Raw genomic sequence first — 113,956 nt, forward strand, 5'->3', positions numbered from 1 at the left:
CTCCGCGCCGCTGATCAAACGGATCAGGGTTGATTTTCCTGCGCCATTGCGACCAAGCACTCCAACCTTGTCACCCGGCTGGATGGTCAAGTTGATGCCATCAAGCACCGTAACGAGCCCGCTTCGCGTGGGATACCGCTTGGTAAGATTCGAAATCGTGATCATTCGGGCGTAACTTGTTTGCTTGCGACGCGTTCCTGTGCAAGCCCGAAAAACGTCAGCAAGAGGCTGATGAACGCCATATAAGCCATGTCGTAGTGTGTTGGGACGACCGAGCCGAAATAGCCGTCGCGGAGAATTTCTACGCCATGCACCATCGGAAACCAGACAATCGCTTTTTGCGCTGAAGTCGGTAACCACTCCACCATGAATGCGGCGCCAGAGAGAGGGAACAGGAGATAGGATGCCGGGTGCCAAAGCTTCTCAATAAGCTCAGATCTGCTTGAGAGGCTGCCCAGGGATAATGCAAGTGCCATTCCGAACCACGCCAGCATGAACCAGCCGAAGAGGACCTTGAAAATATCCTGTGGAAGCTGCATCCAGCCAAGGGAAATGAACAGAAGGCTCAGAAGCGTGAAGGAAATGGTTGCTCCGGCCGCTTCCAGTATCAGGCGCGCCGCAAAAATATCGATGACCTTTACGTTACGGTGGTACATGAGGGCGAGATTGGGTTCGATCGCCTGGACACACCGTGCGGGCATGTTTCGCCAGAGAAGTACTGACGAATATCCCGTTACGCCAAAGGCAACGATCGGGATCGGCGATTCACTATGCAAACCCGCGAGCGACCACAAGGCTGTTACGCCCAAGGTAAACATCATCGGTTCCACGAAGAGCCACATGAAACCAATGTTGTGACGCCCATAGCGAGTCAGCACCTCTCGCATGAGAAGCGCGCCAATGACCTGAGACTGAATGCGCAGGCTTCTGGATAGAGTCGGGTGGGTCATGCCATCAATCCACATGCTCCCGGATTCCGGCCAGCAGCATTGTCATGATTCCAAAAAGGATCAGTCCAAGAACAAAAGTGGCAGCAATGCCACGGACCCTACGTGGCTCTACGGGAGCGTCAGGTACGCTCGGTTGTACGATGCGCTCTAGATACAATTGCTTGCGCTGCGCCTCATTGCGCGCCATTTCGAGCGTTGACATTGCGCTGGCGAGCATCTTTTCGGCGAATTCCTTTTCAAGAACAAATCTCTGGAATTCGGCGGTTTTGCCTGCGAGAGATTTGTCGCTGCCTGTGACGCGATCGGTTTCGGACTTGATTTCCTGTTCCAGCAGCGTGACGCGTTGGCGCAGGATAGGAAGTTGGGGGTTGGCCTTGGCGACTTTTTCGAGCTGCATGACCATGGCCCGTGTAGTGAGCAGTTCGTCCTGCATCTTGGCGATCTGCTGCAGCGGGATGGCGGACTGCTTCTCGGGGTCGATTACGCCCTTGTCGTTGCGGTATTTCGCCAGCGCCAGTCCCGCCGCCTTCGCCTTTTTCTCCGCCTGGGCGACTTCATCGGCAGCAAAGCGGATCATGTCTTGCCGCCCGCGTTCGTTGAGTTTGTTGACGAGCGCTTCGGCCATTTCGACCAGGCGCAGATTCATTGCGTGAGCCTCGTCCGCCGAAAAGGCACGTGTGGTCAGGGTCGTAATCGATGATGCCGAATCGATCTGTACTCCGATCTTCTTCTGGTAGTACTGATGGAAAGCTTCAAAGCTATTGTCCCAGTCGATTGCGGCGAAGCGGCTGAAGGCGTCGACCTTGTTGGAGGAGAAGGATTCCCTAACCTTCAGTTCGCTGTCGAGCGCCTTGAGAGCGTCGCGGGACAGGATATAGTCCTGGACCGCATACGAATCGTCTTGCGCGCGCGAAAAGCCGGCACCCTTCAGGATCAGGCCGAGTGGCGAGGAGGTTTGTCGCTCGGGGCTTCGAACGACGAAGCGGGATTCGGCGATGTAGACGTCCGAGGCGATGAGGCCGAAGTAGAGGATCGCGATTACAGTCGGGATGACGGTCGTAAGCAGGAACAGCTTATTCCCGAGGAGGTTGCGCAGGCCGGCCGGCATCAGGCCGGAGCGTTTGCTTGAGGTATCGGTCATCAGGTTCGTTGTCTATTGCGGTGTGGCATGCCATGAGCCCGCGCCAGCATGGGAACGGCGCGGGCGGTTGTGCGGCTGGATTTCAGCAGCGGCCGTAATTGTCCTCGAATCGGACGATGTCGTCTTCGCCCAGATATTCGCCGCTCTGCACTTCGATCATGACGAGGTCGAGCACGCCCGGGTTGCTGACGCGGTGGCGGTGGCCGGCCGGGATGTAGGTCGATTCGTTGGCGGCGACGAGGACTTCGCGTTCGCCGTTGACGACTTTCGCCATGCCGCTGACGACGATCCAGTGTTCGCTGCGGTGGTGGTGCATCTGCAGGGAGAGGCAGGCGCCCGGCTTCACGACGATGCGCTTGATCTTGTAGCGGCTGCCTTCCTCAAGGACCGTGTAGGTGCCCCAGGGGCGGTGCACGGTGCGGTGCAGCTTGTGGGCATCATGACCGGCGGCCTTGAGTTCGGCGTAAAGGTGCTTCACGTCCTGCGCGCGATCCTTGGCGGCGACGAGCAGCGCGTCGGGGGTGTCGACGATGATCAGGTCGCGGACGCCGACCGCGCCGACGAGGCGCTCGTCCGTGCGGATGGAGCAGTTGCTGACGTCGTGGAGCAGGGCTTCGCCGTCGACGCGGTTGCCCTGTTCGTCAGCGGCGGTGAGGTCGCCGAGGGCAGACCACGAGCCGATGTCGCTCCAGCCGATGTCGCACGGAACGACGGCCACACGCTGCGACTTTTCCATGACCGCGTAGTCGATCGAATCTTCCGGGACGGCTGCGAAGCTGTCCGGGTCGAGTTCGCACTGGCTGAAGCCCTTGCCTTCGGCGGTGCGTGACTGGGCGAGGCATTTGCGCACGGCGGCGAGGATGGCCGGGCAATGCTGCTCCATTTCCTCGAGGATGGTGCGTGCGGTGAAGCAGAACATGCCCGAGTTCCAGTAGAAGCGGCCGGAGTCGAGATAGGACTGGGCGGTGGCCGCGTCGGGCTTCTCGACGAAGCGCAGCACCGTGTTGCCTTCGGCCTCGATGTAGCCGTAGCCGGTTTCCGGGGCATCGGGTTGGATGCCGAAGGTGACGAGCTTGCCTTCGAGGGCGAGGCCGACGGCGCGTTGCACCGCTGCGGCAAAGGCCTTCTGGTCGGAGATCAGGTGGTCGGCGGCGAGGACCAGCAGGGCAGCGTCGGGGTCGCGTTCGGCCAGATGCAGCGCAGCGGCGGCGACGGCGGCGGCGGTGTTGCGGCCGAAGGGTTCGAGCAGGAAGGAGGTCGGAAGCTTGCCCGCGTTGATCTTGCGGAATTCGTCTTCCGTCTTGAAGAAGAATTCGCGGTTTGTGACCGTCACGATCTGGGACACGCCGGTGAGGCCGGCGCCGCGCAGGAAGGCCTTCTGCAGCAGGCTCTGGCCGTCGCCGAGGCGGATGAAGGGTTTTGGATGGCTTTCACGCGAGACTGGCCACAGCCGCGAACCTGCACCACCACACAGAATGACGGGGATCACTGACATTACGTTTTCCATTTTCCCGATGCGTTAAAGAAGTGTTGCCAGTGCGTCGACAGCGGCGCTGATTTGCTCTTCGCTGTGCATGCAACTGACAAAGAACCTGAGGCGTGCGGCCCGTTCTTCGACCGCGGGGTGAATGATCGGCTGTACGTTGATGCCGTGTGCGAACAGTTGCTGCGCGGTGCGCGTGGCTTTCAGCGAGCTGCCGATGATGGCCGGGATGACGGCGTAGCCCTGCGACAGGCCGGTGTCGATGCCCTTCTTGCGGGCGAGTTCGAGGAAGCGGCCGGCGCGTTCGCGCAGGCGATGCGTGCGTTCGGGCTCGTGGCGGATGATGCTCAGGGCTTCGAGTGCCGCCGCGGCGAGCGGGGGTGACATGCCCACGCTGTAGACGAAGCCGGGGGCCGCGTATTTGAGGTGCTCGACCAGCGCGCGTTCGCCGGCGATGTAGCCGCCGCAGCCGGCGAGCGACTTGCTGAGCGTTCCCATCCAGATGTCGACCGCCTTCCCCGGGAGGCTGTAGTGTTCGCGGATGCCCATGCCGCGATCGCCGAGGACGCCGAAAGAGTGGGCTTCGTCGACCATCAGGAAGGCTTTGTGGCGCTGCTTGACGTCGACGAAGCGCGGCAGGTCGGGAATGTCACCGTCCATGCTGTAAAGGCCTTCGATGACGATCAGCACGCGCTCGAACTGTCCGCGGATGTCGCTGAGGATCGCGTCGAGGGCGTCGGCATCGTTGTGCGGGAACGCACGCCGCGTTGCGCCGGACAGTTGGATGCCTTCGATCACGCTGTTGTGGATCAGGCTGTCGTGGATGACGAGATCCTTGGCTCCGAAGAGGTAGCCGATCGTCGTGACGTTCGTGGCATGTCCGCTGACGAAAACGACGCAGTCCTCGACGCCGTAGCTGTCGGCCAGCGCTTCTTCGAGTTCGCGCTGTACCGGCCGTTCGCCCGCGACGAGCCGGCTCGCCGACGCCGAGGTGCCGTAGCGCTCGATGGCGTCCTTGGCGGCCTTGTTGACGCGCGGATGGCTGGAGAGGCCGAGGTAGTTGTAGCTCGAGAAATTGACGAAGCTTCGGCCGTCGATTTGCGTGGTCGCCCCGGCAGCTCCTTCGTGCGTCTTGAAGAAGGGGTTTTCGATGCCGAAACGCCGCGCCGCGGCTTGCGGAACGAGGAGCTTTTCGTAGCCGGGGAAACGATCGAAACGATAAAAGCTCTCGGGGATTTCCGGATAGCTGGCGGCCGCTGCGCGCAAGCCTTCAGGGGCCGACGCCTGGGTATTCTTGCGGCCCAGGAAGCGCTTCACCAGTTCTTCGCGCGCTTGCCCGACGAGGCCGAAATTCTGCTTGCCCATTGAATCAAAGCTCCTTTCTGACGTCGGCAATGGTCTGCGCGACCTGTTCTGCGGAGAAGGAGTCGCCGTGCTGCGCCGCCATGCCGGTCACCAGATCGGTGAGCGCATCGCCCCTTTCTGGTGCATCCGCGCCGCTTCCGAGAACCCGTTCGACGATGCGTGAGGCGACGCGATCGATCGTGGGGCCTTCGTTGAGCAGCATCGCGGGGAGCTGGACGCCGAAGCGTCTTTCCAGTCCGAGGGCCAGCTCGACGGCCATCAGCGAATCCATGCCGAGATCTCGCAAGGACTGTGCCGCGTCGATGCGTTCGGGGTTGATCGACAGGATCTGCGCGACTTCCTGCAGGACGAGTCCGCGCACGATCTCGAGGATTTCATCGCCGGATTTCCCGGCGATCAGCGCCTGGAAGTCGCCGCCGTCCGCCCCGAGGTTCTGCTCGCCGGCGAACTCGCGCTGTAGCGGCGCGAAGCGGGGGGTCTGGGCGGAGGGGAGCAGGCGGGCGAGCATGCTCCAGTCGAAGTCCGTAACGGCGATCGTCGCCGCGTCGGTCTGCAGCGCCTGTTCGAGCATCGCCAGTGCCTTGGCGGTGGTGAGCGCTTCGGCGCCGAGCCGGTTGGTGAGGCTTTCTTTCACGGCTTCGTTGCGCGTGAGGTAGCCCGCGTCGGCGATCGGACCCCAGCCGACGCAGGTGGCGGGCAGGCCCATCGCGCGGCGCAGCGTCGCGAGCCCTTCGAGGTAGGTGTTGGCGGCGACGTAGTTGCCTTGGCCGGGATTGCCGATGAAGGTCGTCACCGACGAGTAGAGGATGAAGTGGTCGAGCGGCGTGTCGAGCGTGAGCTCGTGCAGGTTCCATGCGCCGAGCACCTTGGGCGCGAGGACCGTGCGCATGCGCTCGGCGTCGAGGTTCGCCAGCAAGGCGTCGTCGATGACCATGGCGGCATGCAGGACGCCGCGCAGCGGCGGCAGTTCGGCGCGGATGGGGGCGAGCACGGCCTGGACGGAGCTGCGGCTGGCAACGTCGCACGCGAGGATCGTGACGCGCGTGCCGTGCCGCTCGAATTCGGCGGCGATTTCCCCGGCGCCCGGCGTGTCGGCGCCGCGCCGGCCGAGCAGGACGATGCTGCCGGCGCCGCGTTCGGCGAGCCAGCGCGCGGTTTCGAGACCAAAGCCGGTGAGGCCGCCGGTGACGAGGTAGGTGGAGTTCTTCGCGAAGGCCAGGTGCGGCCGGGCGACGGGCGGTGCTTCGACTTCGATGCGGGCATCTTCGAACGTCACGACAACCTTGCCGATCTGCCGCGCCTGCTGCATGTAGCGGAAGGCGTCGACGACGCGTTCGGCCGGGAAGGCGCGGAAGGGCAGCGGCGACAGCGCGCCCTCGCGGAAGAGTTCCATCACTTCGGCGAAGAGGCGCCGGGCAAGCTCGGGGCGGCCGGTCTGCAGCTGGTCGGCATCGATGCCGAAATAGCTGATGTTGTCCTTGAACGGACGCAGGCCGATCGGGGTGTTTTCGAAGAAATCGCGCTTGCCGATTTCGAGGAAGCGGCCGAAGGGCTTGAGGACCTGCAGGTTGCGGCGGATCGCTTCGCCGGCGAGCGAGTTGAGGACGACGTCGACGCCTTCGCCGTTGGTCTGTTCGAGGATCTGATCGGCGAAGGCGAGGCTGCGCGAATCGAAGACGTGGTCGGCGCCGAGCAGGCGCACGAATTCGCGCTTCTCGTTGCTGCCGGCGGTCGCGAAGACTTCGGCGCCGAGGTGGCGGGCGAGCTGCACGGCGGCGATGCCGACGCCGCCGGCGGCGCCGTGGATCAGCACGCGCTCGCCGGGTTCGAGGCTCGCGAGCTGCTTGAGCGCGTAGTACACGGTCAGGAAGACGGTCGGGACCGTGGCGGCGGCTTCGTGCGACCACTCTTCCGGCTTGCGCGTGACCGCGCTCGCTTTGGTGACGACGTGGCTAGCGAAGCAGGCCGGGCCGGAGCCGAGCACGGCGTCGCCGACGGCGAGACCGCTGACGCCCTTGCCGATGCGCGTGATGACGCCGGAGAACTCCAGGCCGAGGCTCGCGCCGGCAAAACCGTTCTCGACGGCTTCGTCCGGAAGCAGGCCCATCAGGTACATGACGTCGCGGAAGTTGAGGCCGGTCGCGAGTGGACGGACTTCGATTTCGCCTTCACCCAGGGGGCGTTCCGGATTGGGTAGCCAGACGAGGTTGCGCAGTTGTCCCGGTACGTGGAAATCCAGGCGGAAGCGCGATTCTCCCGGCGCTTCCCGTGCGGCCTCAGGCGCAGCGGCGCGCTGCATGCGCAGGCCGAAGCGGCCGCGCGGCGTGAGCGCGATTTCGCGCTCGCCGTCGGGATGCAGCAGTTCGTTGACGAGGGCCTCGGCGCCCGCGGTCCCCTGAAGGTCCCGGGAGACGTCGATCAGCGTGCAATTGAGCGCGGGGTGCTCGTTCATGATCACGCGGCCAAGGCCCCACATCGCGGATTGCGCGGGATCGAGTCCGGGGGCCTCGTTGATGTCGTCCACCGGAATGCCGCCCGACGTGAGGACCCACAGTCGCGGCTGGCCGATGCCGGCGCTTTCGACCGCGAGCAGCAGGTTGAGGAGCTCCGCGCAATGGGTGCGTTCGAGGAGGGTGTCGATCGACGCCGCAGCATCAGTCGTTGCGAGGCCGGCGAGGTCGACGACGTGGTGGATGTCGCCGAGCTGGTGGCCGGCCTGGCGCAGCAGATCTTCGGCGGCGGTGCGCGATCCCGGGGGGGCGTTGTCGCCGGCGGCGTTTGCAGACATCACGGCGACGCGCTGCCCGCTGGCATTCAGACGCGCCGAGAGGCTCTCGGCGAGGGCCTGGGATTGTGCAGTAGAGCCGGCGAGCAGCAGCCAGTTGGCCGACGCTACGGCTGCTTCGGCGGGCGCCGTGTCTTCGCGTTTTGCGAGGACCAGGTAGGCTCCGCTCGCGAGGCCTTCGGCCGCCGGCTCCACGAAGCTTTCGATGTCGGTGAAGCCTTGCGCGGACAGGGCGCCGGCCCAAGTCTCCGCGGGCAGCAGTTGCGGGAAGGGCTGGGCGTCGTTGGCGCCTTTGTGCCAGAACGCAGTGTCGATGCCGTTCCAGAAGACGGCGGAGAGGTCGCTGTGACGCTCGGCGACGAGCAGCAGGCCGCTGGGGCTCAGCAGACGCTGGGTCCAGGCGAGCGCGGCTTGGGGATTGGCCGCGCGATGCAGGCTGTGACGCCGGATGACGATGTCGAACTGCGCGGGAAGGCCCTTCTGGTCGACGAAGGCCGTCTCCGCCGGATCGAGCTCGGCGACGTTCACGAACACGTGATCGCGGTATTCGGCGCGCAGGTGATCGCAGACGCGCGGGTCATGATGGGCAAGCACGTAATCGACACGGTCGCTCGGGAACGCATTGGCGAGCTGCAGAGGCAGGTCGCTGGTCTCGGCGGCGATTTCGAGGATGCGCAGCCGTCTCGTGGCGGGCCAGCCGGCCGCCGCCTGTTCGACGACGTGCCGCACCGCAAGCCGGCTGCCGAGGTAGGCGGGATTGTCTTCGTACAGCGTTTCAGCTTGATGACTGTTGCGGAGATCCTGCAGCAGCGCGGTCGCATCGACCTCTCCAGTCAGGATCGCCGCGAGCTGCGGGCCGATTCGGCCGATGAGGACGAGCTCGGGCAGGCTGGTCGGGTAGTCCCGCAACAGGGTGCGCCAGATGTCGGCGGGCGGCGGCAGGTCGCTGTCTGCGAGCCGCCAGCTGCCGCCGTCTTCGACCAGCAGGCCTTCGAGCTGCAGGTTGGACTTGAGCCAGGTGAAGTAGGCGCGGCCCGCCGGTGCCACGGTGTCGGCGTTGGTCAGGGCCTCCTGCAGCCATTCCGCACGGTTCGCGAGCAGATCGCGGAAGGCTTCGTAGGCGAAGGCGATGACCATCGCGTCGCACAGTGGCTGCAGCTCGCGGAAATACGATTGCCGGTCGAGCTGTGCCTCCTGCGCGGTGAACCAGGCGCGCAATTGCCGCGCGACATCCTGCGTGCCGGGCAGCGGTGCGGCGGCAGTCGGACCGGGCGTGGCGAGGAGGTGCGGGACGATCTCCCAGCGCGCCGGCTCGGCTTCGTGGTGCTGCCGTACCGACGCGGCGCGGAAGCGGCAGCCCTCCAGCGTTGCGACCAAACCGCCATCGCGGGCGAAGAGGTCGAAGGCCGCGAGGACCGAACGCGGGCTGCGGCGCAGCAGGCGTACGCGGAAACTGGCGACGGCGGCGCGTCGGAAATGACGCAGGCGACCGACCCGGACCGGAAGGAGCGGCAGGCCGCGGCCGGCTTCGATATCGGCGCGGAAGAAGCCGAGCAGCGACTGGAAGCAGACGTCGAGTGCGCCGGGGTGAAGGATGAATTCGCCCTGGCTGTCGTCGGTGGTGGCCGGCTGGAGGGTCCCTTCGAGGATGTCGCCATGGACGTCGGCGTGGGCCAGCGTGCGGAATTCTCCGCCGTAGTCGAGTCCGAGCAGGCCGGCGAGCCGGTAGTGGGTGGCGCCGTCGAGATGGTCGGTCGCCGCCGAGCGGTTGGCCGGGGAAGGCGCGAGCTCGCCGGCCGGCGTTGCTTCGCGCAAGCGGCCGGCGGCGTTCAAGGTCCATTCGTCGTCGCTGAGCCGCTGGCGGCTTCGGATCTGGAAGCCGCCGTCGCGCGGGTTCAGTTCGATGCGCACGCTGCGTCCGTGATCGCCGTCGAACACGATCGGTGCGAGGATATCGAGCTCTTCGAGGTCGAGCTGGGCGGCGGCGAAGACCTCGGAGGCGGCGGCGAGGGCGAGTTCGACGTAGGCCGCGCCGGGCAGTACGGTGGCGCCGCCGACCTTGTGGTCTGCGAGCCAGGATTGCGTGCGGGGATCGAGCACGTTTTCCCACGCCGCCGGGGCATCCTTCAGACGCCAGCCGAGCAGCGGATGCGTCCGGTGGCGATGGATCAGCCGGTAGCCTTCGGGGGTGTCGGGGCGCCAGTGGCGTTCCCGCTGCCATGGGTAGTTCGGGGCCGGCACGTGGCGGCCGGCGGCAGGGAAGAGGGCGGTCAGATCGGTGCGCCCCGTCAGGTGCAGGCGGAGCGCGAGTTCGTCCAGCCGCTGCAGCGCGTCGTCGTCGCGCCGCAGTGACGGCAGGACGCGTCCCTGCACGTCCTTCGTGGCGAGGCATTCGGTGACGTAGCGTTGCAGGATCGCGTGCGGCCCGATCTCGACGAAGTAGTTGCAGCCGAGGTCGATCAGCGCGCCGATGCCTTCGCCGAAGCGCACCGGCTGGCGGACGTTGTCCCACCAGTAGCGGGCGCCTAGGGAAGTGCCGTCGAGAATCGCGCCGGTCACGGTGGAGACGTACTCGCAGTCGGCGGCGGCGTTCGGTGCAAGGCCGTCGAGCGACGCGACGAGCATCTCCTCGATCGGGTCCATGCAGCGGCTGTGGAAGGCGTAATCGAGGTCGAGCAGGCGGAAGAAGACGTTGCGGCGGCCGAGCGCCGCGCCGAGGTTCTCGAGACTGGCGAGCGGACCCGACAGCGTGACGTTGCCGGGGCTGTTGATGCCGGCGATCTCGATATCCGGTTCGCCGAGCTCGGCGAGCATCTCGCGCATCGCCGCTTCGGACAGGGCCACGGCAGCCATGCGGCCGGTGCCCCGCGTGAGGGCTTGCGCGGCGCTACGGGCACAAATCACGCGGATGGCCTGGTCGAGGTCGAGCGCGCCGCACACCCACGCCGCAGCGACTTCGCCGACGCTGTGGCCGGTGACGGCGAGCGGCCGGATGCCCTGCTCGCGCAGCATGGTCGTGACGGCGACCTGGATCGCGAAAAGGAGCGGCTGCGCGACGGCGGTGTCGTCCAGCCGCGAGGCGGTGGTGTCGGCGCTGAGCTCGGCCAGCAGCGAAAACCCCGTCCGTTCGCGGATCGGGGCTTCGAGCCCGGCGATCAACTCACGGAAGCGCGGCGATTCGGCGAGCAGCTTCTGTCCCATGCCCGCCCACTGCGAGCCGTTGCCCGAGTAGACGAAGGCGATTCCGCCTTCGTTCGGCAGCGCGTCTTCCTGGACCAACCCGGCGGGTGCCTTGCCTTCGGCGAATTCGCGCAGCGCGGTTTGCGCTGCGGCGAGGTCTTGCACCGGTAGCGCCAGGCGCTTGTCGAGGCGCTCGCGGCGGTAGGCCGCAGTGTGGGCGATGTCGTAGTACGCGTCGGTCGGGCCTGCGGCGAGGACGTCCGCGTAGCGGCCCGCGAGTTCTCGCAGGGCACCGGTAGTGCGGGCCGACAGGATGAGCGGCGGCGAGAGCGGCGTCGCCGGGCGCGCCGATTCGGCCTGCACCGTGGCGCCGCGGTATTCCTGCATGAGCACGTGCGCGTTGGCGCCACCGAAACCGAAGGAGTTGACGCCGACGACGAGCGGCCGTGCCTCGTCTGCGTTTCGGCACGGGCGCGGAGCGGTGACGACGTCGAGGTTGAGCCTGGAAAAATCGATCTTCGGATTCGGCGTCGTCAGGTGGATCGACGGCGGCAGCTGGCGGTTCTTGAGAACCATCAGCGCCTTGACGAGTCCGGCCATGCCGGAGGCCGGTTCCAAGTGCCCGAGGTTGGTCTTCACCGAACCGATCGGCAGTGGCTCATTGGCAGGGCGGCTGCGGCCATAGACCTCGCCGATCGCCGCCGTCTCGATGGGGTCGCCGACCGCGGTGCCGGTACCGTGGGCCTCGAGGTAGTCGATCTCGTGCGCGGCAAGCCCCGAGCGGGCGAGCACCGCGCGCATGAGTTCGATCTGGCCGTCGCGGCTGGGAATCGTCAGGCCGGTTTTGCGGCTGCCGTCGGCGTTGACGCCGGTGGCGCAGATCACCCCGTGAATCGTGTCGCCGTCCGCGATCGCCTGTTCCAGCGGCTTGAGCAGGACCACCGCACCGCCTTCCGCGCGGACGTAGCCGTCGCCGGAGGCGTCGAAGGTGTGGCAGCGGCCGCGTGCGGATAGCATCGAAGCCTTGGTGAAGCCGACGAAAGGATAGGGGTGAAGCAGCAAGTTGACGCCGCCGACCAGCGCGGTCGAGGCTTCGCCCGCATGCAGCGCATTGCAGGCGTGATGCAGGGCGACGAGCGAGGACGAGCACGCGGTGTCGACGGCAAGCGACGGGCCGTGCAGGTCGAACACGTAGGACAGCCGGTTCGCGGCGACGCTCAGCGTGTTGCCGGTCATCGTGTGCGCGGTCAGGCTGGGCAGGTCGTCCAGCGCGCCGACGCCGTAGTCGAGCCCCGAAATCCCGACGTAGACGGCGCAGTCCGTGCCCGCGAGACGGGACGGCGGAATGCCGGCGTTTTCCATCGACTCCCAGGCGAGCTCGAGCAGCAGCCGCTGCTGCGGGTCGAGCCACGCCGCTTCGCGCGGGGAAATGCCGAAGAACCCGGCATCGAATTCATCGATCCGGGACAGCACACCGGCGGAGAAGGTGATGCTCCGGCCGCCTTCCGAGCGTTTCGGATGTTCGAGAGCATCGGTGGCCCAGCGCTCCGGGCCGATGCGCCCGACCAGGTCCTTACCCTCGATCAGGGCGGTCCAGAACTCGTCTTCTCTCTGCAGATCGCCGGGGAATCGGAATGCAAAGCCGATAATTGCGACGGACTTGTTTGTGCGTTCGACATTCCCGGGGTTGGCGTTCAATTTGCTGCAACTCGCTGAATTATTAAGTTATCTTAAACATTATCCGTCGGCCCGCGACGATTCGGCAACAAGGAGGGCCCGACGTGGGGGGTGGAATCCGGTAAGGTGTGACGGAAATGTCACAGGGTGGGATATGTGTTTGATGCTGAGTGCATTTCGTGAACCGGGGGCGCTACTATAATCTAACAGTGACGTGTCCGGTGACGCGTTGGCAAAGAGCCGTAATGCGCTTTGTACGAGGGCTGTCCATGCGAGTGCGAATGCTTCTGGCCGCCGTGTGCGGCTTCGTCGCGTTGAGTGTCGGGGCTGCGGGGGGAGGCGGCGCTCTCAACGTTTACAACTGGAACGACTACATCGCCCACGACACGATCGCGAGCTTCGAGAAGGCGACCGGCACCCGCGTGCGCTACGACCTGTACGACAGCAACGCCACGCTGCAGGCGAAGCTGCTGACGGGGGCTAGCGGCTACGATGTTGTCTATCCCAGCGTCGAATACGCGGGGCGGCAGATCCAGGCGGGCATCTTCCAGCCGCTGGACAAGGCGAAGCTGCCGAACCTGCACAACATCGATCCGATCCTGCTCAAGGCGGTCGAGGCGGCCGACCCCGGCAACCGCTTCGTCGTGCCCTACATGTGGTACACGACCGGCGTCGCGATCAACGTCGACAAGGTCACCAAGGCCTTGGGCGGCAAGCTTCCGGACAACGCGTGGGACCTGCTGTTCAAGCCCGAGGTGACGTCGCGCCTGCGCGACTGCGGTATCTCCGTGATGGACGAGGCGAGCGACGTCGTGCCGGCGGCGATGCTTTATGCCGGCAAGGACACGAAGCGCATGGATACGGCTGATATCCGGGCGGCGGTGGAGCGCATCCTGCCGGTGCGAAAGGACATCCGCGTGTTCAACTCGTCGCCGATCGATCTGATGGCGAAGGGCAGCGTGTGCGTGGCGATGATGTTCTCGGGCGACGCGCTGATCGCGGCCCGGCGCGCGGCCGAGTCGCATACCGGGGCGAATGTGCGTTACCTGATCCCCGAGCAGGGGGCGATGATGTCGGTCGATGTGATGGCGATCCCGAAAGACGCGTCCCACGTCGATAACGCCCATGCGTGGATCAACGCGATGATGGATCCGAAGGTGATCGCGGAGATCTCCAACGAGACCTTCTATATCAGCGCCAACCGCGCCGCGCTGCCGCTGATGTCCAAGGAGATCACCGGGAATCCGGCGATCAACGTGCCCGACGACGTCAAGGCCCGCCTGCATCCCAAGCCGGTGCTGACGAAGGAAGTGCAGCGCGAGATGACGCTGGCCTTGAACCGCTTCAAGACGTCAAAATAGCTCATCATGGTCGCTCGGGGCGCGCATCCGGATGGCGGAAGATCGGGACGGGGATTCGGCATACCTGCGCATTGATCGCGTAAGCAAGCGTTTCGACGAGACGCTCGCGGTCGATGACGTGTCCCTCGACATCCGCAAACACGAGATCTTTGCGCTGCTGGGCAGTTCCGGCTGCGGCAAGACGACCTTGCTGCGCATGCTCGCGGGACTCGAGACCCCGGGGACGGGCCGCATCGTGCTCGATGGCCAGGACCTGGCCGAGGTGCCCGCGCATCAGCGGCCGACGAACATGATGTTCCAGTCATACGCCCTCTTTCCCCACATGACCGTGGAGGCCAACGTGGCCTTCGGCCTGCGCCAGGAGCGGCCGCGCTGGTCGCGGGCCGAGGTCGCCGCGCGCGTCGCCGAGATGCTCGATCTCGTGCAGATGCAGCGCTACGCCCGGCGCAAGCCGCACGAGCTCTCCGGCGGGCAGCAGCAGCGCGTGGCACTCGCGCGAAGCCTGGCGAAGCAGCCGAAACTGCTGCTGCTGGACGAACCGCTCGCCGCGCTCGACAAGAAGATCCGCCAGCAGACGCAGCTCGAACTCGTGAGCCTGATCGAGCGGGTCGGCGTGACCTGCATCCTGGTCACTCACGACCAGGAAGAGGCGATGACGATGGCGACGCGCATCGGCGTGATGTCCGAGGGGCGCCTGCTGCAGGTCGGCACGCCCGACGAGATCTACGAGCGCCCGAATTGCCGTTTCACCGCCGAATTCGTCGGCGACACGAACCTCTTTCACGGCCGCGTGACCGATTCGGGGTTCGTGTGCGATGACTCCCCCGAGCCGCTCGCGCTCGCGTCGGGACACGGCACCGTCGGCGAGACGGCCTGGCTCTCGGTGCGGCCAGAACGCATGATGCTGAGCCGCGAGCGGCCGGACGGACGTGCGGGCTGGAATCGCGCGCAGGGCGAGGTCGCGGACATCGCCTACCTCGGCAGCTATTCGGTGTATCACCTGCGTCTGCCGGGCGGGCGGATCGTGCTCGCGAGCGCGCCCTCGCTGCAGTGGGGTGAGGCCTCCGCGCCGACCTGGGGCGATGCCTTGTGGCTCGCATGGCCAGCCGCCGCGGGCGTGGTGCTGCTGCAATGAATCGCCGCTTCTTCCTGCTGCGCGGCCGATTCTGGGTGGGCTGCGTGCCTTGGGCGTGGATGCTGGTGTTCTTCGTGCTGCCTTTCGCGCTGATCGCGAACGTGAGCCTGTCGACGCCGGAACTGTCGGTGCCGCCCTACGTGTCGCCGCTGCATGCCGAGCCGGGCCGCGCGCTGCCGGAATTCCGCCCCGACCTCGCGAGCTATGGTCGCCTAGGCGACGAGCTCCGCGCGCTTCGCGAGGACGGCGGCGAACGGCAGTACCTGCAGGCCTACGGCAACTCGCTGCTGCTCGCAGGCCTCACGACGCTGTGCTGCCTGCTGATCGGTTACCCCTTCGCCTATCACATCGCCCGCTCGCGCGAGCCGACGCGCAACACGCTGTTGATGCTCGTGATGCTGCCGTTCTGGACCTCGTTCCTGCTGCGCGTCTATGCGTGGATGGTGCTGCTCGACAGCAGCGAACTCGGGCTGATCAACCACGCGCTGCTCGCGCTGGGGCTGATCGATGCACCGCTGCAGCTCCTTTACAACAGCGGGGCGGTGCTGGTCGGGATGATCTACAGCTATCTGCCCTTCATGGTGCTGCCGCTCTATGCGAACCTCGTGAAGCTCGACGTGCGCCTGCTGGAGGCGGCGGGCGATCTTGGCGCGCGTCCCTGGACGACCTTCGTGGCGATCACCTTGCCGCTGTCGCAGCGCGGCATCATCGCCGGCGCGATGCTGGTGTTCATCCCCGCGGTGGGCGAGTTCGTGATCCCCGACCTGCTCGGCGGCGGCGACGTGCTGATGATCGGGCGCAAGATCTGGGACGACTTCGGTCCGAACCAGGACTGGCCGATGGCGGCGGCGGTCGCGGTCATCATGGTCCTGCTGCTGATCGCGCCGATCATGCTGTTCTACCGCCATGGCCGGGAGAACGGGTCGTGAGCGGCGCTTCGCGGCGTTGGGGGGCGAAGGGCTGGCTGCTGACGGTGTTCGCCTTCCTCTACGTGCCGATCCTGTGCCTCGTCGTGTTCTCCTTCACCGGCGGCGAAATCACGACCCAGCTCGATGGGCTGTCGCTGCGCTGGTACGCGGAGCTCGCCGCCGACGACGAGTTGCAGACGGCGGTGTTGCTGTCGCTGCGCGTGGCCGCGCTGGCCGCCTCGGCCGCGGTAGTCGTGGGGACGGCGGCGGCGGTCGTGCTGACGCGCTTCGGCCCCTATTTCGGCAGTCGCGTCCTCCCCGGTGTGATCACGGCGCCGATGGTGATGCCGGAGGTCGTGGTCGGGCTGTCCTTGGTGCTCCTCTTCACGCATCCGGGCTGGTCCTTCCTCGGCGGGCGCGGCGTCGGAGCGATCTGGGCGGCGCACACGACGCTGTGCGTGGCCTACGTCGCGGTGCTGGTGCAGTCGCGCTTGCGCGAGATGGATCGCTCGCTCGAGGAGGCGGCGCTCGACCTCGGCTGTCCGCCATTCAAGGTGTTCTTCGTGATCACGGTGCCGGTGATCGCGCCGGCGCTGGTGTCGGGCTGGCTGCTCGCCTTCACGCTGTCGATGGACGATTTCGTGTTGGCGGCCATGCTGTCCAACCCCGGCAGCACGACCCTGCCGGTGCTGATCTTCGCGCGCCTGCACCACGGGCTGAAACCGGAGATCAATGCGCTCGCGACGGTGATCGTCGCGATCGTGTCGGTTGCGGTGATCGTGGGAAATCGCGTGATGTTGTCCGCGCAAGCGCGCCGCACGGCAGCGATGGTCCGCGCGGCGGCGGGACGGGAACGTGCATCTCCCGTTACACTTCCTGCTACACATCGTCGCCCGTAACAAGGATTCCGCATGGCCGAAGCCGCTGCGCAAGAACTGAACCCTGCGCCGCGGGGCGTGGTGATGGACGCTTCGTCCGAAGCAACGCCACCGGCTCCCCCGGAACCGTCCGAGCAGCCGGTGAGCCTGGCGGCGCTGTATCGCGCGCTGTGGCTCCATGCCGAGGGCGCGCGGCCGCTGATCTTCGGGTCATTCGCGCTGCTGCTCGCGTCGCAGTTGTTCAAGCTCGCCGTGCCCTGGCTTGCCGGCAGCGCGATCAACGCGATCCAGGCCGGCGGGCTCGGCGCGCTCCCGGAGGCCGGGCGCTGGCTGATGCTGCTGTTCGCGTCGATCGTCGCGACCTGGCTGCTGCACGGCCCCGGGCGCATCCTCGAGCGCAACGTCGCGATGCGGGTGCGCGAGCAGTTGTCGGAATTGCTCGTGCGGCGGCTGCTGCAAGCGCCGCTCGCGTGGCACGAGCGTCACCATTCGGGCGAGATCACGCATCGCGTGCAGCAGAGCACCGGCGCGCTGTACGACTTCGCGCAGAACCAGTTCATCTACCTGCAGAACACGGTGCAGTTGATCGGCCCGGTGGTCGCGCTGTGGCTCATTTCACCACTCGTCGGCAGCGTCGCGGTGGTCGGGTACGGCCTGATCGCCTTCCTGATCACGCGCTTCGACCACGTGATGATGCGTATCGCCGTCGACACCAACCGCGCCGAGCGAGCCTATACGGCGACCCTGGTCGATGTGCTCGGCAACGTGTTGTCGGTGCTCGCGCTGCGCCGTGGAGAGGGCGTTGCGCGACTGATCGCCGCGCGCCTCGCGCAGATGGCCGGGCCCTTGAAGCGCAGCATCGTGCTCAACGAGGCCAAGTGGTGCTCCGTCGATCTGCTCGCGAGCCTGCTGTGGTGCGTGCTCGTGACCGTCTATGCGATGCAGGCGTCCGGCGCGGTCGGCGGCGCGGCGGCGGCCGGAGTCGTCACCGGGATTGCGCTGGGCAAGGTGTTCATGGTCTATGAGTACGCGCAGCAGGCGGGCGGCGTGATCACCGCGATCGCGTCGCACTTCCAGTCGCTCGCGCGCCAGCGGGCGGACTATGCGGCCGGCGAGCCGATGTTCTCCGCGCCGGTCGCTGCCGAGCCGATGCTGCATCTGGCCGACGGCGATCCGTGGCAGCGGCTGGCACTCACGGATCTGCGCTTTTCGCACGCCGCGGCGCACGAGGCGGGGCCGCGGGCCGGTGCAGTGATCGACATCGAGCGGCTGGAGCTCGAACGCGGTCGCCACTATGCGCTGGTCGGGCCGAGCGGTGCGGGGAAGAGCACGCTGTTGCGTCTTCTCGCCGGGCTCGATTGTCCGCAGGCCGGCGCCGTGAGTTTCGACGGCCGAGCCGAACCGGAGCCGGCGGCGATGCTGCGCGGCATCGCGACGCTGATCCCGCAGCAGGCCGAGATGTTCGACGGCACGCTCGCCGAGAACCTGCTGCTCGGCGCGGATCTGTCGGCGGAGCACATCGCGGCCGCGCTGGAGGCGGCCTGCGCTGGCGAGTTGGTCGAGGACCTGCGCAGCGGGCTCGCGACGCGCGTGGTCGAGGGCGGCGCGAACTGGTCCGGCGGGCAGCGCCAGCGGCTCGCGCTCGCGCGCGGTGTGCTGGCCGCGGAAGCTTGCTCGCTGGTGTTGCTCGACGAGCCGACCAGTGCGCTGGACCCGGAGACCGAGGCGCGCGTCTATGGTGGGCTATTCGAGCATTTCGTCGGCGCGACGCTGGTGTCGTCGGTGCATCGCCTGCATCTGCTCGACCGCTTCGACAGCGTGATCCTGATGCAGGCCGGGTGCATCGTCGGCGCCGGCAGCGCGTGGGAGCTTGCGCAGTCGTCGGCGCTGTTCCGCGAGATGCTCGCGGCGCAGGAGGCCGGTGCGAAAGGGGGCGATCGGCGCCACCAGCCTGACCGGCGGCGCAACAGAGAGGGCAACCCGCGAGCTGCCCTCGATGATGGTGTGTGATTCGGGTCAGACGAGCAGTGAATCCACGTCCGCGAAGTTGGCGGCGCTGATGCCGGTCAGCACGCCCTTGAGGTTCGCGATCTGCACGGCCGCGCCGGCGCCGCTGCCGTCGGCGTCGTAGAAGAGCTTGCTGCCGTCGAGGATCAGGAAGTCGTTGGCGTCCAGCGCGGCTTTGCCGAAGACCACTTCATCCGCGCTGATGCCGCCGGCGAGCGAGGTGTAGACGTCGGCGTCGAAGGCGAGCACATCTTCAGCGGCGTTGAAATCGGCAATGTTGTCTCTGCCGCCCGCGGCGATGTTGTCGAAGACGAAGGTGTCGTGGTCCAGTCCGCCGACGATCTTGTCGGCGCCGTCGCCCGCGACGATCCAGTCATTGCCCGCCCCGGCGACGATCTTGTCGTTGCCCGCTCCGGCCTGGATGGAGTCGTTGCCGCTGCCGGTGACGATGTTGTCGTTGCCAAGACCGGACTCGACCTCGTTGCTGCCATCGCCCGCTACGATCTTGTCGTTGCCCGCGCCGGTCGTGATGTCGTCGTTACCGGACCCGGTCGTGACCTTGTTGTTGCCGCCGTCGGCATCGATGTCGTTGTTGCCGTCGCCGGCGACGATCTTGTCATTGCCTGCACCGGTCGTGATGGTGTCGTCGCCCGCGCCGGTGACGATGTTGGCGTTGCCTTCGGTGTCGTCGATGCGGTTGTTGCCGCTGTCGTCGATGATCTTGTCATTGCCGGCGCCGCCGCTGATCGTATCGTCGCCGGCGCCGCCGAAGAGCTGGTCGTTGCCGAGGCCGCCGATGAGGGTGTCGTTGCCTTCTTCGCCCCAGACCTTGTCGTTGCCGGTCGAGGCGTCGAGGAAGTCGTTGCCGGCCGTGCCGTCGATCTTGTCGCTGCCGGCATAGAGGCCGGCCATCAGCGAGTCGAAGCCCGCGGTCTCGAGGTTGTCGATGACGTGAGAGGCGTCGATCTTGACGCCGCTGATACTGCCTTGCGGGCTGTAGCTCTGGATCCCGTGATCGTTCGCGAGGAGCGTGCCCCATTCGAACGAGGTCACTTTGCCGTTCAGCGTGCCGAGGCCGCCGGTGAGGTCACCGCTGACGCCGACCTTGCCGTTGAGCTTGACGTACAACCACTCGTCGCCCGGCGTCGCCGGATTGTCGTCGTGCCACGCGAGGACGAGTGACGTGAGCTTGCCGTTCAATGCGCCGGTGTTGATGTTGACCTTGCCCGAGCCGAACAGGACCTGCGCCGCCTGGTCGTTGCCGAGCTCGATTTCCCGCAACGACAGATCGGACAGTTGGACATCGCCGGCGGACGTCATCGACATCTTCAGGCTACCGTGCGCATCGAGCGATGCCCCGTCGGCGGCCGTCAGCTCGATTTCGCTCAGGGTTGCCGAATTGCTGCGGACCGAACTGACGGTCGCATCCAGTGCCGTGCCGTCGCTCCACAGGGCGTGCACCGATGTGCTGTCGCCAGTCTCGGAAATCGGCGGAACGGACGAGATGGTATCGGCGGCATGCGAGACGGAGGTCTCCGCGGCGTCGATCTGTGCCGTGTAGGCTGCGTAGCTGAAGCCCGGGTCGAGGATGGCCGCCGTGGTATTCAGGTTGGTGAAGGTGGTCATGACGCGCTCCTCAAGAATCATCAAAGAACGAATCTGTCTGCTTGAAGAATAGTAAGCGGAGGAGTAGCGTTAGCCTTTCCTAATGTTTACTTCGCCTATGATTGATGAAAGTCAACGTACGGCGAGTCCTCTACCGGACGTTTCTTCATCACGACGTGCAAATAGAAAAGGCTGCCCGCGGGCAGCCTTTTTGTTGACGCGTGACCGAGGTCAGACGAGCAGCGAATCCACATCCGCGAAGTTCGCGGCGCCGATGCCGGTGAGCACGCCCTTCAGGTTCGCGATCTGTACGGCGGCGCCCGCGCCGTTGCCGTCGGCGTCGTAGAAGAGCTTGCTGCCGTCGAGGATCAGGAAGTCGTTCGCATCCAGCGCGGTCTTGCCGAAGACCACTTCGTCGGCAGCGACGCCCCCGGCGAGCGAGGTGAAGACGTCGGTGTCGAAGGCGAGGAGGTCTTCGGCGGCGTTGAAGTCGGCGATGTTGTCCATGCCGCCGGCCGAGACGTTGTCGAACACGAAGGTGTCGATACCCAGTCCGCCGACGATCTTGTCCGCACCGTCGCCCGAGACGATCCAGTCGTTGCCCGCGCCGGCGACGATCTTGTCGTTGCCCGCCCCGGCCCAGATGAAGTCGTCGCCGCCGCCCGTGACGATGCTGTCGTTGCCGAGGCCGGTGTCGATGTCGTTGATGCCGTCGCCCGCGACCACCTTGTCGTTGCCCGCGCCGGTGGTGATGAAGTCGTCGCCCGCGCCGCTGACGATGTTGGCGTTGCCTTCGGTGTCGTCGATGCGGTTGTTGCCGCTGTCGTCGATGATCTTGTCATTGCCGGCGCCGCCGCTGATCGTATCGTCGCCGGCGCCGCCGAAGAGCTGGTCGTTGCCGAGGCCGCCGATGAGGGTGTCGTTGCCTTCTTCGCCCCAGACCTTGTCGTTGCCGGTCGAGGCGTCGAGGAAGTCGTTGCCGGCCGTGCCGTCGATCTTGTCGCTGCCGGCGTAGAGGCCGGCCATCAGCGAGTCGAATCCCGAAGTATCGAGGTTGTCGACGATTTGCGAGGCATCGATCTTGACGCCGCTGATCACGTGCGTCGGGCTGTAGCTCTGGATGCCGCTTTGAGTCGCGGTGAGCGTGCCCCATTCGAAGGAGGTGACCTTCCCGGTGAGGCCGGTGAGGCCGTCGTCGATGCTTCCGGTCACGGCGACGCTGCCGTTGAGCTTGACGTACAGCCATTCGTCACCGGCGGTGCCCGGATTGTCGTTATGCCAGGCGAGGACCAGCGAGGTGAGCTTGCCGCCCAGGGCACCGGTGCTCACGTTGATGGTTGCCGAGCCGAACAGGACCTGGGCCGCCTGGTCGTTGCCGTAATCGGCTTCGCGCAGCGTCATGTTCGAGACGTCGAGGTCGGCCGTGACCTTGACGCTTCCTTTTACGTCGATCCATGCGCCGTCGCCGGACTCCAGCGACAGTTCGCTCAGGGTGGCCGAGGTGCTGCTCAGGGACGAAACGGTGGCGTCAAGAGTCGTTCCGTCGAACCATTCTGCGTGGGCCGATGTTGCGCCGACGTCGTACGACATCGGCGAGTAGTAGGCGATCGTGTCGACGGCATCGACCAGCGAACTGCCGGCGGCTTCCATCTGTGCCGTGTAGGCGGAAAAGCTGAAGCCCGGGTTGAGCGTGGCTGCAGTGGTATTCAGGTCAACAAATGTAGCCATTGATATCCCCGACGGAGAAATGATTCAAGAGTGATGACTGTTTCGGGCGTGAAGATGCATCCAGAACGCAATGTTATCAGCTGGAATCGCGCCAGTTCGTCTGAATGTGCACTTTGCGTATGCTTTATGGAAATCAAGGCTTTCCCGCTGCTGACTTGGGGCGGCTTCAGCGTCCCCGCCAGCCCCATTCGCGCGCCGGGACGCGCAGCGTCACCGGTTCGCCGGAGTCGGTATCGGCGAAGAGTTCGAGTTCGCCCGAGTCGAGGATGCGCGCCCGCGTGGCGACGACTTCGTGCACCTTCCATGGCGAGCTGGGTCGTTTGGTGAGGTGCAGGCGCGGGTAGTTCACGCGCAGGATGTCGGCCCAGACGTCATCGACGTCGGCGGCGTACTTGACGAGGTTCAGTTCGATTTCGCGGACCATGCCCATTCCCGATGTGTTCCGGTGCATGCTACTGGGCTTGCGGGCGCTGCGCCACCGCCCGCGCCGGGCTCAGTCGGGCTCGAAGGCGTAGAAGCGGTTGGCGGTGCTCGCGACGTAGAGATTGCGCTCGTCGTCCATGCTCATTGCAACGGCTTGAGGAATGGTCTCGTGCAGCCCGGCGAAGCCGGCGGCGAGCGGTTGATAGGCGACGAAGCGCCCCTGGTCGTCGAGTTCGAGGATCAGGCGTGACGCGTTGCTGAGCAGCAGGACGTGGCCGGTGCGGGCGTCGTACTTCACGGCCGCGAAGTCGCGCGCGACGAACTTGTCGCCGATCCACGCGGCGCGGTCGATGAGCTGCACCTCGGCACGGCCTTCGAGACCGGCACGCAGGCCGCGGACTTCGTAAAGATGGCTCGGCGCATGGCCCTGCACGACGAACAGGCGGTCGCCGGCGCGGTCGTAACCGATGCCTTCGACGGCCTGGTCGCTGTTCGGAAGTTCGAGTCGCAGCGCCTGCCGGCCGTGGCGGCGGAGGATTTCGTCCGGGGCCTGCGGCGCGGGCATCACCACCAGGGTGTGGCGGCCCTTTTCGACGAGCAACAGGCGATCGTCGCCGAGCGAGGCGATGCCGGAGACGCCGTCGAAACCGTCGAGCGGATGGCGCGAGAGCACTTGGCCGTCGGTGTTCAGCGCCAGCAATTCCGCGGGCGCATCGGCGACGGCCCAGAGCCGGCCATGACCGGCGTCCGAGGCGAGCCCGGAGAGCTGGCCGGCGAGGCCGTCGAGCGATCGCGCTTCGACGCGTACGCGATAATCGGGCAGCGAGGGTTGCGCACGCTGGGCGCTTTTCGGCTGCATCGCACTGATCGCATAGGCGAACGCGCGATCGACCATGCGTCCTACATAGCCTGGCGCCGCGAGTACGAGCGCGACGGCAAGCAGGATTCCAGCCCACCAGCCGGGGCGGGGGAATGAGAGAATTCGGGAAGCCGGAGTCATCGTTCTGCCCTTGTGCGTCGTGACATACGTGATCGGTACTATCGCAGCGCAATGTTTCAATTACTTGTCGACAACGGAAATTCAGCGACGATCACCGAAAATGCCTACGCGACATGAATTGTCGTGGCGCGGTACTAGGGTATGGGCTGCGAAAGGGCAAGTGAAAGCGATTGTGAGCAGGAGGCGGATTTGATCGGGGCGGATGGACGGGAGGGGGGACTGAACGGCGGGTTGATGGTGATCCACGGCAACCATCCGGAGGCGCTGCGCGACGTGCTGGTCGCATGGATGAAGCGCCATCCGCTGGCGCCGCTCGAGAACGAGCTGATCCTCGTGCAGAGCAACGGCATCGCGCAGTGGCTGAAGATGGCGCTCGCATCCGACGAATCGCTGGGGGGCTGCGGCATCGCCGCGGCGTTGGAGGCCTTCCTGCCGTCGCGCTTCGTGTGGCAGGCCTACCGCGCCGTGCTGGGCATGGAGGCCGTGCCCGAGGTCTCGCCCTTCGACAAGCCGCTGCTCGTCTGGCGGCTGATGCGCCTGCTGCCGCAGCTCCTGATCCGCGACGAATTTGCGCCGCTCGCGCGCTTCCTGGCCGACGACGAGGACCTCAGGAAGCGTCACCAGCTCGCCGAGCGCCTCGCCGATCTCTTCGACCAGTATCAGATGTACCGCGCCGATTGGCTCGCGGCCTGGGCCGAGGGGGACGACGTCGTGCTGACCGCGCGTGGCGGGCGCGAGGCCTTGCCCGCGGCCCAGCGCTGGCAGCCGGCGCTGTGGCGCGCGCTGCTCGACGACGTGGGTCCGGCGCTCGCGGGCAGCGGCCGTGCGGCCGTGCACACGCGCTTTCTCGTGGCGGTCGCGCGGATGCTGGACGCGCCACGCCCGCCCGCGCTGCCGCGCCGCGTGATGGTCTTCGGCATCTCGTCGCTGCCCGCGCAGACCCTCGAAGTGCTCGCGGCGATCGCGCAGTGGAGCCAGGTGCTGTTGTGCGTGCATAACCCCTGCGAGCACTATTGGGCCGACATCATCGCGGACAAGGACCTCTTGCGCGCGAACAGGTCGCGGCAAGCGCGCCGCGCCGGCATGCCGGAGGTGCTGGCGGAGGAGGCGCTGCACCTGCACGCGCATCCGCTGCTTGCAGCCTGGGGCAAGCAGGGGCGGGACTTCATCGGCCTGCTCGACGAGCACGATGCGGGCGAAGCGCGCGAGCGCTATGCGCGCGATTTCGCCGCAATGAGCCAACGCATCGACCTTTTCGAGTCGCACGGTGAGGACTGTCTGCTGCACCAGCTGCAGGACGACCTCCGCGACCTGCGCCCCCTCGCCGAGACGCGTGCGCGCTGGCCGGCGGTCGATCCCGCGTCCGACCCGTCGATCCGCTTCCACGTCGCGCACGGCCCGCAGCGCGAGGTCGAGATCCTGCACGACCAGCTGCTCGCGGCCTTCAACGCCGACGCCACGCTACGCCCGCGCGACGTCATCGTGATGGTCCCCGACATCGACGCCTACGCGCCGCACATCCAGGCGGTGTTCGGCCTGCTCGACGTGGACGATCCGCGTTTCATCCCCTTCACGGTTGCCGACCAGGGCCTGCGCCACCACGATCCGCTGCTCAACGCGGTCGAGAAGCTCCTCGGCCTGCCGCAGTCGCGCGTCGCGGTGAGCGACGTGCTCGATCTCCTCGAAGTGCCGGCGCTGCGTGCGCGCTTCGGCCTCACTGAGGACGATCTGCCGCTGCTGCACCGCTGGGTGCGCGGCGCGAACATCCGCTGGGGCCTGCATGCCGAGCAGCGCGCGAGCCTCGGCTTGCCGGAAGGCGTCGAGCAGAATTCCTGGCTCTTCGGCCTGCGCCGCATGCTGTTGGGCTACGCGACGGGGGCGGCGGGTGACGCAAATGAGGCCTGGCAGGGCATCGAGCCCTATGACGAGATCGGCGGCCTCGACGCGGGCCTCGTCGGGCCGCTCGCGGCGCTGCTCGAGCGGCTCGATGCGAGCTGGCGGGCGCTGCGCGGCACGGCGACGGTCGAGGACTGGTGCCTGCGCCTGCGCGGGCTGCTCGCCGACTTCTTCGACCCGGCCGAACCCGGCGGCGCCTTCACGCTGCAGCGCCTCGAAGCCGCGCTGCAGGCCTGGCAGGATGCCTGCGCGGCGGCCGAGCTTGCCGAAGCGCTGCCCTTGTCCGTCGTGCGCGAACACTGGCTCGCGCAGATGGACGAGTCGGGCCTTTCGCAGCGCTTCTTCGCCGGCGCCGTGACCTTCGCGACGCTGATGCCAATGCGCGCGATCCCCTTCCGCCATGTGTGCCTGCTGGGCATGAACGATGGCGACTACCCGCGCACGCGCGTGCCGATGGACTTCGACCTGATGGGGCGCGACTACCGCCCCGGCGACCGCTCGCGCCGCGAGGACGACCGCTACCTCTTCCTAGAAGCGCTGCTCTCCGCGCGCGAACGCCTGCATGTCAGCTGGGTCGGACGCAGCATCCACGACAATACCGAGCGCCCGCCCTCGGTGCTGGTCGGCCAGCTGCGCGACCATCTCGCGGCGGGCTGGCGGCTTGCCGGCGACGACGTCGATGATTCCGGCGAGGCCTTGCTCGACGCGATCACCGTCGAACACCGCCTGCAGCCCTTCAGCCGCGACTATTTCGCCCCCGAAGGGAGCCGTTCGCCGCTCTTCACCTACGCGCGTGAATGGCGCGACAGTCTCGCCGCGGATGACGACGAAGCGGGCAGCGCGCCCTTGCCGCCATTCGAGGTCGAGGAGGCGCTGACGCTGCGCGCGCTCGCCGACTTCCTCAAGGAACCGGCGAAGACCTTCCTGCGCGTGCGCCTCGGCGTCTATTTCGAGATGCCCGACCCGGCGAGCGAGGACCAGGAGCCCTTCGCGCTCGATGCCCTGCAGAACTGGCAGCTGCAGAACGAGCTGATCGGCATCCAGCTCGAGGCCTTGTCGCGCGGCGAATCGCGCGAAGCCGCACTCGACGCGGCGCTCGCCCGCATCGCCCGGCGCGGCGAGCTCGCCGCCGGCCACTTCGCGACCCGCATGCAGCAGGCGCTCGCCGAGCCGATGGACGATCTCTTCGAACGCCATGCGAAGGCGCTCGCCGACTGGCCGAACGCGGTCGAATGCGACGAGGACATCCTGTTCGAACACGTCGTCGCGGGCCGCACGCTGACGGTCGTCGATCGTGTCTCCGGCCTGCGCTGCAACGACGACGGGGCCCGCTGCCGCGTCGCGCTCGACAGCGGCAGCGCGGTGAAGGAGGGCAAGTACCGCCGCGACAAGCTCCTCGGCCACTGGATCGCCCATGTCGCCGGCCACCTCGGCGGCGAGTCGATGACGAGCCGCATCGTCAGCAAGGCGGGCGACGCGCCGATCAATCCGCTCGCGCCGGACGCCGCCCGCGACTATTTCCGCCGCGTGCTCGATGCTTGGCACGAGGGCTTGGCGCGGCCGCTGCCGCTTGCCGTGAGGACCGCGTTCGAGTGGATCGGGAAGGGCGGCACGCCCGACACGCCGCTCGCGAGCGATGCCGGCCGCGCGGCACGCATCGCCTACGAAGGCGATGGCTTCAAGCGGCGCGGCGAGATCGAGGACAGCCACTATCTCGCCCGCGCCTGGCCGGATTTTGACGCCCTGTGGGCCGGCGGCGAATTCGCCCGGCTGGCCGATGCGCTGCTGCGCCCGCTGTATCAGGCAGTCGGCACGCCCAAATCCGCCAAGTCCAAGGCCGACGCACAGGGAGTCGACGCATGAACCGCGAAACCCTGACCGCGCCCCAGCCCCTTGCACCGCAGCCCCTGATGCCGCTCACCTTCCCGCTGCACGGCAGCCGCCTGATCGAGGCGAGCGCAGGCACCGGCAAGACCTTCACGATCGCCGCGCTCTATGTGCGCCTCGTGCTCGGCCACGGCGGTGACGCCGCCTTCGCGCGCCCGCTGACCCCGCCCGAGATCCTCGTCGTGACCTTCACGGATGCCGCGACCAAGGAACTGCGCGATCGCATCCGCGCGCGGCTCGCCGAAGGCGCCGAGTACTTCTTTGCCGATCCGCTCGCCGTCGGGCCGAAAGAGCCCGGCAAGGACTTCCTGCACGACCTGCGCGCCGAGTATCCGGAGGAAGCCTGGCCCGGCTGCGCGCGCAAGCTGCAGCTCGCCGCCGAGTGGATGGACGAGGCCGCCGTGTCGACGATCCACGGCTGGTGCAAGCGCATGCTGAGCGAGCATGCCTTCGACAGCGACAGCCTCTTCACGCAACGCCTCGAAACCGACCAGCGAGAACTCCTCGCCGAGGTCGTGCGCGACTTCTGGCGGACCTTCTTCGCGCCGCTCGATGCAGAAGACGTCGGCGAGATTGCGCGCTGGTGGCAGACGCCCGACGAGCTGCAGGGGCAGCTCGGCAAGCTGCTGGAGCACGCAGAGGGCTTGCCGGACGCAGCGCCACCGGTCGAATCGATCGCTGCCGCACGCGCCGAGAAGGCCAAAAAGCTTGCACAGCTGAAAGCGCCCTGGCCGGACTGGACCCAGGAGCTGGAGGCACTCCTCGACGCAGCGGTCGCAGCGAAGCAGGTCGTAGGCAGCAAGATCCAGAAGCGTTACTACCAGCCCTGGCTCGATGCGCTCGCCGCATGGGCCGCGGACCCTGCCGCGGACGCGCTCGACCTGAAGAAAGGGTGGGAACGCCTGAGCCGGCACGGGCTGGCCGATGCCTGGAAGGACGGCGACCCGCCCGATCATCCCGCCCTCGACGCGATCCCCGCGCTAAGGGCCGCGCTGGCCGATCTTCCCCACGCCCACGCCGAGCTACTGCGCTTCGCCGCGCGCTGGGTCGCGGCGCGCTTCGCCGCCGAGCAGCAGCGCCACGCGCAGATGGGCTTCAACGATCTGCTGACCCGGCTCGACGCCGCGCTGCGCCAGCCCAACGGCAAGCGGCTCGCCGAAGTCATCCGTGCGCAGTTCCCGGTCGCGCTGATCGACGAATTCCAGGACACCGACCCGGTCCAATACCGCATCTTCGACGCCGTCTACCGCATCGCCGACAACGCGCCGGACACCGGCCTCGTGCTGATCGGCGACCCCAAGCAGGCGATCTACGCCTTCCGGGGCGCCGATATCTTCACCTACCTCGCGGCGCGCGAAGCGACCGGCGGACGGCTCTACACGCTCGGCACCAACTACCGCTCGACCGTGACTATGGTCACCGCCGTCAACCGCTGCTTCGAGCAGGCCGAAGGGCGCGACACGGGCGAGGGTGCCTTCCTCTTCCGGACGATGGAAGGCAACCGCGTGCCCTTCCTCCCGGTCGCCGCGAGCGGGCGGCGCGAGCGGCTCGTCGTCGGCGACGCGGCCGTTCCGGCGCTGACCTGCTGGACGCTGGAAGCGCCCGAGTCCGGCAAGGTGCTCGGCGTCGGCGCCTATCGCGGCAGTATGGCCGCGGCCTGCGCCGCCGAGATCGTCCGCCTGCTGAACCTCGGCCAGCGCGGCCGTGCGGGTTTCTTGCGCGATGGCGAGCTCGCCGGCTTGCGTCCCGCCGACATCGCGATCCTCGTCAACAACCGCACCGAGGCCAACGCCGTGCGGGAAGCCCTCGCCGCGTGCGGCGTGCGCAGCGTCTACCTCTCCGACCAGGAATCCGTGTTCGCGAGCGCCCAGGCTGCCGAACTCCAGCTGTGGCTCTCCGCCTGCGCCGAACCGGACGACGACAGCCTGCTGCGTGCCGCCCTCGCGACCGCGAGCCTCGGCCTGCCGTGGGAGGCGCTCGACCGCCTGCGGCTCGACGAGCTCGAGTGGGAAGACCGCGTGCTGCAGTTCCGCGAATACCGACAGTGCTGGCGCGAGCAGGGCGTGCTGCCGATGCTGCGGCGGCTGCTCGGCGACTTCGACGTGCCGCGGCGCCTCCTTGCCTGCGCGGACGGCGAACGTGCGCTGACCGACCTGCTGCATCTGGCCGAACTGCTGCAGCACGCCAGCGTCGCCCTCGACGGCGAACATGCGCTGATCCGTCATCTCGCCGAACAGCGCGCGGACGCCGGCAACGGCGACGACGCGCGCAAGCTCCGCCTGGAGAGCGACGCCGACCTCGTCCAGGTCGTCACGATCCACAAGTCCAAGGGCCTCGAATACCCGCTCGTCTTCCTGCCCTTCGCCTGCGCCTTCCGCGAGACCTCGTCCGACGAGCTGCCGCTGAAGTGGCACGACGCGGCCGGACGCCTGCACCTGACGCTCGCGGCCGACGCAGCCGCCGCCGGGCTCGCCGACCGCGAACGGCTCGGCGAGGATCTGCGCAAGTTCTACGTCGCGCTGACCCGCGCCCGCCACGCGACCTGGCTCGGCTTCGCGCCCGTCGACGGCCTGCACCGCAGCGCGCCGGGCTACCTCCTCAAGGGGGGCGCGACGATCGCGCCGGATTCCCTCGCCGCGACGCTCGTCGAGTTCAAGGGCGAGTGCGAAGACATTGCGATCGCCGCCGCCCCCGCGCTGTCCGGCCAACGCTTCGTCCCGCACGCCGCCCGCGTCGAGATCGGCCCCGCCCGCACGCCCCGCCGCGCGGTGCGCGAATTCTGGTGGATCGCGAGCTACTCCGGCCTGCGCACGGAGGAGGGCGCCGCAGCCGAAGCCCCGACCCAGGCTGCCGCGACGCCGATCGCCGCCGATACTCCCGCCGAAGAAACCTTCGCCGAAATCCTCGACGAAGCCCCTGTCGCGGAGGCCGCGATCGCGCCCGAAGACGACACGCGCCTGCACCGCTTCGCGCGCGGTGCCGGGCCCGGCACCTTCCTCCACGAACTCCTCGAATGGGCCGCCCGCGAAGGCTTCGGGCGCGTCGCCGCGCGGCCCGAGCGCGCCCGCGACATGATCGCGCGCCGCTGCGCCGTGCGCGGCTGGAGCCACTGGACGGAGCCGCTCACCGGCTGGCTGCTGCACTTCATCACGACGCCGCTGCCGCTGCCCGACGGCGCCACGCCCCGTTTCGCGGACCTCGCCGGCTGTCGGCCCGAGATGGAATTCTGGTTCGAGACCCACCACGCGAACCTGTCCCGCCTCGACGCCCTCGTGCGCGAACACACGCTCGCCGCCGCCCCGCGCCCGGCGCTCGTCCCAGGCCAGCTCAACGGCATGCTGAAGGGCTTCATCGACCTCGTCTTCGAATACCGGGGGCGCTACTACGTGGCCGACTACAAATCGAACTGGTTCGGCCCCGACGACGCGGCCTACACGGCGGACGCGATGCGCGACGCCGTCCTCGCGAAGCGCTACGAACTGCAATACGTGCTCTACCTCTTCGCGCTGCACCGCCTGCTCAAGTCGCGCCTGCCCGACTACGACTACGACCGCCACGTCGGCGGCGCCGTCTACCTCTTCCTCCGCGGCAGCCACGCGCCGACGCGCGGCCTGCACTGCGAGCGCCCGCCGCGGACCTTGATCGAGGCGCTCGATGCCGAATTCGGCGAGCGCGTCGCCGCGCCGGAGGCCTGCCGATGAAGCGAATCCGCAGTGCCCGCCCCGGCGCCGACCTGATGGGCGACCTCTTCGACCCCGCGCCGGCCGCGGCCCGCGCGGCGACCCTCCTCGCCGACGTTCCCGGCCTGCTGCAGCGCTGGGTCGATCATGGCTGGCTGCGCCCGTTGGACCGCGCCTTCGCCGAATTCCTGCGCACCGAAGCCCCGGACGCCGCGCCGCTGCTGCTGCTCGCCGCCGCGCTCGCAAGCCACCAGCTCGGCCGCGGCCACGTCTGCCTCGACCTCGCTGCGACGCTCGTCGACCCGCGCTTCGCGCTCTCCCTGCCGCCCGAGGGGGACGACACGCTCGAACGCCCGCCCTTGCCCGACGAAGCGCTCGCCGGCCTGACGCTGGCCGACTGGCGGTCGGCGCTGGCTCATGCGCTGCTTGTCGCAAGCGGGGCCGGCAACACGCCGCTCGTGCTCGTCGACACCCGCCTCTACCTGCGCCGCTACTGGCAGTACGAATGCGACGTCCGCGCCGGTATCGCCGACCGGCTGGCGGCGAGCACTGCGCTTCAAGCGGGCCTGGATCCGGCCGCCTTCCGTGGCGCACTCGACGCGCTGTTCCCGGCCACGGATGCCGTCGACTGGCAGAAGCTCGCCTGCGCGCTCGCCGCCCGCAGCGCCTTCAGCATCGTCACCGGCGGTCCCGGCACCGGCAAGACGACCACCGTCGTCAAGCTCCTCGCGCTGCTGCAAAGCCTGGCACTGAGCGGCGACCAGGCTCGCCCGCTGCGCATCCGCCTCGCCGCACCGACCGGCAAGGCCGCCGCGCGCCTCAACGAATCGATCGCCGGCGCGGTGCGGCGCCTGTCCTTGGATGGACTTCCGGACGGTGAAAACGTGCGCGAAGCGATCCCGACCGAAGTGACGACGCTGCACCGCCTGCTCGGCAGCCGCCCTGACACCCGCCATTTCCGCCACGATGCGCGCAATCCGCTGCTGCTCGACGTGCTGGTCGTCGACGAAGCCTCGATGGTCGACCTCGAAATGATGGCCGCCGTCCTCGCCGCGTTGCCGTCCGCCGCGCGCCTCGTGCTCCTCGGCGACAAGGACCAGCTCGCCTCGGTTGAGGCCGGCGCGGTGCTCGGCGAACTCTGCGCCCGCGCGCGCGACGGCCACTACACGCCGGCCACGCGCGACTGGATCGCGGAAGTCACCGGCGCGCAGATCGCCTCGCATCTCGTCGACGACGACGGCGAGCCGCTCGATCAGGCGATCGCGATGCTGCGCGTGAGCCACCGCTTCACCGCCGAGAGCGGCATCGGCCGCCTCGCCGAAGCCGTCAACGCGGGCGAGCTTACAACGATGCACGCACTGTGCTCCCAAGGCTGCGCGGACCTCGCCCACGTCGGCCTCGCCGGTGCTGAAGACCCGACCTTTGACGGCTTGATCACCGATGGCGGTCGCGCGAACTTCCCCGGCCATGGCGAAGGGCGCGTCACGGGCGATCGGGCCTTGGCACCGCCGGTCGGCTATCGCCACTACCTGCGAGCCCTGCGCGACGGCCACCCGTCCCTCGACGCCGCGCAGGACGCCTTCGATCGCTGGGCGCAGCAGGTCATCGCGGCGCACGGCCAGTTCCAGGTGCTCTGCGCGCTGCGCCGCGGCCCCTGGGGCGTCGAAGGCCTCAACCAGCGCATTGCGCAGCGGCTCGGCACTGCCGGGCTGATCCCCGCGAGCCAGGGCTGGTACCTCGGCCGCCCGGTCCTCGTCACGCGCAACGACTACGGCCTCGGGCTGATGAACGGCGACATCGGCATCACGCTCGAACTGCCGCGCCTCGGGCCCGACGGCACGCCGCAATGGGGCTTGCGCGTCGCCTTCCCCGCGGGCGACGGCAGCGACGGCATCCGCTGGGTGCTGCCGAGCCGCCTGCAGGCGGTCGAGACCGTCTACGCGATGACCGTCCACAAGTCCCAAGGCTCGGAGTTCACACATGCGGCGCTCGTGCTGCCGGACAGCCTGAATCCGATCCTCACGCGCGAGCTCATCTACACCGGAATCACTCGCGCGCGGCACTGGCTGACGCTCGCCACCGCCGGCCCCGGCCGCGTGCTCGACGAGGCCGTTGCCCGGCAGGTCCTGCGCGCGAGCGGCCTGATGAAGGGTGGAGCCCGCAGCGGGTAAACCGCAAGCCGGGGAGTGCACGGGAAGGCACCGATTGCGCGCATAATCGGGGGTTTTTACGCGTCTTGATGATACGATCGGCAGCGTCCCGCTGGTCGCACATGTAACACGTAGCAAGGACTCCCAAAGAAATGCCACGACACACGATCCTGGTCATCCCCGGCGATTCGCTTCCCGGCGACGATATCGTCTGCCGTCTGCAAGACAGCGGTTGGACCGCCCTGCAGGCCAAGGCGCTTGCCGAGGTCCGAACCCGGCTGGCGACGTTCCGCCCTGAGGTCGTACTCGCCGACCTCGACGCCTGGGGCACCCCCGCAGCCGCGTCGCTGGAACGGCTCGCCGCCTTCGGCACAAAGCTCGTGCTCGTCGGCGGCGATGCGGCCGCCGTATCGGAGGCGATCCGCGCCGGCGCCTGGTATCACCTGCCCGCGCTGCCCGAGGCCGAGCTGCTCGAAGCCCTGCTCGAGCGTGCCTGCGACGCGCGCCGCATGGAGCGCACCCAGGCCTACCTCAAGACCTGCGAGGCACGCGCCACCAGCGCCGCCGCCTTGCTGGGCGACTCCGCGCCGATGCAATCCACGCGTATCCAGATGCGCCGCCTGCTCGACGCCGAAGCGCAATCGGCGTCCGGCCGCCTGCCGGCGATCCTGATCAGCGGCGAAAACGGCAGCGGCAAGGAGAGTGTCGCGCGGGCGCTGCACATGGAAGGCGCACAAGCGGGCGGCCCCTTCGTCATGCTCAACTGTGCGGCAGCCGACGATCGCCTCGAGGCCGAGCTCTTCGGTGAAGATGGCGAAGGCGGCTCATGGCCCGGCGGGCTCGTCGAAGCGGCCGAAGGCGGCACGCTGTTCCTGGCCGAGATCGGGGCCTGCACCAAGGCCCTGCAGGCGCGCATCGTCGCGTTGATTGAAGGCCGCCGGGTGTCGCGTGACGGGGCCGATTACGAGATTGCCGCGCCACTGCGCATCGTCTGCAGCACGAGCCAGAGTCTCGACGTCCTGGTGCGCGACGGCCGTTTCCGTCCTGACCTGCTGCGCCTGCTGCGAGCGAATGCGATTCCGGTGTCGCCGCTGCGAGATCGCGGCGAGGACGTCGCCATTCTCGCGCGTCACTTCCTCGCGCATTTCGCACGCGTCTACGCGCGGCCGCGCATGAAATTCACCGCACCGTCGCTGGCCGTGCTGCGCGGCTACCGCTGGCCGGGCAACGTCAGCGAACTATCCGACATGATGGAGCAGACCGTGTTGCTGGCTCGCGGCGACATCATCACGCCGAACCAGCTCGCGATCTGCCCCGGACTCTCCGGCAGCTGCGAGCGCGACTTCCAGACGCTCGATTCCTACTGCATGTCCGTGCCCTCGACCGGCGTCAACGTCGCGGACGTCGAGCAGGATCTGGTCGTGAAGATGCTCGAGAAGACCGACTGGAACGTCACCAAGTCGGCGCGCCTGCTGGGCCTGACGCGCGACCAGCTGCGCTACCGCATCGAGAAGCTGGGGCTCATGCGTCCGGAACGCTGACGCTTTCCCGCGTCGAGACGCAAAAAAGCCCGGCGATGCCGGGCTTTTCTATTTCAATTCGGCGAGTGCCGAATTACAGCGGGCGGATGTTGCCAGCTTGCTTGCCCTTCGGGCCGGAGGTCTCGTCGTATTGGACCTTTTGGCCTTCGGCCAGGCTACGGAAGCCGTTGCCCTGGATCGCGGAGAAGTGCGCGAACAGGTCTTCACCGCCGTTGTCGGGGGTAATGAAGCCATAACCCTTGGCGTCGTTGAACCACTTGACAGTACCAGTTGCCATTTTCGTATTTCCCAAATTCGGAATTAAAACATGGGCATTGTGCCCGGGGTGCGACAATCGAGATCGGGGAAAAACGAACTGCGGAACCAAAAGGCCGTTCAGCACGAAAAACCACGCGATTACAGATGCGCATTGCCAGTCTGGTGAAAAACGCGATGGCGGTCAACTGTTATGTAAGACCTGCGAAAGCACTCCGTGACGCCTGTCGCAGGCGGGACACGGGTTTGCGGCTGCCGCAAGCACACTGTCGTAACATGCAGCTACAATCGCGAGAAGGAGTGGATATGAATATAGAATGGTGGCAGTGGGCGGTTGCCGGTATCCTGCTGATTCTCGCCGAGCTGGCGATCCCGTCCTTTTTCGTCATCTGGTTCGGCGTCGCCGGCTTGGTGATGGCCGGCGTGCTGTGGCTGTTTCCGGCGCTTTCGCTGACCGCCCAGCTCGCGATGTGGACGGCGCTGTCGCTGGCGATGGTCGCGTTGTGGTTCCGCGTCTTCAAGCCCGAGGCGCGCAAGACGCGCATCGGTACGTCCGATGGGGAGGTGATCGGCGAGGTCGGACTGCTGGTCGGCGCGGTGGCGCCTTTCCAGCGCGGCAAGGTCCGTTTCCAGCGACCCATTCTGGGTGCCGAGGAATGGGTGTGCCTCGCCGAGAGTGCGATCGCCGCCGGCGAGCGGGTGCGCGTCGTCGCGGTCGAGGGCAGTTTCCTGAAAGTCGTCAGAGCGTAGCGGAACTCAACAGCCCAAGGAGGCAGCATGAGCGGTGGATTCGTCGTCGTCGTAGCAGTCCTGATTTTCGTCGTCGTCACGCTCGCGAAGGGCGTTCGCATCCTGCCCCAGGGCGAGGAGTGGATCGTCGAGCGGCTCGGCAAGTACAACGGCACCTTGAAGCCCGGCCTCAACATCATCATTCCCTACCTCGATCGCATCGCCTACAAGCTCGTCACCAAGGACATCATCCTCGACGTGCAGGAGCAGGAAGTGATCACGCGCGACAACGCGGTGATCGTCACCAACGCGATTGCGTTCATCAAGGTCACCGATCCCGTGAAGGCGGTCTATGGCGTCACCGACTTCGCGGAGGCGATCCGCAACCTGATCATGACGACGCTGCGCTCGATCGTCGGCGAGATGGAGCTCGACGAGGCGCTCTCGTCGCGCGACAAGATCAAGGCGCGGCTGCGCGAGAGCATCGCCGACGAGGCCGTCGACTGGGGCCTGACGGTGAAGTCGGTCGAGATCCAGGACATCAAGCCGTCCGAGTCGATGCAGCGCGCGATGGAAATGCAGGCCGCGGCCGAGCGCGAGCGGAAGGCGGCGGTGACGAAGGCCGAGGGCGAGAAGCAGGCCGCGATCCTCGAAGCCGAGGCGCGCCTCGAATCCGCCAAGCGCGACGCCAGCGCCCAGGTGATGCTCGCCGAGGCCTCGGCCGAGGCGATCCGCCGCGTCGCGGCCGCCGTCGGCGAGCAGCCGGGGCCGATGATGTACCTCCTCGGCGAGAAGTACATCGCGGCGATGGAACGCATGGGTTCGGCCGACAGCGCCAAGGTCGTCGTGCTGCCGGCCGATCTGCAGGAGACCGTCAGAGGGTTGCTGGCTCGCGGTAGGGCGGCGGCCTGATCCCGCGACCCCGCTTTGTGCTGCTATAGGCTATTGACAGGGACATCGAGCCCCCGAGTCCCTTCGTCAGTGGGTCGGACGTGTGCAGGCGACGTCGTACTGTGAAACGCTCTTCGGATTGTTCGAGTTCTGCGGCTGTTCGCCCGCATAGACAGTGCCGGCCTTGCCATCCGGGTTGAACGCCGAGCCGGGGGCTGAAATGGAGTGGCCCGGTTGATTCGGGGTGTCTTCGCAGCTCTGGTTCGGTTGTCCAGTCTGGGACGGGCCGAGCGACGCGGCTGCCGCCGCGAGTGCGCTCGAAAGGCCGCCGGAATCCCCGGCAAACGCGTTCGCGACCGCAAGCGGCGCGAGCGCGCAAATCGCTACTTCAATAACTGTAGATTTCATCGCGTGTCTCCTATATCGCATCGGGTCCGTGCGCTTTCGCCGGCCGGAGGCCGGCAGAGCACCATTCTTAGGCCGCGACTGCGGGAGACGCGTTCGGGTTCGGTGGCGGGTGGAGGTGTAAAAGACTTGTAACCGCGAGCATGCGCCCGTCGAGACCATCGGCTCGTTCGCTGCCTATCATTTTAGGTATATCTTTGGCATTGCAGAATTTGCATATCATTGTAATATTTCGTTTCAGTGGCTCATCCCAGGGGGTAACGGTCTGTTTGGCAAGGGGAGCCACGCTGACATTCCCACCCTGTGCGCCGTTTTTCCCTGGCATCAATATCAGCAGCCGGAATATTTCATCGGGATTCCCATGAGCAAAAAAATCATATCCATAGTCATCGTCACCATGTTCCTTGCCGGCTGTGCGTCTGGTGTCCAGCGCGCGCCCAACATGGCCGATGCTCGCACAAGCCTTTCAGCCAATCAGCAGGTTGCCAAGGTTTCGTTGTCATTGACTGATGAGGCGAAAAGGAAGGCGACCGAAAACTTGAAGTTCAATCCGGACGAACTGCTCGGTCATGTCAAGCGAGCACTCGAAGCCAATTCCCTGTTGAATGGATCGTCAGATAAATCGCGCCCGGATCTGGAGATCCAGGTTAAGGACATGCGCGTCCGTTCGAATTTCACGGCTGTCGCATTCGGTTTCATGGCCGGGGCCGACTCCATCTCTGCCGATGTCGTCCTGAAGGATCCGAAGGGCAACGAGCTTGACCGTTTCGAAGTTTCCGCATCCTATGCCCTGGGCGGTCTTGCGGGCGGGCAGGACTCCGCGCGCATGGGGTGGCTGTACGAGAAATTCGCCGAAGTGACGGTCAAGGAACTGACCAAACAGTGAAGCTCGGGTAGAAGGCCCGACGCTGCCACCAGGGGCCACGTCTGCGTCAGACATTTGTTTGGCGCATCGTGGACCTCTCGTTTTCACCGTACCGTAAGCCGCTCGAGCCCCAGCCCGCTTCGCATCAGCCAGTCGAGCACCGAATCGGCGGTGATGGTGTCGATGCGGTCGGTAAAGCGGCGTTCGGGCGGGTGGTCGTCGAAAGCGACGTTGGCGGAGCCCATTCGTGCGCCGAGCCGGCGCAGCGCATCGATGTGCAGCGTCGTCGGCTGATAGCCGCGCAGCCGCAGCCAGGCCTGCGCGCGGCTACGGTCCGTCGCGCCCGGTTCGAGCGCGAAGGCGAGCGTCTCGATCGCCCACTGATTGCTCTGTTGGTAGCGCGTTGCCCACGGGTAGGCGAGCATGTTGTAGCGCACCTCATGCATGCGGGCGACCGTGAAGTTGTCCTTGAGGCGGGTCGCGAGCACCGCGCCGGGGGCCGGGGCGAAGGTGACGATGGCCGCTTCGTAGTCGTACAGGTCTTCGCCGAAGAAGTCCCCGAGCCCGTTGCGGAAGAGGCTCGCGCGGTCGCTGCCGCAGTGGTTGAGCTTGTGCACGACGCGCCACGCGCCGCGCCCGTCGAGCGCGTCGCGGTCGTAGTAGACGATGCCGATGTGGGAGAACCGCAATCCCCATTCGGTGAGATTCTGCCCGGCGCGGGCGATGACCGCGGCCTGGGCGCCGCTGCGTTCCAGCGCCGTGAGCGTGTGTGCCGCGAGTTCGAGGCTCTTCGCGAGTTCCTGCGTCGTGAGCTTGCGCTCGGTGCAAGGGCGGCCGGCGAAGGCGGGCGGCGCGGAGACGAACACCACGACGGCAACGAGGACCGCCGCCCGGAAGCGACGGGCGACGGCGGCGAGGGCGTTCATGGCGTGATCCTCTCGCCGTAGAGCAGTGCCTGGCCGATGGCGTTCGGGATGAAGCACAGCGCCTGCCCCGCAGCCGACAGGATCCATCCGGCCGATAGCGCAGTCACGGTTAGGACGGTGCCGATGGCGACGGCCGAGGCCTCGATGCCCGCCGCGCTGAGCTCGACGCTCGCGCGGGCCCCGTCCGATGCGCGTTCGAGGATCCAGACGGTGCCATGCGCGGAGACGTCGATCGCGGTGACGGTGAGCACCGCGCCGGCGGAGAGGACCATCGCCGGCGCGGCGACGACGGAGGCGAGGGGCAGGGCGAGCGACAGCGCGGAGACGGCGCTCGCGTCCGAGGGGTTGCCGTGGGCGCGCGCTTGTCGGGCAACGAGGGCGAGGGCGGCGAAGGGGGTGGCGCCCAGCAGGGCGAGAGCGGTGCGGCGGTGGGCTGCGTTCATGTGAGGCTCCTGTTGAAAGTGCGAGCGCTCATTGGGCGCTCGGCGGGACGGCGCTCCGTGCGGCAGCGGTCTGAACGGGTGGGCGGGATGCGTCTTCGGCGGTACGGGCGGTGCGTAGCGCGCATTCGGCGCGGTCGGCCTCCCACGCGTCGCGCAGCGTCTTCGCGAGCGTGAAGGCGCTCGAGATCAGGTACAGCCAGCTCACGCCGAGGTAGGCCTTCCAGGTTGGGTTGATGTCCATGCGCCACAGTCCCCAGCCGGTGAGCGCCATCGCCAGCAGGAAGCCGCCCCAGACGACGAGGCGCCACAGCGGCGAGTCGTCGGTGCGGGATTCGGTGTCGCGGACGAACTTCGCAAGCACGAAGGCGCTGGTGAGGCAGAAGGCGTAGCCCATGACCATGAAGGCGCGGTCGAGATCGGCGCCGGGCAGCGCGGCGAGGCCGCTCGCGCACAGCAGGGCGGCGAGTCCGAAGGAGATCCAGACCTGGAGGCGCCACGCGCGGGTGTCGCGGCAAACGGGGGCTTGCATGACGGGCTCCTGTAATGAAGGTGAGCCGATCATTCGCCCGTTGCGCTATCGGTACAAATCGTTCGTGCGAAGTTCGTCGGATTTGTGCTTTTGGTATCGAAAGACGATACTTAATGACATGCGGCTCGCGCTGCGCACGTCATGCAGATAGTCTTGGCGCCAATCCCACACGGACAACGCACATGAGCACCACCGCCGATCTGGTCACCGCGCTGAAAGCCGAGCTGAAGTCCGCCGGGCTCACCTACTCCGCGCTCGCCGAACGTCTCGGCATGGCCGAGTCGAGCGTCAAGCGGATGTTCTCGACGAGCGGCGACATGCCCCTGTCGCGCATCGACGCGATCTGCCGCGCGCTGAACCTCGACTTCGCCGACCTCGCGCGCAGCGTCGCGGAGAAGGAGCCGCTGCTCGCCGAACTCTCGCTGGCGCAGGAAAGGGCCGTCGTCGGCGACCGTAAGCTGCTGTTGGTGGCGATCTGCTGCCTGAGCCACTGGACGGCCGAGCAGATCATTGCGACCTACCAGATGGGCGAAGCCGAAGTCGTCAAGCACCTGACCCGCCTCGACCGCCTCGGCGTAATCGACCTGCGTCCCGGCAACCGCTACCACCTGAAGGTCGCGAAGGGATTCCGCTGGCGTCCGCACGGGCCGGTGATGCAGTACTTCCGCGAAGACGTCATCGACGACTACTTCGCCGGCGGCTTCGACGGCGAATCCGAGATGCTGATGGTGGTCCACGGCCAGATCGGCCGCGGGCTCGCGCATTCCTTCCGCGAACGGCTCGCGCGCGTCGGGCAGGATTTCGCCCAGCAGCACATCGCCGACCAGAAGCTCGCGCCCGCCGACCGCCGCCCCTATACGCTCGTGATCGGCATGCGCTCGTGGCTGATGGCGGCCTTCCGCGACCTGAAGCGGCCCGACGTCGCGTGGCCTGATGCACCGTCGGCGCGCTGAGCACCCCTCGAACTCATACCAATACCATCGAACGACGAGACCCGACCATGCTCCGTCCCCTGATAAAGCTCGTGCTCCGCGGCCTCGCCCGCATCCTGTTCCGCGTGCGTGTGATCGGCACGGCGCCTGCCGAAACCGGCCGCCTGCTCGTGATCGCGAACCACGAGTCCTTCCTCGACGGCCTGCTGCTGGGCCTCTTCCTGCCGCTCGACCCGGTGTTCGTCGTGCATACCGGCGTCGCGAAGAACCGCTGGTTCAGGATGATGCTGTCGCTCGTCGATTACCTCGCCGTCGACCCGACGAGCCCGATGGCGATGAAGAAGGTCGTGCGCCTGCTCGAATCCGGGCGTCCCGTCGTGATCTTCCCGGAAGGGCGCATCACGACCACCGGCAGCCTGATGAAGACCTATGACGGCCCGGCCTTCGTCGCCGCGCGCACCGGCGCGACGATCCTGCCGGTGAAGATCGACGGCGCCGCGCGCACCTATTTTTCGCGCATGGGCGGGCGCTTTCCGCGGCGGTTCTTCCCGCAGCTGACGCTGACGATCCATCCTGTGACCCGCATCGACATGCCCTTCGCGCCGACCGCGCGCGATCGCCGCCGCCGCGCCGGCGATGCGATGCGCCGCGTCATGCAGGAGATGATCTTCGCGAGCCGGCCGCAGCAGACGCTCTTCGAGGCGCTGCTCGATGCCGCCTCGATCCACGGCCGCTCGCGCCGCCTCGTCGAGGACCTGAAGCAGGAGGAGTATTCCTACGGTGACCTGATCAAGATGGCACTCGCACTCGGGCGGCTGGTCGCGAAGGAGTCCGCCCCGAACGAGCATGTCGGCATCCTGCTGCCCAACCTCGCGCCGACGCTGGGCCTCGTCTTCGGCCTGACCGCCTTCCGCCGCATCCCGGCGATGCTGAACTACACCGCCGGTCCCGACGGCATGCAGGCGGCGTGCGCGGCGGCGCAGATCCGTACGATCGTGACCTCGCGCGCGTTCGTCGAGCAGGCGAAGCTCGGCGACAAGCTCGCCGCGCTCAGTGACGTGTGCACTGAGGTGCGCTTCGTCTATCTGGAAGAGCTGCGCGAAAAAATGGGCCTCGCCGACAAGCTGTGGCTCATGCTGTGGGCGATCCATTTCCCGCGCGCCGCGACTCGCATTGGCTCGCCCGAGGACACGGCGGTCGTGCTCTTCACGTCCGGCTCCGAAGGCAAGCCGAAGGGCGTCGTGCTGTCGCACCGGGCGCTCCTCGCGAACATCGCGCAGATCCGCGCGGTCGTCGATTTCTCGGTCGACGACAAGATCCTCAACGCGCTGCCGCTCTTCCACTCTTTCGGCCTCACCGCCGGCGGGCTGCTGCCGGTGCTCTCGGGTGCGAACGTCTTCCTCTACCCGAGCCCGCTGCATTACCGCGTGATCCCCGAGCTCGCCTACGACCGCGGCTGCAGCGTCCTGCTCGGCACCAGCACCTTCCTTGCGAACTACGCGCGCTTCGCCCACCCCTACGACTTCTACCGCCTGCGCTACGTCATCGCCGGTGCCGAGAAACTTGCCGAGCCGGTGCGCCAGCTGTGGTTCGAGCGCTTCGGCATCCGCATCTTCGAAGGCTACGGCGCGACCGAGACGGCGCCGGTGATGGCGGTGAACACGCCGATGGCCTACCGCACGGGCACCGTCGGCCAGTTCCTGCCGGGCCTGCAGGCGCGCCTCGTGCCGGTGCCCGGCATCGCCGAGGGCGGCATGCTGTATGTGTCCGGCCCGAACCTGATGAGCGGCTACCTCAAGGTCGATCGCCCTGGCGTGCTGCAACCGCCGTCGTCCGACGTCGGCGAGGGCTGGTACGAGACCGGCGACGTTGTCAGCGTCGATGAGGACGGCTTCGTGCGCATCGTCGGGCGGGTGAAACGCTTCGCGAAGATCGCCGGCGAGATGGTGAGCCTCGAAGCGGTCGAGAAGCTGGCCGCGGCGACCGTCCCTGCCGCGCAGCATGCCGTGTCGACGCAGGCCGACCCCGCGAAGGGCGAAGCGTTGGTGCTTTTCACAAGCGACCGCGGACTCACGCGCGAACGGCTGCTGAGCGTCGCGCGAGAGCAAGGCGTGCCCGAACTCGCGGTGCCGCGCAAGATCATGCCGGTCGAGGCGCTGCCGCTGCTGGGCACCGGCAAGATCGACTACGTGACGCTCAAGCGCTGGGCGGAGGCCGCGTGATGCGTCCGTTCTCGCTATCCCGTCGCCGCTGGCTCGCGGGAGGCTTCGCCCTCGCCGCCGGCGGAGCCGCGATGGCCGCTTCGCGCCGCCCGTGGCTGATGAACCCGTGCCGAGCAACGCTGCCCGACGAGCTCGCGCACCACGAGCTGGTTCAGGCTGCCTGGGAGGGGCTCGATCCGGCCCAGGTGTGGGACTGCCACGCGCATCTCGCCGGCATCGGCGATGGCGGCAGCGGCGTGGCGATCTCGCCGACGATGCTGAGCCCGCTGCATCCGCTGCAATATCTGCAGCGCCTCTTCTACCTCAACGCCGGCTGCGCGCACGAGGCGTCGGGCCGTGTCGACCAGAGCTACGTCGAACGATTGCACAACCTGATGGAAGGCATGGCGCCGGGCTTCAAGCTGATGCTTTTCGCCTTCGATCAAGCGCATGACGCCGAGGGACGCGCCCAGCCCGAGCGCTCAGCCTTCTTCGTCCCGAACGCCTATGCGAGGGACGTCGCGCGCGCCGCGCCGCAGTGGTTCGAATGGGTGTGCTCGATCCATCCCTATCGCCCGGACGCGGTCGCTGCCCTTGAAGCCGCCGCGGCCGACGGCGCCCGCGCCGTGAAATGGCTGCCGCCGGCGATGGGCATCGACCCCGCTTCGCCCGCCTGCGACCGCTTCTACGACGCGCTGGTGCGCCTCGACCTGTCGCTGATCACGCACGTCGGCGAGGAGCAGGCGGTCGCCGGCGCAGGCCATCCGGAATGGGGCAACCCGCTGAGCCTGCGTCGCGCGCTCGATCGCGGCGTGCGCGTCGTGATGGCGCATTGCGCGAGCATCGGCGAGGACACCGACCTCGACCGCGGCCCGAACGGGCCGCGCGTGCCGAGCTTCGATCTCTTCGCGCGCATGATGGCCGAGCCGCGCCACGCGCAGCACCTCTTCGCCGACATCTCCGCGATCACGCTGCGCAACCGCAAGCTCCCGGTGCTGCGTGCGATCATTGAGCGCGAAGACTGGCATCCACGGCTATTATTCGGCACCGATTACCCCTTGCCGGGCATCCTGCCGCTGGTGTCGCCCGCGCAGCTCGCCGCCGAAGGCATGCTCGACGCGGTCGCGGTGCCGGTGCTGGAAGCCGTCCGCGAGCACAACCCGATCCTCTTCGACTTGGCGCTCAAGCGCCATTTGCACAGCGGCGGCAAACGCCTCGCCACGACGATCTTCGAAACCCGACGCTTCTTCTCCCGGACCCCGACATGAGCTCCCAATTCAAGCTGATGGGCGAGCGGCGCTTCCTGCCCTTCTTCCTGACCCAGTTCCTCGGCGCCTTCAACGACAACCTGTACAAGAACGCGCTCGTCGTGCTGATCACCTTCCAGGCGGCGCGCTACACGACGCTCGCGCCGGGGGTGCTCGTGAACCTCGCCGCGGGTGTCTTCATCCTGCCCTTCTTCCTCTTTTCCGCGACCTCCGGCCAACTCGCCGACAAGTTCGAGAAGACGCGCCTGATCCGCTTCGTGAAGCTCTTCGAGATCGGCATCATGGTGCTCGCCGCGGTCGCCTTCGCACTCGATTCGCTCTCGCTGCTCTTCGCCGCGCTCTTCATGATGGGCGTGCATTCGACGATCTTTGGGCCGGTGAAGTACGCCGTGCTGCCGGTGTATCTGCGCGAGGAGGAGCTCGTCGGCGGCAACGCGCTGGTCGAGGCCGGCACCTTCATCGCGATCCTGATCGGCACGATCGCCGGCGGCGTGACCATCGCGCTACCCGGCGGAGCCGCATGGCTGTCAGCCGCGGTGATCGCCGTCGCCGTGCTCGGCTACCTGACGAGCCGCCAGATTCCGCCCGCGCCCGCGGCCGATCCGGGCCTGAAGATCAACTGGAACCCCCTCACCGAAACCTGGCGCAATATCGGTTTTACGCGCGGCAACCGCACCGTCTTCCTGTCGATCCTTGGCATCTCGTGGTTCTGGTTCTACGGCGCACTCTTCCTGTCGCAGTTCCCCGGCTACGCGAAGGACGTGCTCGGCGGCGACGAGCACGCGGTGACGCTGCTGCTGGCGCTGTTCTCGGTCGGCATCGGCGTCGGGTCGCTGCTGTGCGAGAAGCTCTCGGGCAAGCACGTCGAGATCGGCCTCGTGCCCTTCGGCTCGATCGGCCTGTCGCTCTTCGCGTTCGACCTGTGGCTCGCGAGTCCTGCGGTAGCGCACGTCGGCGACCCGCTGCCGCTTGCCGCGGTGCTGGCCACTCCCACGACCTGGCGCGCGCTCTTCGATCTCGTGATGATCGGCGTCTTCGGCGGCTTCTTCATCGTCCCGCTCTACGCGCTCGTGCAGTCGCGCTCGAACCCCGCGCACCGCTCGCGCATCATCGCCGGCAACAACATCATCAACGCGCTCTTCATGGTCGTCGCGGCCGGTCTCGGTGCGGGACTTCTCGCGGCGGGCGTGACGATCCCGCAGCTGATCCTGATCACCGCCGTGCTCAACGCCGTGGTCGCGATCTACATCTACACGCTGGTACCGGAATTCCTGCTGCGCTTCATCGTGTGGATGCTGGTGCACACGGTGTACCGCCTGCGCGTCGAAGGCATCGAGCACGTGCCCGAGGAAGGTCCGGCGCTGATCGTCGCGAACCACGTGAGTTTCGTCGACGCGCTGATCATCACTGCCGCGTCGCGGCGCCCGATCCGCTTCGTAATGGACCACCAGGTTTTCCGCTGGCCGCTGCTGTCCTTCGTGTTCCGGGCCGGGCGCGCGATTCCGATCGCGTCCGCGAAGGAAGACCCGGCGATGATGGAGCGCGCCTTCGAGGAAGTCGCCCGCGCACTCGAAGCCGGAGAACTGGTCGGTCTCTTCCCCGAAGGCAAGATCACTGCCGACGGCGAAATCCAGCCCTTCCGCCCCGGCATCCGCCGCATCGTCGAACGCACGCCGGTGCCGGTCGTGCCGATCGCGCTGCGTGGCTTGTGGGGCAGCAGTTTCAGCCGCAAGGACGGCCCGGCGATGAGCCGGCCGCTGCGCCGTGGGCTTTTCAGCCGCATCGAGCTGGTCGGCGGGGCGCCGGTCGCGCCCAATGCCGCGACGCCGGAAAGCCTGCAGGCGGCGATCGCCGGCCTGCGCGGTGAGATGCGCTGAGGGTGGCGGCGCGGCCTCAGTCGCGCCGCAGGAAGGCCTCGATCGCGGCGGCGACCTGTTCCGGCTGGTCGTGCTGCACGTTGTGGCCGGCGTCGGTGATCGTCGCCCGCTCCATCGTCGCGAAGCACGCTAGCCGCCGGGTGACCTCGTCCGGCTGATCCTTGAAGCGGTTCACGACGTAACCCTGGTCGGCGAGCATCATCAGCACCGGCGCCTGGATCGCGCGCCAGCCGGCCATCACGTCCTCGACTTGGTAACGCACCGGGGACGCGACTTTGTGCCACGGATCGGCAGCCATCGACACCTGTCCGTCGGGCAGTTGGCGCGACACATTACGGGAGAGGAAGGCGGCGCGCGCCTCGGTGAGCCGCGGGTTGACCTGCCGCAGGCGACGCGCGAAGGCGTCCTGGCTCGGGTAGTTGCGCACCGGCTGCTCGCTGCGCAACTCGTCGAGCCAGTGCGCGATGTGGCCGGGCGCTTCGTCCGGCTTCGTCGTCGAGAGGCCGAGGAAATCCATCATCACGAGCTGCGAAACGCGCTCAGGACGGGCGCCCGCGTAGATCGACGAGATCGCCGCCCCCATGCTGTGGCCCACGATGCGCACCGGGCGATCGGGCGAATAGTGCGCGAGCAGCGCGTCGAGGTCGCCGTAATAGTCCGGAAACCAGTACGCGCGCCCCAGCCATTCGCTGTCGCCGTAGCCGCGCCAGTCCGGCGCGATGACGTGCCAGTCTTGCGCAAGCGCATCGACGACGAACTGGAAGGTCGCCGAGGCGTCCATCCAGCCATGCAGAAAGAAGACTGCGGGCGCGTCGGGCGCGCCCCAATGGCGGACGTTGTAGCGCAGCCCGCGGATCGGGAGCTGCTCGCAGCGCGAAGGCAGATTCGGTTTCATCCCCGAATGATAGCAACCGCGCGCCGCGATTCGGCGCGCACTGCGCCACAGGCTTACGCCCCGGTCGTCTCCTTCGACGTCAGCGTGTAGCGGAAGCCCGCCGGGTCGAGGCTGTCGAAGCGTCCGTCGCGGCCTTCGCCCTGCGGGTACATCAGGTAGGGCGCCTCCGGCCCCTCGCTGCCGGGCAGCGCGAGGTCGTGGCCGAAGTTGTACGCCAGCCAGTTCATCTCCCAGGCGCCGAACAGCACCTTGCGCGCGCTGACGACCTTCGGGTCGTACATCGGCAGTCCGCCGGGCGGTTCTTCGAGCGCCACCTTGCGCACGTCGGCCGGATCGATCGGCACCCAGCCGTACTGCGACAGCCAGACCTCGGCACGGCAGTGCTGGGCCTTCGACACGTCGCCGCTCTTGCCGAGGCTCTTATAGCCGTAGCGCGAATCGGCGACGCGGATGCCGTACACGTCGCGCGCCGGGATGCCGAGCGAACGCGCCAGACCGACATACAGCGCGTTGAGGTCGGCGCATTTCCCGGACAAGTCGCCCGTCTCCAGCATCGTGCGGATATCACCGAGCCCGCAGCCGCGGGTCTTCGGATTGCGGAAGGTGTTGTCGACGATCCAGTCGTAGATCGCGCGCGCCTTCTCGACGTCGGTCGTCGCCCCTTGGGTGATCTTGCGCGCCGTCTCGAGCACGATACCGTCGGTCGGCAGCAGTTTCGTCGCGTGGGTGTACAAGGTGCGATCGGCAGCCGACAGCACGGGCGCGCGGCCCGGGTTCGTCAAGTCCAGGCCCCGGTCGCGCGTCACCACGCGGCTCGCCACCTCGATCACCGGTGCCTCGGTCCCCGGCGCCCACTGCGCATGCAGCATCGTTGCGCCGTACTTCGGGTCGGTGACGATTTCGACCTGCTTTGCATTGCCCTGCCAGCTGTTGCCGACAACGCGGCTCCAGTCCGCCTCGTTGACGCTCGGCAGCGGCACCCATACTTGCGTCGGTGCGTCGGAGGCGGGCGCCTCGATGCGGCTCGTCAGCTCGAAGCTGCGCCAGCCGTTCGCCGCCGTGGGCGCAAATTCGGGCAGGCTGGATTGCGGCGCCGCGGCGCGGGCCCAAGCGGGCAGGCCGAGGCTGGCGGCGAGCGTGGAGGTCTTGAGGAAGCTTCTGCGATTCATGTTCGATGTTCCGGAAAAATGCGTATCAGGCATGCGCCGGCGATCTGCCGGCGAAGGCGCGGATGCGGGCGCGTACGGCGTCCGTGTGCCAGTCGATTTCGCCGCGCACGCGTAGCCGCGGCTGGTGCGCGGCATCGAGCAGCAGCGTCGTCGGCAGGTAGCTCACGTCCCAGGCGCGGGAGATGACCTGCTCGGGGTCGGCTACGACGATCGGGTCGACGAGGTGGTCGGCGAAGAATCGGCGCACCTCGTCCATGCGATCGGCGACCGCGACCGTGACGAGCGCGATCGCCGGCTCCGCCTCGTCGAGGCTGACGAGCGCAGGCATTTCGGTACGGCAGGGTTCGCACCAGGTCGCCCAGAAATTCACCAGCACGGCGCGGCCGCGTAGCGGATCGAGGGCGCGCCGCAGCGCGGGGGGCGGCGGCGCCGCAAGATCGATCGCCTCGAAGCGATCGTCCGGAGAGCCGGCGCGGGCCGTGGCGCAGACCGCCGGTGCGAGCGTGGCCGCAGCCAGGCCTCCAATGGAGGTAAGCACGCGCCTTCGCATGGCGCGACGCATGTCGGACATGAATACCTCTCCCGATTCGGTTTCAGCCACCCCGGTGCGGAAGCCGCCGGGGTTTAATGAGGAGCCTCGCGGCCCCGTTGGATTGCCTGTGCGGTACGCAGACCGCGTTGCGAAACCCCGATGCACAGATCGGCGTAAATTTTCGCAACGCACATTATCGCAGTTGCGGGCGCCGACAGCACGGGCGTGTGCGCGTTTCGGGGAATTCGCCCGCACGGCACCGGGTTGACCTGCGTCAGTGGCCCGCGTGATACGCGGTTGGAATGTTTTGACGTGTGATAAAGTTCACGCCTTCGGTTTCGGGCCATTCGGTCCAGCCTTTTTGCGGAGAATTCCTGTGAATCGTTGGTTGTTGGTCGCTGTGGCCGCATCGGTCGGCCTGTCCGCCTGTTCCAAGAAAGAAGAGGCCGCTGCGCCCGCTGCTGCACCCCAGGCTGCGGCGCCCGCTGCAGGCGGTCCGGCCGCCGTGTCCGCGGCGACGCCGAATTCCGGCAAGGTCCTGCAACTGCTGCAAGGCGGCGGCTACACCTACGCCGAAGTCGAGATGAGCGGCGGCGAGAAGGTCTGGATCGCCGGCGGACAGATCGACGTCAAGCCGGGCGACGTCGTGCAGTGGGGCGATTCCGCCACGATGACCAACTTCGCATCGAAGTCGCTCAATCGCACCTTTGATCGCATCCTGTTCGTGAACGCCTGGGGTCCGGCCGGCGCCGCCCCGACCGGCGTCGCGCCGCACGGCTCCCCGATGGGCGGCCAGGCGATGGGCGGCCCGGGCATGGGCGGACATCCCCCGATGCCGCAAGCCGGGGGCGAAGCCGCTCCGGCGGCCGCGCAGAACGTCAGCTCCGGCCAGGTGAAGAGCGTCACGACCGGCGGCGGTTACACCTACCTCGAAGTCGCCAAGGACGGCGGGGTCGTCTGGGTCGCCGCGCCGATCACCGACGCCAAGGTGGGCGACACCGTGAGCTGGAGCGACGGCATGGTGATGACCAACTTCACCAGCTCCTCGCTGAACCGCAAGTTCGACCAGATCATCTTCGCCAGCGCGGTGAAGGTGGGCAAGTAAGTCGGCAAGTAAGCGACGACGCGCGGCACGGTCCGCGCCGTCCGTTCATCGAAAGGGCCGCGGGCGATCGCGGCCCTTTTTGCGTCAACGGCGAAGAGGAATCGGTGTTCCGCGATCGACGGCGACGGCGGTGACGCTATTCTTCGGGCTGCCTTCGATCAGCTTGTCCGAGTAGGTCAGGTACACCAGCACGTTGCGTTTCGCGTCGACCATGCGCACGACCTGTAGCCGCTTGAAGAGCACCGACAGCCGTTCCGAGAAGACCTCCTCCTGCTGCGGCAGCGCCTCGCGCACATGGATCGGACCGACCTGGCGGCAGGCGATCGAGGCCTCGGCGAGGTCTTCCGCGATGCCTACCGCGCCCTTGATGCCGCCCGTCTTCGCGCGCGATACGTAGCAGGTGACCCCCTCGACGCGCGGATCGTCGTAGGCCTCGACGACCACCTTGTGATTGGGGCCGATCAGCTTCCATACCGTCGACACCTCGCCCACCGATTCGGCGAGCGCGACGCGACCGGCAAGGCAGCAGGCACCCGCGGCACAGGCCGCGGCAAGGCGTCGCAGACGGGCGGAATTCATCGCAGGGGCTCCATTTGGGCGGGGCAAATGTCTAGTTGCCCAGTATAGACCCCTATGACCATGCGATGCCGCGGGGACGGAATCGAGGTTTTCGACGTTTTTCTATGGCCTTGTCGGCCCGAACGGGGCAGAATTCCCCGGATTCGGGCATGGCCATTGCTCCCATTCCCGCCCCAGTTCCTGCAGTCCGTTCCGACGCGTGTATCGATGATCGCAAGACCGCTGTTGCTTCCGTTTTTTGTGGCATCCCTCGTGGCGGCCGTCTGCTTGCCCGCCGCCGATACCCAGGCGGCACTGAAGGCCGTGGAGGTTCCCGCGGACGCGGCGGCGCCCGAACCCGCCCGTGTCGAACCGCCGCCGCGCGTCGTCGAGCGCAACAATCCGAGCGACGAGTTCTACGATCCCTCCAGCCCGGCCTTTGATCGGCTGCAGCGCGCAGGCGAAGCGCTCGACGGACTGCCGCGCGACCGCGACGGCAAGATCGACTGGATGACCGCGCTGCGCCAGGGGCTGATCAAGCCGCGCCAGCGCCTCGACGGCAAGGATCGCGAACCGCCGCTCGACCTCGATGTGATCCTGCGCAACACCAAGCAGATGCCCAACGTGCGCTTTCCGCACAAGGCGCACACCGAATGGCTCGATTGCACGAACTGCCATCCGGATCCCTTTGAGCCCAAGGCGGGCAGTACCCGCATCAAGATGGAGGACATTTTCCGCGGCAAATTCTGTGGGAAGTGCCATGATCGGGTCGCTTTCATCACGCATCGCAACTGCTACCGCTGCCACAGCGTGAACCCGGACGGTACGCCGGCGCTGCCGCCGCCCGTCCTGCCGGTGCATCCGGCGAGCCAGACTCACTGATCCGGTTCGCCCACAAAGACAAAAACGCGTCGCTCGCAAGGAGGAGACAAATGACGACCGAACGCAACGATTCCACCCCGGAACCTGGCACCCTGTCCGCAGAGCCCTCGGCGCCGCGGGCGCGCAAGCGCCCCAACGGTCACGCCCGCAGGGTCGCGCAGGGCGACGTTGCCCCGCAGCTTACCGAGCAGGGGATCGAAGGATTCGAGGTCGCCAAGGCCGTCGATGCGGCGCAAGTCACGCAGGCGATGGCAATCGCCGACATCATGAAGAACGCCGCGGCCGCGGGCGACATGGGGACCATTGCGCGCACGCTCGAATCCGTCCTCGCCGGCGCCTCGCCGGACGACGCCGCGATGCTGCGCAAGGCGCTGCAACAGGGCGAGCCGGTGGCCGATCGCCTGCCGGTCGCACCCGACGACCAACTTGCCGATGGCTGGCGTCTGGGCGGTTATCCCTACCGCAACCTGATGCTGCGCAAGAACTACGAGAAGCAGAAGTACCTGCTACAGGTCGAGCTGCTGAAGCTGCAGGCCTGGGTCAAGGAAACCGGCCAGCGCGTCGTGATCCTCTTCGAGGGGCGCGACGCAGCGGGCAAGGGCGGCACCATCAAGCGCTTCATGGAGCACCTGAATCCCCGCGGCGCGCGCGTCGTCGCGTTGGAAAAGCCGTCCGACGTCGAGCGCGGGCAGTGGTACTTCCAGCGCTACATCCAGCATCTGCCGACCCAAGGCGAGATCGTGATGTTCGACCGCTCGTGGTACAACCGTGCCGGCGTCGAACGCGTGATGGGCTTCTGTTCGCCCGACGAATACGCCGAATTCATGCGCCAGGTGCCCGAGTTCGAGCGCAACCTCGTGCGCAGCGGCATCCACCTGATCAAGTTCTGGTTCTCGGTGAGCCGCGAGGAGCAGCGCCGCCGGTTCAAGGAGCGCGAGAAGCATCCGCTCAAGCAGTGGAAGCTGTCGCCGATCGACCTCGCGTCGCTCGACAAGTGGGACGACTACACGAAGGCCAAGGAGGCGATGTTCTTCTACACCGACACCGCCGACGCGCCGTGGACGGTCGTGAAGTCCGACTGCAAGAAGCGCGCGCGCCTCAATGCGATGCGCTACATCCTGCACAAGCTGCCCTATGCGAACAAGGACATCGACCGCGTGCGGCCGCTCGACCCGTTGCTGGTCGGTCGCGCCAACGTCGTCTACGAGCGCGGCGAGAAGGAAGGATCGCCGATCCTGTAGTTCAGCCCTGCCGTGCCGCGAGCCACGCGTTCGCGGCCTCGGCTGGCAGCGGCTTGCTCAGCAGGTAGCCCTGCATCGCGTCGCATCCCCAGACGCGTAGCACGTCGAGCTGCTCCTGCGTCTCGACGCCTTCGGCGAGCACCTTGATGCCCAGCTTGTGGGCGAGCGCGATGATCGCGTTGGTGATCGCGCGGTCGCTTTCATCGTGCGTCACGTCCATCACGAAGGAGCGGTCGATCTTCAGCAACTGGATCGGACAGCGCTTGAGCTGGCCGAGCGACGAATAGCCGGTGCCGAAGTCGTCGATCGACAGATGCACCCCGAGCGCGCACAGGCGCTCCATCGTCTCGATCGCCGAGCCGACGTTCTCCATCACGATATCTTCGGTGAGTTCGAGTTCCACCCTGTCGCGCGGCACGCCCGCGGCATCGACGGTGCGTGCGACGACCTCGACGAGATCGCTACGCCGGAAGGACTGGTTCGAGAGGTTGACCGCGACGCGCAGATCCCGCCAGCCCGCCTCGCGCCAGCGCCGCAACTCCGCGCAGGCCATGCGCAACACGCTTTCGTCGAGCGCGGCCATCAGGCCGGCCTCTGCGGCAGCCGGCAGGAACTGCGCGGGCGAGATCAGGCCCATCTGCGGATGTTGCCAGCGCACGAGGGCCTCGAAGCCGATCACCGTGCCGTCGAAAGTCTGCTGCGCCTGGTAATACGCCTGCAGCTGGTCGTCCACGTCGAGCGCGCTGCGCAGCGCATGCTCCAGCATCAGGCGCATTTCGGTGCGCGTGCGCATCTCGGGAGCGTAGTGGATGAAATTGTTCTTGCCGGCCGCCTTGGCCGTGTACATCGCGAGGTCGGCGCTCTTGACGAGCTCTTCGGCGTCGAGGCTGTCGGTCGGAGCGCAGGCGGTGCCGACCGACACCGTGATGTGCAGTTCGTGCGGGCCGATCTGCACGGGCTGGCGCAGCCGTTCGACGAGTTTTTCCGCGACGATGTCGATGTCGCGGGGTTGCGCGATTTCGTCGAGCATCACGACGAACTCGTCGCCCGCCCAGCGCCCGACGACGTCACCAGGGCGCAGCACCTCGCGGATGCGCTCGGTGATGCGTTGCAGTAGCAGATCGCCGATGTTGTGGCCGAGCGAATCGTTGACGAACTTGAAGCGGTCCAGGTCGCAGAACATGATGCCGACGTGCTGGCCGTTCCACGGCAGCCGGGCGAGCGTTGCGCGCAGGTGGTCGAGGAACATGCGCCGGTTCGGCAGGCCGGTAAGCACATCGTAGCTCGCGAGATAGCTCAGCCGCTCCTCGTTGCGCTTGCGCTCGGTGATGTCCTGCACGACGAGCACACGCCCGCGGCTGTCCGTCGCGAGCGTGATCGGCGACACGGAAACCGAGACGATGGTGGGCGGCTCCTGCGGCCCGCGCAGCCGGCATTCGAAGCCGCGGCGACTTGCCCGGTCGCTGCCGAGGTCTTTCTGGTCATCGACGGCGAAGACTTCGTGCAGCGGGCGGCCCAGCATCGGGCCCTGCGCGGCTTCGTCGTAGAGCCGCTTCATCGCGGAGTTGCTGCGTTCGATCCGGCCTTCCGCGTCGACCACGACCACGCCTTCGGCCATCGACTCGATGATCGCTTCGACGTAGTCACGCGACACGAGGGAATGGGCGAGATCCTCGGCCATCGCGTTGAAGCGGGACTGCAGGGTGCCGAGTTCGTTGTCCGTCGTGACGTCGACGTGGGTGTCGAGGTGACCGCGGCCCAACTGGTCAGCGGCCTCCTGCAGCGCATGGATCGGCCGCGAGATGTGGGTCGCCAGCGCGGCGCCGCCCGCGATCGCTGCGATCAGCGACAGCACGCAGGTGCCGAGAATCGCCAGCAGGTGGCGCCTGAGGTCGGTGTCGATGCTTTCCCGCAGTCCGGCGAACTCGCCTTCCTCTTCTCCTGCGGCCTCGTCCACCGCGTCGCGGAGCGCATCCAGTGACGTCGCGACGCGCCCGATGCTCGCTTCGAAGGCCGCGTGCTGACCGCGTACGTCGAGCGCGGCGAGGGCATCGCTCGCCGCCAGGAAATGTTCGGTACGGCGGAAGATCTCCTCGGTCTTGGCCAGTTCGTCCGGAAAATAGCGTTCGACGAGACCGTGATACGCGGAAACCGCGGCGGTCAAGCGGGTGCGCAGGCCCTCGGGGGTATTGGGACTTTCCCGCTCCTCGTCGCGTGCAGCGCTGCCCTTCGCATCTTCCTGCGCGTCGGCTGCGCGCGCGGCCAGCGTAAAGGCAAGGTGCGTCGCCTGCAGACGAATGTCGTGCAGTGCGGTCAGGACAGGCTGCGTCTCGTTGATCGCGACGTTGAAGCTGCCGGAAACCGCTTTCAGCCCGATATAGCCTGCGACGCTGACGACGGCCACCAGCAGCGCGAGCAGTGCGTAGCCCGAGAAGATTTGCGCGCGGAGCTTCATGCGATGCGTTCGCCGACGAGGTTCAATGGGGACGCAGCGACTGCAAGATCGCCGCACCCAGCGCCGCCGGCTGTTGTGCGCCGGACACGCCGATGCAGCGGTTCATGATGAAGAAGGGAACGCCTTCGACTCCCTGCTTGCGCACGCCGCCCGCGAGGCGCTTGACGGTCGCGGCATCCTCGTTGCTGGCGAGGTAGCTCTCGATCTCGGTTCTGTCCTCCCCGCAGTCGACGGCAATGTCGGCCAGCGTCGCGATGTCGCCGATATCGCGTCCTTCCTGGAAGTGGGCTGCGAAGAGGGCTTGCGCGAGCTGGTTCACGCGTGCCTGCGTCTGGCCCTGCGACTGCGCCCGGTAGGTCAGGCGGTGGGCGTTCAGCGTATTCGGCAGCCGCGCGATCCGCTCGAAGTCGAAGCTCACGCCGTCGGCCGCACCGGCCTCGGTCAAACGCGCGTGCATGTCGTCGACCGCACTGGCGCTGCCGAACTTCGCATCGAGCCACGGCCGGAACGCCGCGCCGGCAGCCGGCAGGTCCGGATTTAGGAAGTAGGGCAGCCAGTTGATGCGCAGCTCGAGTTCGGGATGGGTCGCGCGGACCTGTTCGATGGCACGCGCGAGCCGTGCCTTGCCGAGCAGGCACCAAGGGCAGACGAAATCGGAAACCAGATCGATGTTTAGAATCATTGTTGTGCGTGTGTCACGGCAGGGCGGCAAGCACGACGGGCGCCGTCCTGTCCGGGCTGGGGAAATGTCAGGCTTCGGGAGGGGGAGTGCCGAGCCAGCGATCTTCCCACACTGCCACATCGGGCAGATAGCGGGAATGGCCGCGCATGAGAAGTGTATCAAGTTGTTCCAGCAGCGGGCGCAGTTCGTCGTCGATGTTGCGTGGCATGACCGGGACGAGCTCGATGAAGAGGTCGCCGTCGGACTGTCCCTCGCGCCCCGGAAATCCTGCGCCGGCTACGCGAAGCGTGCGGGCTTCGACCGTGCCCGGCTGCAGCGCGACCTGGCGCACACCGTGCGGCAGCGGGACGGCGATTTCGCCGCCGATGAGCAGACGCAGCGCGCTGACCGGCCTTGTGAGCCGCAGATCGCGCCCGTCCAGCCGGTAAAGCGCGTGCTCCGCCAGGCGGACATGCAGGACGAGGTCGCCGGGGATGCCGTTCGGCTCGTCATCGGCCGTGGGATGGCCGGCGCGGGCGACGCGGATCTCGTCGCCGCCGAGCACGCCGGCGGGGATCCGTACGGCGAGCCTGCGTGCCGGGTGGCGCTGCCCGCTTCCGCCGCAGGCGCCGCAGGCTTGCGTCGTCACGTAGCCGCGTCCGCTGCAGTGCGTGCAGGGCGTCAGCCCGCGCTTGCCGCGCAGCCGGCCCGAACCATGGCAGTGCGTGCACAGGCGCGAGTGGCGCAGCGTCTCCCGGCCGCTCCCGTCACAGGCGTTGCAGGTTTCCACGTCCTCGACCGTGACCTCGACGGTTCCGCCGCAGCAGGCGTCTTCGAGACTGAGTTCCAGGTCTTCGTGCCGGTCGGCCCCGACGGGACCATCGTCGCTCTCGTCGGCCTGGGCGTCGGCGTCGGCTCCGTCGGCAGTCTCCGAGGGGGCTTCCGCTGCGGTCTGGACTTCATCCCGCTGCGGGTGCGCGAAGGCGTCGATCAGCGTTTCGTAGGCCGCGCGCAATTGCTTGAAATGCTCGAGCGCGTGGGGGTCCGGATTTCGGTCGGGGTGCCAGCGCATCGCGAGCCGACGGAAGGCCTTCTTGATCTCGTGCGCCGTCGCGCCGGGCTGCAGGCCCAGGAGCGTGTAGGGATCCATCGCGATCATCGGCTCGGGGGCGCGGCAGGCGGCTGGGCGAGCCGGTCGAGCATCGCGCGCACGGCGCGGATCTGGCCGCCATCACGCGTCGCGTAGCCGTCGTCCGTGTAGCCCCACCAGTCCCAGCAGCCTTTCGGGTTGTACACCCAGCGCCACGATCCCCAGGTCCAGCCGCTGCGCGGAATCGTCTGCGGGTAGAGCACGATCAGGCGGTTGGTGTCGGCCCATTCGTTGTAGCCGGCGCCCTTGACGAAGCGCATCCCGACCTGCGACTCCGACTGCCGGCAGCCGTGGAAGGCGACGTGCACCTTGCAGCCGCCCGCATGGCACTGGGCGGGGACATAGGCGTAGCCGCGATCGGCGAGACTCAGCTCGAAGGGCGGAGCGCCGGTGTAAGGGCGCTGGTCGAACACGATGACCTCACCGTGCAAAGCGGTGCTGCGCGGCGCGAGCGGCCCGATCAGGTGGGCGAGAAGCTGGCCGGCCGCATCAAAGTCGCCGCAGCGGTTGATGTAAGGCGGCTCCGAGGTCGAGCAGGCGTTGGGCTTCGGGTCCGCGATCGAGATCATCGCGTGTCCCGCTTGCGGCAGCGTGACCGAACGGATTGCCGACTCCGGCAACTGCTGGCGATAGAAGGCGAGCAGCGCGTCGACGACGGGATGTTCAACCGTGTGGTCCTCGGTGCCGCTGAGCACCCACACGCGGTCGTCGCGCAGGCCCGCGGGCGGATCGATGCGCCCGGCCTGGGCTTGCCACTCGATGTGGGACAGCGTTTGCGCCGCGTCGGGAGCGGCACTGCCGACGCCGGGCGCCGTGCAGTTGCGCAGCGCGCGCCACAGGCTGCCTTCGGCGCATTCGTAGGGTCCCCCGGCAAGCACGCCGGCGCCGGTCACCAGGCTGGAGTAGGCCACTTCGAACTGCACCGCCATGTAGCCGCCCGACGAGACGCCGGAAACCGTGAGTCCGGCGAGCTGCGCGCCGAGCGCGGGCAGGGGAGCCTCGGCGGCATTTGCGGAAAAGACGAGGCTGGCCAGCAGGAGGGCGCCGAGGGATCGCGGAATGGTCATGGTGGGCGCTATTGTAGGGGAGCGCCTGCCGCCCGTCCCCACCCGATTCTCGCAGATATGTGAGCGAGCGTTTGCGGCGTGGCGCGGCTCGCTGGCACAATGGACAATCTGCCTGTCGAATCAAATTCATGCCCGGTACTCTGATCATCGTCACGGCGCCCTCGGGAGCCGGTAAGACTACCCTCGTGAAGGGATTGCTCGAGCGCGATCCGCAAGTCCAGCTTTCGGTGTCCTATACGACGCGGGCGCCGCGGCCGGGCGAGCAGGATGGTCGCGAGTATCACTTCGTCGACGTCCCGACCTTCCGCACGCTGCGCGATCGCGGCGAATTCCTGGAATGGGCCGAGGTGCACGGAAACTATTACGGTACCTCGAAGGTCTGGCTAAAGGAGCAGATCTCGTCCGGGCGCGACATCCTGCTCGAAATCGATTGGCAGGGTGCGCAGCAGGTGCGGCGCGTGTTCCAGGAGTCCGTCGGTGTGTTCGTGTTGCCGCCGTCGGTCGAGGAACTCGAATCGCGCCTGCGCGGTCGCGGCACCGACAGCGACGAGGTGATCGCCCGCCGTTTGCTCGGCGCACGCGGCGAGATGCGGCATGTCGGCGAATTCGACTACGTTATACTGAACAACGAATTGCAGAGCGCCATCGACGATCTCGTCGCGGTGGTGCGTGCCTCGCGGCTGCGCTACGGGCGGCAGCGGCTCCGGCACCAGCAGTTTTTCGATTTTCTAGAACAGGACTGACACATGGCTCGCATCACCATCGAGGATTGCCTCAAACGCATTCCCAACCGCTTCCAGCTGACGCTCGCCGCGACCTACCGCGCGCGCCAGATCACGATCGGCTCGACGCCCCAGGTCGAACTGGACAAGAGCGACAAGGACAAGCCGACGGTCATCGCCTTGCGTGAAATCGCCGCCGGCAAGGTCGGCCTGGAAGTCCTCAACCGCGGTCAGGCCTGATCCCCTCCGGGGAGAGGGAAATCGTGCCATGGAAGCTGCCGCGATTCCCGCTCCCGAACCGTTTCGTCCGCCGCCCTCGTGCGTGCTGGCGCTGGACTTCGCCCAGCTTAAGACCAAGCTGGGCGGCTACCTGCGCGCCGAGGACGTCGGGCGCGTCGAGGCGGCGTACCACTTCGCGGCGAACGCCCACGAGGGCCAGTTCCGCATCAGTGGGGATCCCTACATCACGCACCCGGTCGCCGTCGCCGACATCGTCGCCGACTGGCACCTTGATCCGCAGGCACTGATCGCGGCGCTCCTCCATGACGTCATGGAGGACACGCACATCTCCAAGCAGGAGATCGCCGAACGCTTCGGCAAGACCTCGGCCGAGCTGGTCGATGGTGTCTCCAAGCTCGACAAGATCGAATTCCGCTCGCAGGAAGAGGCGCAGGCCGAGAACTTCCGCAAGATGCTGCTCGCGATGGCGAGCGACCTGCGGGTCATCCTGATCAAGCTCGCCGACCGCTTGCACAACATGCGTACGCTGCACTGCGTGCGCCCCGCCAAGCGTCGCCGCATTGCGCAGGAGACGCTCGAGATCTACGCGCCGATCGCGAACCGGCTGGGCCTGAACAACATCTTCCGCGAGCTGCAGGAACTCGCGTTCGAACACAAGTACCCCATGCGCTACCGCGTGCTGTCGCGCGCGGTGAAGTCGGCGCGCGGCAACCGTCGCGAAGTCGTCGGCAAGGTGCTGGTGGCGATCGAGGAGCGGCTGCCGCAGTGGGGCATCCGTGCCGAGGTGCGCGGGCGCGAGAAGCACCTGTTTTCGATCTACCGCAAGATGGCGGAAAAGCACCTGTCCTTCTCGCAGGTGCTCGACATCTACGGCTTTCGCGTGATCGTGCCGGACGTGCCGGCCTGCTACCTCGCGATCGGCGCGCTGCACTCGATGTACAAGCCGGTGCCGGGCAAGTTCAAGGACTACATCGCGATCCCGAAGGCAAACGGCTACCAGTCGCTGCATACGACGCTGATCGGCCCCTTCGGCACGCCGGTCGAGGTGCAGATCCGCACCGCCGAGATGCACCACATCGCCGAGAGCGGGGTCGCGTCGCACTGGCTGTACAAGGAAGACGAGAAGACGCTGACCGAGCTGCAGCAGAAGACGCACTCCTGGCTGCAATCGCTGCTGGAACTGCAATCGACCTCGGGCGAGGCGACCGAATTCCTCGAACACGTGAAGATCGACCTCTTCCCGGGCGAGGTCTACGTCTTCACGCCGAAGGGCCGCATCCTGTCGCTGCTGAAGGGCTCGACCGCGGTCGATTTCGCCTACGCGGTGCATACCGACATCGGCAACCGCTGCGTCGCCTGTCGCATCAACGGCGATCTGATGCCGCTGCGCACCGAGCTCAGGAACGGCGACCAGGTCGAGATCATCACCGCTGCGCACGCGAACCCGAACCCGGCTTGGCTCGCCTATGTCCGTACCGGCAAGGCGCGCGCGCAGATCCGGCATTTCCTGAAGGGTGCGCAGCAGGAAGAATCGGTGTCGCTCGGCGAGCGGCTGCTGAACCAGGCGCTGCGCCCGCACGGCCTGACGCTCGGCCAGATCAGCGCCTTCGCGTGGGACCGCTTCATGCGCGACCGCGGGGTCCGCGCCAAGCGCGAGATCCTCGCCGACATCGGGCTTGGCCGCCGTCTGCCGGTGATCGTCGCGCGCCGGCTCGCGCAGGCCCAGGATATGGAATCTGGCCGTCCGGACGTCGTCAAGCCGAAACCCGCCGGTGCGATCCTGATCCGCGGCAGCGAGGGCATCGCGGTGCAGCTCGCGCGCTGCTGCCAGCCGATACCGGGAGACCCGATCATCGGCGTGATCCGCAAGGGCCAGGGCCTCGAAGTGCATTTGCACGACTGCCAGGTCGTGGCGAAGCTGCGCGGCGACCGCGGCCGCTGGGTCGACGTCGAGTGGGAGGCGGGAGAGGAGCGGCTCTTCGACGTCACCATCAAGGTGCTGACGAAGAACGTGCGCGGCGTGCTCGCGCGCGTCGCCAGCGCGATCGCCGACGAGGACTGCAACATCCAGAACGTGACGATGGACACCGAGCAGGGCGGCCTCTATACCGCGATGAGCCTCACGGTGCAGGTGCGCGACCGCATGCACCTCGCCCGCGTGATGCGCGCGGTGCGGCGCGAGCCGGAAGTGGTGCGCATCGGCCGCCTGAAGAGCGACTCGCGTCCCTGATCCGATGAGCGCACAAGAATCCCGGACGGCCGACGCAAGCGCCGACCGCCGCGTTCCCGTCACGCTGCTGACCGGCTTTCTCGGCGCCGGCAAGACGACGCTGCTGAACCACCTGCTGCACGACCCGGCGATGGCGCGCGCGGCGGTGCTGATCAACGAATTCGGCGAAGTGGCCGTCGACCACCACCTCGTCGACAAGGTCGACGAGACCCTCGTCGTGCTCGACTCGGGCTGCGTGTGTTGCAGCGTGCAGGGCGACCTCGTGAAGGCGCTGAAGAACCTTTTCATGCGGGCGCTCCGCCGCGAGATCCCCGGCCTCGACCGCGTCCTGATCGAAACGACCGGCCTGGCCGATCCGGCGCCCGTGATCTACACGCTGATGCAGGAGCCCTTCCTCGCCGAGCGCTACCGCTGCGAGGGCGTGATCACGGCGGTCGATGCGACGCACGCGCTCGTCCAACTCGACACGCATCGCGAGGCCGTGCGCCAGGTCGCGATGGCCGACCGGCTGCTGCTGACGAAATGCGATCTCGCCGACGAGGCGCAACGCGTGGCGGTGACCGAACGGCTCGCCCAGCTCAATCCGGGGGCGCCCTGCATCGAGGTGTTCCGCGGCGAGGTGTCGGCCGATGCGGTATCGGGCTGCGGCGTCTACGATCCGGGCAGCAAGCCGGCCGATGTCGCCGCATGGCTCGGCGCCGAACGCCTGCGGGCGCAGCCGGCATCGACCGCATGGCGTCGTCCGGGGACCTCCGCCCCTCGTGCCGAAGCGCCTGCCCGTCACGACAGCGGTGTCACGAGTTTCGTGCTGCGCTTCGACGAACCGCTCGACTGGCTGTCCTTTGCGGACGGCCTGGGCATGATCCTGCAACTTTACGGCGCGCGCATCCTGCGCATCAAGGGCCTGCTCAACGTCGCGGGCGACCCGCAACCGCGCGTGCTGCAATGCGTCCAGCACTCGGCCTACCCGACGACGAGCCTGCCGGCCTGGCCCGATACGCCCCCCTACGACGACCGCCGCAGCCGGATCGTCTTCATCGTCAACGGACTCGGGCGCGACGACGTCGCGATGATGCTGGCGAGCTTCTGCGGCCAGACGCCTTCCTAGCCGGCCCTCATAGCTGCTGCGCGGCGAGTTCGCCCAGCGTCATCAGCGCATGCACGTGGCGTTCCGAGAACGGATAGCAGCCCGATAGCCGCACATAGCGCCCGAAGCGTCCGCTCGGCGAGAACAGCGTGCCGGGCGTGATGCTGATGCGGCGCGCCTGCGCGTCGTCGAAGAGCCGGTTCGTGTCGCAGCCTTCCGGCAACTGTACCCACACGAGGAAGCCGCCGGTCGGCTGCGTCGCGTGCGTGCCGGCCGGGAAGGCCGTGTCGATGAGCCCGCGCAGGCGGTCGATCTGCCCGACGTAGGCACGACGCAGCCGCCGCAGGTGCTGCGCGTAGCCGCCGTTCTCGAGGAACACGCCGAGCGCCTCGCACAGCAACGCCGGCTGCGACACGGACGAGCAGAACTTGAGCTCGGCGAGTTCGCGCTTGAAGCGGCCCCCTTCCATCCAGCCGATGCGGAATCCCGGCGCAAGCGTCTTCGTGTACGACGCGCAGACGATCACCCAGCCGTCGCGGTCGAAGGCCTTCACCGCCGGTTGCAGCGGCGTCGCGTATTGCAGCTCGGCATAGAGCGCATCCTCGATCACCGGCACGCGATACTCATGGGCGAGATTCGCGAGCCGCCGCTTCGCTTCGACCGGCATGCTGGTCCCGAGCGGGTTGTGCACGTTCGGCATCGCAACGATCGCCTGCACGCGCTTTTCCGACAGCAGCAGTTCGAGCGCGTCGAGCGACATCCCGGTGTCCGGATGGGTCGGCACCTCGATCGTCTTGAGCCCGAGCCGTTCGGCGAGCGGGATCAGGTTGAAATAGGTCGGCGACTCGACGGCGATCGTGTCGCCGGGGCGCGTGACGGCACGCAGTCCGAGCTGCAGCCCTTCCATGCAGCCGTTGATCAGCAGGACGTCGTCGGGCGCGAGCGTCATCGCGAGTTCCTGCGCGTGGCGGCAGATCTCGCGCCGCAGCAGCAGCGAGCCCGGCGGCAGCGAGTAGTCGGTCAGCAGTCCCGGGCGCTTGCGCGCGAGCTCGCTGACGAGCCGGCTCAGACGTTCGCCGGGGTAGAAGTCGCCGCCTTTCGGGCAGGCGAGCGACAGGTCGATGTTGTCGGGGCTGGACTGCGCCGCGATGACGGTCGCGATGCGGCTCAGCACCTGCGTTTCCGCGGCCTGTGCAGGCGCGGGCTCATTGCCGAAGTTCGGCGCCGGAGGCGTCGCGAGGCGCGAGCGCACGAAATAGCCGGATTGCGGCCGCGCCTCGATCAGTCCGTGCGATTCGAGCTGGCGGTAGGCCGCGAGCACGGTGTTGATGCTCAGGCCACGGCTTTTCGCCGCCTCGCGCACCGAGGGCAGGCGTTCGCCGGGCGGCAGGCGGCCGTCACCCATGGCCTGGCGCAGCTCGTGGGCGAGGGTCTGGTAGCGGGGCGGGGCGACGTCGTTCATGGCTGGGTGCAGTGAACCGGCAAATGGATGGGTACAGATCGGATTATGAATGGCTGTGTCCAGTATAAATACAAAATTCTGGAGCTGTAACCTTTGTAGTCAACTCCGTATCCTGTGTTCGGTGACAGTGATGCCGGAGGAGAAACCATGTTCGATTTGCCGCTGCTGACCTACGTGGCCACGATGTCCGTGACGCCCGGTCCGAACAACCTGATGCTCGCCGCGAGCGGCGTCAATTTCGGCTTCCGCCGCACCGTGCCGCACATGCTCGGCATCAGCATCGGTCACGCCGTGCAGGTCGCGATCGTCGCGACGGCGCTCGCGTGGGTGCTCGCCTGGATTGAAGCGGCGCGCCCGGCGCTGGTCGGCGCCGGCTGTGCCTATCTGTTGTGGCTCGCCTGGCGTCAGGCGCGCGCGGGCGAGCCGGGGGCAGGCGGAAAGTCGCGCCCGCTGGGTTTCGTCGGCGCGGCGCTGTTCCAGTGGGTCAATCCCAAAGCCTGGATGATGGTGCTCAACGTCGCGATCCTGTTCCTGCCGCGCGGCGGCGGCTGGCAGACGGCGGCGGTGCTGGCAGTGTTCTGTGCGGTGATCAACCTGCCGTGCATCGCGCTGTGGGCCGTCGCCGGCGACCGCATGCGCACGTGGATGCAACAGCCGCGCATGCTCCGCCTCTTCAACTACAGCATGGCGGCGATGCTCGCGGCGACGGCGCTGTGGATTCTCGCCGGGGAGATGCTGTCGAAGGCCTAGTGGCGCAAGCGCGATGCGAGGTCTACAATGCGTCGCCTTGCATAGGGAGAGAGAGATGGCGATCTACGAATCCGAGCACACGAAATTCATCCGCGAGTTCCTCGAGAAGAACCCAAAGGAAGTCGTCGAGCAGAAGAAGGGCCGTGCCCTGTGGTGGGACAAGCCGCAAGACCTGGCGACGAACGAAGCCTTCGACGACGCCGAAGTGCCGACCAAGGCTTATTACTACGATACGACCTATAAGAGCTACAACTGATCGCCGCCTTTCCCTTCGCGCCGCGTCCTGCGGCGCTGGGAGACGGCCGTTGACGCCCCGTTCGTCGTCGCCCGAGTCCCGTGTCGCTGCCTGAATCCCTGGTCCTGGTCGACGTCGAAACCACCGGTGCAAACCCGGTGCGCGATCGCGTCACGGAGATCGCGGTGCTGCGCATCGAGCGCGGCGAGCTCGTCGATCGCTGGGAAAGCCTCGTCAATCCCGGTTGCCCGATCCCGCCGCTGATCCAGCGCCTGATCGGCATCACCGACGAGATGGTCGCCGCCGCGCCGGGCTTCGGGGAGGTCGCCGACGAATTGCGCAGGCGTCTCGACGGCGCGGTATTCGTCGCCCACAACGCGCGCTTCGACTACGGCTTCATGCGCAGCGAGTTTGGCCGCATCGGTCAGACCTTCGACGCGCCGGTGCTGTGCACCGTCAAGCTTTCGCGCGCCCTCTATCCCGAACATCATCGCCACGGTCTCGACGCGCTGATCGAGCGGCACCGCTTCGTGTGCTCGGCGCGCCATCGCGCGATGGGCGATACTGAAGTGCTGTGGCAGTTCTCGCGCCTCGTCACGGATGCCTTTCCCGAGGACGTGCTCGCGCGCGCCGTCGAGCGTGCGATGAAGGCGCCGGCACGGCCCGCGCAGTTGCCCGAAGGCGTGCTCGAAGGGCTGCCGGAATCGCCCGGCGTGTATTTCCTCTACGGCGAGAACGATCAGCTGCTCTACATCGGCCGCAGCGCGAGTCTGCGCGCACGCGTGATGGAGCACTTCTCGCCGCGCGTTAAGGGCCAGGAGGCGGAACTCGCCCGCCGCGTACGCCGCGTCGATTGGGAAGAGTGCGCCGGCGAACTCACCGCGCAACTGCGCGAGGCCGAGCTGCTGCACCAGCGTCGGCCGATGTACAACCGCGCTGCGACGAGCGGCGAGGGCGCTTTCGGGCTGCAGTTGTTGCCGGGGCGCAAGCGCCCGCCGATCCTCCAGCGCGTGCCGCTCGCCGGCACGGACCCGCTTGATTGGCGCGACGTGCATGGCGTCTTTCGCACGCGCAAGGAAGCCGACAGCCTGCTGCACGAACTCGCGCAGTCCTACCGCCTATGCCCGCGTCGCCTCGGTCTCGAAGGCGGCAACGGCGCGTGCAGTGCGCACCAGGCCGGGCGCTGTGCCGGAGTCTGTGCGAACCGGGAGAGCATCGCGGAGCACGACGAGCGCCTGCACGGAGCGCTGGGTGCGGTGCGCATGCGACCGTGGCCGTGGACCGGCGCCGTCGCGATTGCCGAGCGCTCCGAACACAGCGGCACCGAGGCCTGGCATCTCTTCGACCACTGGTGTCATCTGGGTAGCGCCGACAGCGAGGCCGCACTGCTGGCGCTCCGCGAGAGCGCGCCGCGTCGCTTCGATCTCGACCGCTACCGTTTGCTCGTGCGCTGGCTGGCTGCGGAGGGCAATCGCGAAGCGGTCAGCATCCTGACCGATTGAGCGTCAAGCGGCGATCCGCTCGAGTTGCGGCCGGTCGGTGAGCATGATCGCGCGCCGCCCGCGCGGCAGGATCGCGCCGTCGCGCGTGAGCCGGTTGAGCACGCGCGAGAAGGTTTCCGGCGTCAGGTTCAGTTGCGAGGCGATCGTTTGCTTGTCGCATGGCAGACGCACTTCGATGCTGTCGCCGTCGGCGTGCTGGACGAGGTAGTGCGCGACGCGCTGCGTGCTGCTGCGCTGCATACACTGCTCCATCCCCTCGACGAGTTCGCTGACCCGGCGCGACAGGCGGGCCATCAGCGCCATCGCGAAGGCTGGCTGCGTGGGCATCGCGGCATTGATCGCGGCACGGGGGATGAAGTGCAGCACGCTCTCACGGGTGGCCTGGGCCGCGAGGACCGGCTCCTCGATGCCGAACAGGGTCTCTTCGCAGAAGGTATCGCCGGCCCGTGCGAGGCGGACGATCTTTTCCGCTCCGGCACTGGAGATGAGGAACAACTTGACCTCGCCTTCCACTACCAGGTACATGCCGCCCGGCGCTTTCCCACGCTGGACGACGAGTTCGCCGCGCGCGACGCGCATCGCCCGAACGCTTTGCGCGAGCTTGGCCGATGCCACTTCGTCCAGTTGATCGAACGGCGTGAAGCGGGACAAGGTCTCACGGATTTGCGGATGGCTGGTAACGGTCATTTGGTTCAGCTCCTCGGGCTCATGCGGCGGGCCGCGACTCGACCCGGAACCGAGTGTAGGCAGGTGCGACGGTTGAAACCATGGGCTGTCGCGGCGGGTTTTTGGGCCGGATACCTCCGAGGAGGTATAGGTGGTATCCGGCAAGTACCTGATTTAATGAAGGTGCGTGCCGTAGGCGGAGTGGAGCAGGGGCACGCGGAGATATGGAGGTATCCCCATGAACACGGTTGCCGAACGGCTGGCTGCCCGCACTTGGTCGCAACGGCTGCGCGATGGGCTCGCCGCCCGTGCGATCCTGTTGTTGCTGATGCTGGCGCTAACGGCGATTACGCTGATCAGCGTGGTCGGCATCGGGTCGTCCGTACTGGTGGTCGAATCGGTCGGCGGCAGCGCGAGCGTGATCAACGCCGCCGGGAGCCTGCGGCGGCTCGCACAGCGCGCCGGCACGGTGGCGGTCGCGCGCGGGCTCAACGACCGGAACGGCCAGGCGCGTGTCGAAGAGGCGGTCGCCACGTTTGAAACGGCGCTGGCTCACCCGGCGCTCGTCGAATTGCTTGCGCGAGAACCGAGCAGCATCTTTTCGTCGATCTTCCGCGGCGTGGAGGTCGGATGGCGCGCACGGGTCCGTCCCAGTTTGCTGGAAATCCCCTCGTCCTCGCCCGGCGACCCAGGAGCCGCCGCGCATTACGAGGCCCTGCTTGCCGAGGTCGATACCTTTGCGGACCAGATCAACACCCTGGTCGCCGTGCTTGAAAGCGATGCCGAATCGCGCATCGCGCAGTTGCGCACGATGCTGGCCGCAGCGCTCGTGACGCTCCTCGCCGTCGTCGTCGCGGCGCTCTACCTGCTGCGGCGTCGCGTCTTCCAGCCCCTGACCGAATTGCGTCGTTGCGCGGTGCGCATTGCGCGGGGCGACTTTGCCGCGCGGAGCGAGCACACCGGCCCGGACGAACTGGGGCAGGTCGGGGAGGCCTTCAACGCGATGGCCGAGGAGCTGTCCGGGGCCTACCGTGACCTCGAGCGCCGGGTGCAGGACAAGACCTCGGACCTGACGCGCAGCAATCGCGCGCTCGAGCTGCTCTACCACGTGATCTCGCGGCTCTACTACGCGCCAACGAGCACCGACTCCTACGCCGGGACGCTGCGCGAGCTGGAGAGCACCCTAGGCCTGCAGGGCAGCTTCGTCTGCGTAGAGCCGAAGCTCGGCGGCGTCGCGACCGTCCTGGCGACGACCTTCGGCGACTGCGCCGAGCGAGAGCTCGGCTCGGCGGCATGCCAGAACTGCTCGGGGCGCGAATCACCGTGGAGCTACCGCTCCGAGGGCGGCATGGACGTGCTGCAGGTGCCGCTGCGCGACGCGGAGCGGCTCTACGGCATGCTGCGGCTGGCGATGCCGAAGGGCCGGCGCCTCGCGGACTGGGAGCGCACGCTGCTCGAAGCGGTCACGCGCCACATGGGGATCGCGCTCGGCATTTCCTACCAGAGCGAGCGCGAACGCCTGCTCGCGCTGCAGGAGGAGCGCTCGACCATCGCCCGTGAGCTCCACGACTCGCTCGCCCAGTCCCTGTCGTTCATGAAGATCCAGGCGAGCCTACTGTCCTCCGCACTGCACGGCGGACAGGCGGCCGACGAGGCGCAGTCCGTGCTCGCCGATCTCAAGGAGGGCATCAGCTCTGCCTACCGCCAACTGCGCGAGCTGTTGGCGACCTTCCGCCTGCAGATCGAAGGCGACTTCTCGCGCCTGCTCGGCAACACGGTGTCCGAGTACGCCGCACGCAGCGGCGTGCCGATTGATCTCGAGGTGACGGTGGGCGATTCCCACCTCACTCCCAATCAGGAAATCCACGTTCTCCACATCATCCGCGAAGGGCTGTCGAACGCGACGCGGCACGCCCAGGCGAGCAGGATCCGGGTGATGCTGCGGCGTCTCGAAAGCGGGGAGCTCCGTCTCGAAATCGAGGATGATGGCATTGGCATGAAGCCACCCGGCGGCGGCGAGCCGCATCATTTCGGCCTGACCATCATGGGCGAGCGTGCGCGCGGCCTCGGCGGCGAGTTCGAGATCCAGTCCCGTCCTGGGGGCGGCACGCGCTTGGTGGTACGCTTCTCGCCCGGCGCGATTCCAACCCTGTTCGCAGAACCCGTCGTTCCGCACCTGACATGACCGAATCCTCTCCCAGCGTCATCATCATCGACGACCACCCGCTGTTCCGCCGCGGCATGATTCAGCTGCTGCGGACCATCCCCGGTTTCCGCCTGCTCGCCGAAGCGGCCGACGGTCATGACGGGCTCGTGCAGACGCTGCGTCTGCGCCCCGACCTGCTGCTGCTCGATCTCAACATGAAGGGCATGTCCGGGCTCGACGTGCTGCGCCTCGTCAAGCAGGCAGACCTCGACACGCGCGTCGTCATGGTCACGGTGTCGGACGCCGCCGACGACCTCGTCGCCGCCCTGCGCGCCGGTGCCGACGGCTACCTGCTGAAGGACATGGAGCCCGAAGCGATGGTCGAGGCTCTGACCGCCGCCGCCGCGGGCCGCATCGTCGTGTCCGACGCGCTGACCCACCTCCTCGCCGTCGCGCTGCGCAAGGAAAAACGTCCCGAAAGCGCTGCTGCCGCGGGCCTCACCGAGCGTGAGCAGGGCATCCTCGCCCACATCGCGGGGGGGCTCTCGAACAAGCAGATCGCGCGCGAACTCGACATCACCGAGGGGACCGTGAAGGTCCACGTCAAACATCTGCTGCGCAAGCTCAATTTCCGCTCCCGCGTCGAAGCCGCCGTGTGGGCGGTCGAACACCTTCGAAGCGAGCGCTGAAGCCGCTCGCCGCCCTGCCAGGGGCGGGCGGATACAAAAAATCCGCGCCTTGACTGCGGTCAAGGTATGCCGTCGTGCTCGCGTGTCCAATGAAAACCCGTAGAGATATTAGGGTAATTGGTGGAGTACATGGCGATCTCGCGTCGCGGATTCCTGCGCGGACATCGGGACCCGCTCCAGGCGGTGCAGTTTCCTCCGTGGAGCGGCCGACCGGACGATTTTCCCGATCGCTGCACGCGCTGCGGCGACTGCGTGAAGGCCTGCCCGACGGCGATCCTGATCACCGGTGACGGAGCGTTTCCGACGGTCGATTTCGGTCGCGGCGAATGCACCTTCTGCGGCGATTGCGTTGCGGCCTGCGGCGTTCGGGCGCTGCGGCGCGACGGTGAATCCCCCTGGAATCTGAAAGCTGTAATCGGCGACGGCTGCGTCGCCCGGCAGGCGGTCGAATGCCGCGTATGCGGCGAAGCCTGCCCGGTCGGCGCAATCCGCTTTCGCCCGACGATCGGCGGCATCGCACAGCCGCAGCTCGACTCTGCCCTCTGTACGGGTTGCGGCGCCTGCCAGGCGCCCTGCCCGGTCGGGGCTCTCCGGCTGACGGAGCAGATCAAGCAAGTGGAGGCACGGCAATGAAGATCGCAAGTCTTGTGGTTCACGTGAAACCCGAGCACATCGATGCCCTCAGCGCGTCGCTCAGGGACATTCCCGGCGTCGGCGTGCATGGCGCGAACGTCGAGCAGGGGCGCGTCATCGTGACGATCGAGGACGGCGAGGGCTACCGGATGGAGGAATCGATCCTCGCCGTGAACGTCGCCCCCCATGTCATGGCCGTAACGCTTGCATACGAATACACGGATGAAGGTTTGACTGGCGAATTGGAACCCCCCGAACCGATCCCGGACCTGCCGCCCAAGAAGGCGGACGGCACCGGCGGCGCTCAGGACAAGGAGGCTTGAAATGACCATGGATAGACGCGAATTCATCAAGACCAATGCGATCGCCGCAGCGGCCGCCACTGCCGGCATCGGCATCCCGGTCGTCGCCGAGGCCCAGGCGCCTGGCGCGAACGGCACCAAGGTGCGCTGGGACAAGGCCGCCTGCCGCTTCTGCGGCACCGGCTGCTCGGTGCTCGTCGGCGTGCAGAACGGGCGCGTCGTCGCGACCCAGGGCGACCCGGATTCGCCCGTTAACCGCGGCATCAACTGCATCAAGGGCTACTTCCTGTCGAAGATCATGTACGGCCAGGACCGGCTCACGAAGCCGATGCTGCGCATGAAGAACGGCAAGTACGACAAGAACGGCGAATTCGCGCCGATCACCTGGGACCAGGCCTTCGACATCATGGCCGAGAAGTGGAAGGCCGCGATCAAGCAGCACGGCCCGGACTCCGTCGCGATGTTCGGCTCGGGTCAATGGACGATCTGGGAAGGCTATGCCGCCTCCAAGCTGATGAAGGCCGGTCTGCGCACCAACAACCTCGACCCCAACGCCCGCCACTGCATGGCGAGCGCTGTCGCGGGCTTCATGCGCACCTTCGGCATGGACGAGCCGATGGGCTGCTACGACGACATCGAGAACGCCGACGCCTTCGTGCTGTGGGGTTCGAACATGGCGGAGATGCACCCGGTCCTGTGGTCGCGCATCACCGACCGGCGCTTGTCGAAGGAAGGCACCGAAGTCCACGTGCTGTCGACCTATGAGCACCGCTCCTTCGAGCTCGCCGACAACGGCATGGTGTTCGTGCCGCAGACCGATCTCGCGATCCTGAACTACATCTGCAACTACATCATCCAGAACAAGAAGGTTAACACCGAGTTCGTCAAGGCCCACGTCAATTTCAAGAAGGGCGAAACCGACATCGGCTACGGCCTGCGCCCGAACCACCCGCTCGAAGCCAACACCACCAACAACGGCTATCCCGGTGCGGACGGCAAGCCGAAGGGCAACACCGGGGCCGCAACCGACATCAGTTTCGAGGAATTCGCGAAGTTCGTCTCCGAATACACGCTGGAAAAGGCGTCGAAGCTCTCCGGCGTGCCCGCCGAAAAGCTCGAGCGCCTGGCGAAGCTCTACGCCGACCCGAAGAAGAAGGTCGTGTCCTACTGGACGATGGGCTTCAACCAGCACACCCGGGGCTCCTGGGCGAACAACATGATCTACAACGTGCACCTGCTGGTCGGCAAGATCGCCGAGCCCGGCAACAGTCCGTTTTCGCTCACCGGCCAGCCTTCGGCCTGCGGCACCGCGCGCGAAGTCGGCACCTTCGCCCACCGCCTGCCCGCCGACATGGTCGTCGCGAACCCGATACACCGCGCGACCGCCGAAAAGATCTGGCAACTGCCCGAAGGCACGATCCCCGAAAAGATGGGTCTGCACGCGGTCGCCCAAAGCCGCGCGCTGAAGGACGGCAAGATCAAGTGCTATTGGACCGCCGTCACCAACAACATGCAGGCCGGCCCCAACGTCAACGGCGAGATCTACCCCGGCTGGCGCAATCCGGAAGCCTTCGTCGTCGTCTCCGACGTCTACCCGACCGTCTCCGCACTGTCAGCCGACCTGATCCTCCCCGCCGCGATGTGGACCGAGAAGGAAGGCGCCTTCGGCAACGCCGAGCGTCGCACCCAGTTCTGGCGCCAGCAGGTCTCGGCGCCGGGCCAGGCGAAGTCCGACCTGTGGCAGCTCATCGAGTTCTCCAAGCGCTTCAAGGTCGAGGACGTGTGGCCCGCGGAACTCATCGCGAAGAAGCCGGAAGTCAAGGGCAAGACCTTGTTCGACATCCTCTACAAGAACGGCGTCGTCAACAAGTTCCCGCTGTCGGACATGCAGAAGGACAACGCCCACGCGATCCCCGCGTATGCCAACGACGAGTCGAAGGAACTCGGCTTCTACCTGCAGAAGGGCCTCTTCGAGGAATACGCCTCCTTCGGCCGCGGCCACGGCCACGACCTCGCCGACTTCGCCGACTACCACAAGGCCCGCGGTCTGCGCTGGCCGGTCGTCGATGGCAAGGAAACGCTGTGGCGCTATCGCGAAGGCTACGACCCCTATGTCAAGACCGGCGAGAGCATCAAGTTCTACGGCCAGAAGGACGGTCGCGCCGTGATCTTCGCGCTGCCCTACCAGGATCCGCCCGAGATGCCGGACAAGGACTTCGACATGTGGCTGTGCACGGGGCGCGTGCTCGAGCACTGGCACACCGGCACGATGACCCGGCGCGTCGCCGAGCTGCACCGCGCCGTGCCCGAGGCGGTGATCTTCATGCATCCGGACGACGCCACCAAGCGCGGCCTGCAGCGCGGCATGATGGTCAAGGTCGCCTCGCGCCGTGGCGAGATCACCGTCCGCCTCGAGACGCGCGGCCGCAACAAGCCGCCGGTCGGCCTCGTCTTCATCCCGTTCTTCGACGAAGGGCGCCTCGTCAACAAGCTCACGCTCGACGCGACCTGCCCGATCTCGAAGCAGACCGACTTCAAGAAGTGCGCCGTCAAGGTGCTCAAGGCCTGAGGAGAGCGTAGTGCCGGGTGACGACAAGGTGTCTCCTGGCCTGACGCAAGCGACCATGACCGACGTTCAGCACAAACCGGCCGTCACGGCAGCCATTGCCCCGCGCCGCCGCTTCCTACGCGAAGCGGCCGGCGTGGCCGGCGGTGCCTGCCTGCTGTCGCTCGGTGTCGGCCTGTATGCGGAGCAGGCGCGCGCGCTGCCGCCGACCGCGCTGCGTCCGCCCGGCGCGCTGCCCGAGGACGACTTCCTCGCCGCCTGCGTGCGCTGCGGCCTGTGCGTGCGCGACTGCCCCTATCACACGCTGAGCCTCGCCGCGCTCGGCGACGGCGTCGTGCCCGGCACGCCGTCCTTCGCCGCCCGCCGCGTACCCTGCGAGATGTGCGAGGACATCCCCTGCGTGGCCGCCTGCCCGACCGGCGCCCTGGACCACGGCCTCACCGACATCGGCAAGGCGCGCATGGGCCTCGCGGCGCTGATCGACCACGAAACCTGCCTCAATTTCCTCGGCCTGCGCTGCGACGTCTGCTACCGCGTCTGCCCCGTCATCGACAAGGCGATCACCCTCGAACGCCAACACAACCCGCACTCGGACCGCCATGCGATGCTGCTGCCGACCGTGCATTCAGACTACTGCACGGGTTGCGGCAAGTGCGAGAAATCCTGCGTGCTGCCGGGCGAAGCCGCGATCAAGGTCCTGCCCGTCAAGCTCGCCAAGGGCTCGCGTGCGGCGCACTACCGCAAGGGCTGGGAAGAAAAGGACGCCGCCGGCGGGTCGCTGATTGGTGACCAACTCGAACTGCCCGTACGCGGCCTCGAAGGCAAACCTTACGGTGACACGCGCGTCAATCCGGGCGAAGGCCCCGCCTCCGGCCCGTTGCGCGGTGGCCTCGATTCCGGGTGGCAGCCATGAAAGCCGCCGCACGCACCGTGCAAGCCTCGCGGCGCTCCCCGGGCCGCGAAGCCGTCGCCGCCAAGGGCCGGCTCGCCGCGCACAAATGGCTGCTGCTGCGCCGTGCGACGCAATTCGGCATCTTCGCGCTCTTTCTCGCCGGCCCGCTCGCCGGCGTATCGATCGTCAAGGGCAGCCTCGCGTCGAGCCTCACCCTCGGCGTACTGCCGCTCACCGATCCCTACCTGCTGCTGCAATCGCTCGCCTCCGGCATGCGGCCCTACCGCGAGGCGCTGATCGGCGGCGCAATCGTCCTCGCCTTCTACCTCCTCGTCGGCGGCCGAAGCTACTGCGCCTGGGTTTGCCCGATGAGCATCGTCACCGACGCCGCGGCCTGGCTTCGCCGCCGCCTCGGCCTGAAGGGGGGCAGGGCGCCATCGTCCGACACCCGTTACTGGCTCCTCGCCTTCACCCTCGTCGCGGCCTTCGCGACCGGCAGTCTCGCGTGGGAGTGGGTCAATCCGGTCTCGATGCTGCAACGCGGCCTCATTTTCGGCGGCGGGCTGGCGTGGGGCATCGTCGCCGTCGTCTTCCTCTACGACCTGCTGATCGCCCCGCGCGGTTGGTGCGGTCATGTTTGTCCGATGGGTGCCTTCTACAGCCTTCTCGGCCCCCTTGCGCGAGTCCGCGTTGCCGCGCAACGACGTGCCGCCTGCGACGACTGCATGGACTGCTTTGCCGTCTGCCCCGAACCCCAGGTGATCCGCCCGGCCTTGAAAGCCGTCGGGCAGATCCATTCGCTCATCCTCGATCGCAACTGCACCACCTGCGGCCGCTGCATCGACGTGTGCGCCAAGGACGTCTTCCAAATTACGACCCGAATTGATAGGAGCGAGTCATGAAAAGACAGACCCGAAACCTCGCGATGACCCTCGCAGCCGCACTGTGTCTCGGCGTCCTGACCGGCACCGCCGGCGCCGCAGACACCGTGCGCAGCTTGCGCGGCGTGTCCGTCGAAGCCCCCGAGCCCGCGACCGAAGCGCCCCACAATCGCGCCGACAGCCCGCCGATCGCGCGCGACTACGTCCAGCAGCCGCCGCTGATTCCCCACAAGATCGACAGCTACGAGATCTCGAAGAACTTCAACAAGTGCATGGACTGCCATTCCTGGAGCCGCTACCAGGAATTCAACGCGACCAAGGTCAGCCTCACGCACTTCAAGGACCGCGAAGGCGGCGAGCTCTCCAACATCTCCCCGCGCCGCTACTTCTGCACGCAGTGCCACATCCCGCAGTCCGACGCTAAGCCGCTCGTCGAAAACACCTTCAAGCGCGCCGACGGCCTGCGTTGATCCGCTCGGCGCAAGCACAAAGGGAACCGAATATGACTCACGACAATAACAACGGCAAGGGAGCCCGGTGGCAGCGGCTTCGCCGCCTCGTCTTCGGCATCGGCGGCGTCGCTTTCGTCGCAGGCATCGTCTTCTGGGGCGGCTTCAATACCGTCCTCGAACTGACCAACCGCGAAGCCTTTTGCGTCGGCTGCCACGAGATGAAGGACAACGTCTTCAAGGAGTACCGCAACACCATCCACTACCAGAACCGGACCGGCGTGCGCGCCACCTGCCCGGACTGCCACGTGCCGAAGGAATGGGTTCCCAAGATCCTGCGCAAGATCCAGGCGTCGAACGAAGTCCTTCACCACCTGCTCGGCTCCATCAACACGCCTGAAAAATTCAGCGCCAAGCGCATCGAGCTCGCCCAGCACGAGTGGGCGCGGATGAAGAAGAACAACTCGCAGGAATGCCGCAATTGTCATAACTACGAGTACTTCGACTACTCCGTCCAGGGGCGCCGCTCCAACAAGGCCCACCAGGCCGGGCTCGCCGAAGGCAAGACCTGCATCGACTGCCACAAGGGCATCGCGCACTCCCTGCCGCCGATCGAACAGGCGATCGGCGCCGGCCGCGAAGGCGTCGCGCCGGAAGTCTTCCATCCGCCGGGCGCGCCCAAACAGGAATAAGACCGATACGGTCAAATTTCCTTGCCGCGATTTCGTTTTTTTGCTCGCGAAATCGCGGCCCTCCCCTCATTCGGGACTCCCGAAGCAGTCCGGTCTGTGGTTAAATCCACGCCCATGCTTTATGCCAACGATCTCGCCTGTGTAAAGGGTGACCGCCCGCTGTTTCGTGACCTCTCGTTTCGGGTGGCGCCGGGTGCCATGCTGCGGATCGCGGGCCCCAACGGGTTCGGGAAGACCAGCCTCCTGCGCATCCTGTGCGGCCTCGCGCATGCCGAACATGGCGAAGTCACGTGGAATGACGTCTCGATACGCCAGGACCGCGAGACCTTCCATCGCGCGCTGCTCTACCTCGGCCACGCGCCGGCGCTGAACGACCTGCTGACCCCGCTCGAGAACCTGCGCTTCACATGCGCCGCCGCCGGAGACGACAGCGACGAGGACTCCTGCGTGGACGCCCTCGTGCGGATCGGCCTCGCCGAACAACTCGACCTGCCGGCTCGCGTGCTGTCGCAGGGGCAGCGTCGCCGCGTCGGCCTGGCGCGCCTATTCATCGGCACCCGGCGCAAGCTGTGGGTGCTCGATGAACCCTTCACTGCTCTGGATGTGGCCGCCGTCGCCGATCTGGCTGCAACCCTGTCCGACCATTGCGCCGCCGGCGGCATGGTGGTGCTCACCACCCACCAGGATGCTCCCTTCGCTCGTCCGCCCGAGGTGCTAGATCTATCCGAGGTGGCTTGTTGAGTCGCGCGCTGGGTCCTTTCTCCGCGGTCCTGGGCCGCGATCTCCTGCTTGCCTGGCGCGGTCGCGCCGACGTGCTGGTCACGCTGGCCTTCTTCGTCGTCGTCGTGTGCCTCTTCCCCTTCGGGGTCGGCGCGGAGCCCAATCAGCTGCGGGCCATCGCCCCGGGGGTGCTCTGGGTCGCGGCACTCCTCTCGACGCTGTTGTCGCTGCATCGGCTCTTCGCCCAGGACCACGCCGACGGCTCGCTGGAGCAACTGCTGCTGTCCCCCGAGCCAACCGTGCTCTGGGTCGTCGCCAAGATCAGCGCCCACTGGATCGCCACCGGTCTGCCGGTGGTGGTGGTCGCACCTGGCCTCGCGCTTCTCTTTGATGTCGAGCAAGGAGCGCTCGGAGTGCTTATCCTATCGTTGCTTCTGGGGACACCGATCCTCGCGCTCCTCGGGGCCGTCGGCGCGGCACTGACCCTCGGCCTGCGCGGAGGCGGGATGTTGCTTGCGCTGCTGGTCCTGCCCCTGTTCGTGCCGGTGCTGATCTTCGGCGCCGGCGCAGTCGACGCCCATCTGTCCGGTAGCGGTGCGCAGGCACATTTTCTGCTTCTTGGTGGTGGCCTCCTCGCGGCCCTGGCGCTGGCACCGATCGCCTGCGCCGGCGCCCTCAGAATCGCGGTTGAATGATGAAACAGATGAACAAGCCTGAACGCAGCACGAGCCTTTTCCGCTTTGCTGCCCCGCAAATGTTCTACCCCCTTGCCGGCAAGCTCGCGCCCTGGTTCGCCGTCGTGGCGGCGGTCCTGACCGCAGCCGGCCTGTGGCTCGGCTTTTTCGTCGCGCCCACCGACGCCCAGCAGGGCGAGGTCTATCGCGTCATCTACATCCACGTCGCCGCGGCCTGGATGTCGATGTTCGTCTACCTCGTCATGGCCTTCTGGTCGGCGGTCGGCCTCGTCATGAACACCCGGCTGTCCTTCATGATGTCGCAGGCGCTCGCGCCGACCGGCGCAATGTTCTGCTTCGTCGCGCTCGTCACCGGCTCGCTCTGGGGTAAGCCGACCTGGGGCGCCTACTGGGTCTGGGACGCGCGCCTGACTTCCCAGTTGCTGCTGCTTTTCCTCTACATGGGCTTCATCGCACTGACGCGTGCGATCGAGGATCCGCGTCGCGCCGACCGCGCCGGCGCCATCATCGCGCTCGTCGGCGCCGTTAACGTCCCAGTCATCTATTTTTCGGTTAAATGGTGGAACACCCTGCACCAGGGCGCCTCGGTCAGCATGAGCCGCTCGCCGTCGATGGCCACGACCATGCTGCTCGGCATGCTGATCATGGCGCTTGGTGCCTGGGCCTACACGATCGCGGTCACGCTGTGGCGCGTCCGCTCCCTCATTCTCGAACGTGAGCGCCACACCGAGTGGGTGGCCGCGGAACTGAATGCCCTGGAGGGCAAGATCTGATGCAGTGGGAATCCTGGAGCGCCTTCTGGGACATGGGCGGCTTCGCGCCCTTCGTGTGGGGCAGCTACGGCATAACAGCCCTGCTGGTAGTCGGGGAACTGATCCTCGTCGTCCGCCGTCGTAGGGATACCGTACGGCGCCTGTTGCGTCTGCGTCGCGCCAGTACGGGCGGGCGCCGTGCTTTTGAGGAGATTGTTGAATGAAACCCCGTAGCAAACGCTTGGTGCTGGTCGCCGGTGCAGTGGCTTTGCTGGTCGGCGCTGTCGCCCTCGTGCTGAGCGCCTTCCAGCAGAATCTGGTGTTCTTCCACACGCCGACCGAAGTCGCCGAAGGCAAGGCCCCCACGGGGCGCACCTTCCGCATCGGCGGGCTGGTCGAACAGGGCTCGGTCAAGCGCAGTGAAGACGGGGTGACCGTTCAGTTCGCCATCACCGACACCGCCAAGGTGATTCCGGTGACGTACAAAGGCGCGCTGCCGGATCTCTTCAAGGAAGGCAAGGGCGCCGTCGTCCAGGGTGTAATGGGCCCGGACGGCAAGTTCACTGCATCCGAAGTGCTTGCCAAGCACGACGAAAACTACATGCCGCCCGAAGCGCAGCACGCGGTCGACCAGGCGCACAAGACGGCTCAGACGGTGAAGCAATGATTCCCGAACTTGGTCATTTTTCCCTGATTCTGGCTTTTGTCGTCGCGCTGGTGCAGGCGGTCGTACCCCTCATCGGTGCGAGCCGCAACCGCCTCGCGCTGATGTCCGTGGGCCGCTCGGCCGCGCAGGGACAGTTCCTGTTCATCCTCTTTTCCTTCGGATGCCTGACCTGGTCCTTCGTCACCAGCGATTTCTCGCTGCAACTGGCGGCAACCAACTCGCACTCCGAGACTCCGATGATCTACAAGATCACCGGCGTGTGGGGCAACCATGAAGGCTCCCTGCTGCTGTGGGCACTGGCCTTGTCGCTGTGGACCGTCGCCGTCACGATCTTCAGCCGCAACCTGCCCGAGATCTTCATGGCGCGCGTCGTCGGCGTGCTGGGCTGCGTTAGCGCGGGCTTCCTGTCCTTCCTGCTGGTCACCTCCAATCCCTTCGACCGCATCCTTCCCGGAGCCGCCGAAGGCCGCGACCTGAACCCGCTGCTGCAGGATCCCGGGATGATCATCCATCCACCGCTGCTCTACATGGGCTACGTCGGCTTCTCGGTGGCTTTCGCCTTCGCCATCGCTGCGCTGCTGTCCGGCCGCATGGACGCGGCTTGGGCACGCTGGTCGCGCCCCTGGACGACGGTCGCGTGGATCTTCCTCACCTGTGGCATCACCGTCGGTTCGGGCTGGGCCTACTACGAGCTTGGCTGGGGCGGCTGGTGGTTCTGGGACCCGGTCGAAAACGCCTCGTTCATGCCGTGGCTGGCCGGCACCGCGCTGATGCACTCGCTCGCCGTCACCGAAAAGCGGGGTGCCTTCCGCAGCTGGACGGTGCTGCTCGCGATCGCCGCCTTCTCGCTGTCGCTGATGGGGACCTTCCTCGTGCGTTCGGGCGTCCTGACCTCGGTCCATGCCTTCGCGACCGACCCCGCACGCGGCATGTTCGTCCTGGCACTGCTCGTCCTCGTGATCGGCGTGTCGCTGGTACTATTCGCATGGCGTGCCCCGACGCTCGCCGGCGGCGGCAGCTTCAGCCTGATTTCGCGCGAATCCGCACTGCTGGGCAACAACGTCCTGCTGTCCGTGGCGTCGGGCTCGGTGTTGCTCGGCACGCTGTACCCGCTCTTCGTCGACGCCCTCGGCCTCGGCAAGATCTCGGTCGGTCCGCCGTACTTCGAGGCGGTCTTCGTGCCCTTGATGACGCCGGTGATCGTTCTGATGATGATCGGGCCGATCGTCCGCTGGAAGGGTGATGATGGCGCCAGGATCCTGCGCAAGGTCGTCGTCCCGCTGCTCGTCAGCGTCATCATCGGCGTCGGCGTGTCCTTCGCTGTCGGCCACGTCTCCGTGCGCACGGTCCTGGGCCTGTCGCTGGCTGCCTGGGTGCTCATCGGAAGCGTCCAGACCCTGCTGCAGCGCCTGGCTGATCGTCCGGGCGCAGCGACCGGCACCCGCTTGCGCGGCATCCCCGGCGCGTGGTGGGGCATGTGGTTCGGCCACCTCGGCATCGGCGTGTTCATTATCGGCGTGACCCTGGTCGGAAGCCTGAACACCCAGATCCAGGTCAAGATGCATCCGGGCGACACCGCGCAACTTGCCGGCTACACCTTCAGCTTCCGCGGCATCGCCGATGCTCCGGGCCCCAACTACGCGGCTGCGCGCGGCACCCTCGACGTCACGCGCGACGGACATAAGGTCGCGACGCTCACCCCCGAAAAGCGCGTCTATCTGGCCCAGCAGATGCCGATGACCGAAGCCTCGATCGACATCGGCCTGTTCCGCGACGTCTACGTGAATCTCGGCGAACAGCTCGAAGACGGTGCGTGGGTCGTCGGCCTCTTCTATCGTCCGTTCATCAGCTGGGTCTGGTTCGGCTGCATCATCATGGCCATCGGTGGCATCTTCGCCGCCGCCGACCGTCGTTATCGTCGCCTCGCTGAACGCGCCGCCCCCGCGGCGGCTGCGCGTCAGGTTGCCTGAGGGTTTACATGAAAGCGAAGTTTCTCGTTCCACTCCTGCTTTTTCTGCTGCTCGCAGGCTTTCTGGGCTACGGCCTGAGACTCAACCCTCGTGAGGTTCCATCTCCGCTCATCGATAAGCCGGCACCCGCCTTCCGGGTGCCGCAGCTGCAGTCGCCGGACAAGACCATTTCCCCCGACGACCTGAAGGGGCGCGTGTGGCTCCTCAACGTCTGGGCGTCGTGGTGCGTCTCCTGCCGCCAGGAACACCCGCTGCTGGTCGAACTCTCGCGTAACAGCCCGGTGCCGATCATCGGCCTCAACTACAAGGAAGTGCGCGGCGACAGCGAGCTCGAAGGCAAATCGATGGATGCTCCGACCGAGCTACGCCTTGCCACCGATCGCGCCCGCCAGTGGCTTGTCCAGCACGGGGGAGATCCCTACACCGTGACCGCGATGGACCTCGACGGACGTATCGGCATCGACTACGGCGTCTACGGCGTGCCCGAGACCTTCGTCGTCGACAAGGCCGGAGTGATTCGCTACAAGCACATCGGCCCCTTAACCGTGGAGGCGTTGCGTGACGTCCTGCTTCCGAAGATTGCGGAGTTGCAGCGTGCGGGTTGATCTGATGCGCCGTCTGGCGCTGGTGTTTGCCTTGTTGATGCCGCTCGTGGCTTCGGCAGGCGAGGCGGAGCCGCTGGCTCACGATCAGGCGCTCGAGGAACGCGTGATGCAGCTCTCGCGCAGCCTGCGCTGTCTCGTCTGCCAGAACCAATCGATCGCGGAATCCAATGCGCCCTTGGCGATCGACCTGCGTAATCAGGTGCGGGAGCAATTCCTTGCGGGCAAGGACGAGCAGGCCGTCGTCGATTACCTCGTCGCGCGTTACGGGGACTTCGTCTTGTACCTGCCCCCATTCAAGGGCGTGACCTTGCTGCTGTGGATCGGGCCGGGCCTGCTGCTGATTGCCGGGGCGGGATGGCTCGGATGGCGGCTGCGCAAGCGTGCCTCGGAGCCCGCGCACAAGCTGACTGCAGAAGAACATGCCCGCGCCATGGCCTTGCTTGAGGGCGGGGCCGATACCTCCGAGGAGTCCCGTTCGTGATCGCTTTCCTGATTCTGGCCACCGTCCTGGTGGCCGGCGCCCTGCTGCTCGTCCTGCCTCCGCTGTTCGGGACAGGCGCGCGGGCGCGTGCCCACGCAGCGCGCCAGGAGCAAGCGCGCACTGCACTGATCGTGCTGCGTGAACAAGTGGCCGAACTCGAAGCGGAACGTGCCGCTGGCCGTGTTCCCGACACTGAGTATCAGCGTTCGCGCGAAGAGCTTGAGCAGCGGGCGCTCACCGAAGGTGGCGTCGTCGAGGCAGGTGCTGACAATCGGCCGGCCCGGGGCTGGGCCGCCGCGGTCATCGTGGCGGTTCCGACCGTTGCCGTGGCCATCTATCTCGTTCTCGGTTCTCCGGACGGACTCGATCCGGAACTGGCGAAGCCTCAGCAGGCCGCAGGCCACCAAGTCACCCCGGAGCAGATGGCTGCGATGGTCAAGCAACTGTCGGAACGTCTGGTGCGTGAGCCCAACGATCCGCAGGGCTGGCTGATGCTCGGCCGGTCGTATGCCGTCATGCAGGATCTGCGCGGCGCGGCTGAAACCTGGAGCAAGATCGGCTCGAAGATCCCCGAAGAGGCCGATGTCCTCGCCGACTGGGCCGACCTGCTCGCCAGCGGCGCCGGACGCAAGTTCGACGGCGACCCGGATCAGCTGATCGCTCGCGCGCTCAAACTCGACCCGAACCACTTCAAGGCGTTGGCCCTCGCCGGTACTTCGGCATTCCAACGCGGCGACTACGCCTCGGCCTCGACGCTGTGGGAGCGGATCCTGCAAAAAATGGACCCTTCCGAGGGCGTGTACGGCGCGATTCTGGGCAGCATCAACGAGGCACGGACCAAGGGCGGATTGCCCTTGCTGAATCCTCCGGGAGCCGCTCAGGTCGCGGCGATGCCGGGCGCAGCGGCGGGACAGCAGGCACAGGCGGCTGCGCTGACGGTACGGGGCCGTGTCAGCCTCGCACCTGAACTTGCGGCCCAGGCGGGAGCGGACGAGACAGTCTTCCTCTTTGCACGCCCGATGCAGGGAGGCATGCCGCTCGCAGCGATGCGCTTCCGCGTGGGGGATCTGCCGGCTGAATTCGACTTCGCCAATGCCCAACGGATGTCGCAAGGGCCTCTTCCGACCCAAATCGGTATCGGAGCCCGGGTGTCCAAGCAGGGCAGTGCGACGGCCAGCGCCGGCGACCTCGAAAGCGCGCCGGTGCTCGTATCCCCGGACGCTTCCGGTGTCACGGTCGTGATCGATCGAGTGCGCAAGTAAGCATTTGCCGTTGCAGGAAAGGGGCTGCGGCGCAATGCGCCGCAGCCCCTTTCTTTTGCGCGCTTCTCTGGGACGAATTTCTCGATGATCGGTTTCCCGCCCAACGGCGGGAGGCAGCCGTGCGGTCAGCTAGACCAGCGCAGCGAGCGGCCAAAGAAAAAGCCACCTCCATGGGGAGGTGGCTCGTCGTGAACCGACTGGGACAGCGAGAACTTAGTTGACCGGCCGGAGGTGTGCGACGCCTCCGTAGCTGCCGATCCAGAGATCGCCGTCGGCGGTGGTCGTCATCGAGAAGACGGTGTTGTTGAACAGACCGTCCTCGGCCTTCATGACGCGGAAGGAATTCCCTTCCTTCAGTGCGAGACCGTCGTTGGTCCCGACCCACAGGCGATTCTTGCTGTCGCGGTGGAGCATGAAAATATGGTTGCCGGGCAGGCCTTCCACCGTCGTGTAGTTGGTCCACTGCTTGCCGTCGAAGTGGGCCAGACCGCCGCCCCAGGTGCCGCACCACAGCGAGCCATCGTCATCGACGACGAGCGAAATGATGTAGTTCGGGTTGTATGCCTGGTCGATGCCCTCGAGGCCCATCTCACGCTTTTGCTGGGCGTGGTGCAGCGATTCCTTGGCCGGGTCGCTCTTATATTCGATGTCCTTCTTGACCTTCTCGTAGTCTGCGCCGACGCCGCGTGAGTGGTTCCAGTTTTCCCACTTGCCGTCCGCGAAGCGCGTCATGCCGCCTTCGGTCGCCAGCCAGATCTCGCCGTTCTTGCCCTCAGCAAGGCCATACACCCAATCGTTCGGGAGGCCGCCATTGGTGCTTTCGACCGTGTGCAGTTCCCACGCCGACGGATCCTTGAGCTTGCCGCCTCGGACCCGATTCACGCCCGACCAAGTCGCGATCCAGAGGTCGCCGTTGCGCGTTTCGAGCACGTCGTACACGAAAGCGTCGCCCAGCCCGTCCGGGATGTTGAAGGTTTCCCACGTGTTGGTCTTTTCGTCCAGCATCGACATGCCCCCGCCGTAGGTTCCGACGGTGATCTTGCCCTGGATTCGGCCGACGTAGAACATGCCGTTGGACAGCAGTCCAGTCGTGTTGTCGTAGAGCTTGTATTCGTCGCTCCGGGTGTCATAGCGGATCACCCCGCCGGACGTTGCCACCCATACGACGCCGTTGTCGGCATAGATCTTCTTGACGTTCCGATTGCCGACACGGAAATGCGTAAACTTTTCGTTCGGATCCGCTCCGACTTTGCCTTGGTAGGCAGTGCCCTGGCCACCCGCGGGTGCGCCGGCGACGGCCGGGGCCGATGCGGTGCGCTGTTGCTGACCAAGCGTGTACGCTCCAGCAATCGCGACTGCGCCGACAATCGCGGCGACGGCTGCAACTTTGTAACTCATGCGGCAAGACTCCAGTTGAAAATAGCGTGTCCGTCCCCGCGAATCCGTGCCGCGGGAGCGGCAGAATTATTTCTTGGCAATGATTGCAACGCCACGACGCGTGCCGACCCACACTTCTCCGTTCGGAGTCGCCGCGACCGCATACACATGCGAGTCAAGAAGGCCGTCCTTGGTCGTGAAGGAGCTCCAGCTCTTGCCGTCGAAGCGCGAAACGCCCTTGTCCGTGCCGAACCAGAACACGCCCTTGTCGTCCTGAGCCATCGAATACACGATGTTGCCGACGAGGCCGTCCTTGCTGTTGTAGTTTTGCCAGGTATTGCCGTCGAATCGGGCTACGCCGCCGCCCCAGGTGCCGACCCAGGCGTTGCCGGCGGGGTCGATGTGCATCGCGAAGGAGTAGTTCGGATTGTAGGTCGGCAAGCCCTGCGCCATGGTCGACAGGTCATGACGGGACCTCGTTCCGAGGCCCGTATTGGGCGAGGCGGGAAGCTGATCCGCGTTCGGCGCGCCGAGGCCGTCCTTGTGGGTCCAGGACTTCCATTGCTTGCCGTCGAACATCGACACACCGCCCTCGGTCGCGAACCAAACGCGACCCTTGGCATCCACGTCGAGACCGTACACCCATTCGTTGATCAGCTCCTTGACGTACTTCTTGAACTGCCCGGTCTTGATATTGAACTGATTGACGCCCGCCCAGGTGCCGATCCAGAAGTTGCCGGCCTTGTCGTTTGCGAACGAGTAGATCCAGTAGTCGGCCAGCCCATGCATCGGGAAGAAGGTCTTCCACTTCCCGTCCTTGTAGCGCGACACACCACCGGCATTGGTCCCGAACCACTTGTAGCCCTCGGTATCGATGCCCACGGCAAATACGTACTCATTGGCGAGTCCGTCGTTACGGGTGAAGGTATTGCGCGGTTTGCGCGTGCCGAGGTCAATCTCATGGACACCGGCTGACGTGCCGACCCACATGCTGTTGCTCTTGCGTTCGACGGCGAGGGCGCGGACATAGACCAGTTCGCCGACCTCAAATGTTTCGCGGATCTTGTAATCCGAACCGCCGGACTGCGCGAAGCTGGAGGTCGTGAAGCAGCTAAGGCCAATGCCGAGGGCCAGTAGGACGTTGCGAGCAGGTCGAAGCTTAAGAATCATCGTTGAAGAGTCCGCAGGTAGGCAATTACATCGAGAATCTGTTGGTCCCTGAGAATGCCGTTGAACGCCGGCATCGCCATCTTTCCGGTTTTCACGGACATGAGCAGGACCATGTCCGGCTGCATCAAACGTTCGCCACGCGCGAAGCTGGGGGCGTTCGGCAGGACGGCGTGGCCACCGGCGCCGTGGCAGCCGACGCAGTACTGGTTGTAGACCTGTTGGCCTTCCATGATGCTGGCCGCGAGTGCCGGAAGGGGCACCGCGACGCATGCAAGCAGGAGGCGGGCGAGCATTCGGACGCGATATGTCATCTACGCGCTCCCTTTTTCGGCGCGCCGACAAGTGTGGCGAGCTTTCCCGCCCAGTAGTCGGCCTTGGAGGTATCCTGCGCCAAGCCATATCCGCCTTGGCGGTAGGCAGTGGCGAGCGCCTCGATTGCCTTGCTGTCGCCAAACTCGGCCGCCTTGATCAGCAGTTGGCCACCAACCGGAGAGTTCGGGTCGTCGGCTCCAAGCCGGGCATCGTGCCGGATGTAAGCCAGCGCAAGCGTGATGATGGCGACGCGGTGGTCCTGGGCCGCTGCTGCGTGCATCAGCCGCCCCGCCTCGGCTTCGTTAGGCGCCTTCGCTTCGCCAGTGAAGTACATTTTGGCGAGGCCGTACTGACCTTCAGGATCGTTCTGGTCCGCCGACTTCTTCAGGTATTTCGCGGCCTCGTCATCCAACTCGGCGTCATCAAGAAGAGTCCCATACAGGGCTTGAGCGCGGGCGTGCCCGGCATCCGCCGCCTTCTTGAGCGGTTCCATCGAACCGCTCAGATCACCGGAGCGATAGGAAGCTTGACCGCGTTGGAAATCTGCTTCCGCGTCCGCGTGAGCACTGCTTATGCTTGCGATGAGACCAAATGCCACCAAGATATGCCTAAAAACGGGAACGAGCTTCTCAGTTCCGGGAAGTTTCATGCTTGATTCCTTGTTCAGAGTTGGAGTCGCGGGAAGGATTCTGATGAGAGGATGGATTCTTGCTCATTCCGTACGCTTCAAACTCTTCAAGCTTCCGGTACAGGCTGGACAGGCCGATGCCCAGCCGCTGTGCTGCGGCGCGACGGTCGCCGCTGGTTTCGTCGAGCGTGCGATAGATCACGCTCGCTTCGAATTCGCGCAGCAAATCACGCAGGCATCGCTGGTTAGCAATGGATGTGCCATGAAATTCCTCGCGCGGGCTGTTGCGCGCGATTTCCGGGGGCAAGTCGTCGACCGTGATGCAATTGTCCTCGGCGAGAATGCACGCGCGATTAATCACGTTCTCCATCTGACGCACGTTGCCCGGCCATGGGTATCCGAGGAGTAGCCGTTCGACGTCCTCCGCCAGTGTCATGCAGTTCGCGGCTCCGTGTTGCTCCCGCGCCCCTTCGAGAACGAAGCGGATGAGGCTGCGGATGTCCTCTTTCCGCTCGCGCAGCGGCGGGATGTGGATGTGGAACATGCTGAGGCGGAAGAACAGGTCCTCGCGGAAGGTGCCTTCCTTGACCATCTGGCTGAGGTCGCGGTTGGTTGCTGCGATGATGCGGCAATCGACGCGGCGCGACTGTTCGCTCCCCACTGCACGGATTTCCTTTTCCTCGATGGCGTGCAGCAGCTTGGTCTGCATCAGCATCGGGAGTTCGCCAACCTCATCGAGGAACAGCGTGCCAAGATCGGCCTGGAGAAAGAGCCCCTTGCGCGCCTTGTCGGCGCCAGTGAACGCGCCTTTCGTATGCCCGAAGAATTCGGCTTCCATCAGGGTTTCGGGGATGGCGCTGCAGTTGACCGGCAGGAAGAGATGGTCGCTGCGGCGGCTCAGCTCGTGAATCGTTCGGGCGAGAACGCCCTTGCCGGTTCCGGACTCCCCCGTGATCAGCACCGTGCTGTCGGTGGGCGCGACTTTTCCGGCGAGGCGTTCGACGTCGGCCATCGCCGGCGAGACGAAGCGGAATTTGGCCGCATCCGCCTTGGCGAATTTCCGCAGCACGCGGTTCTCTTCGCGCAGACCTCGCAGTGCTGCGATCTGCTGGACGCGATGCAGGACTTCTTCCGTATTGAAGGGTTTGATGATGTAGTCGGAGGCCCCCGCCCGCAATGCTTCGACCGCCGATTCCATCGACGCGAAGGCCGTGACCATGATGAAGTTGGTCTCGACGCCGGATTCCTTGACCGAACGCATCAGATCGACGCCGTTGCCGTCCGGCATCTTGATGTCGCAGAGGGCGAGGTCGACGTCCCCCCGCACAAGCTTGGAGGCGGCCTCGGTGCAATTCTTTGCCTCGTCCACCGAATATCCGGCTTGCCTGCATGCTTCCGCAAGGATTTCGCGGACGGCGCGTTCGTCATCGATTACCAGTATGTGCATCGAAGTCCCTAGTGTTGATCGTGCCGCACTGTCAGGCGGCAGTGGCCGCAACTCGCAGCGGCAGACGGATTCTTGCGGTTGTTCCGGTACCGGGAACCGACTCGAGCGTCAGCGAACCGCCCCGGTCCTGAATCAATTCGCGACTCAGTGCGAGCCCGAGGCCGGTGCCCTTCCCGGCAGGCTTGGTGGTGAAATATTCGTCGAAGACTTTCGCGAGCGTTTCCGCATCGATCCCTCCGGCGTTGTCCGAGATTTCGATGACCGCCTCCTCTTCGGTGGCGACCGTCTTGGCGATGATCAACGCGGGATGGTCCGCGGGCATTTCCTCGAGTGCGTCAGCGGCGTTGATCAGAAGGTTCATCAATACCTGGGTCAGGTGGTCGCCGATGGCGCGAACGGCGGGCATTTCGCTGTCCAGTTCGGTGGTGAGGGTGATGCGCCTGAAGCGCCGGTCGTAACTCACGAAGGCGCAGGTGTTGCGCACCAGCTCGTTGAGATTCAACAGTTCGGGCTGTTGCGCCTGCGGCCGCGTGAAGTCGGCGATTTGCCGCGTAATGGCGGAAATCCGCTTGGCTTGCTCCAGGATCAGCCCGGGTTGGCAGGTCGCGCCATGGTTGGGGCACTGCTGCGTCCGCTGCACCTGGCTGATCGCACTCGCCACCCCGGTGATCGCTGCAATCGGGTTGTTGATCTCATGGGCGAGCTGCGCTGCGAGCGAACCGACCGCCACCATCTTTTCGCGGTGGAACTGTTCGAGCCGGGTGCGTTCGATGTGCCGTTCGCGTTCGCGCAGATCGAGCTGCATCCGGTTGACTGCGTGCATGAGTGTTCCGAGTTCATCGTTGCGTGTTACGGGAAGCGGGGTGTCGCGGTTGCCTTTGACAATGTCGTTGGCATGAGTCTCCAGCTTTCGGATATCCCAAGTCAGCCGGCTGAAGAAGATCGCGGTCGCTGCTCCAATGAGGACCAAGCCGATCACGAGCATCGCCAAACTACTTAGTGTAATGCGATCGTAATTTTCGCGGTACTGATCGAGCAGTTTGAGGCGCTTCGCATGCGCATTCTTCGTGATGCCGTCGAGTTCGAGGATCAGCTCGTTCAGCGTTGCACGTGTGACGCTAAGCGTTCCCAGGGAGGGCTGCTGGGCCAGATCCCGGACCAGTGCATGGAGCTTGCCGGACAGAATCAGGACGCCGGGATAGTGGGTCTGGATTGCTTCAAGCAGCGAAAGGCTGGCCTCGATCTCGATCATCGACCGAATTGTGGACGGCGTGAGGTTGTCTTCGGAAAAACTCATATTGACCGCGAAAAGGGTCCGCGCCATCGACGTGTTGATTTCGAGCAGCTGCGCCTCGAAGCGATGGGCGGCCTCAAGCTCGTCGACCAGCTTGAGAAGGCTGATGCGCTGAGATTCCGTCGATACGCCGATTAGCAACGCGTACGCGACCATCAGGATGAAGGTGATGATTCCCTTCGAACGTAGCGAAAGGGACTTGCTGACCTTCTCCCCCTGTTCGGTTTCCTGCCGGAGGGCTGCGCCGGTGGCGTCGCGATCTTCCAAACTTGCCGTCGTGTCCATTTGTCCTCTCGACCGTCCTTGCCGCGTAATTCAATCCGGTCAGATACACTACGCCTTTGTATGACCATTTTCGCAAAATGGGGGCGTCGTGGCATCTCGTCAGACGTTGTGAAATATAGAGCGCCGCAGCGGCGATACGTTCGCCGCTCTAAAGGTATGGATTTTGCGTCAAAAGGCGGGTTGTTCGTTGATGCATGTCAGAGCAGATCAACCGCTTCGTGCGAACTGTGATTATTGGGGAGTGAGTCTTTCATGTTGCGTCGAGTAGCTTTGTGCATGATGTTGCTGACCGGGATCGCCAACGCGGCGCCGATCGACGACGCGGTCCGCCTTTACGAGACCGGGCAGTACGAGGCTGCGGCAAAGCAACTGGCCACGCTCGCCGAAGGCGGCAATCCGGTCGCCCAGGAAAAGCTGGCGGTGCTCTATTTCTATGGGCGTGGCGTTCCCGAGGACGAGGAGCGGGCGCTGCAGTGGGCGCGGCGTAGCGCGGAGCAGGGTAACGGCGAGGCCATGTACTTCATCGGCAACATGTACGTCTTCGGCGACAAGTTGCCGAAGTCGATCGCGGACCCGGACCAGGAGGCAGCCAAGTGGTATTTCGAAGCGGCACGCCGTAGCGTGCCGGAAGCCGAGTATGGGCTCGGCTTGCTGTTCCTGGCAGGGAAGGGAGTCGTTCAGGATCAGGAAGAGGCGATGCGTTGGATTCGCCTGGCGGCCGATCACGGCCACGCCGGTGCACGCTCTTTCCTTGGGAAGTGAGCGGCGCCAGGCACGACACATCGGCCGTCCGGCGGCGGCCGTTGGGCCTTGTGTTTCGCGCATCGGCAGTTAGGTCATCCGTCTCGAATTCTTGGCGCCGACTGGGAGGGGCGATGCGATTTCGGTGGGTAATAGGCATCGTTGCAGGCCTGCTGGCAGGCGCGAGTGTCGCGCAAGGCACGAGCGACGCGTCGGATCCGCGACAGCGGCTGATCGAGCAAAAAATCAGGTTGGTCGAGACGCTGATCAATTCGCCGGCGGCCAAGAACGTGGCGTACGGGCGCGAGGCGGAGTCGGCGGCACTGATCGAAAAGGGGCGCAAGGCCATCGACGACGCCCGCAAGGCCTTGGCCGAGGGACACCACGACGATGCGGCGCGATTGCTCGACGAGGCACTGCGTTCCGCATCGAGCGCGTCGCGCAAGATGGCGCCCGCTGACGGATCCCTGTCGGAGAGCGCGCAGCGCAAGACCTTGCAGGATCTCGGCGACCAAGTGGAAATGTACCGCAAGTCGCTGAGCGAACTGGCCGGCGACCGCGAGAAGGGCGCAGCGGCTCGGAGTCTGCTGGCCAAGATCGATGCCCTGGTCAGTGACTCGCGGCAACTCTCTTCCAGCGCCCGGCTTGGCGAGGCGAACAAGAAGATGGCCGAGGCATACAAGCTCGCCGTCGAGGAAATGTCGCGCCTGCGGGCTGGGCAGGAAGTTGTTCTCTCGCTTAAGTTCGACACCCCTGCGGACGAATACGCATATGAGAGAAAGCGGTTTGCCAGCAACGAAATCATGGTGGACATGATGATCGGCGAGGGGCGAGCGGAGGGCGACAAGCGAAAGCTGGTGGACGGGTTCCTCGAAGAGGGGCGCCGCCTCGGAGTGCAAGCCGAAGGACAGGCAAACGCCGGCAAATTCGCGGACGCGGTCAAGGTCATGGAACAAGCGTCGGCACAGCTGATCCGGGCCCTCCAGTCGATGGGCCTGCCGGTGTTCTGACAAGGGATCGCGGAATGCTTCGGAAACTGATCGTTCTCCTCGCTTCGCTGCTCGTGACGCTCGCCGCAAGTGCGGTCGAGCCGATATCGATGGCCAGCGCAATCAACGTCGCGGGCGAGCAGCGCATGCTCTCCCAGCGTTTGGCGAAGGCCTACGTCCAAGCGGGGCTTGATGTCGTTCCTGGCGTGGCACGCGAACAACTGCGCGATTCGATGAGCCGGTTCGATGCCAATCTCGTTCGCTTGCGCGCCGTCTCGGCCGAAATTCCGGCTGCCGAATTTCCCTTGCAGCAACTGATTCTGCGGTGGGCGTCGCTGCGCGAGGCTGCGAACGCGCCCGCGAGCAAGGACGCTGCGCTGCAGGTCTCCCGACGAAGCCTCGACGTCCTCGACAGTGCGGAGGAACTCGTCGGGATGCTGGAGACCGCTCCGGGCGGCCAGGCCGGACATCGCGTTAATCTCGCAGGACGCCAACGAATGCTGTCGCAGCGGTTGGTGAAGGCCTACATGCTGTACTCCTGGGGCGTCGATCGCAGCGTAAGTCTCGCCGAACTGGAGGATACAGCACGGGAATTCAGCGCGGGCCTAGCAAGGCTTGCCGCGCTACCGGAGAACTCGGCCGGGATGCGCCAGGAACTGGATGAAATCGCGCTGCAGTGGGAGTGGCTGCAAACGGCGCTGTCTGCCGAAGGGGCAAGTTCCTTCCGTCTCGTGGTCGCGGAGGCTGGGGACTCGATCCTGTCGGCGACCGATCGCCTGACCCTCTTGTACGAGCAAGTCGGCGGTCGCTGATAACCGCCGCTAATGACATTGGAAGACGCAATGAAGATCTCCCGGCGCGGATTCATTCAGACCGCGGCATCGCTTGCCGTCGCTTCTCTTTCGCCAGTAACCGCGCTTGCCGCACCTCCGCGGCAGAAGTTGCTGCGCGCCTCGTCGGTAGAGCAGGCGCTTCGTCCGGGGGCTCGTCTGACCAATTTCTGGGGATTCAATGGCGGCGTGCCGGGTCCCGTGCTGCGCTTCAGAAAGGGTGAGACGGTGCGGCTCCTGCTTCAGAATGCGCTTGCAGTCGATACCGCGGTCCATTGGCATGGCATCCGAGTACAGAACGCGATGGATGGCGTCCCGTTCGTCACACAGAACCCCGTACGCTCGGGCGAACAGTTTGCGTACGAGTTCGTCGTTCCCGATTCGGGTACCTTCTGGTATCACCCCCATCAATCCAGTTTCGAACAGGTCCCGCGCGGTCTGTACGGCGCCTTGATCGTCGAGGAGGACCGTCCGATCGAGGTCGATCGGGAGTGGGTCTGGGTCTTGTCCGACGTTCGTGTCGGTGACGATGGGCGCCAGGTGGAGGACTTCGGACGCATTCTCGATTTTGCGAATGATGGCCGCTTGGGTAATCAGGTCCTGCTCAATGGCAAGGCCGCGGGATCCGGTCACTCGTTCGAAGTGCGCAGCGGAGAACGCATTCGCCTCCGTCTGATCAACGCCGCGGCAGCGCGGATCTTTCAGCTCGAGCTGCCGGGGCACGAGATGAAGGTGATTGCCTTCGATGGTCAGGCCGTTGAGCCTCACGTCGTCGAAAGCCTGACGCTTGGTCCCGGCATGCGGGTCGACCTGGTCCTCGACTGCATGCAGTCGCCCGGTTCGCGACACCTGCTGAACGACGTCAATCGCCGCAGTGCCGGTCCGATCGCCGAGATCGCCTATCGCAACGTCCGCGCGGTCCGTCAGAAGCCCTCTTCAGCGCCCATCCGCCTCGCTCCCAACGTCCTGCGCGAACCCGATCTCGCAAGCGCGACAGAGCACTACATCATGTTCCAGGGAGGCATGCGAGGGGCTCCAGCCATTGGAATCGTAGACGGGAAGCCCGCGAAGACCCATGAACTGATGGAAGAGCACGGGCTTGCCTGGACGATGAACTTCACCGCCCGCCACGAACACGCGCTGATGCACGAGCCTTTCCTGAATCTGCACGTTGGCGAGCACGTCGTCCTGAAGATGATCAACGAAACGGATTTCGTCCATCCGATGCATCTGCACGGACATTTCTTCCGCGTGATTGCCGTCGACGGCAAGCAACTGCCCTTGCAGCCGTGGCGCGATACGGTGCTGATGGGGCCGCGGCAGACCGTCGATGTCGCCTTCGTTGCCGACAATCCCGGCGAATGGATGTTCCACTGCCATATATTGGATCACGCAGCCGGGGGCATGATGGGAACGATCCAGGTCGGGTGATCGTGGCGGGTCTGTTCGTGATCGCGTAGGGCCCACTAGCGGCCACTGCCCCGCGGGATCGAGAGCGTCCGCCTGACCTCCTGTGCGGAAGCCTCATCGCTCCAGTCGCGTTGTCCGATATTGCGTCCCACGATCCGACCGTCGGCATCGACATAAAGGGTCACTGGCAAGGCGGAAACGTCGAGCGCAGACATCGCCTGTCGAGGCGTCGTCGCGATCGGTGTGGGAATCTTGATGCCGTACTTGAGGGCGAATTCGCGTACCAGATTGTGATCGGTGTCGACCGAGAGTGCCACGACCGCAATCCCGTCCTGCTTGAGATGCGCGGCCAGTTGCTGCAGTGACGCCATCTCGTTGCGACAGGGAGGGCACCAGGTTGCCCAGACATTGATCACGGCTGGCCTCAAGCCCGGAGCGTCAAACCGGAATGGCTTGCCGTCCAGATTAATGGCCGTGAGCGGGGGCATGACGGCGGGGGCGGAGGCCGCGCCCAGCTCGAAGGACGCGAGCAGAACGAGAGATGCGAGCGCCAGTTTGGCGGCTTGATGAAGACGCAGGAGCATGCGCTATTTCAACATTGCCCGGCCGCGACGTCCAATGGTGAGATCAGTTTGGCGAGCGAGACTTGGCGCCGGAACCAACAATTCTCGAAAAGCGTCCCAAGTGCTCGTGAATGGAGAGTCGCGTCAAGACCAGGACACCGACTTCCAATGCGATCAACACGATGGAGATGAGATAGGCGCTCCAGACATAAAGTCCGTCGCCACCCATTGCCCAGAAGTCCGACCAGCTTTCCCAGTTCATTGTTGTCCCCTGAAGTGCGTGAGGACCCAGTCGCTACTGCGCTCGCGCTTCAGGATCTCATTTCTGAGGCGCGTCAGCGTGGCTGCTGCCGTGTAGGCGAATAGGCCTAACGTCATCACGAAAAGACCGGTTGCGATGATCGAGGTCTCGCCCGTTGGCGCAGGCAGACTGCGGTTCGAGGTGCCGTAATAGAGGCTCCAGCGGTATACGGAAAAATACAGCAGGGGGAGGCCGACGAGCCCGACGAGTGCCAGCAGGCCGCACGCGCGATCGGCACGTCGATAATCGTCGATCGTCTCATGCAATGCGATAAAGCCGAGAAAGAGGAAGAGGACGAGCATCTCTGTTGCGAGTCGCGCTTCCCAGACCCACCACGTACCCCAGATCGGTTTGCCCCAGAGCGATCCCGTCCAGAGCGCGAGAAAAGCGAACAACGCTCCTGTGGGGGCCAGTGAAGATGCGAGCATGGCGGCGACGCGTTGCTTTCTAAGGAGTCCGTAGACGGACGCCGCGGCCATCAGGATGTAAATGACGACGGATATCCACATCGAGGGTTGATGCAGGAAGGCAATCCGAAAATGTTCGCCTTGGTGTGGATCCGACGGGGCAACAAAGAAGCCCAGGTAGAGGCCGATTGCGCATAGTACGGCGGCACCGCCGGCAAACCACGGCGCGAGACGTCCTGAGAGGAGGTATACGCTCTGGGATGTAAGCTGCCGGCCGCAGTGACGACGCGGAGGATCGCAGGATGAAAGGGGCCGACTGATGGCGGGCATCTTGGTGTGCGTTATTCGAGCATGGGGTTGTAACTGGAAGTTAGCAATCCCTGTGCCCGCCTCATTCTGCTATGGCGACAGCAAATCGCGCGTCTCCTGTCAGAAGGGAGGGTATGCTAGTCAATGCTCTTGATCAGCGATCTATTCCAAGAGAATGTCCGCTCATCTCTGTGCCTTGGCAGCTGTCTTTCAGGATTCCCGGAATCAGGAACACGTTCTATCGCGTGAGCCGGGGCGGTTATGGTCCGACTCGACGACGATAGCGCTCGGGCGTGTCAGCCCGGGATGTATATGCCGGCGCTACGAATGGCCTTCACGAGTTCGCCGGTCGACTGCTCCAGCAGCTTGATGCCGGCTTCGAAATCGCCACGCTTGGCGGCAGCTTCGGCTTCGCCGCGCAGCGAGCCGGCCGATGTCAGGAATTCGCTGACGCGCGGACTGACCGCTTCACCGCCAAGCTTGTCCTCCAGCAACACCTTGACAAGCATCTTGTGGGTTTCGTTGCGGTCGATCTCGTAGTGATACTCTTCTTCCTTGTTGGCGAAGTTCAGCGAGCGGACCAGCGTATCGCCGGAGCGCATCGAGCTTATGGACGCCTTTGCAAGGAGGTAGGCCTGTTCAAGGATTGTGCGGGCATTTGCATACTGCCCGGCCGAGGCCTTCCGCTCGGCGTCGGCAATCAAGGCCTCGACTTGATGGCTGCTTGCCTGAGATTCCTTGTTGTTCTTCTCGGTCGCAATCCGCCTTTGGGCGGACAGCAGCGCATTGACGCTCTCGAGCTTGTTCCTGTAATCGGTTTCCACCTTCTTGGCGGTGACCGATTCGGGCGCCGCCAAGCGGGCCGCTTCGAACATCATCTTGCTCGCCGCCGACAAGAGCGACGACGCCTTGGCCAGGTCACCGGCACTGTAAGCGCTCTTGGCTTGGCCGTAGATTTCTTTTGCGTTGTTGCGCTTCTCGATAGCGGCGGCTTCCCCGGATGATTCAATCTGCCGTGCGGCCGTCGATTTTTCGATCAGGGTTCCGACCGACTCGAAGCGTCGTTCGAGTTGCGTACGATCGGGTTCCATCGCCTGCAGTCGGGTGGAAGCGTTCGAAGCCGGTTGCGTGTCGGTCTGGGCCACGGCGAGGCCGGTTCCGAGCAGTGCGGTGACGATCGCTGCATGCCCGAGGAGCTGTGTACAGAGGGGGTGTTTCGTCATTACAGACTCCTGGGCATGCGTGGTGACAGCCGTGCGTTATTGCTGGCTGGATGCGGACCGCGCGATCGGGCCGTCCTTCTTCTTCGAGTGGCAGATCCGGCACTCGGACACGGGGAAGGCGACCTTGCCGTGGCACACGCCGCACTTCTGCCCAAGCAGGATCGCGGCCATGCTGATCTGGTTCGCGCCCTTTTGGGGGATGAAGATTGCCGGGTGGCAATTGGAGCAGTCAAGCCACATCGTGTGCTGCTTGTGCGGATACACGACGTCCGGCATCGAGCCCTTCACTTCGCGCACGATGTTGAGGTCCATCACGACCGGTGCCGCATTCGGATCCAGACGGTCCCAGCGCGGATTGATGGCCTTGTCCTCAAGGGCCTTGACCCAGTTGACCCGGTTACCGGCATTGCTGCGCGGCAGGGACTCGAACGCCGAAAGCGGCGGCATCAGTGCCGAGGTGCCTTCACCGGTAGGATCGTGAATGCCATCCTGCGTCGGCGGCAGGTTGCGCTGATTCGCGGGCTTCAGCAGGCGGTTGAAGCGATTGACGTCGCCGGTCGGTGCGGGCGCTGCGGCCGGGGCGGCGGCGGCGGGGGCTGCTGCAGGCGCGGCAGCGGCAGCGGCAGCCTTGGCCTTTGCGTCCTGGCCGAGTGCGGGAGCCGATCCGAGCAACGCGGCTGCGAGGAACGGCAGAAGCAGGGTTGGGATACGGCGGATCATTTCTTGCCCCCGACAGGAATGGCCAGTTTCTGGATCGTGCTTTCGTGCACTTGCGTGGGAGTGTTGGGTTTGCCCGAATGGCAGAGGTCGCAGTTTTCGACCGACCAGGCAATTTCGCCGTTGTGACAGGCGCCGCAGAACTGGCCGTCGATGATCTTCAGCATCGTGATTTCGTTCCCGCCCGCCTTGAACTGGAAACCGAGGTCGGCGTGGCAGACCTTGCAGCGGAAGCGGATACGGTGGAACCAGTGCGGGAAGATCGCCGGACGCATGCCTGCCGCGTCGGCATAGTTGTTGATGACCACGTCACCGTATTCGGCTCGGCTGTCGATAGGTGTCCACAGCGCCACGGCCATCACTGCGAAAAACAGTGCGGCGAGTCCGCGACGGACACTTGTTGCCCACGGGAACTGCTTCATAGTTCAACCCTCTTCATTACGTGAACCTTCCTGCCAACCAAAATGCCCGAGATTCCAATGGCTGACAACCATGCCTGTGCACACAGTCTCGCCCGCGACCGAGACGACCTTGCGAGCGTTCATGCTGCAGCGCTGCAACGGTTGCCCCTGAGACTGTGCTTCGCGTTCTTTGCTGCAGTGCGTCGGAGTGCTTTCGTAAGCAACATCCATGCCCGTAACTAGGAAATCTGCCATTCAGCAAAGACTTTGAAACATAAAACAAATTACGCGGGCATGTTTCCGGTCTGCAGGGGAATCCCTATTATCGGAAAGGCAAATTCTCATAAACGGGAATGCGACCCATCGTTTTGGTTCACCGCAACAAAACGGATTTTGCAAAAGACATATCAGCGGGCTGGGGGCGTGGCGGAGGGGGGCGGGACCGTGGTCTCGGGACCGACGCGGCCTCGCCATCTTGCAAGCGCCGCCTCGGCGCTGTCTCGGAACGGGTCATCCTGCTTGGCACGGTGCACGTAGGTTTGCATCGCGCCGATTGCGCCCGGCAGGTCGCCTTGGGCTTGGAGGGCGATTGCCAGGCCGTAGTAGGCATTCATTTGGTCTCGTCGCAGTTCGATCGCCGTTTCGAAGAAGCTCACGGCATCACGCCAGCGTTCGAGTCCGATGAGAGCGAAGCCCATGTTGACATGCGCTTCAGGCAGTTCGGGGGCCAGCTTGAGTACTTGATGGAAGGCGGTCAGCGCGTAGTCATACTGGCGCATCTGAAGCATCGTCACGCCCTGCGCAAATCGCGTCTGCACTTCCGCTGCTTGGGCTGCTGTTGCCGCGGGTGAGCGCGGCCGAAGTTTCAGCAGATCGTTGAAGCCCAGCGAATCGGAGTGTGTTTGTGGTTGACGCGACGGGCGCAAGGTCAGGACGAACCCGCATACGACAATTGCGACGACGGTGATGATCAGCGCGCGGCGGCGAATGTCGCGGCGGGGGCGGGAGCCGTTTCCGGCCGGAAATGGGCTAGACATAATTTAGCAGTGCGGGGCAGGGTGAGAAGTACAAAAAGACAGATCCCGAGAATCGCCACGGCACCTCCGGTGCCGATCGTTGCGGCGGCGAGGGTTGCCGGCAGGTCGGCACCGTGGGAGTCAAATCCGACCTTGCGCGGAGCCCCGAGCCAACCGCTCCACGCGAGTCCACCAATCAGCGCGAGTATTCCGATCGTGTAAAGCTGGAGGCTGCGTAGGCCTCCGCCGGGGGCGGCTTGGGCCGGCGCAGGGGGGGACACCCGGATCAATGCAGCCGACATTTGGGCCAAGGTGAAGGCGCCGATTGTACCGTGATAGTGGGCGGGGATCATCGTCGTTTGGCTCGTGATCAGAAGCCCAGCAATGATCCCCGCCACGAAGAGCGAGATTGACGCCAACAGTGCGCCTTGTCGCTTCGTTGCAGGGAGAAGGGTGAGGCTGGCTGCCAGGAGCAGCGGCGCGGGCCAGCTTGCGTACCGCATCAACTGAGTATGGAAGCTATGCAGCGATTCGACGTCGAGTTGGCCGGACAGCAGCAATAAAGGCGCCGCAGTTGCGGGAAGCGAGGCGGCGCAGAACAAGCCGACCATGAATCCGCGCGGGAGGGGAGAGGGTCCCCCCTGCTCGGCAAGCCGCAGCCAGATTGCCATCAGCAAGGTGACATAGCCGAACTGCAGGACGTGTCCGGCGCCCCACAGCGCCTCGGAAAGGGGAATGTGGCGGACCCAGCCCGCGACCAAATAAATGACAGCCATTAGGAAAGGCCATCGCGCAATTGCGAATCCCCATCCGGCCGCGTCGCGGGGGCGTGTCAGGGATAGCAGGCTCGAGGCGATCCCTCCGCCTACGAATACCGCAAGACATACAAGAAAGCCAGTCGCTTCGACGTAAGGAATGTAGTTCGCCAGAACGGGAGGACCTGCAGTGGCAAAACCTTGCCAAACCACGCCTGCCATACCTGCTGAGGAAGCGGCTGCGATTACCGTTGCCGCCCTGTGCCGGGACTGCGGCAGCGTTTCTGTCCACAGCGCGTTTGCCATCGACAGATACCAGATCGTCGTGGCGAGATTCACGTGTACAACCAGGGCCCGCGGAAAAGCATTCGGGGCGACCCAGGCGGTGAGCACGGGGGTCCTGGCGAGAACCAGGAAGATGGCTGCGACGGCCGCAAGGCCAAGCGCGCTTACGGCAAGCAGAAGCCAGAACTGGGATACCCTTGGCGGCGGCTGCAGGTCGGGGGGCATTAAACGGCCCCCTGGTGTGCTGCCTGGGAAACGAAGGGCACGCCAAAGAAGGTCAGGAAGGCCGTGACGAAGACCATAAGGATCATCGCTGCATGGGTCTGCGGTGACACCTTGAAGGTGACCCGTGTGTGTAGTGTGAAGGCAACCGTCAGCCAGGTGATGAAGGCCCACGTTTCGAGCGGATCCCACGCCCAATAGCGTCCCCATGCATCCTGTGCCCAGATTGCGCCGGCGATCAACATCAGGGTATGGAAGATCAGTCCGATCGCCATGCACCGGAACGCGAGTTCATCGAGCTGTTTGTCCGGAGGCAGTTGCTGAAGGCGTGAGACGCCGATCCCCCAGCGACGCAGGAGAATGACGCACGACAATCCGACTGCGACCAGGACAGAGCCGAGGAACACTTTTCCAAGGCCGATGTGGATGAACAGCCATGGTGTCGTGTAGGTTGGCGGGAAGTGGCCTTCGCCCGGGTGCGCCAACATCAGCCATCCGAACATGATGAACATCAGTGGCATGATGATCGCAGCGGATCCGCGAATCCGCGGGATGCGCCAATAGGCGATCAGATAGGCGAGCATCAGGCTCCAGACGTTGGAGCACAGGATCTCGAACATCGTTATGAATGGCCCGTGGCCCAGCCTCTCCCAACGAATTGCGATGGAGAGTGTTTGCAGGCCGAGTCCGCAACTGATCAATCCAAGAATCGTTCTTTCGCTGCGTTTTCCCAGTACGAGGGTCACGACGGCCAGCGTGCCCGCGACAACGTACGCGACGACCGCGGCCCAAAGGATTTGGAGTTCCCTTTCCATGCTATGCGTCCCAAGGTCTTGCGGAGAATTTCTGCCAGAAATGGCAGGCAAGGCTGACTACCGCAAGAGCGCACGCCGAGAATAGCCAAGGTAGGGTCCAATCGTAAAACACCTTGTAGCCCATCCAGCCGCGCAAGCCATCGAACACCAGGGTGCCGTTGCCTACCTGCACCGAATCGCCAGGCTTCATTTCATGACGTTCCTGACCGATGCGTGCCACGAGTTTGTAGTTTTCTGGCAAGCGAAAGTGCGTGCGGTCTTCCGGGTTGAGGACAACTTCATCGATGTCGAGCATGACCCATACTGGTTCTGTAGCGCCGGGCGGCGTCCATTGAGCCGCCTGGCTGTATTGCTGCATCGGGAATGGGGGAAGTTGTACCGATCCCTGGACCGCTGGGCCGGCGTGCGGCTTCCAAGTGAACACTGGCGCAAATCCCTTGTTGTGGGTGGTGTAGAAGCGATAACCCTCGATCACGAGCGGTTCCTGATCGCCGATTTCTGCCTCTCGCCACCGGCCGTCGGCACTGAGCCATGCGACTTGGTTACGCGTAGGACCTCGCTGCAGCCCGGGATCGTAGTCGATCGTGAAGCCCCTGCTCACGAAGCGGATCGAGGCAAGGTTCCCGTCATGCCATGGACCTTGCTCGGTGTCGCTCAGAATTCCGTCGAATGTGACCCCGTCGGTGACGCCCACATGACCCGTAAGGTAGGTCAAGCGTCCCGCTGCTATAAGGAACAGCAGCGCAATGAGGCTGAGGTGGAAGACGAGCAAGGCTGTCTGACGGCGGAAGACGCCATTGGTTGCGACCGCCGCAATCAGGTTGACCGCGAGCAGCAGCAGGGGAATCACGACCGGCCACGTTCTTGCCTCGGTCAGCCGGTACGCGATCACAATTCCGCAGGCAAGCAGGGCGAACAGGATAAGCGTCAGCCGTAGCGATGCCAGGCGGCGCATCAGTCTGACCGGGGCGCTGTATTTGTTGGCCGCATTGATAGTTACATCACCGGTTGCGACTTCAATAGCGGCATCGTTGCGATTCAATTGCACATCCTGACAACCTGCGGCAGATCATTCGCCGTCGGCCTTCGCTCCGCCTAGATACTGGAAAATGGTGATCCGCCCGTTGAATGTGTCGGCCACAAAAACCCTGTCGAAGGAATCGACCCAGACCCCCGCGGGCAAATAGAACTTGCCCGTCGTCTGGCCGACGCCACCGATCGGCATCAGGAACTCTCCCGCCTCGTTGTACACGAGCAAGTTGTCGTAATAGGACTCCACGACATAGATATTGTTCTCGCTGTCGACGGCAACACCCTTGGGTCTCACGAGGTTTCCGTAGTAGAGGCCTCGCTTGCCGATGATTTGGGTTTCTCCTCCATCGAGTGGAATGACTTGAACCCGGCTGTTCATGGTGTCGGTAACGTAGAGTCTTCCATGGGCAAGGGCGAGGTGGGTCGGAAAGTTGAATTCGCCCGGGCCTTCGCCTCGTTCTCCGATGATCTTTTCGAGACGTCCGTCCGGCGTGAAAACTTTTATGTCGTGAGCATAGGTGTCGGAGACGTACAGGAGGCCCGTCGACGGATCGCGCGCAAGTCCAGTCGGACGCTGCAGCATCCCCTTGCCGATCGTGGCCACGGGCGTGCCATCGGGCCCGAGATGAGCAACGATCTGAAGCTCAGCATCGGTCACCCACACGCCGCCGCCTTCCGCAAGGGCTATGCCGATCGGGGCAATAAAGCGCCGTAGTCCAACCGCCAAACCCCATATTTTTAGTTCGCCCGCCGGTTTGTCGAAAACGTAGACTGCAGCACGACTGACGTCTGTGACAAAGATCCGCCCGTCCCTGTCGGATACGACGGCCTGCGGGCGTTGCAAGACATTTGGATTTTCTTCCTCAAAGAGGCCTACGACCCATGCGAGAAATGCGGTGACCCCCTTCGTATTGTTTTCGCGAATGAAGTTTTCCTCGCCCGTCAGCTGGCCCGCAAATTGATATCGCGGAATCTCCGGCTCCGCAGGCCACATTATGCGTTTGCCTTCCGGGGCGTCGGCAAGACCGTAATGGAGCCGTGCGGGCGTATCTTGGCTTGCACATCCCCCGAGCAGCAATACACTCAATGGAAGGAGCAGGATTGCGCGCGCGACCGCCGCGAAAACATGACTCATTAAGTAATTCACCGTCTTGGTTGGAGGATTGTGAAGACGCCGACCCGGCCTCCCGGGCCGTCCGCGATGTAGGCAAGGTGACCGTCGAATGCAAGCGCCGTAATATCGGTTAAACCGAGCTGCGCGGTACTGATTGACGCGATGAGATTGCCGTTTGCGAATACCTTTAGTCGGTGATCCGCGCGGTCGAGCACCCAAGTGCGGCCATGCAAGTCGATCGCGAGATCTACAGGATACGTCAACTGCCCTTCACCATAGCGGCCGATCGCAACCCCGCTCTGACTGAACTCCACAATGCAACGACAGCGCGGATCGATCCCGGCAACACGCTCTCGCCCGGCACTGAGGACAGTTGCTCCAGAATTCTCGTCGGCAAACCCATCGCCCCTTCCCGCAAGCGGCTCGCTCAGCCGGCCAGACGGATGAAAGGCGAAGACTCCCCCTGCTGCGTCTGCAATCCACACGCGGTTCAAAGTCTGTTCGACTACGACGTCTGCGGGTTGCAAGATCTCGAACTTCGCACCGAAGACTGCCAGGCGTCTACCATCTCGAGCGATACGCTCGACCTCGCGGCGCCCGGGGCTGACCACGTAAACGCTGCCATCCGGGCCAGTCTTCAGCCGCGTGCCGGGTGAACCGGGCAACTCCCGCAGTCTGGTTACTGATCGCGTCACGCCATCGATGCGTAGAAGCAGACGTTGCCCGGCGTCAGCAAGGTAAATGTCTGGTCCGTTAGCGGCGAGTGCCGACGGGAACAGAAATTTGACGAATTGTCCGCCAGGGGGCGCGCCCGGTACCGTCGAGGGTGGCGCGGAAAAGCCTCCGATGATGATTTCGCGTGGCATGAGCAAGTCAATGGCATTGCTCTCTGCGACAATGCTTGTCGCCTCTTGTGCCTGGACGTCGAAAAACGCGGTCAATACGACCCCTGTGATCCCGGCACATCCGACCGCACGCAGCAGGCTACCAGCGCCCCGGGCCGAGCGTTTCATGGCCGCCAAAGATTCCCGGAGGAAGGCCTGGCTTGCCCGAATGACATAAGTCACAGTTTTCGACTGACCACGCAGTTTCGCCGTCATGGCATGCCCCGCAAAAACGACCATCGATGATGTCATTCATCTTGATCTGATTTGAGCCCGCCCGCATCTTGAAGCCGAGTTCCACGTGGCATACTTTGCACCGAAATCGGATCCGATGGAACCAGTGAGGGAATACGACCGGACGCATGCCCTCCTTCTCGGCTGACCGATTGATAACTACGTCCGCATATTCAGCGAGTGCCGCCGAGGGGGCGGTGACGGCGAGCGTTGCAGCGGTAAGCGAGGTCGCCAGTTTGCGAACCGACCATCGACCGAAGCGGATCATTTTGCCTTTCCAGCCGACACAGGCGCAGTAGTCGGCGCGGGAGGCAGAGAAGGGACCGGGGTCTTTGCGTCGTTTTGGGTCTTTGCTGCGGCGGCGTCGCGCTCCAGTTCAGCCATTGCATCGCTTCGCTTGACGCTGTGACATCGAGCACATTCAGTGAGTGGGAATGCCACTGCGCCATGGCAGACCCCGCATTGCTCGCCTTGAAGAATCAAGAACATGCTGATCTTCGTCCCGCCACGCTCCTTCTTGAAGAGATGGTCATGGCAGTTCGTGCAGTCCAGCCACGGGGTGTGTGCGCTGTGGGGGAAGCGGACTACAGGCATGCCGCCATTGAGATTGAGCAGCTCGTCCTTGTCATAGGTTTCCCACTGGCGTTCCTTGCGGAGGAAACTGCGCGGGTTGATTTGACCGTCTTTCAATGCCTTGACCCAGCGCACTTGATTCCCCGCGTTGTCGGGGGCCAAACCGGCGAGAGCGTCAGCCGGTTGCTGTAACAGGCGTACCGCGGGGCTCTTGGGATCGCGTAGCCCGTCGTCGGCGAGCGGTTGCCATTGACGGTCTTCAGCCGGTGTGCCGGATGAGATGGCTAAGAACACTACGCCAACAAGCAGGTGTTGTATTGCCCAACAGCAAGAGGCCGACAAGAAACGCAAGGGGCTGGTTTGCATCTGAATGCGGACTGGACGTGAGCGGTAGCTGTTAGTCGTCAAACCCCAGTGTTGGTTCTCGGACCGCTCGACTGCACTTTAACTAACCAGTTTATCAGAATGCTCCGAAGTCCCTCGACAAGCGTAAGTACAAGAGTTGATTTCGATTTCCCTGGATTTCGGCGACGCGGAATTGGAGTTGCGTATCGAGGCGTCCAATCCGGTACCCCAGCCGTTGGTCGAGATCAAGACTCGCTCGCTCCGGTTCCCGGGGGGCATCGGGGTTGCCGAACCGACGCGATTCATCATGGGCGGTGTTGGCGCGAAAGTCGAGACCGTAACGCAGGCCGCGGAAGCCCAGGAAACGACTATGGGAATAGCTCAGACTGCCGGAAAGGCTCGTGTTTTGATTCTGGGTGGACTGGTTTACGAGGAGCGGTCGACCGAATTCGTCTGTAATGACAACCGGGGTGTTCGAGTCCGACTGCTGTCTGCTCGTCTGCCATGTGAGGTTCGATGTCAAGGCGGAATAGGCGCTGATACGCCATTGGCCGCTGACCTGAACATTCAACATCTGGAAGGCGCTATTTGTCTCGCCGAACGTACGTGTGTCGGAAAGGCTTGCGCTCAGGTAACCGTTGAGCGTTTCGGTCGGATTGGCGCTGTAGCTCAAGCTGGCCGAGTGACCGATAGAGTGTGAGGTGTTTGACCCGATCCCGGTTGACTGGCTTGCAGAAACCGACTGGCTGATCGAAGCACTTAAGGTGCCCTGGTTCTCTTGCAGCCAGCTTCTCATCAGCGAGTGCGATGCCGATCCTGTCACCGATCGCGCAGAACTTGTGTTGCTCGCCGAAGAGTTCGAACCCGATACTGAGGAACTCCATGTGTAAGCATATTCGCCGAAACTCAAGGGGTCTCCGCTATAAGTCCCCCCGGCACTTTCGAAAGTGGATGAATTGCCCTTGTCGTCACCGTTGAAGCCGAACGACCCGAAAAGGCTCAGGTTGCGGCTAGCCTGATAACTTAGGCCTGCCGTGCCTCCCAGAATGCTGCTTTGCAGCGCATTCCCGGCACTTGCGGTGCTTGAAGTCTGAAAATAGCGTAGGGTCCCGGAGCCGCGCCATTTGGAATCCAACGGGTTCCAGTTGGCGACGCTGAAGAGCTGAGCACTAGTGGCCTTGACATTCGTGTCCGGGGCGGTCCCATCTGCGGATCGAGTCGAGAAATTCTGGCCCGTGTAGCTTCCGGTCGTACCGATCGACCATTCTTCATCGAATTGATAGTTATGTGATCCGCTGACAAAGAAGTCGTTGTAAGAGGTGTTCTCCGATTCGCTGCGCGATGCCGAGGCGCTGGCGTTGAAATTCTGGTTATCGATACGGGTCGAAAAATTGCCGTGCAGGCGATCGACCGTGTCGCCCCCGAAATTGCCAGTCACCTCACTGCGGTCGTAGCCGCCATTTGCGTTCCAGGCGCCGGACAACGGCCGATAAGTCTGTAGCAGCCCCAGTCGCCGGTACTGAACGTTCGTGTCGGTGAAGGAGCCCATGCTCCGGCTGTCGGCAAGGGACAGGTTTGCAGTGAAGGGGAAACGGCTCTGGGGGAAGAGGTTCAAGGAGCCGCTGCCGTTGATCGACGTGCCGGTGAGATTGTTCGAGGCCGCACTGTTGTCGCCGCTCGCGGCACTTGACCGCGTTGTTATCAAGCCGAAATCACCAGACACGACAGCGATGTAAGGCGCCCAGATATACGAATTCACGCGCATGCGTGCCTCGTATACCTCGTTCAGGCTGCTACTCGAATCCCCTGAGCGTGACTGCTGGATCCCGGCCGAAAGGGTTCCGCCCCAGCGGATGGGTGCCATGCCCCATGCACGTCTGGGTTTTGAGGTGTCCTCTTCGGTCGCGACAGCTCCCTTGCCGGACGGGGCAGGACGAACGGGAGGCAATGATGGCTCTAGTTCGTCTGCAGGCAGGAATTCCTCGCTGCCCACAACCTTTGCATCACTGCTGCTTTTTCCGCTCGCGGCCGCAGGCTCCTCGGGTTTGCCGGCGGGCCCAGCGACGTATTGTTCCCCCGTCTGCTGCTTCTCCGGTGGCGATTGCCGGCGGGACGGTAGTACGGCCTTCTCTTTCCAGGAACGCCTCTCGTCGGGAGCGGGCGCTGGGCCGGGAGTGCCCTCTTGAGCCGGAGGTGTCGATGGCGCATTACGGGAGGGCAATTCACCGCTGCCGATGTTGTTGCCCGGTTCACTCGCGGTCCGACCCATCAAGGCAAGCGACAGTTTTAGTGGAGGGAGTAGCGGGCTGAGCGGGGGCTCGTCCGGTGAAGTCGGGGCAGGTGCGGCCGCGGATTCCTGAGTGAGGCCTGAAATTGCCAAGGACAACCGCAGCCGTGGCGGCTCTTGGGTGGGGTTGGTGCCGATCCTGGCGGCATAGGCCGGGAGCGCCGCGCTTAGCAGCAAGGCGCCCCCGATCAGGGGCGCAACTCGGCCCCGACCCGTTGCGAGCGGTAGGTAAAGCCTGCCTTCAGGTAGGGAGGAGCGTGCCGCAGATGACGCCATTCGCGTTGGTCAGATCACTTTCCCGGTGATGCCAACTGGGCGAGCGCAGGGTAGCGTTGCGTATTGAGTTCGATGCGGGCCTTCTTGCGCAGTTGCTCCTTGAGCTTGCGCCAAGCGTCTTCCGATAGATCGCGGCTGAGCAGATCCGCCGCACGCGCTTTGACGGTCGTGAAGTCATGATGCTTTGGCTCTTGGCGGGATTCGTAACGGAAGAGCGCGACCCCTTGGAGTATGCGCGTCGGAGGAGACAAGTCGCCCGGTTTCATCGTATCGATCTTGTCCTGAATGCCTTCGGGGAGCATGCCGCGATGCAGGTACCCTAGATCGCCGCCAAGCGCCGCCGATTCATGATTGGAGCGCTTGCGCGCCAGATCAGCGAAGGTCTCATTGCCTTCCGCAATCTGTAGGCGCATCGATCCGGCTTCAGCCTCTGCAGCCTGCCACGCGGATACCGGCGATGCAGGGTCTACATTAAGAAGAATCATCGACAAGCGGAGTTTCTCGGGTTCGGTGAATTTCTCGGGGTGTTTCTTGTAATAGGCGAGAACCTTGTCTTCCGCGGGCGCCGGGACATTCCTTGTCTTGGCTTCGAGAGTCGCAAGCATGTCGTCTTCTTCAAGACGCTCACGCAGAGGAGGAAGCAATTTCTCGCGTTCCTGTTGCCATCGGGCGCTTGAGGCATACCGTTTTTCGTAGGCGGCGATCTTGTCGTCGACGGCCTGCGAGCTTGGTTTCATCCCTCTGCGTTTGATTTCCTCAAGCAGAAGAATGCGGTCGATCATGTCTTCAGCAACGCTGCGAAGCAGTTCGTCAGCGGCGCCTTCCGGCGGCTTCGCATGGTAGAACTTCTGCCGCGCAGCCTCGTTGGCAGTAGCGTCAAATTGAGCAGCGCTGATCTGCTTGCCATTAACGATAGCGACGTAGGAAGGGGAAGGCTGGGACGGGGAGTTGCTGGCCGGCGTCGCAGTCGATCCGCGCACAGGTGCCTTTTCATCGGCCGCTTGAGCGTTGAAAGTCAGGGTGGCGCAAATGAGCGCGCCCGTGAGCACGGGGGCGAGGATCTTCATGAAACTCGATTCCTTAGCGTTGAATCGTATCGAAGCGTAACTGAAAAGAGCGTAGCAAACCTGGAATAACTCGACAAAAAAAGGTCAGGCGTCGTTGCGCCTGACCTTTTCCGCTGCGGTTCTTCTAACCGAGGTATTGCTTACTTCGTATGGCAGGCCAAGCAGATCTTGGAGCCGGTGGTCGTGACGCGCATGAAGTTCACGTCGGGTGCTGCGCCGCCGGTCGTGGTCTTGCCAACGTGGGGATCGTGACAGGACGCACACTCAACCGACGGACGCTCCGTGCCGGCCGTGAAGTCGCGGGTGTAGAGAATGATGTCGGTCTTGCTGCGGACGCTGTCAGCAGTGGACGTGTCGATCCAGAACACGGGCTTGCCGTTGATGCTCTTCGTGGCGATGCTCTTGAAGTCCTTGTCATTACAACTTGCCGAGTCGGTCACGCTCGCAGACAGACCGCCGCCGCAATAGGCGATGCCGATCGGGTGGTCGTTACGCAGGTCTTGGCCGAGGTTCGCGACGCGGGTCGAGTCGCCGATCTTGCCGCCAACGGAAGATGCGGGACCCGTCCAGGTATAGCCACGGTCGGAGCCAGTAGCGTTGTAGCCGCCGGAGCCCGGGGCGTTGACCAGGTTATCCATTGCCTGGGTACCGTCGTGGCAGGACAGGCAGGCCGCCGAAACGGAGCCGACGGTCAGCACTTGGCCGTCGATCGTCGACGAGTTCTGGGTCGAGTAGGTCGAGTAGGCGGTGGCGGTGGGCAACTTCTTGTTCCACAGCGGCGCGGTGGCATTCGTGTTCGACGCGTGTGGCGTGTGACAGAAGACGCAGATCTGGCCGGTGTTCGTCTGAGAGTTTACTGAATTTGAGCCGCCAGACGTGGTCAGGTTGTGCGGCGTATCGGTGATGCCGGCAAAGGCCGCGGTGGCGACGGCCGCCAGCGAGGCCAAAGCAAGCGACTGCTTGAACATTTTTTTCATGGTAACCCCCGATGGATGGTTAGGCGAGAAATTTAAGCTTGCGGCGCCCAACGAGGTGTCGAATCGCCGCGGCCGGAAAATTTCAACGTATTCCTGGATGCTGCATTCGACTAGTAGCAGTTTTCGGTCCACATGCGCCACGTCGGTGAAGAAGATTCGTCACTGCGAATTTTGTTTTTAAAATCAGTGTGTTGTGCTTAGTGGCGCGGGCCCTCTAGCTACGCTTACCTAGCGGAGGGGGTGATCCGCCGGGCAATCGCTAATGCATATTCCTGAAGATGGGAAGGCGATTCCGTTAATGGGATCATCTAGCGCCTGTCCCTGGCGCGCGACGCACCAGGAAGCCTTGGTTCGGCGCAAGGTTGTAGGGGCGGAAGACATCGATCTTCGCGAACCACTGGTCGACGAAGTAGATCCGACCGTCGTCGTCCACGGCAATGCCGGACGGCAGGATGTATTCGGCAGGGCCGCCTCGTTCCGAGCGGTTGCCGATGAACATGAGCAGTTCGCCGTCGGCATTGAAGATCTGAAAATTGCCAAAGGCGGCGTCGGCGACGTAGACGTTTCCTTCGTTGTCTGTGGCAATTTCCTTCGGCCGTGCAAAGTTCCCGAGCTGACGGCCGACGGAACCGAAGCTGTCCCGGTAGGAGCCATCGGCATTGAAGATTTGCACCCGGAAGTTGCCGCCATCTACCACATAGAGTCGGCCGTCCTTGCCGATGGCCATATCGCGTGGGAGATTGAATTCTCCTGGTCCGGAGCCGCGTTTGCCGATATCCATGACGTGCTGGCCGGTGACGGTATCGAATACGCGGATGCGATGGTTTTCGGATTTGACGCCACCGATATCCACGACGTAGATCCGTCGGCCGGAGGGGTCGACCGTGACGCTCGAAATGCGATCGAAGAGATTGTTTCCTCCGATCTTGCGCAGGAATTTTCCGTCGCGATCGAAAATGAAGATCATCTTCAATGTGGCGTCGGCAACATAGAGCCGTCCCGCACGATCGACGTCCAAGCCGAGCGGCTTAGCCAGAGTGGCCGGCTCAGTATCTCCGATCGTAAAATATTTTCCCGAGGGTATGTCGAACACCTTGACGGCGTGTTCCGCGGTGTCGGAAACGAAGATTCTGCCCTTGTGGACGGCGACCGCGTAAGGTTTTGTCAGAAAGTAGCCGGCTCGGGAGGCGCCGGTGACCAGGCGGCGGAATGCATCGTCGGAATTGTCAACTTCCACGTCGGCGGAACTGCTGATCGTTCGTTCGAAGACGAAGCGCGGTTCGTCGGGTGGAGAGGGGAAGACGAGCGGGCCGGCAGGAGCCACGGGGCCGGAGCCTTCGGAGATCGGTGCGCAACCGGACAGCGTCGTGAGGGTGCAGGTTACGGCGATGCCAAGGGTTGAGACGAGTCGCGCCAAGTGGAGCGGAGTGCGTCGCGAAACGGTCGTGCGTGGCATTTTCATGGTAGCTATAGTCCGAAGGTCGTTGGTGGTCGCCTGGGCGGCTTTACACCCGCGTCGTGAAATTGATGTGCTCACTTGATATGGCAAGTGAGGCACAGTTCAGAAGAGGTCGAATCGAGCCGCAAAAACAAGGGGCGGACGGAATGCGGGTCGTGGCAACTCGCGCATTCGACAAACGGAATCTCGGTCTGATCTTCGGCGTCAATCCGCACATAGAGCGGTACATCCAGCCGGCCGCGCTGACCGGTCGGCGCTGTTTTGGATACCCACCATACCGGACGGTTGTCGATCACGCCGCGAGTCGCGTTTCTGAATCCCTCGTCGAACTTGACGAATTGGCCGGGGTTGATCAGCTTTCCGGCGCGCTTCAGTGTTTCGCGTATTCGGCTGCGTTGTTCTGCCGTGAGGGCGCCGCGGTAGGGCACGGCGAACGGGTGGTCCAGTCCGCCGCCAGAAACTCCGAATGCTTGGGAGGAGTCATGGCACGAGAGGCAGGCAATTGATTGGGAGCCGACAGCCGTACTCCCGTCCTTGCCCATCCGTCCAATATCGTCAAACATCGTGAAGGTTCCGTTGGGCGGAGTCGAGCTTTGCCACTTGGGTTGAACCGCGTCACCGGACGTTGTGTCGGTGGGGGTGTGGCAGAACACGCAGATCTGGCGCGGGTCGGTATTCTCCCCGCTGTCTGCGCGTGCGAGGTTGTGCTTGGTGTTGCGCATGTCGATCCGCTGCGCGTCGCACGTGCCTGCAATGAGCAGCAGCCACACAACGAGGAGTGCATGGGCTGCGTGACGTAGAAAGGGCCTTGAGGCAGAAGGCACGGCTAAGCTGAGTGTGGCGATGATCGGCAATTCCAACGGATGGAACGTGTTTCCCGGTATTGGGAATATACAGGGCAAGGTCTGCGGACTTAAACGGCCCGACGCAGCTCCTCCTATCTGACTTGCGCCACCATATACTCCACGGCGTCGCGAATCTGTTCGTCGGTCAGGCCCGCATTTCCTCCCTTCGGTGGCATGCCTCCCTTGCCGCGTAGAGCCGATTGTAACAATGTATCGACGCCGCCCTGGATGCGCGGAGACCAGGCGGTTTTGTCGCCCAGAACAGGTGCTCCGGCTACGCCGGTATCATGACAGGCGCGACAGATTTGAGTATAAACCAGCCTGCCATCGCCTGCGGTTGCGTCGGCTATCGAGCAGAGAAGCAGGAGGGCGATCGGTATGGCAGCGAGTTTCATCATGCTTCCGTTGGGGGGTTCGCTGGCGGGAAACGCTTTGGCAATGGTTGTTGTCGAAGACCTGAAGCAACCGACATGCCATGCGTGCCTGCGAGCTTCGACGGAACCGGTTCGGTTCTTGCATCAAGACCGCAGTTTTTCGACCTAGAGGTATCTTGTGAATCAGGACAAGCAATTCATGCAGGTCGTGCGTCTGTGTGCGATCGGTTTTGGCGTCGCGTCGAGCGTTGCGGCGTACGGGGGAATGATCAAGGCGGACGTGCTGTATCACGAATACTGTTCGGTTTGCCACGGTGACCGTGGCGACGGCAATTCACGAGCGATGAAGAGCCTGAATCCGCCGCCGCGCGATCTCACCAAGGCGGGATCGTCGCTGCCGCGCGATTACATCCTGCAGGTGATTTCGAACGGCAAGCCGGGCACCGCCATGGTCGGCTTCAAGACGCGCTTGAATTCGGAGCAACTCGGTGCGCTGGCGGACTATGTGCATAACGACATCGTGCACCGCGGGGCCGATATTGCCGCAGGGACGGTATCGGCGCCTTCCGGATCGTCCGGGACGCTGGGCGGCGCCCACAAGCTGTCGTCCGCTGAAGTTGGCAGCTCGGCACCGGTGCCTCCGATTGCCGCTCCGTTGCCCGCTGACAAGCCGGTGAGTCCGGACGAGCGCGCCGACATGAAGTCGCCCTTTCCGTCGGGATTGAAGGGCGAGGCGGCAAAGGGCAAGGAGTTCTACACGAAGAACTGTGCCGAGTGCCACGGGGTGAATGGCGACGGTCAGGGGCCGCGCGCGTACTTCATCCGCCCGGTGCCGCGTAATTTCCTGCAGGAGCGCTCGCGCCTGACGCTGAACCGTCCGGCCATCTATGCCGCGGTGTTCTTCGGACGTACGGGCACCGAGATGCCGGCCTGGAGCAAGGTGCTGAGCGAGCAGGAAATCGCGAACGTGTCGGAATACGTGTTCGAAACCTTCATCCGTTCGGGTGAGAAGGCTGCGAAGGCGAAATGATGGGTCGTGCCTGGATGGGCGGGCTGGTCGCAGTGTTGGCTGCGGTCCAGCTCGCGGCTCCGGCATTCGCCGCCGAAGCTCGCAAGGACGAAGCCCGGCTCGAGGCCGGACGCAAGATCTACAATTTCCGCTGCTACTTCTGTCACGGCTACTCAGGGGATGCAAAGACCCTGGCGGCCACTTACCTGCAGCCGCGGCCGCGGGACTTCACGAAGGACGATGAGCGCTCGATCAGTCGCGAGCAGATGCTCGCGGCTGTGCGCGACGGCAAGCCAGGGACCGCAATGAAGGGGTTCCGGGGCATCATTTCCGACAGCGACGTCGAGAAGGTCGTCGACTTCGTGCGCGACGAGTTCATCCGCCGCAAGGCGCCGAACACCCGGTACCACACGCCCGAGAACGGCTGGACGAATCATGAGCGCAACAAACTGGCGTTTCCGTTCGCAACCGGCCAGATTCCGCTGGATCGCCCGTGGGATCAGCTGAGTGCTGCCGAGCAACAGGGCAAGCGGCTGTTTCTGTCGACCTGCGTGACCTGTCATGACCACGCTCGGACGGAGGATCCGGGGCCGGCGTGGGGCGGGCGGCCGCTTTCCTATCCGCGCAATCACTTCGATCCGGGCGACGACATGAAGCCGGCGCCGGCAACGAAGCTCGATGCGATTGCGAGCGCAAGTCCCTACAAGTTGCACGACGTGGTGCCGCAGGTGGCCGGTCTTACTGCGAAGGAGAAGCGCGGAGAGGCGTTATACCAATCGAACTGTGCTTTCTGTCATGCTGCAACGGGAACCGGACGAAACTGGATTGGCAGTTTCATGGAACCTCATCCGCGCGACTTGACCGATCCCAA

General features: G+C 65.3%; 101 protein-coding genes (2 of these 101 only partly in view). 50 read left to right on the forward strand and 51 right to left on the reverse strand.

Annotation, left to right across the window (positions count from 1 at the left end; translation table 11 throughout):
- From AZKH_RS01250 to AZKH_RS01275, 6 genes are all read right to left on the reverse strand, one after another.
- Positions 1-165: the 5' portion of an ABC transporter ATP-binding protein gene (locus AZKH_RS01250; RefSeq protein ID WP_015433904.1), read on the reverse strand. Its footprint begins 492 nt before the window's first position; only the first 165 of its 657 coding nucleotides appear in the window; its start codon is at positions 163-165; its stop codon lies beyond the left edge, outside the window.
- Positions 162-950: an ABC transporter permease gene (locus AZKH_RS01255; RefSeq protein ID WP_041656619.1), complete on the reverse strand. Its 789-nt coding sequence runs from the start codon at positions 948-950 to the stop codon at positions 162-164. Before AZKH_RS01255 ends, AZKH_RS01250 begins: the two co-directional genes overlap by 4 nt.
- A gap of 4 nt (positions 951-954) precedes the next feature.
- On the reverse strand, positions 955-2,091 hold the full coding sequence (locus tag AZKH_RS01260; protein ID WP_015433906.1) for a capsule polysaccharide biosynthesis: 1,137 nt from the start codon (positions 2,089-2,091) through the stop codon (positions 955-957).
- Positions 2,092-2,173: 82 nt separating this feature from the next.
- Positions 2,174-3,586: a mannose-1-phosphate guanylyltransferase/mannose-6-phosphate isomerase gene (locus tag AZKH_RS01265; protein WP_041655801.1), complete on the reverse strand. Its 1,413-nt coding sequence runs from the start codon at positions 3,584-3,586 to the stop codon at positions 2,174-2,176.
- 24 nt (positions 3,587-3,610) lie between these two features.
- Positions 3,611-4,939, reverse strand: coding sequence for an aminotransferase class I/II-fold pyridoxal phosphate-dependent enzyme (locus tag AZKH_RS01270; RefSeq protein WP_015433908.1), 1,329 nt, complete (start codon positions 4,937-4,939; stop codon positions 3,611-3,613).
- Between the two features lie 4 nt (positions 4,940-4,943).
- Entirely contained in the window at positions 4,944-12,602 is a 7,659-nt protein-coding gene (locus AZKH_RS01275) for a type I polyketide synthase (RefSeq protein WP_015433909.1), read from the reverse strand.
- A gap of 260 nt (positions 12,603-12,862) precedes the next feature.
- Here AZKH_RS01275 and AZKH_RS01280 point away from each other — a divergent pair, with 260 nt between their 5' ends.
- The 5 genes from AZKH_RS01280 to AZKH_RS01300 are packed head-to-tail and all read left to right on the forward strand — an operon-like array spanning position 12,863 to position 18,873.
- Complete coding sequence (locus AZKH_RS01280) at positions 12,863-13,942, forward strand: polyamine ABC transporter substrate-binding protein (protein ID WP_156822021.1); 1,080 nt, start codon at positions 12,863-12,865, stop codon at positions 13,940-13,942.
- Positions 13,943-13,973: 31 nt separating this feature from the next.
- Positions 13,974-15,077, forward strand: a complete 1,104-nt coding sequence (locus AZKH_RS01285) for an ABC transporter ATP-binding protein (RefSeq protein ID WP_015433911.1) — start codon at positions 13,974-13,976, stop codon at positions 15,075-15,077.
- Entirely contained in the window at positions 15,074-16,006 is a 933-nt protein-coding gene (locus AZKH_RS01290) for an ABC transporter permease (RefSeq protein ID WP_015433912.1), read from the forward strand. Before AZKH_RS01285 ends, AZKH_RS01290 begins: the two co-directional genes overlap by 4 nt.
- Positions 16,003-16,884: an ABC transporter permease subunit gene (locus AZKH_RS01295; protein WP_015433913.1), complete on the forward strand. Its 882-nt coding sequence runs from the start codon at positions 16,003-16,005 to the stop codon at positions 16,882-16,884. The genes AZKH_RS01290 and AZKH_RS01295 overlap by 4 nt, the downstream gene beginning before the upstream one ends.
- Positions 16,885-16,896: 12 nt before the next feature.
- A complete protein-coding gene (locus AZKH_RS01300) occupies positions 16,897-18,873 on the forward strand; it encodes an ABC transporter ATP-binding protein (RefSeq protein ID WP_015433914.1) in 1,977 nt (658 codons plus the stop codon).
- 6 nt (positions 18,874-18,879) lie between these two features.
- Here AZKH_RS01300 and AZKH_RS01305 read toward each other — a convergent pair whose 3' ends face one another.
- The 4 genes from AZKH_RS01305 to AZKH_RS01320 form a co-directional block, all read right to left on the reverse strand.
- A complete protein-coding gene (locus AZKH_RS01305) occupies positions 18,880-20,496 on the reverse strand; it encodes a calcium-binding protein (RefSeq protein WP_051071631.1) in 1,617 nt (538 codons plus the stop codon).
- A gap of 210 nt (positions 20,497-20,706) precedes the next feature.
- Entirely contained in the window at positions 20,707-22,203 is a 1,497-nt protein-coding gene (locus tag AZKH_RS01310; RefSeq protein WP_015433916.1) for a calcium-binding protein, read from the reverse strand.
- 166 nt (positions 22,204-22,369) lie between these two features.
- Positions 22,370-22,627, reverse strand: coding sequence for a hypothetical protein (locus AZKH_RS01315; RefSeq protein WP_156822022.1), 258 nt, complete (start codon positions 22,625-22,627; stop codon positions 22,370-22,372).
- Positions 22,628-22,696: 69 nt separating this feature from the next.
- Positions 22,697-23,521 carry an SdiA-regulated domain-containing protein gene (locus tag AZKH_RS01320; protein ID WP_231874444.1) on the reverse strand — a complete coding sequence of 275 codons (825 nt, stop codon included), beginning with the start codon at positions 23,519-23,521 and terminating at the stop codon, positions 22,697-22,699.
- A gap of 294 nt (positions 23,522-23,815) precedes the next feature.
- On the opposite strand from AZKH_RS01320, the gene recC reads away from it, so the two are divergent.
- From recC to AZKH_RS01340, 4 genes are all read left to right on the forward strand, one after another.
- Positions 23,816-27,385: an exodeoxyribonuclease V subunit gamma gene (gene recC, locus AZKH_RS01325; RefSeq protein WP_015433919.1), complete on the forward strand. Its 3,570-nt coding sequence runs from the start codon at positions 23,816-23,818 to the stop codon at positions 27,383-27,385.
- A complete protein-coding gene (recB, locus tag AZKH_RS01330; RefSeq protein WP_015433920.1) occupies positions 27,382-31,110 on the forward strand; it encodes an exodeoxyribonuclease V subunit beta in 3,729 nt (1,242 codons plus the stop codon). Before recC ends, recB begins: the two co-directional genes overlap by 4 nt.
- Complete coding sequence (gene recD, locus AZKH_RS01335) at positions 31,107-33,260, forward strand: exodeoxyribonuclease V subunit alpha (RefSeq protein WP_015433921.1); 2,154 nt, start codon at positions 31,107-31,109, stop codon at positions 33,258-33,260. The genes recB and recD overlap by 4 nt, the downstream gene beginning before the upstream one ends.
- Before the next feature lie 131 nt (positions 33,261-33,391).
- Complete coding sequence (locus AZKH_RS01340; RefSeq protein ID WP_015433922.1) at positions 33,392-34,780, forward strand: sigma-54 dependent transcriptional regulator; 1,389 nt, start codon at positions 33,392-33,394, stop codon at positions 34,778-34,780.
- A gap of 73 nt (positions 34,781-34,853) precedes the next feature.
- Here the strand turns inward: AZKH_RS01340 and AZKH_RS01345 are convergent, their stop codons facing one another.
- On the reverse strand, positions 34,854-35,057 hold the full coding sequence (locus tag AZKH_RS01345; protein ID WP_015433923.1) for a cold-shock protein: 204 nt from the start codon (positions 35,055-35,057) through the stop codon (positions 34,854-34,856).
- A 284-nt stretch (positions 35,058-35,341) separates the two neighbouring features.
- Between AZKH_RS01345 and AZKH_RS01350 the strand changes: the two genes are divergently transcribed.
- On the forward strand, positions 35,342-35,785 hold the full coding sequence (locus AZKH_RS01350; protein ID WP_015433924.1) for an NfeD family protein: 444 nt from the start codon (positions 35,342-35,344) through the stop codon (positions 35,783-35,785).
- Between the two features lie 27 nt (positions 35,786-35,812).
- On the forward strand, positions 35,813-36,676 hold the full coding sequence (locus AZKH_RS01355) for an SPFH domain-containing protein (protein WP_015433925.1): 864 nt from the start codon (positions 35,813-35,815) through the stop codon (positions 36,674-36,676).
- Positions 36,677-36,742: 66 nt separating this feature from the next.
- On the opposite strand, the gene AZKH_RS26615 is transcribed toward AZKH_RS01355, so the two are convergent.
- Entirely contained in the window at positions 36,743-37,063 is a 321-nt protein-coding gene (locus AZKH_RS26615; RefSeq protein WP_015433926.1) for a hypothetical protein, read from the reverse strand.
- A gap of 358 nt (positions 37,064-37,421) precedes the next feature.
- Between AZKH_RS26615 and AZKH_RS01365 the strand changes: the two genes are divergently transcribed.
- The gene (locus AZKH_RS01365; RefSeq protein ID WP_015433927.1) at positions 37,422-37,946 is read left to right on the forward strand and encodes a DUF4410 domain-containing protein; all 525 of its coding nucleotides are present in this window, start codon (positions 37,422-37,424) and stop codon (positions 37,944-37,946) included.
- A gap of 83 nt (positions 37,947-38,029) precedes the next feature.
- On the opposite strand, the gene AZKH_RS01370 is transcribed toward AZKH_RS01365, so the two are convergent.
- From AZKH_RS01370 to AZKH_RS01380, 3 genes are read right to left on the reverse strand one after another with little or no spacing between them, the layout of a single operon-like run.
- The gene (locus AZKH_RS01370) at positions 38,030-38,851 is read right to left on the reverse strand and encodes a DUF2145 domain-containing protein (RefSeq protein WP_015433928.1); all 822 of its coding nucleotides are present in this window, start codon (positions 38,849-38,851) and stop codon (positions 38,030-38,032) included.
- Positions 38,848-39,294, reverse strand: coding sequence for a hypothetical protein (locus AZKH_RS01375; protein ID WP_015433929.1), 447 nt, complete (start codon positions 39,292-39,294; stop codon positions 38,848-38,850). Before AZKH_RS01375 ends, AZKH_RS01370 begins: the two co-directional genes overlap by 4 nt.
- A gap of 28 nt (positions 39,295-39,322) precedes the next feature.
- Positions 39,323-39,823 (reverse strand): YiaA/YiaB family inner membrane protein, encoded by a 501-nt coding sequence (locus tag AZKH_RS01380; RefSeq protein WP_015433930.1) that lies wholly within the window; start codon positions 39,821-39,823, stop codon positions 39,323-39,325.
- A gap of 182 nt (positions 39,824-40,005) precedes the next feature.
- On the opposite strand from AZKH_RS01380, the gene AZKH_RS01385 reads away from it, so the two are divergent.
- From AZKH_RS01385 to AZKH_RS01400, 4 genes are read left to right on the forward strand one after another with little or no spacing between them, the layout of a single operon-like run.
- The gene (locus tag AZKH_RS01385) at positions 40,006-40,776 is read left to right on the forward strand and encodes a helix-turn-helix transcriptional regulator (protein ID WP_015433931.1); all 771 of its coding nucleotides are present in this window, start codon (positions 40,006-40,008) and stop codon (positions 40,774-40,776) included.
- A gap of 47 nt (positions 40,777-40,823) precedes the next feature.
- Positions 40,824-42,977 carry a bifunctional acyl-ACP--phospholipid O-acyltransferase/long-chain-fatty-acid--ACP ligase gene (aas, locus tag AZKH_RS01390; RefSeq protein ID WP_015433932.1) on the forward strand — a complete coding sequence of 718 codons (2,154 nt, stop codon included), beginning with the start codon at positions 40,824-40,826 and terminating at the stop codon, positions 42,975-42,977.
- A complete protein-coding gene (locus tag AZKH_RS01395; RefSeq protein WP_015433933.1) occupies positions 42,977-44,224 on the forward strand; it encodes an amidohydrolase family protein in 1,248 nt (415 codons plus the stop codon). Before aas ends, AZKH_RS01395 begins: the two co-directional genes overlap by 1 nt.
- Positions 44,221-46,101, forward strand: a complete 1,881-nt coding sequence (locus tag AZKH_RS01400; protein WP_015433934.1) for an MFS transporter — start codon at positions 44,221-44,223, stop codon at positions 46,099-46,101. Before AZKH_RS01395 ends, AZKH_RS01400 begins: the two co-directional genes overlap by 4 nt.
- A gap of 16 nt (positions 46,102-46,117) precedes the next feature.
- Here the strand turns inward: AZKH_RS01400 and AZKH_RS01405 are convergent, their stop codons facing one another.
- From AZKH_RS01405 to AZKH_RS01415, 3 genes are read right to left on the reverse strand one after another with little or no spacing between them, the layout of a single operon-like run.
- A complete protein-coding gene (locus tag AZKH_RS01405) occupies positions 46,118-46,996 on the reverse strand; it encodes an alpha/beta fold hydrolase (RefSeq protein WP_015433935.1) in 879 nt (292 codons plus the stop codon).
- 53 nt (positions 46,997-47,049) lie between these two features.
- A complete protein-coding gene (locus tag AZKH_RS01410; RefSeq protein WP_015433936.1) occupies positions 47,050-48,165 on the reverse strand; it encodes a transglutaminase family protein in 1,116 nt (371 codons plus the stop codon).
- Between the two features lie 25 nt (positions 48,166-48,190).
- On the reverse strand, positions 48,191-48,736 hold the full coding sequence (locus AZKH_RS01415; RefSeq protein ID WP_015433937.1) for a TlpA disulfide reductase family protein: 546 nt from the start codon (positions 48,734-48,736) through the stop codon (positions 48,191-48,193).
- 337 nt (positions 48,737-49,073) lie between these two features.
- Here AZKH_RS01415 and AZKH_RS01420 point away from each other — a divergent pair, with 337 nt between their 5' ends.
- Positions 49,074-49,802, forward strand: a complete 729-nt coding sequence (locus tag AZKH_RS01420) for a hypothetical protein (RefSeq protein ID WP_231874445.1) — start codon at positions 49,074-49,076, stop codon at positions 49,800-49,802.
- Between the two features lie 84 nt (positions 49,803-49,886).
- Here the strand turns inward: AZKH_RS01420 and AZKH_RS01425 are convergent, their stop codons facing one another.
- Positions 49,887-50,381, reverse strand: a complete 495-nt coding sequence (locus AZKH_RS01425) for a CreA family protein (RefSeq protein WP_015433939.1) — start codon at positions 50,379-50,381, stop codon at positions 49,887-49,889.
- Positions 50,382-50,588: 207 nt separating this feature from the next.
- Here AZKH_RS01425 and AZKH_RS01430 point away from each other — a divergent pair, with 207 nt between their 5' ends.
- Together AZKH_RS01430 and ppk2 are read left to right on the forward strand one after the other, a co-directional pair.
- On the forward strand, positions 50,589-51,242 hold the full coding sequence (locus AZKH_RS01430) for a c(7)-type cytochrome triheme domain-containing protein (RefSeq protein ID WP_015433940.1): 654 nt from the start codon (positions 50,589-50,591) through the stop codon (positions 51,240-51,242).
- Positions 51,243-51,292: 50 nt separating this feature from the next.
- On the forward strand, positions 51,293-52,483 hold the full coding sequence (ppk2, locus tag AZKH_RS01435; RefSeq protein ID WP_015433941.1) for a polyphosphate kinase 2: 1,191 nt from the start codon (positions 51,293-51,295) through the stop codon (positions 52,481-52,483).
- A 1-nt stretch (position 52,484) separates the two neighbouring features.
- Here ppk2 and AZKH_RS01440 read toward each other — a convergent pair whose 3' ends face one another.
- The 4 genes from AZKH_RS01440 to AZKH_RS01455 all read right to left on the reverse strand — a co-directional run bounded on the left by AZKH_RS01440 (position 52,485) and on the right by AZKH_RS01455 (position 57,816).
- Positions 52,485-54,938, reverse strand: coding sequence for a bifunctional diguanylate cyclase/phosphodiesterase (locus AZKH_RS01440; RefSeq protein ID WP_015433942.1), 2,454 nt, complete (start codon positions 54,936-54,938; stop codon positions 52,485-52,487).
- 22 nt (positions 54,939-54,960) lie between these two features.
- Entirely contained in the window at positions 54,961-55,620 is a 660-nt protein-coding gene (locus tag AZKH_RS01445; protein WP_015433943.1) for a DsbA family oxidoreductase, read from the reverse strand.
- A gap of 67 nt (positions 55,621-55,687) precedes the next feature.
- Positions 55,688-56,749, reverse strand: a complete 1,062-nt coding sequence (locus tag AZKH_RS01450) for a DnaJ C-terminal domain-containing protein (RefSeq protein ID WP_041656635.1) — start codon at positions 56,747-56,749, stop codon at positions 55,688-55,690.
- A 5-nt stretch (positions 56,750-56,754) separates the two neighbouring features.
- Positions 56,755-57,816: a poly(3-hydroxybutyrate) depolymerase gene (locus AZKH_RS01455; protein WP_015433945.1), complete on the reverse strand. Its 1,062-nt coding sequence runs from the start codon at positions 57,814-57,816 to the stop codon at positions 56,755-56,757.
- A 128-nt stretch (positions 57,817-57,944) separates the two neighbouring features.
- Here AZKH_RS01455 and gmk point away from each other — a divergent pair, with 128 nt between their 5' ends.
- The 4 genes from gmk to AZKH_RS01475 are packed head-to-tail and all read left to right on the forward strand — an operon-like array spanning position 57,945 to position 62,116.
- Positions 57,945-58,559 carry a guanylate kinase gene (gene gmk, locus AZKH_RS01460; protein WP_015433946.1) on the forward strand — a complete coding sequence of 205 codons (615 nt, stop codon included), beginning with the start codon at positions 57,945-57,947 and terminating at the stop codon, positions 58,557-58,559.
- A 3-nt stretch (positions 58,560-58,562) separates the two neighbouring features.
- Positions 58,563-58,778, forward strand: coding sequence for a DNA-directed RNA polymerase subunit omega (gene rpoZ / locus AZKH_RS01465; RefSeq protein ID WP_015433947.1), 216 nt, complete (start codon positions 58,563-58,565; stop codon positions 58,776-58,778).
- A 28-nt stretch (positions 58,779-58,806) separates the two neighbouring features.
- On the forward strand, positions 58,807-61,008 hold the full coding sequence (locus tag AZKH_RS01470; protein ID WP_015433948.1) for a bifunctional (p)ppGpp synthetase/guanosine-3',5'-bis(diphosphate) 3'-pyrophosphohydrolase: 2,202 nt from the start codon (positions 58,807-58,809) through the stop codon (positions 61,006-61,008).
- Between the two features lie 4 nt (positions 61,009-61,012).
- A complete protein-coding gene (locus tag AZKH_RS01475) occupies positions 61,013-62,116 on the forward strand; it encodes a GTP-binding protein (protein WP_015433949.1) in 1,104 nt (367 codons plus the stop codon).
- Between the two features lie 7 nt (positions 62,117-62,123).
- On the opposite strand, the gene AZKH_RS01480 is transcribed toward AZKH_RS01475, so the two are convergent.
- Positions 62,124-63,557 carry a PLP-dependent aminotransferase family protein gene (locus AZKH_RS01480; protein WP_015433950.1) on the reverse strand — a complete coding sequence of 478 codons (1,434 nt, stop codon included), beginning with the start codon at positions 63,555-63,557 and terminating at the stop codon, positions 62,124-62,126.
- Positions 63,558-63,704: 147 nt separating this feature from the next.
- On the opposite strand from AZKH_RS01480, the gene AZKH_RS01485 reads away from it, so the two are divergent.
- The 3 genes from AZKH_RS01485 (at position 63,705) to AZKH_RS01495 (ending at position 66,044) form a co-directional block, all read left to right on the forward strand.
- Positions 63,705-64,307: a LysE family translocator gene (locus tag AZKH_RS01485; RefSeq protein ID WP_015433951.1), complete on the forward strand. Its 603-nt coding sequence runs from the start codon at positions 63,705-63,707 to the stop codon at positions 64,305-64,307.
- A 55-nt stretch (positions 64,308-64,362) separates the two neighbouring features.
- On the forward strand, positions 64,363-64,563 hold the full coding sequence (locus tag AZKH_RS01490; protein ID WP_015433952.1) for a DUF3460 family protein: 201 nt from the start codon (positions 64,363-64,365) through the stop codon (positions 64,561-64,563).
- Positions 64,564-64,643: 80 nt separating this feature from the next.
- Entirely contained in the window at positions 64,644-66,044 is a 1,401-nt protein-coding gene (locus tag AZKH_RS01495) for an exonuclease domain-containing protein (RefSeq protein ID WP_015433953.1), read from the forward strand.
- A gap of 3 nt (positions 66,045-66,047) precedes the next feature.
- Here the strand turns inward: AZKH_RS01495 and AZKH_RS01500 are convergent, their stop codons facing one another.
- Positions 66,048-66,731, reverse strand: a complete 684-nt coding sequence (locus AZKH_RS01500; RefSeq protein WP_015433954.1) for a Crp/Fnr family transcriptional regulator — start codon at positions 66,729-66,731, stop codon at positions 66,048-66,050.
- Between the two features lie 217 nt (positions 66,732-66,948).
- Between AZKH_RS01500 and AZKH_RS01505 the strand changes: the two genes are divergently transcribed.
- The 18 genes from AZKH_RS01505 to ccmI all read left to right on the forward strand — a co-directional run bounded on the left by AZKH_RS01505 (position 66,949) and on the right by ccmI (position 83,112).
- The gene (locus tag AZKH_RS01505; RefSeq protein WP_015433955.1) at positions 66,949-68,895 is read left to right on the forward strand and encodes a histidine kinase; all 1,947 of its coding nucleotides are present in this window, start codon (positions 66,949-66,951) and stop codon (positions 68,893-68,895) included.
- Positions 68,892-69,545: a two-component system response regulator NarL gene (narL, locus tag AZKH_RS01510; RefSeq protein ID WP_015433956.1), complete on the forward strand. Its 654-nt coding sequence runs from the start codon at positions 68,892-68,894 to the stop codon at positions 69,543-69,545. The genes AZKH_RS01505 and narL overlap by 4 nt, the downstream gene beginning before the upstream one ends.
- Positions 69,546-69,674: 129 nt before the next feature.
- A complete protein-coding gene (napF, locus tag AZKH_RS01515) occupies positions 69,675-70,178 on the forward strand; it encodes a ferredoxin-type protein NapF (protein ID WP_015433957.1) in 504 nt (167 codons plus the stop codon).
- The gene (locus AZKH_RS01520; RefSeq protein WP_015433958.1) at positions 70,175-70,501 is read left to right on the forward strand and encodes a chaperone NapD; all 327 of its coding nucleotides are present in this window, start codon (positions 70,175-70,177) and stop codon (positions 70,499-70,501) included. Before napF ends, AZKH_RS01520 begins: the two co-directional genes overlap by 4 nt.
- A 1-nt stretch (position 70,502) precedes the next feature.
- Positions 70,503-73,049: a nitrate reductase catalytic subunit NapA gene (gene napA, locus AZKH_RS01525; protein WP_015433959.1), complete on the forward strand. Its 2,547-nt coding sequence runs from the start codon at positions 70,503-70,505 to the stop codon at positions 73,047-73,049.
- Between the two features lie 55 nt (positions 73,050-73,104).
- Entirely contained in the window at positions 73,105-73,959 is an 855-nt protein-coding gene (napG, locus tag AZKH_RS01530) for a ferredoxin-type protein NapG (RefSeq protein WP_041656642.1), read from the forward strand.
- Positions 73,956-74,840, forward strand: coding sequence for a quinol dehydrogenase ferredoxin subunit NapH (napH, locus tag AZKH_RS01535; protein ID WP_015433961.1), 885 nt, complete (start codon positions 73,956-73,958; stop codon positions 74,838-74,840). Before napG ends, napH begins: the two co-directional genes overlap by 4 nt.
- The gene (locus AZKH_RS01540; RefSeq protein WP_015433962.1) at positions 74,837-75,289 is read left to right on the forward strand and encodes a nitrate reductase cytochrome c-type subunit; all 453 of its coding nucleotides are present in this window, start codon (positions 74,837-74,839) and stop codon (positions 75,287-75,289) included. The genes napH and AZKH_RS01540 overlap by 4 nt, the downstream gene beginning before the upstream one ends.
- Positions 75,290-75,321: 32 nt before the next feature.
- Positions 75,322-75,960 carry a NapC/NirT family cytochrome c gene (locus AZKH_RS01545; protein WP_015433963.1) on the forward strand — a complete coding sequence of 213 codons (639 nt, stop codon included), beginning with the start codon at positions 75,322-75,324 and terminating at the stop codon, positions 75,958-75,960.
- Positions 75,961-76,074: 114 nt separating this feature from the next.
- Complete coding sequence (gene ccmA / locus AZKH_RS01550) at positions 76,075-76,701, forward strand: cytochrome c biogenesis heme-transporting ATPase CcmA (RefSeq protein WP_041655803.1); 627 nt, start codon at positions 76,075-76,077, stop codon at positions 76,699-76,701.
- On the forward strand, positions 76,698-77,375 hold the full coding sequence (gene ccmB / locus AZKH_RS01555; RefSeq protein ID WP_015433965.1) for a heme exporter protein CcmB: 678 nt from the start codon (positions 76,698-76,700) through the stop codon (positions 77,373-77,375). Before ccmA ends, ccmB begins: the two co-directional genes overlap by 4 nt.
- 8 nt (positions 77,376-77,383) lie before the next feature.
- Positions 77,384-78,148, forward strand: a complete 765-nt coding sequence (ccmC, locus tag AZKH_RS01560) for a heme ABC transporter permease CcmC (protein ID WP_041655804.1) — start codon at positions 77,384-77,386, stop codon at positions 78,146-78,148.
- A complete protein-coding gene (gene ccmD, locus AZKH_RS01565; protein WP_015433967.1) occupies positions 78,148-78,351 on the forward strand; it encodes a heme exporter protein CcmD in 204 nt (67 codons plus the stop codon). The genes ccmC and ccmD (AZKH_RS01565) overlap by 1 nt, the downstream gene beginning before the upstream one ends.
- A complete protein-coding gene (gene ccmE, locus AZKH_RS01570) occupies positions 78,348-78,794 on the forward strand; it encodes a cytochrome c maturation protein CcmE (protein ID WP_015433968.1) in 447 nt (148 codons plus the stop codon). Before ccmD (AZKH_RS01565) ends, ccmE begins: the two co-directional genes overlap by 4 nt.
- Positions 78,791-80,764, forward strand: a complete 1,974-nt coding sequence (locus AZKH_RS01575) for a heme lyase CcmF/NrfE family subunit (protein WP_015433969.1) — start codon at positions 78,791-78,793, stop codon at positions 80,762-80,764. Before ccmE ends, AZKH_RS01575 begins: the two co-directional genes overlap by 4 nt.
- Before the next feature lie 8 nt (positions 80,765-80,772).
- On the forward strand, positions 80,773-81,369 hold the full coding sequence (locus AZKH_RS01580) for a DsbE family thiol:disulfide interchange protein (RefSeq protein ID WP_015433970.1): 597 nt from the start codon (positions 80,773-80,775) through the stop codon (positions 81,367-81,369).
- Between the two features lie 4 nt (positions 81,370-81,373).
- The gene (locus tag AZKH_RS01585) at positions 81,374-81,850 is read left to right on the forward strand and encodes a cytochrome c-type biogenesis protein (protein ID WP_041656644.1); all 477 of its coding nucleotides are present in this window, start codon (positions 81,374-81,376) and stop codon (positions 81,848-81,850) included.
- Positions 81,847-83,112 (forward strand): c-type cytochrome biogenesis protein CcmI, encoded by a 1,266-nt coding sequence (gene ccmI, locus AZKH_RS01590; RefSeq protein ID WP_015433972.1) that lies wholly within the window; start codon positions 81,847-81,849, stop codon positions 83,110-83,112. The genes AZKH_RS01585 and ccmI overlap by 4 nt, the downstream gene beginning before the upstream one ends.
- Positions 83,113-83,325: 213 nt before the next feature.
- On the opposite strand, the gene AZKH_RS01595 is transcribed toward ccmI, so the two are convergent.
- The 6 genes from AZKH_RS01595 to AZKH_RS01620 form a co-directional block, all read right to left on the reverse strand.
- The gene (locus AZKH_RS01595; protein ID WP_015433973.1) at positions 83,326-84,510 is read right to left on the reverse strand and encodes a two-component regulator propeller domain-containing protein; all 1,185 of its coding nucleotides are present in this window, start codon (positions 84,508-84,510) and stop codon (positions 83,326-83,328) included.
- A 66-nt stretch (positions 84,511-84,576) separates the two neighbouring features.
- Positions 84,577-85,659: a two-component regulator propeller domain-containing protein gene (locus AZKH_RS01600; protein ID WP_015433974.1), complete on the reverse strand. Its 1,083-nt coding sequence runs from the start codon at positions 85,657-85,659 to the stop codon at positions 84,577-84,579.
- Positions 85,656-85,970: a cytochrome c gene (locus AZKH_RS01605; protein ID WP_015433975.1), complete on the reverse strand. Its 315-nt coding sequence runs from the start codon at positions 85,968-85,970 to the stop codon at positions 85,656-85,658. The genes AZKH_RS01600 and AZKH_RS01605 overlap by 4 nt, the downstream gene beginning before the upstream one ends.
- Entirely contained in the window at positions 85,967-86,620 is a 654-nt protein-coding gene (locus AZKH_RS01610) for a tetratricopeptide repeat protein (RefSeq protein ID WP_015433976.1), read from the reverse strand. The genes AZKH_RS01605 and AZKH_RS01610 overlap by 4 nt, the downstream gene beginning before the upstream one ends.
- Positions 86,601-88,046, reverse strand: a complete 1,446-nt coding sequence (locus tag AZKH_RS01615) for a sigma-54 dependent transcriptional regulator (RefSeq protein ID WP_015433977.1) — start codon at positions 88,044-88,046, stop codon at positions 86,601-86,603. Before AZKH_RS01615 ends, AZKH_RS01610 begins: the two co-directional genes overlap by 20 nt.
- A 31-nt stretch (positions 88,047-88,077) precedes the next feature.
- The gene (locus AZKH_RS01620) at positions 88,078-89,625 is read right to left on the reverse strand and encodes an ATP-binding protein (protein ID WP_015433978.1); all 1,548 of its coding nucleotides are present in this window, start codon (positions 89,623-89,625) and stop codon (positions 88,078-88,080) included.
- Positions 89,626-89,901: 276 nt separating this feature from the next.
- Here AZKH_RS01620 and AZKH_RS01625 point away from each other — a divergent pair, with 276 nt between their 5' ends.
- The 4 genes from AZKH_RS01625 (at position 89,902) to AZKH_RS01640 (ending at position 93,616) form a co-directional block, all read left to right on the forward strand.
- On the forward strand, positions 89,902-90,387 hold the full coding sequence (locus tag AZKH_RS01625; protein WP_015433979.1) for a tetratricopeptide repeat protein: 486 nt from the start codon (positions 89,902-89,904) through the stop codon (positions 90,385-90,387).
- A gap of 113 nt (positions 90,388-90,500) precedes the next feature.
- Positions 90,501-91,376: a hypothetical protein gene (locus tag AZKH_RS01630; RefSeq protein ID WP_015433980.1), complete on the forward strand. Its 876-nt coding sequence runs from the start codon at positions 90,501-90,503 to the stop codon at positions 91,374-91,376.
- A 14-nt stretch (positions 91,377-91,390) separates the two neighbouring features.
- Complete coding sequence (locus AZKH_RS01635; protein ID WP_015433981.1) at positions 91,391-92,167, forward strand: type IV pili methyl-accepting chemotaxis transducer N-terminal domain-containing protein; 777 nt, start codon at positions 91,391-91,393, stop codon at positions 92,165-92,167.
- A 30-nt stretch (positions 92,168-92,197) separates the two neighbouring features.
- On the forward strand, positions 92,198-93,616 hold the full coding sequence (locus tag AZKH_RS01640) for a multicopper oxidase family protein (protein WP_015433982.1): 1,419 nt from the start codon (positions 92,198-92,200) through the stop codon (positions 93,614-93,616).
- A 35-nt stretch (positions 93,617-93,651) separates the two neighbouring features.
- Here the strand turns inward: AZKH_RS01640 and AZKH_RS01645 are convergent, their stop codons facing one another.
- The 20 genes from AZKH_RS01645 to AZKH_RS01730 form a co-directional block, all read right to left on the reverse strand.
- Positions 93,652-94,179: a TlpA disulfide reductase family protein gene (locus tag AZKH_RS01645; protein WP_015433983.1), complete on the reverse strand. Its 528-nt coding sequence runs from the start codon at positions 94,177-94,179 to the stop codon at positions 93,652-93,654.
- Positions 94,180-94,222: 43 nt separating this feature from the next.
- A complete protein-coding gene (gene ccmD, locus AZKH_RS26620; RefSeq protein ID WP_015433984.1) occupies positions 94,223-94,420 on the reverse strand; it encodes a heme exporter protein CcmD in 198 nt (65 codons plus the stop codon).
- Complete coding sequence (gene ccsA / locus AZKH_RS01650) at positions 94,417-95,196, reverse strand: cytochrome c biogenesis protein CcsA (protein ID WP_041655807.1); 780 nt, start codon at positions 95,194-95,196, stop codon at positions 94,417-94,419. The genes ccmD (AZKH_RS26620) and ccsA (AZKH_RS01650) overlap by 4 nt, the downstream gene beginning before the upstream one ends.
- A gap of 275 nt (positions 95,197-95,471) precedes the next feature.
- Positions 95,472-96,320 (reverse strand): hypothetical protein, encoded by an 849-nt coding sequence (locus AZKH_RS01655; RefSeq protein ID WP_041656650.1) that lies wholly within the window; start codon positions 96,318-96,320, stop codon positions 95,472-95,474.
- A gap of 114 nt (positions 96,321-96,434) precedes the next feature.
- Positions 96,435-97,118: a c(7)-type cytochrome triheme domain-containing protein gene (locus AZKH_RS01660; RefSeq protein WP_015433987.1), complete on the reverse strand. Its 684-nt coding sequence runs from the start codon at positions 97,116-97,118 to the stop codon at positions 96,435-96,437.
- Positions 97,115-97,537, reverse strand: coding sequence for a c(7)-type cytochrome triheme domain-containing protein (locus tag AZKH_RS01665; RefSeq protein ID WP_015433988.1), 423 nt, complete (start codon positions 97,535-97,537; stop codon positions 97,115-97,117). Before AZKH_RS01665 ends, AZKH_RS01660 begins: the two co-directional genes overlap by 4 nt.
- Positions 97,538-97,923: 386 nt before the next feature.
- Positions 97,924-98,553, reverse strand: coding sequence for a tetratricopeptide repeat protein (locus AZKH_RS01670; RefSeq protein ID WP_015433990.1), 630 nt, complete (start codon positions 98,551-98,553; stop codon positions 97,924-97,926).
- Positions 98,487-99,797, reverse strand: coding sequence for a hypothetical protein (locus tag AZKH_RS01675; RefSeq protein ID WP_015433991.1), 1,311 nt, complete (start codon positions 99,795-99,797; stop codon positions 98,487-98,489). Before AZKH_RS01675 ends, AZKH_RS01670 begins: the two co-directional genes overlap by 67 nt.
- The gene (gene ccsA / locus AZKH_RS01680) at positions 99,797-100,609 is read right to left on the reverse strand and encodes a cytochrome c biogenesis protein CcsA (protein ID WP_015433992.1); all 813 of its coding nucleotides are present in this window, start codon (positions 100,607-100,609) and stop codon (positions 99,797-99,799) included. Before ccsA (AZKH_RS01680) ends, AZKH_RS01675 begins: the two co-directional genes overlap by 1 nt.
- A gap of 1 nt (position 100,610) precedes the next feature.
- The gene (locus tag AZKH_RS01685; protein WP_015433993.1) at positions 100,611-101,651 is read right to left on the reverse strand and encodes a cytochrome c biogenesis protein ResB; all 1,041 of its coding nucleotides are present in this window, start codon (positions 101,649-101,651) and stop codon (positions 100,611-100,613) included.
- Between the two features lie 27 nt (positions 101,652-101,678).
- Positions 101,679-102,776, reverse strand: coding sequence for a 6-bladed beta-propeller (locus AZKH_RS01690; protein WP_041655811.1), 1,098 nt, complete (start codon positions 102,774-102,776; stop codon positions 101,679-101,681).
- Between the two features lie 8 nt (positions 102,777-102,784).
- Positions 102,785-103,855 carry a hypothetical protein gene (locus AZKH_RS01695; RefSeq protein ID WP_015433995.1) on the reverse strand — a complete coding sequence of 357 codons (1,071 nt, stop codon included), beginning with the start codon at positions 103,853-103,855 and terminating at the stop codon, positions 102,785-102,787.
- A complete protein-coding gene (locus AZKH_RS26625) occupies positions 103,740-104,141 on the reverse strand; it encodes a c(7)-type cytochrome triheme domain-containing protein (RefSeq protein ID WP_015433996.1) in 402 nt (133 codons plus the stop codon). The genes AZKH_RS01695 and AZKH_RS26625 overlap by 116 nt, the downstream gene beginning before the upstream one ends.
- Positions 104,138-104,812, reverse strand: a complete 675-nt coding sequence (locus AZKH_RS26630) for a c(7)-type cytochrome triheme domain-containing protein (RefSeq protein WP_156822023.1) — start codon at positions 104,810-104,812, stop codon at positions 104,138-104,140. Before AZKH_RS26630 ends, AZKH_RS26625 begins: the two co-directional genes overlap by 4 nt.
- Before the next feature lie 94 nt (positions 104,813-104,906).
- Positions 104,907-107,255: a hypothetical protein gene (locus AZKH_RS01705; RefSeq protein ID WP_172642448.1), complete on the reverse strand. Its 2,349-nt coding sequence runs from the start codon at positions 107,253-107,255 to the stop codon at positions 104,907-104,909.
- 113 nt (positions 107,256-107,368) lie between these two features.
- Positions 107,369-108,421: a peptidylprolyl isomerase gene (locus AZKH_RS01710; RefSeq protein WP_015434000.1), complete on the reverse strand. Its 1,053-nt coding sequence runs from the start codon at positions 108,419-108,421 to the stop codon at positions 107,369-107,371.
- Between the two features lie 140 nt (positions 108,422-108,561).
- Positions 108,562-109,398, reverse strand: coding sequence for a cytochrome c3 family protein (locus AZKH_RS01715; RefSeq protein WP_015434001.1), 837 nt, complete (start codon positions 109,396-109,398; stop codon positions 108,562-108,564).
- 304 nt (positions 109,399-109,702) lie between these two features.
- Positions 109,703-110,860, reverse strand: a complete 1,158-nt coding sequence (locus AZKH_RS01720) for a 6-bladed beta-propeller (protein ID WP_015434002.1) — start codon at positions 110,858-110,860, stop codon at positions 109,703-109,705.
- Between the two features lie 71 nt (positions 110,861-110,931).
- Positions 110,932-111,717, reverse strand: coding sequence for a cytochrome c3 family protein (locus AZKH_RS01725; protein WP_231874446.1), 786 nt, complete (start codon positions 111,715-111,717; stop codon positions 110,932-110,934).
- A 77-nt stretch (positions 111,718-111,794) separates the two neighbouring features.
- On the reverse strand, positions 111,795-112,097 hold the full coding sequence (locus AZKH_RS01730) for a cytochrome c5 family protein (protein WP_197538747.1): 303 nt from the start codon (positions 112,095-112,097) through the stop codon (positions 111,795-111,797).
- Positions 112,098-112,275: 178 nt separating this feature from the next.
- Between AZKH_RS01730 and AZKH_RS01735 the strand changes: the two genes are divergently transcribed.
- Positions 112,276-113,106, forward strand: a complete 831-nt coding sequence (locus AZKH_RS01735; RefSeq protein ID WP_231874447.1) for a c-type cytochrome — start codon at positions 112,276-112,278, stop codon at positions 113,104-113,106.
- Positions 113,103-113,956, forward strand: partial view of a cytochrome c gene (locus tag AZKH_RS01740; RefSeq protein WP_015434006.1) — the 5' portion only. 157 nt of this gene lie beyond the right edge of the window; 854 of the gene's 1,011 nt are visible here — the first part of the coding sequence; its start codon is at positions 113,103-113,105; its stop codon lies off the right edge, out of view. Before AZKH_RS01735 ends, AZKH_RS01740 begins: the two co-directional genes overlap by 4 nt.

Origin of the sequence: Azoarcus sp. KH32C (assembly GCF_000349945.1) — a bacterium.
Taxonomy (GTDB): domain Bacteria; phylum Pseudomonadota; class Gammaproteobacteria; order Burkholderiales; family Rhodocyclaceae; genus Aromatoleum.

Bases quoted from the DNA above. Each gene is read 5' to 3' on its own strand.
- napF (WP_015433957.1), top strand. From the start codon at position 69,675: ATGGCGATCTCGCGTCGCGGATTCCTGCGCGGACATCGGGACCCGCTC.
- AZKH_RS01625 (WP_015433979.1), top strand. From the start codon at position 89,902: ATGATGTTGCTGACCGGGATCGCCAACGCGGCGCCGATCGACGACGCG.
- AZKH_RS01270 (WP_015433908.1), bottom strand. From the start codon at position 4,939: ATGGGCAAGCAGAATTTCGGCCTCGTCGGGCAAGCGCGCGAAGAACTG.
- AZKH_RS01505 (WP_015433955.1), top strand. From the start codon at position 66,949: ATGAACACGGTTGCCGAACGGCTGGCTGCCCGCACTTGGTCGCAACGG.
- AZKH_RS01305 (WP_051071631.1), bottom strand. From the start codon at position 20,496: ATGACCACCTTCACCAACCTGAATACCACGGCGGCCATCCTCGACCCG.
- AZKH_RS01310 (WP_015433916.1), bottom strand. From the start codon at position 22,203: ATGGCTACATTTGTTGACCTGAATACCACTGCAGCCACGCTCAACCCG.
- AZKH_RS01715 (WP_015434001.1), bottom strand. From the start codon at position 109,398: ATGAAAAAAATGTTCAAGCAGTCGCTTGCTTTGGCCTCGCTGGCGGCC.
- AZKH_RS01300 (WP_015433914.1), top strand. From the start codon at position 16,897: ATGGCCGAAGCCGCTGCGCAAGAACTGAACCCTGCGCCGCGGGGCGTG.
- AZKH_RS01450 (WP_041656635.1), bottom strand. From the start codon at position 56,749: ATGGATCCCTACACGCTCCTGGGCCTGCAGCCCGGCGCGACGGCGCAC.
- ccmD (WP_015433984.1), bottom strand. From the start codon at position 94,420: ATGAACTGGGAAAGCTGGTCGGACTTCTGGGCAATGGGTGGCGACGGA.
- AZKH_RS01430 (WP_015433940.1), top strand. From the start codon at position 50,589: ATGATCGCAAGACCGCTGTTGCTTCCGTTTTTTGTGGCATCCCTCGTG.
- AZKH_RS01485 (WP_015433951.1), top strand. From the start codon at position 63,705: ATGTTCGATTTGCCGCTGCTGACCTACGTGGCCACGATGTCCGTGACG.
- AZKH_RS01410 (WP_015433936.1), bottom strand. From the start codon at position 48,165: ATGAATCGCAGAAGCTTCCTCAAGACCTCCACGCTCGCCGCCAGCCTC.
- AZKH_RS01645 (WP_015433983.1), bottom strand. From the start codon at position 94,179: ATGCTCCTGCGTCTTCATCAAGCCGCCAAACTGGCGCTCGCATCTCTC.
- ppk2 (WP_015433941.1), top strand. From the start codon at position 51,293: ATGACGACCGAACGCAACGATTCCACCCCGGAACCTGGCACCCTGTCC.
- AZKH_RS01615 (WP_015433977.1), bottom strand. From the start codon at position 88,046: ATGCACATACTGGTAATCGATGACGAACGCGCCGTCCGCGAAATCCTT.
- AZKH_RS01620 (WP_015433978.1), bottom strand. From the start codon at position 89,625: ATGGACACGACGGCAAGTTTGGAAGATCGCGACGCCACCGGCGCAGCC.
- AZKH_RS01575 (WP_015433969.1), top strand. From the start codon at position 78,791: ATGATTCCCGAACTTGGTCATTTTTCCCTGATTCTGGCTTTTGTCGTC.
- AZKH_RS01280 (WP_156822021.1), top strand. From the start codon at position 12,863: ATGCTTCTGGCCGCCGTGTGCGGCTTCGTCGCGTTGAGTGTCGGGGCT.
- AZKH_RS26615 (WP_015433926.1), bottom strand. From the start codon at position 37,063: ATGAAATCTACAGTTATTGAAGTAGCGATTTGCGCGCTCGCGCCGCTT.
- ccsA (WP_015433992.1), bottom strand. From the start codon at position 100,609: ATGGAAAGGGAACTCCAAATCCTTTGGGCCGCGGTCGTCGCGTACGTT.
- AZKH_RS01660 (WP_015433987.1), bottom strand. From the start codon at position 97,118: ATGATCCGCCGTATCCCAACCCTGCTTCTGCCGTTCCTCGCAGCCGCG.
- AZKH_RS01690 (WP_041655811.1), bottom strand. From the start codon at position 102,776: ATGAGTCATGTTTTCGCGGCGGTCGCGCGCGCAATCCTGCTCCTTCCA.
- AZKH_RS01355 (WP_015433925.1), top strand. From the start codon at position 35,813: ATGAGCGGTGGATTCGTCGTCGTCGTAGCAGTCCTGATTTTCGTCGTC.
- AZKH_RS01675 (WP_015433991.1), bottom strand. From the start codon at position 99,797: ATGCCCCCCGACCTGCAGCCGCCGCCAAGGGTATCCCAGTTCTGGCTT.
- recB (WP_015433920.1), top strand. From the start codon at position 27,382: ATGAACCGCGAAACCCTGACCGCGCCCCAGCCCCTTGCACCGCAGCCC.
- AZKH_RS01640 (WP_015433982.1), top strand. From the start codon at position 92,198: ATGAAGATCTCCCGGCGCGGATTCATTCAGACCGCGGCATCGCTTGCC.
- AZKH_RS01490 (WP_015433952.1), top strand. From the start codon at position 64,363: ATGGCGATCTACGAATCCGAGCACACGAAATTCATCCGCGAGTTCCTC.
- AZKH_RS01630 (WP_015433980.1), top strand. From the start codon at position 90,501: ATGCGATTTCGGTGGGTAATAGGCATCGTTGCAGGCCTGCTGGCAGGC.
- AZKH_RS01290 (WP_015433912.1), top strand. From the start codon at position 15,074: ATGAATCGCCGCTTCTTCCTGCTGCGCGGCCGATTCTGGGTGGGCTGC.
- ccmD (WP_015433967.1), top strand. From the start codon at position 78,148: ATGCAGTGGGAATCCTGGAGCGCCTTCTGGGACATGGGCGGCTTCGCG.
- ccmE (WP_015433968.1), top strand. From the start codon at position 78,348: ATGAAACCCCGTAGCAAACGCTTGGTGCTGGTCGCCGGTGCAGTGGCT.
- AZKH_RS01520 (WP_015433958.1), top strand. From the start codon at position 70,175: ATGAAGATCGCAAGTCTTGTGGTTCACGTGAAACCCGAGCACATCGAT.
- AZKH_RS01320 (WP_231874444.1), bottom strand. From the start codon at position 23,521: ATGGTCGATCGCGCGTTCGCCTATGCGATCAGTGCGATGCAGCCGAAA.
- AZKH_RS01585 (WP_041656644.1), top strand. From the start codon at position 81,374: ATGCGCCGTCTGGCGCTGGTGTTTGCCTTGTTGATGCCGCTCGTGGCT.
- napH (WP_015433961.1), top strand. From the start codon at position 73,956: ATGAAAGCCGCCGCACGCACCGTGCAAGCCTCGCGGCGCTCCCCGGGC.
- AZKH_RS01405 (WP_015433935.1), bottom strand. From the start codon at position 46,996: ATGAAACCGAATCTGCCTTCGCGCTGCGAGCAGCTCCCGATCCGCGGG.
- AZKH_RS01735 (WP_231874447.1), top strand. From the start codon at position 112,276: ATGCAGGTCGTGCGTCTGTGTGCGATCGGTTTTGGCGTCGCGTCGAGC.
- AZKH_RS01455 (WP_015433945.1), bottom strand. From the start codon at position 57,816: ATGACCATTCCGCGATCCCTCGGCGCCCTCCTGCTGGCCAGCCTCGTC.
- AZKH_RS01260 (WP_015433906.1), bottom strand. From the start codon at position 2,091: ATGACCGATACCTCAAGCAAACGCTCCGGCCTGATGCCGGCCGGCCTG.
- AZKH_RS01595 (WP_015433973.1), bottom strand. From the start codon at position 84,510: ATGAGTTACAAAGTTGCAGCCGTCGCCGCGATTGTCGGCGCAGTCGCG.
- AZKH_RS01500 (WP_015433954.1), bottom strand. From the start codon at position 66,731: ATGACCGTTACCAGCCATCCGCAAATCCGTGAGACCTTGTCCCGCTTC.
- AZKH_RS01400 (WP_015433934.1), top strand. From the start codon at position 44,221: ATGAGCTCCCAATTCAAGCTGATGGGCGAGCGGCGCTTCCTGCCCTTC.
- napA (WP_015433959.1), top strand. From the start codon at position 70,503: ATGACCATGGATAGACGCGAATTCATCAAGACCAATGCGATCGCCGCA.
- AZKH_RS01610 (WP_015433976.1), bottom strand. From the start codon at position 86,620: ATGAAACTTCCCGGAACTGAGAAGCTCGTTCCCGTTTTTAGGCATATC.
- ccmA (WP_041655803.1), top strand. From the start codon at position 76,075: ATGCTTTATGCCAACGATCTCGCCTGTGTAAAGGGTGACCGCCCGCTG.
- AZKH_RS01365 (WP_015433927.1), top strand. From the start codon at position 37,422: ATGAGCAAAAAAATCATATCCATAGTCATCGTCACCATGTTCCTTGCC.
- AZKH_RS01375 (WP_015433929.1), bottom strand. From the start codon at position 39,294: ATGAACGCAGCCCACCGCCGCACCGCTCTCGCCCTGCTGGGCGCCACC.
- AZKH_RS01350 (WP_015433924.1), top strand. From the start codon at position 35,342: ATGAATATAGAATGGTGGCAGTGGGCGGTTGCCGGTATCCTGCTGATT.
- AZKH_RS01255 (WP_041656619.1), bottom strand. From the start codon at position 950: ATGACCCACCCGACTCTATCCAGAAGCCTGCGCATTCAGTCTCAGGTC.
- AZKH_RS01385 (WP_015433931.1), top strand. From the start codon at position 40,006: ATGAGCACCACCGCCGATCTGGTCACCGCGCTGAAAGCCGAGCTGAAG.
- napG (WP_041656642.1), top strand. From the start codon at position 73,105: ATGACCGACGTTCAGCACAAACCGGCCGTCACGGCAGCCATTGCCCCG.
- AZKH_RS01605 (WP_015433975.1), bottom strand. From the start codon at position 85,970: ATGACATATCGCGTCCGAATGCTCGCCCGCCTCCTGCTTGCATGCGTC.
- AZKH_RS01425 (WP_015433939.1), bottom strand. From the start codon at position 50,381: ATGAATTCCGCCCGTCTGCGACGCCTTGCCGCGGCCTGTGCCGCGGGT.
- ccmC (WP_041655804.1), top strand. From the start codon at position 77,384: ATGAACAAGCCTGAACGCAGCACGAGCCTTTTCCGCTTTGCTGCCCCG.
- AZKH_RS01720 (WP_015434002.1), bottom strand. From the start codon at position 110,860: ATGAAAATGCCACGCACGACCGTTTCGCGACGCACTCCGCTCCACTTG.
- AZKH_RS01470 (WP_015433948.1), top strand. From the start codon at position 58,807: ATGGAAGCTGCCGCGATTCCCGCTCCCGAACCGTTTCGTCCGCCGCCC.
- AZKH_RS01540 (WP_015433962.1), top strand. From the start codon at position 74,837: ATGAAAAGACAGACCCGAAACCTCGCGATGACCCTCGCAGCCGCACTG.
- AZKH_RS01710 (WP_015434000.1), bottom strand. From the start codon at position 108,421: ATGAAGATCCTCGCCCCCGTGCTCACGGGCGCGCTCATTTGCGCCACC.
- AZKH_RS01380 (WP_015433930.1), bottom strand. From the start codon at position 39,823: ATGCAAGCCCCCGTTTGCCGCGACACCCGCGCGTGGCGCCTCCAGGTC.
- gmk (WP_015433946.1), top strand. From the start codon at position 57,945: ATGCCCGGTACTCTGATCATCGTCACGGCGCCCTCGGGAGCCGGTAAG.
- AZKH_RS01545 (WP_015433963.1), top strand. From the start codon at position 75,322: ATGACTCACGACAATAACAACGGCAAGGGAGCCCGGTGGCAGCGGCTT.
- AZKH_RS01600 (WP_015433974.1), bottom strand. From the start codon at position 85,659: ATGATTCTTAAGCTTCGACCTGCTCGCAACGTCCTACTGGCCCTCGGC.
- AZKH_RS01670 (WP_015433990.1), bottom strand. From the start codon at position 98,553: ATGTCTAGCCCATTTCCGGCCGGAAACGGCTCCCGCCCCCGCCGCGAC.
- AZKH_RS01265 (WP_041655801.1), bottom strand. From the start codon at position 3,586: ATGTCAGTGATCCCCGTCATTCTGTGTGGTGGTGCAGGTTCGCGGCTG.
- rpoZ (WP_015433947.1), top strand. From the start codon at position 58,563: ATGGCTCGCATCACCATCGAGGATTGCCTCAAACGCATTCCCAACCGC.
- AZKH_RS01440 (WP_015433942.1), bottom strand. From the start codon at position 54,938: ATGAAGCTCCGCGCGCAAATCTTCTCGGGCTACGCACTGCTCGCGCTG.
- AZKH_RS01395 (WP_015433933.1), top strand. From the start codon at position 42,977: ATGCGTCCGTTCTCGCTATCCCGTCGCCGCTGGCTCGCGGGAGGCTTC.
- AZKH_RS01345 (WP_015433923.1), bottom strand. From the start codon at position 35,057: ATGGCAACTGGTACTGTCAAGTGGTTCAACGACGCCAAGGGTTATGGC.
- AZKH_RS01665 (WP_015433988.1), bottom strand. From the start codon at position 97,537: ATGAAGCAGTTCCCGTGGGCAACAAGTGTCCGTCGCGGACTCGCCGCA.
- AZKH_RS01580 (WP_015433970.1), top strand. From the start codon at position 80,773: ATGAAAGCGAAGTTTCTCGTTCCACTCCTGCTTTTTCTGCTGCTCGCA.
- AZKH_RS26625 (WP_015433996.1), bottom strand. From the start codon at position 104,141: ATGATCCGCTTCGGTCGATGGTCGGTTCGCAAACTGGCGACCTCGCTT.
- AZKH_RS26630 (WP_156822023.1), bottom strand. From the start codon at position 104,812: ATGCAAACCAGCCCCTTGCGTTTCTTGTCGGCCTCTTGCTGTTGGGCA.
- AZKH_RS01635 (WP_015433981.1), top strand. From the start codon at position 91,391: ATGCTTCGGAAACTGATCGTTCTCCTCGCTTCGCTGCTCGTGACGCTC.
- AZKH_RS01415 (WP_015433937.1), bottom strand. From the start codon at position 48,736: ATGTCCGACATGCGTCGCGCCATGCGAAGGCGCGTGCTTACCTCCATT.
- AZKH_RS01315 (WP_156822022.1), bottom strand. From the start codon at position 22,627: ATGGTCCGCGAAATCGAACTGAACCTCGTCAAGTACGCCGCCGACGTC.
- AZKH_RS01340 (WP_015433922.1), top strand. From the start codon at position 33,392: ATGCCACGACACACGATCCTGGTCATCCCCGGCGATTCGCTTCCCGGC.
- AZKH_RS01370 (WP_015433928.1), bottom strand. From the start codon at position 38,851: ATGAACGCCCTCGCCGCCGTCGCCCGTCGCTTCCGGGCGGCGGTCCTC.
- recD (WP_015433921.1), top strand. From the start codon at position 31,107: ATGAAGCGAATCCGCAGTGCCCGCCCCGGCGCCGACCTGATGGGCGAC.
- AZKH_RS01445 (WP_015433943.1), bottom strand. From the start codon at position 55,620: ATGATTCTAAACATCGATCTGGTTTCCGATTTCGTCTGCCCTTGGTGC.
- aas (WP_015433932.1), top strand. From the start codon at position 40,824: ATGCTCCGTCCCCTGATAAAGCTCGTGCTCCGCGGCCTCGCCCGCATC.
- narL (WP_015433956.1), top strand. From the start codon at position 68,892: ATGACCGAATCCTCTCCCAGCGTCATCATCATCGACGACCACCCGCTG.
- AZKH_RS01695 (WP_015433995.1), bottom strand. From the start codon at position 103,855: ATGACGGCGAAACTGCGTGGTCAGTCGAAAACTGTGACTTATGTCATT.
- AZKH_RS01285 (WP_015433911.1), top strand. From the start codon at position 13,974: ATGGCGGAAGATCGGGACGGGGATTCGGCATACCTGCGCATTGATCGC.
- ccsA (WP_041655807.1), bottom strand. From the start codon at position 95,196: ATGCCCGCCATCAGTCGGCCCCTTTCATCCTGCGATCCTCCGCGTCGT.
- AZKH_RS01730 (WP_197538747.1), bottom strand. From the start codon at position 112,097: ATGAAACTCGCTGCCATACCGATCGCCCTCCTGCTTCTCTGCTCGATA.
- AZKH_RS01480 (WP_015433950.1), bottom strand. From the start codon at position 63,557: ATGAACGACGTCGCCCCGCCCCGCTACCAGACCCTCGCCCACGAGCTG.
- AZKH_RS01475 (WP_015433949.1), top strand. From the start codon at position 61,013: ATGAGCGCACAAGAATCCCGGACGGCCGACGCAAGCGCCGACCGCCGC.